General features: G+C 68.8%; 92 protein-coding genes, 1 tRNA gene and 1 pseudogene. 42 read left to right on the plus strand and 52 right to left on the minus strand.

The window, feature by feature from the left end; all coding sequences use genetic code 11:
* From CSC71_RS08295 to CSC71_RS15745, 6 genes and pseudogenes are all read right to left on the minus strand, one after another.
* Positions 1–126, minus strand: a pseudogene (locus tag CSC71_RS08295) (succinate dehydrogenase iron-sulfur subunit); the annotation flags it as partial.
* Between the two features lie 163 nt (positions 127–289).
* Positions 290–1,072 carry a succinate dehydrogenase iron-sulfur subunit gene (locus CSC71_RS08300; RefSeq protein WP_162373898.1) on the minus strand — a complete coding sequence of 261 codons (783 nt, stop codon included), beginning with the start codon at positions 1,070–1,072 and terminating at the stop codon, positions 290–292.
* Positions 1,073–1,093: 21 nt separating this feature from the next.
* Positions 1,094–2,887, minus strand: a complete 1,794-nt coding sequence (gene sdhA, locus CSC71_RS08305) for a succinate dehydrogenase flavoprotein subunit (RefSeq protein WP_162373899.1) — start codon at positions 2,885–2,887, stop codon at positions 1,094–1,096.
* 28 nt (positions 2,888–2,915) lie between these two features.
* Positions 2,916–3,302 carry a succinate dehydrogenase, hydrophobic membrane anchor protein gene (sdhD, locus tag CSC71_RS08310; protein WP_162373900.1) on the minus strand — a complete coding sequence of 129 codons (387 nt, stop codon included), beginning with the start codon at positions 3,300–3,302 and terminating at the stop codon, positions 2,916–2,918.
* Positions 3,299–3,694 (minus strand): succinate dehydrogenase, cytochrome b556 subunit, encoded by a 396-nt coding sequence (gene sdhC / locus CSC71_RS08315; protein WP_162373901.1) that lies wholly within the window; start codon positions 3,692–3,694, stop codon positions 3,299–3,301. Before sdhC ends, sdhD begins: the two co-directional genes overlap by 4 nt.
* Positions 3,695–3,774: 80 nt before the next feature.
* Positions 3,775–3,945, minus strand: a complete 171-nt coding sequence (locus tag CSC71_RS15745) for a DUF1674 domain-containing protein (RefSeq protein WP_162373902.1) — start codon at positions 3,943–3,945, stop codon at positions 3,775–3,777.
* A gap of 31 nt (positions 3,946–3,976) precedes the next feature.
* On the opposite strand from CSC71_RS15745, the gene ygfZ reads away from it, so the two are divergent.
* Positions 3,977–4,837: a CAF17-like 4Fe-4S cluster assembly/insertion protein YgfZ gene (gene ygfZ, locus CSC71_RS08325; RefSeq protein WP_246192091.1), complete on the plus strand. Its 861-nt coding sequence runs from the start codon at positions 3,977–3,979 to the stop codon at positions 4,835–4,837.
* A 157-nt stretch (positions 4,838–4,994) separates the two neighbouring features.
* Here the strand turns inward: ygfZ and CSC71_RS08330 are convergent, their stop codons facing one another.
* From CSC71_RS08330 to CSC71_RS08355, 6 genes are all read right to left on the minus strand, one after another.
* Positions 4,995–5,537 carry an NADPH-dependent FMN reductase gene (locus tag CSC71_RS08330; RefSeq protein WP_162373903.1) on the minus strand — a complete coding sequence of 181 codons (543 nt, stop codon included), beginning with the start codon at positions 5,535–5,537 and terminating at the stop codon, positions 4,995–4,997.
* A gap of 33 nt (positions 5,538–5,570) precedes the next feature.
* A complete protein-coding gene (locus tag CSC71_RS08335) occupies positions 5,571–7,829 on the minus strand; it encodes a thiamine pyrophosphate-dependent enzyme (RefSeq protein ID WP_162373904.1) in 2,259 nt (752 codons plus the stop codon).
* Positions 7,830–7,845: 16 nt separating this feature from the next.
* A complete protein-coding gene (locus CSC71_RS08340; protein WP_162373905.1) occupies positions 7,846–8,532 on the minus strand; it encodes a glutathione S-transferase family protein in 687 nt (228 codons plus the stop codon).
* Complete coding sequence (locus tag CSC71_RS08345; RefSeq protein WP_162373906.1) at positions 8,499–9,071, minus strand: GNAT family N-acetyltransferase; 573 nt, start codon at positions 9,069–9,071, stop codon at positions 8,499–8,501. Before CSC71_RS08345 ends, CSC71_RS08340 begins: the two co-directional genes overlap by 34 nt.
* Before the next feature lie 34 nt (positions 9,072–9,105).
* Positions 9,106–10,269 carry an acyl-CoA dehydrogenase family protein gene (locus CSC71_RS08350; RefSeq protein WP_162373907.1) on the minus strand — a complete coding sequence of 388 codons (1,164 nt, stop codon included), beginning with the start codon at positions 10,267–10,269 and terminating at the stop codon, positions 9,106–9,108.
* A 142-nt stretch (positions 10,270–10,411) separates the two neighbouring features.
* Positions 10,412–11,203, minus strand: a complete 792-nt coding sequence (locus CSC71_RS08355; protein ID WP_162373908.1) for a glycine zipper 2TM domain-containing protein — start codon at positions 11,201–11,203, stop codon at positions 10,412–10,414.
* Positions 11,204–11,361: 158 nt separating this feature from the next.
* Between CSC71_RS08355 and CSC71_RS08360 the strand changes: the two genes are divergently transcribed.
* Both CSC71_RS08360 and CSC71_RS08365 read left to right on the plus strand, forming a co-directional pair.
* Positions 11,362–11,601, plus strand: coding sequence for a DUF6116 family protein (locus tag CSC71_RS08360; protein WP_162373909.1), 240 nt, complete (start codon positions 11,362–11,364; stop codon positions 11,599–11,601).
* Between the two features lie 4 nt (positions 11,602–11,605).
* Positions 11,606–12,403, plus strand: coding sequence for a TatD family hydrolase (locus CSC71_RS08365; RefSeq protein WP_162373910.1), 798 nt, complete (start codon positions 11,606–11,608; stop codon positions 12,401–12,403).
* Here CSC71_RS08365 and CSC71_RS08370 read toward each other — a convergent pair.
* On the minus strand, positions 12,384–13,223 hold the full coding sequence (locus CSC71_RS08370) for a tRNA threonylcarbamoyladenosine dehydratase (protein ID WP_162373911.1): 840 nt from the start codon (positions 13,221–13,223) through the stop codon (positions 12,384–12,386). The genes CSC71_RS08365 and CSC71_RS08370 overlap by 20 nt on opposite strands.
* Before the next feature lie 65 nt (positions 13,224–13,288).
* On the opposite strand from CSC71_RS08370, the gene CSC71_RS08375 reads away from it, so the two are divergent.
* Complete coding sequence (locus CSC71_RS08375; RefSeq protein ID WP_162373912.1) at positions 13,289–13,726, plus strand: cytochrome c; 438 nt, start codon at positions 13,289–13,291, stop codon at positions 13,724–13,726.
* A 76-nt stretch (positions 13,727–13,802) separates the two neighbouring features.
* A complete protein-coding gene (locus CSC71_RS08380) occupies positions 13,803–14,204 on the plus strand; it encodes a hypothetical protein (RefSeq protein ID WP_162373913.1) in 402 nt (133 codons plus the stop codon).
* 54 nt (positions 14,205–14,258) lie between these two features.
* Here the strand turns inward: CSC71_RS08380 and CSC71_RS08385 are convergent, their stop codons facing one another.
* Positions 14,259–14,906 carry a hypothetical protein gene (locus tag CSC71_RS08385; protein WP_162373914.1) on the minus strand — a complete coding sequence of 216 codons (648 nt, stop codon included), beginning with the start codon at positions 14,904–14,906 and terminating at the stop codon, positions 14,259–14,261.
* Between the two features lie 172 nt (positions 14,907–15,078).
* Between CSC71_RS08385 and CSC71_RS08390 the strand changes: the two genes are divergently transcribed.
* Complete coding sequence (locus CSC71_RS08390; RefSeq protein ID WP_162373915.1) at positions 15,079–16,185, plus strand: M35 family metalloendopeptidase; 1,107 nt, start codon at positions 15,079–15,081, stop codon at positions 16,183–16,185.
* A 104-nt stretch (positions 16,186–16,289) separates the two neighbouring features.
* On the opposite strand, the gene CSC71_RS08395 is transcribed toward CSC71_RS08390, so the two are convergent.
* Entirely contained in the window at positions 16,290–16,499 is a 210-nt protein-coding gene (locus CSC71_RS08395; RefSeq protein ID WP_162373916.1) for a cold-shock protein, read from the minus strand.
* 272 nt (positions 16,500–16,771) lie between these two features.
* On the opposite strand from CSC71_RS08395, the gene CSC71_RS08400 reads away from it, so the two are divergent.
* The 3 genes from CSC71_RS08400 to CSC71_RS08410 all read left to right on the plus strand — a co-directional run bounded on the left by CSC71_RS08400 (position 16,772) and on the right by CSC71_RS08410 (position 19,585).
* Entirely contained in the window at positions 16,772–17,218 is a 447-nt protein-coding gene (locus CSC71_RS08400) for a DUF456 domain-containing protein (RefSeq protein WP_162373978.1), read from the plus strand.
* Between the two features lie 14 nt (positions 17,219–17,232).
* Positions 17,233–18,399 carry a phospholipase A gene (locus CSC71_RS08405; protein WP_162373917.1) on the plus strand — a complete coding sequence of 389 codons (1,167 nt, stop codon included), beginning with the start codon at positions 17,233–17,235 and terminating at the stop codon, positions 18,397–18,399.
* 79 nt (positions 18,400–18,478) lie between these two features.
* The gene (locus tag CSC71_RS08410) at positions 18,479–19,585 is read left to right on the plus strand and encodes a sterol desaturase family protein (RefSeq protein WP_211367935.1); all 1,107 of its coding nucleotides are present in this window, start codon (positions 18,479–18,481) and stop codon (positions 19,583–19,585) included.
* A 40-nt stretch (positions 19,586–19,625) separates the two neighbouring features.
* Here CSC71_RS08410 and CSC71_RS08415 read toward each other — a convergent pair whose 3' ends face one another.
* The 8 genes from CSC71_RS08415 to CSC71_RS08450 form a co-directional block, all read right to left on the minus strand.
* On the minus strand, positions 19,626–20,261 hold the full coding sequence (locus CSC71_RS08415; RefSeq protein WP_162373919.1) for a glutathione S-transferase family protein: 636 nt from the start codon (positions 20,259–20,261) through the stop codon (positions 19,626–19,628).
* A gap of 144 nt (positions 20,262–20,405) precedes the next feature.
* Positions 20,406–20,855: a type IV pilin protein gene (locus CSC71_RS08420; protein ID WP_162373920.1), complete on the minus strand. Its 450-nt coding sequence runs from the start codon at positions 20,853–20,855 to the stop codon at positions 20,406–20,408.
* A gap of 1 nt (position 20,856) precedes the next feature.
* Entirely contained in the window at positions 20,857–24,186 is a 3,330-nt protein-coding gene (locus CSC71_RS15550; protein WP_246192093.1) for a pilus assembly protein, read from the minus strand.
* 16 nt (positions 24,187–24,202) lie between these two features.
* Positions 24,203–24,757 carry a pilus assembly PilX family protein gene (locus CSC71_RS08430; protein ID WP_211367937.1) on the minus strand — a complete coding sequence of 185 codons (555 nt, stop codon included), beginning with the start codon at positions 24,755–24,757 and terminating at the stop codon, positions 24,203–24,205.
* On the minus strand, positions 24,754–25,851 hold the full coding sequence (locus CSC71_RS08435) for a PilW family protein (RefSeq protein ID WP_162373921.1): 1,098 nt from the start codon (positions 25,849–25,851) through the stop codon (positions 24,754–24,756). Before CSC71_RS08435 ends, CSC71_RS08430 begins: the two co-directional genes overlap by 4 nt.
* Complete coding sequence (pilV, locus tag CSC71_RS08440; protein ID WP_343037682.1) at positions 25,848–26,333, minus strand: type IV pilus modification protein PilV; 486 nt, start codon at positions 26,331–26,333, stop codon at positions 25,848–25,850. The genes CSC71_RS08435 and pilV overlap by 4 nt, the downstream gene beginning before the upstream one ends.
* Complete coding sequence (locus tag CSC71_RS08445) at positions 26,330–26,905, minus strand: GspH/FimT family pseudopilin (RefSeq protein ID WP_162373982.1); 576 nt, start codon at positions 26,903–26,905, stop codon at positions 26,330–26,332. The genes pilV and CSC71_RS08445 overlap by 4 nt, the downstream gene beginning before the upstream one ends.
* 210 nt (positions 26,906–27,115) lie before the next feature.
* Positions 27,116–28,645 carry a fumarate hydratase gene (locus tag CSC71_RS08450; protein WP_162373922.1) on the minus strand — a complete coding sequence of 510 codons (1,530 nt, stop codon included), beginning with the start codon at positions 28,643–28,645 and terminating at the stop codon, positions 27,116–27,118.
* A 208-nt stretch (positions 28,646–28,853) separates the two neighbouring features.
* Between CSC71_RS08450 and CSC71_RS08455 the strand changes: the two genes are divergently transcribed.
* The 4 genes from CSC71_RS08455 to CSC71_RS08470 all read left to right on the plus strand — a co-directional run bounded on the left by CSC71_RS08455 (position 28,854) and on the right by CSC71_RS08470 (position 32,522).
* Positions 28,854–29,345, plus strand: a complete 492-nt coding sequence (locus tag CSC71_RS08455) for a DUF3224 domain-containing protein (protein WP_343037683.1) — start codon at positions 28,854–28,856, stop codon at positions 29,343–29,345.
* A gap of 126 nt (positions 29,346–29,471) precedes the next feature.
* Positions 29,472–31,295 carry an ABC transporter ATP-binding protein gene (locus CSC71_RS08460; protein ID WP_246192105.1) on the plus strand — a complete coding sequence of 608 codons (1,824 nt, stop codon included), beginning with the start codon at positions 29,472–29,474 and terminating at the stop codon, positions 31,293–31,295.
* Positions 31,296–31,316: 21 nt separating this feature from the next.
* Entirely contained in the window at positions 31,317–32,045 is a 729-nt protein-coding gene (locus CSC71_RS08465; RefSeq protein WP_162373924.1) for an NYN domain-containing protein, read from the plus strand.
* A 24-nt stretch (positions 32,046–32,069) separates the two neighbouring features.
* Complete coding sequence (locus CSC71_RS08470) at positions 32,070–32,522, plus strand: PaaI family thioesterase (RefSeq protein WP_162373925.1); 453 nt, start codon at positions 32,070–32,072, stop codon at positions 32,520–32,522.
* Positions 32,523–32,531: 9 nt separating this feature from the next.
* Here CSC71_RS08470 and CSC71_RS08475 read toward each other — a convergent pair whose 3' ends face one another.
* Entirely contained in the window at positions 32,532–33,329 is a 798-nt protein-coding gene (locus tag CSC71_RS08475) for an amidohydrolase (RefSeq protein ID WP_162373926.1), read from the minus strand.
* Positions 33,330–33,382: 53 nt separating this feature from the next.
* Positions 33,383–34,528: a pyridoxal phosphate-dependent aminotransferase gene (locus CSC71_RS08480; protein WP_162373927.1), complete on the minus strand. Its 1,146-nt coding sequence runs from the start codon at positions 34,526–34,528 to the stop codon at positions 33,383–33,385.
* Positions 34,529–34,596: 68 nt separating this feature from the next.
* On the opposite strand from CSC71_RS08480, the gene CSC71_RS08485 reads away from it, so the two are divergent.
* Genes CSC71_RS08485 through CSC71_RS08530 form a run of 10 tightly spaced genes read left to right on the plus strand, consistent with a single transcriptional unit; the run spans position 34,597 to position 41,809 of the window.
* On the plus strand, positions 34,597–35,091 hold the full coding sequence (locus CSC71_RS08485; protein ID WP_162373928.1) for a DUF3293 domain-containing protein: 495 nt from the start codon (positions 34,597–34,599) through the stop codon (positions 35,089–35,091).
* A gap of 27 nt (positions 35,092–35,118) precedes the next feature.
* Positions 35,119–35,757: a heme ABC exporter ATP-binding protein CcmA gene (gene ccmA / locus CSC71_RS08490; protein WP_162373929.1), complete on the plus strand. Its 639-nt coding sequence runs from the start codon at positions 35,119–35,121 to the stop codon at positions 35,755–35,757.
* Positions 35,754–36,437: a heme exporter protein CcmB gene (gene ccmB, locus CSC71_RS08495; RefSeq protein ID WP_162373930.1), complete on the plus strand. Its 684-nt coding sequence runs from the start codon at positions 35,754–35,756 to the stop codon at positions 36,435–36,437. Before ccmA ends, ccmB begins: the two co-directional genes overlap by 4 nt.
* Before the next feature lie 38 nt (positions 36,438–36,475).
* The gene (locus tag CSC71_RS08500) at positions 36,476–37,225 is read left to right on the plus strand and encodes a heme ABC transporter permease (protein ID WP_162373931.1); all 750 of its coding nucleotides are present in this window, start codon (positions 36,476–36,478) and stop codon (positions 37,223–37,225) included.
* A complete protein-coding gene (gene ccmD / locus CSC71_RS08505; RefSeq protein WP_162373932.1) occupies positions 37,222–37,386 on the plus strand; it encodes a heme exporter protein CcmD in 165 nt (54 codons plus the stop codon). Before CSC71_RS08500 ends, ccmD begins: the two co-directional genes overlap by 4 nt.
* The gene (gene ccmE / locus CSC71_RS08510) at positions 37,383–37,856 is read left to right on the plus strand and encodes a cytochrome c maturation protein CcmE (RefSeq protein ID WP_162373933.1); all 474 of its coding nucleotides are present in this window, start codon (positions 37,383–37,385) and stop codon (positions 37,854–37,856) included. The genes ccmD and ccmE overlap by 4 nt, the downstream gene beginning before the upstream one ends.
* An 11-nt stretch (positions 37,857–37,867) precedes the next feature.
* Complete coding sequence (locus CSC71_RS08515; protein ID WP_162373934.1) at positions 37,868–39,805, plus strand: heme lyase CcmF/NrfE family subunit; 1,938 nt, start codon at positions 37,868–37,870, stop codon at positions 39,803–39,805.
* On the plus strand, positions 39,802–40,374 hold the full coding sequence (locus CSC71_RS08520; protein ID WP_162373935.1) for a DsbE family thiol:disulfide interchange protein: 573 nt from the start codon (positions 39,802–39,804) through the stop codon (positions 40,372–40,374). The genes CSC71_RS08515 and CSC71_RS08520 overlap by 4 nt, the downstream gene beginning before the upstream one ends.
* On the plus strand, positions 40,371–40,799 hold the full coding sequence (locus CSC71_RS08525; protein WP_162373936.1) for a cytochrome c-type biogenesis protein: 429 nt from the start codon (positions 40,371–40,373) through the stop codon (positions 40,797–40,799). Before CSC71_RS08520 ends, CSC71_RS08525 begins: the two co-directional genes overlap by 4 nt.
* Positions 40,799–41,809 (plus strand): tetratricopeptide repeat protein, encoded by a 1,011-nt coding sequence (locus tag CSC71_RS08530; protein WP_162373937.1) that lies wholly within the window; start codon positions 40,799–40,801, stop codon positions 41,807–41,809. Before CSC71_RS08525 ends, CSC71_RS08530 begins: the two co-directional genes overlap by 1 nt.
* Before the next feature lie 209 nt (positions 41,810–42,018).
* Here the strand turns inward: CSC71_RS08530 and CSC71_RS08535 are convergent, their stop codons facing one another.
* A complete protein-coding gene (locus tag CSC71_RS08535) occupies positions 42,019–42,834 on the minus strand; it encodes a hypothetical protein (RefSeq protein WP_162373938.1) in 816 nt (271 codons plus the stop codon).
* 201 nt (positions 42,835–43,035) lie between these two features.
* Between CSC71_RS08535 and metX the strand changes: the two genes are divergently transcribed.
* From metX to CSC71_RS08555, 4 genes are all read left to right on the plus strand, one after another.
* Entirely contained in the window at positions 43,036–44,148 is a 1,113-nt protein-coding gene (gene metX / locus CSC71_RS08540; protein ID WP_162373939.1) for a homoserine O-acetyltransferase MetX, read from the plus strand.
* A 139-nt stretch (positions 44,149–44,287) separates the two neighbouring features.
* A complete protein-coding gene (locus CSC71_RS08545) occupies positions 44,288–44,884 on the plus strand; it encodes a cysteine dioxygenase family protein (RefSeq protein WP_162373984.1) in 597 nt (198 codons plus the stop codon).
* Positions 44,885–44,919: 35 nt separating this feature from the next.
* Positions 44,920–45,005, plus strand: a tRNA-Leu gene (locus tag CSC71_RS08550).
* A gap of 54 nt (positions 45,006–45,059) precedes the next feature.
* A complete protein-coding gene (locus CSC71_RS08555) occupies positions 45,060–46,331 on the plus strand; it encodes a PQQ-dependent sugar dehydrogenase (RefSeq protein WP_162373940.1) in 1,272 nt (423 codons plus the stop codon).
* Between the two features lie 274 nt (positions 46,332–46,605).
* On the opposite strand, the gene CSC71_RS08560 is transcribed toward CSC71_RS08555, so the two are convergent.
* From CSC71_RS08560 to CSC71_RS08585, 6 genes are all read right to left on the minus strand, one after another.
* Positions 46,606–47,073: a hypothetical protein gene (locus CSC71_RS08560; protein WP_162373941.1), complete on the minus strand. Its 468-nt coding sequence runs from the start codon at positions 47,071–47,073 to the stop codon at positions 46,606–46,608.
* Positions 47,070–47,276 carry a PspC domain-containing protein gene (locus tag CSC71_RS08565; protein WP_162373942.1) on the minus strand — a complete coding sequence of 69 codons (207 nt, stop codon included), beginning with the start codon at positions 47,274–47,276 and terminating at the stop codon, positions 47,070–47,072. Before CSC71_RS08565 ends, CSC71_RS08560 begins: the two co-directional genes overlap by 4 nt.
* A gap of 85 nt (positions 47,277–47,361) precedes the next feature.
* Positions 47,362–47,748 (minus strand): YfeK family protein, encoded by a 387-nt coding sequence (locus tag CSC71_RS08570; RefSeq protein ID WP_162373943.1) that lies wholly within the window; start codon positions 47,746–47,748, stop codon positions 47,362–47,364.
* Positions 47,748–48,824 carry a class III poly(R)-hydroxyalkanoic acid synthase subunit PhaC gene (locus CSC71_RS08575; RefSeq protein WP_162373944.1) on the minus strand — a complete coding sequence of 359 codons (1,077 nt, stop codon included), beginning with the start codon at positions 48,822–48,824 and terminating at the stop codon, positions 47,748–47,750. Before CSC71_RS08575 ends, CSC71_RS08570 begins: the two co-directional genes overlap by 1 nt.
* On the minus strand, positions 48,821–50,257 hold the full coding sequence (gene phaE / locus CSC71_RS08580; protein ID WP_162373945.1) for a class III poly(R)-hydroxyalkanoic acid synthase subunit PhaE: 1,437 nt from the start codon (positions 50,255–50,257) through the stop codon (positions 48,821–48,823). Before phaE ends, CSC71_RS08575 begins: the two co-directional genes overlap by 4 nt.
* Before the next feature lie 77 nt (positions 50,258–50,334).
* Positions 50,335–52,176, minus strand: coding sequence for a 3-hydroxybutyrate oligomer hydrolase family protein (locus tag CSC71_RS08585; protein WP_162373946.1), 1,842 nt, complete (start codon positions 52,174–52,176; stop codon positions 50,335–50,337).
* Between the two features lie 220 nt (positions 52,177–52,396).
* Between CSC71_RS08585 and CSC71_RS08590 the strand changes: the two genes are divergently transcribed.
* Positions 52,397–53,062, plus strand: a complete 666-nt coding sequence (locus CSC71_RS08590; protein ID WP_162373947.1) for a response regulator — start codon at positions 52,397–52,399, stop codon at positions 53,060–53,062.
* A 4-nt stretch (positions 53,063–53,066) separates the two neighbouring features.
* A complete protein-coding gene (locus CSC71_RS08595; RefSeq protein ID WP_162373948.1) occupies positions 53,067–53,501 on the plus strand; it encodes a GNAT family N-acetyltransferase in 435 nt (144 codons plus the stop codon).
* Positions 53,502–53,547: 46 nt separating this feature from the next.
* Here CSC71_RS08595 and CSC71_RS08600 read toward each other — a convergent pair whose 3' ends face one another.
* The 4 genes from CSC71_RS08600 to CSC71_RS08615 form a co-directional block, all read right to left on the minus strand.
* Positions 53,548–54,036: an NUDIX hydrolase gene (locus CSC71_RS08600; RefSeq protein ID WP_162373949.1), complete on the minus strand. Its 489-nt coding sequence runs from the start codon at positions 54,034–54,036 to the stop codon at positions 53,548–53,550.
* Positions 54,037–54,065: 29 nt separating this feature from the next.
* On the minus strand, positions 54,066–55,172 hold the full coding sequence (locus CSC71_RS08605) for a DNA glycosylase AlkZ-like family protein (RefSeq protein WP_162373950.1): 1,107 nt from the start codon (positions 55,170–55,172) through the stop codon (positions 54,066–54,068).
* 49 nt (positions 55,173–55,221) lie between these two features.
* Entirely contained in the window at positions 55,222–58,560 is a 3,339-nt protein-coding gene (locus CSC71_RS08610; protein WP_162373951.1) for a hybrid sensor histidine kinase/response regulator, read from the minus strand.
* A gap of 119 nt (positions 58,561–58,679) precedes the next feature.
* A complete protein-coding gene (locus CSC71_RS08615) occupies positions 58,680–60,929 on the minus strand; it encodes a TonB-dependent receptor (protein ID WP_162373952.1) in 2,250 nt (749 codons plus the stop codon).
* A gap of 188 nt (positions 60,930–61,117) precedes the next feature.
* Here CSC71_RS08615 and CSC71_RS08620 point away from each other — a divergent pair, with 188 nt between their 5' ends.
* Positions 61,118–62,521 (plus strand): GntP family permease, encoded by a 1,404-nt coding sequence (locus tag CSC71_RS08620; RefSeq protein WP_162373953.1) that lies wholly within the window; start codon positions 61,118–61,120, stop codon positions 62,519–62,521.
* 63 nt (positions 62,522–62,584) lie between these two features.
* Here the strand turns inward: CSC71_RS08620 and CSC71_RS08625 are convergent, their stop codons facing one another.
* The 10 genes from CSC71_RS08625 to CSC71_RS08665 all read right to left on the minus strand — a co-directional run bounded on the left by CSC71_RS08625 (position 62,585) and on the right by CSC71_RS08665 (position 70,232).
* On the minus strand, positions 62,585–64,219 hold the full coding sequence (locus CSC71_RS08625) for an acyl-CoA dehydrogenase family protein (RefSeq protein WP_162373954.1): 1,635 nt from the start codon (positions 64,217–64,219) through the stop codon (positions 62,585–62,587).
* Between the two features lie 132 nt (positions 64,220–64,351).
* Positions 64,352–64,558: a cold-shock protein gene (locus tag CSC71_RS08630; protein ID WP_162373955.1), complete on the minus strand. Its 207-nt coding sequence runs from the start codon at positions 64,556–64,558 to the stop codon at positions 64,352–64,354.
* An 89-nt stretch (positions 64,559–64,647) separates the two neighbouring features.
* Positions 64,648–65,397: an S-methyl-5'-thioinosine phosphorylase gene (locus tag CSC71_RS08635; RefSeq protein ID WP_162373956.1), complete on the minus strand. Its 750-nt coding sequence runs from the start codon at positions 65,395–65,397 to the stop codon at positions 64,648–64,650.
* A gap of 2 nt (positions 65,398–65,399) precedes the next feature.
* Positions 65,400–65,957, minus strand: coding sequence for a hypoxanthine-guanine phosphoribosyltransferase (locus CSC71_RS08640; RefSeq protein WP_162373957.1), 558 nt, complete (start codon positions 65,955–65,957; stop codon positions 65,400–65,402).
* Positions 65,957–66,979: a beta-N-acetylhexosaminidase gene (nagZ, locus tag CSC71_RS08645; RefSeq protein ID WP_162373958.1), complete on the minus strand. Its 1,023-nt coding sequence runs from the start codon at positions 66,977–66,979 to the stop codon at positions 65,957–65,959. Before nagZ ends, CSC71_RS08640 begins: the two co-directional genes overlap by 1 nt.
* 10 nt (positions 66,980–66,989) lie before the next feature.
* A complete protein-coding gene (locus CSC71_RS08650; protein ID WP_162373959.1) occupies positions 66,990–67,508 on the minus strand; it encodes a CYTH domain-containing protein in 519 nt (172 codons plus the stop codon).
* Between the two features lie 3 nt (positions 67,509–67,511).
* Positions 67,512–68,864, minus strand: coding sequence for a 23S rRNA (uracil(1939)-C(5))-methyltransferase RlmD (gene rlmD, locus CSC71_RS08655; RefSeq protein WP_162373960.1), 1,353 nt, complete (start codon positions 68,862–68,864; stop codon positions 67,512–67,514).
* A 169-nt stretch (positions 68,865–69,033) separates the two neighbouring features.
* The gene (locus tag CSC71_RS15405; protein ID WP_170295393.1) at positions 69,034–69,207 is read right to left on the minus strand and encodes a hypothetical protein; all 174 of its coding nucleotides are present in this window, start codon (positions 69,205–69,207) and stop codon (positions 69,034–69,036) included.
* A gap of 188 nt (positions 69,208–69,395) precedes the next feature.
* Positions 69,396–69,881: a hypothetical protein gene (locus CSC71_RS08660; RefSeq protein WP_162373961.1), complete on the minus strand. Its 486-nt coding sequence runs from the start codon at positions 69,879–69,881 to the stop codon at positions 69,396–69,398.
* 12 nt (positions 69,882–69,893) lie between these two features.
* The gene (locus tag CSC71_RS08665) at positions 69,894–70,232 is read right to left on the minus strand and encodes a HesB/IscA family protein (RefSeq protein WP_162373962.1); all 339 of its coding nucleotides are present in this window, start codon (positions 70,230–70,232) and stop codon (positions 69,894–69,896) included.
* Between the two features lie 110 nt (positions 70,233–70,342).
* Here CSC71_RS08665 and asnS point away from each other — a divergent pair, with 110 nt between their 5' ends.
* The 10 genes from asnS (at position 70,343) to CSC71_RS08715 (ending at position 79,325) form a co-directional block, all read left to right on the plus strand.
* Positions 70,343–71,743, plus strand: coding sequence for an asparagine--tRNA ligase (gene asnS / locus CSC71_RS08670; protein WP_162373963.1), 1,401 nt, complete (start codon positions 70,343–70,345; stop codon positions 71,741–71,743).
* Between the two features lie 89 nt (positions 71,744–71,832).
* A complete protein-coding gene (locus tag CSC71_RS08675; protein WP_162373964.1) occupies positions 71,833–72,132 on the plus strand; it encodes a hypothetical protein in 300 nt (99 codons plus the stop codon).
* Positions 72,133–72,229: 97 nt separating this feature from the next.
* A complete protein-coding gene (locus CSC71_RS08680) occupies positions 72,230–72,547 on the plus strand; it encodes a hypothetical protein (RefSeq protein WP_162373965.1) in 318 nt (105 codons plus the stop codon).
* 63 nt (positions 72,548–72,610) lie between these two features.
* Complete coding sequence (can, locus tag CSC71_RS08685) at positions 72,611–73,273, plus strand: carbonate dehydratase (RefSeq protein ID WP_162373966.1); 663 nt, start codon at positions 72,611–72,613, stop codon at positions 73,271–73,273.
* 16 nt (positions 73,274–73,289) lie between these two features.
* Positions 73,290–73,820, plus strand: coding sequence for a 3-hydroxyanthranilate 3,4-dioxygenase (locus CSC71_RS08690; protein ID WP_162373967.1), 531 nt, complete (start codon positions 73,290–73,292; stop codon positions 73,818–73,820).
* A gap of 97 nt (positions 73,821–73,917) precedes the next feature.
* Positions 73,918–75,192 carry a kynureninase gene (kynU, locus tag CSC71_RS08695; RefSeq protein ID WP_162373968.1) on the plus strand — a complete coding sequence of 425 codons (1,275 nt, stop codon included), beginning with the start codon at positions 73,918–73,920 and terminating at the stop codon, positions 75,190–75,192.
* A 22-nt stretch (positions 75,193–75,214) separates the two neighbouring features.
* Complete coding sequence (locus CSC71_RS08700; protein WP_162373985.1) at positions 75,215–76,555, plus strand: FAD-dependent oxidoreductase; 1,341 nt, start codon at positions 75,215–75,217, stop codon at positions 76,553–76,555.
* Positions 76,556–76,601: 46 nt separating this feature from the next.
* Positions 76,602–78,044, plus strand: coding sequence for an exodeoxyribonuclease I (gene sbcB, locus CSC71_RS08705; RefSeq protein WP_162373969.1), 1,443 nt, complete (start codon positions 76,602–76,604; stop codon positions 78,042–78,044).
* A 43-nt stretch (positions 78,045–78,087) separates the two neighbouring features.
* Complete coding sequence (locus tag CSC71_RS08710) at positions 78,088–78,774, plus strand: DUF2461 domain-containing protein (RefSeq protein ID WP_162373970.1); 687 nt, start codon at positions 78,088–78,090, stop codon at positions 78,772–78,774.
* Positions 78,775–78,776: 2 nt separating this feature from the next.
* Positions 78,777–79,325 carry a DUF2939 domain-containing protein gene (locus tag CSC71_RS08715; protein WP_162373971.1) on the plus strand — a complete coding sequence of 183 codons (549 nt, stop codon included), beginning with the start codon at positions 78,777–78,779 and terminating at the stop codon, positions 79,323–79,325.
* Here the strand turns inward: CSC71_RS08715 and CSC71_RS08720 are convergent.
* The 5 genes from CSC71_RS08720 to CSC71_RS15555 all read right to left on the minus strand — a co-directional run bounded on the left by CSC71_RS08720 (position 79,312) and on the right by CSC71_RS15555 (position 82,729).
* Positions 79,312–80,049 (minus strand): spermine/spermidine synthase domain-containing protein, encoded by a 738-nt coding sequence (locus CSC71_RS08720; protein WP_246192097.1) that lies wholly within the window; start codon positions 80,047–80,049, stop codon positions 79,312–79,314. The genes CSC71_RS08715 and CSC71_RS08720 overlap by 14 nt on opposite strands.
* Positions 80,046–80,990: a 5'-nucleotidase gene (locus CSC71_RS08725; RefSeq protein ID WP_162373972.1), complete on the minus strand. Its 945-nt coding sequence runs from the start codon at positions 80,988–80,990 to the stop codon at positions 80,046–80,048. The genes CSC71_RS08720 and CSC71_RS08725 overlap by 4 nt, the downstream gene beginning before the upstream one ends.
* A 58-nt stretch (positions 80,991–81,048) precedes the next feature.
* Positions 81,049–81,552: a hypothetical protein gene (locus CSC71_RS08730; protein ID WP_162373973.1), complete on the minus strand. Its 504-nt coding sequence runs from the start codon at positions 81,550–81,552 to the stop codon at positions 81,049–81,051.
* Between the two features lie 123 nt (positions 81,553–81,675).
* Complete coding sequence (locus CSC71_RS08735; protein ID WP_162373974.1) at positions 81,676–82,443, minus strand: NAD kinase; 768 nt, start codon at positions 82,441–82,443, stop codon at positions 81,676–81,678.
* A gap of 31 nt (positions 82,444–82,474) precedes the next feature.
* Positions 82,475–82,729 carry a hypothetical protein gene (locus tag CSC71_RS15555; protein ID WP_246192099.1) on the minus strand — a complete coding sequence of 85 codons (255 nt, stop codon included), beginning with the start codon at positions 82,727–82,729 and terminating at the stop codon, positions 82,475–82,477.
* Between the two features lie 296 nt (positions 82,730–83,025).
* Between CSC71_RS15555 and CSC71_RS08745 the strand changes: the two genes are divergently transcribed.
* Complete coding sequence (locus tag CSC71_RS08745; RefSeq protein WP_162373975.1) at positions 83,026–83,421, plus strand: outer membrane protein assembly factor BamE; 396 nt, start codon at positions 83,026–83,028, stop codon at positions 83,419–83,421.
* A gap of 277 nt (positions 83,422–83,698) precedes the next feature.
* On the opposite strand, the gene CSC71_RS08750 is transcribed toward CSC71_RS08745, so the two are convergent.
* Positions 83,699–88,750, minus strand: a complete 5,052-nt coding sequence (locus CSC71_RS08750) for an NAD-glutamate dehydrogenase (RefSeq protein WP_425501939.1) — start codon at positions 88,748–88,750, stop codon at positions 83,699–83,701.
* A gap of 66 nt (positions 88,751–88,816) precedes the next feature.
* On the opposite strand from CSC71_RS08750, the gene CSC71_RS08755 reads away from it, so the two are divergent.
* Positions 88,817–89,455 carry a TetR/AcrR family transcriptional regulator gene (locus CSC71_RS08755; protein WP_162373976.1) on the plus strand — a complete coding sequence of 213 codons (639 nt, stop codon included), beginning with the start codon at positions 88,817–88,819 and terminating at the stop codon, positions 89,453–89,455.
* The last annotated feature ends 63 nt before the right edge of the window (positions 89,456–89,518 follow it).

The raw sequence follows: 89,518 nt of genomic DNA on the forward strand, positions 1-89,518 counted from the left end.
CTGCAGCCGCTCGCGGTCCGGCGGCGGCGGGGTCTGGGTGCGGATCCACGGCTTGATCGACGCGTACTGCGCGTAGAAGTGGGTCAGGTCCGGCACCAGGTCCTTGACCACGTCCATGTGCGGCAGCCCGGGTAGGGCGGGTCCCGACCCGCCACCTCGCGAAATCTAAAGCGGGCGGGTCATGACCCGCCCCATCCTGCCAAACGAAGAAACCCGCCGTGAAGCGGGTTTCTTTTGAAGCAAAAACAAAGTCACTGGATTCCCGCCTCCGCGGGAATGACGAGCGAATTTATGCGGCGCGCGCCAGCATCAGCTTCTTGATCTCCGCGATCGCCTTGGCCGGGTTCAGGCCCTTCGGGCAGGTGCGCGCGCAGTTCATGATGGTGTGGCAGCGGTACAGCTTGAACGGGTCTTCCAGATCGTCCAGGCGCTCGCCGGTGTCCTCGTCGCGCGAGTCGATGATCCAACGGTAGGCCTGCAGCAGGATCGCCGGGCCCAGGTAACGCTCGCCGTTCCACCAGTAGCTCGGGCACGAAGTCGAGCAGCACGCGCACAGGATGCATTCGTACAGGCCGTCCAGTTGCTTGCGGTCGGCCGGCGACTGCAGCCGCTCGCGGTCCGGCGGCGGCGGGGTCTGGGTGCGGATCCACGGCTTGATCGACGCGTACTGCGCGTAGAAGTGGGTCAGGTCCGGCACCAGGTCCTTGACCACGTCCATGTGCGGCAGCGGGTAGATCGGCACCTCGGCCTTGCCGCAATCCGAAATCGCCTTGGTGCAGGCCAGGGTGTTGGTGCCGTCGATGTTCATCGCGCACGAACCGCAGATGCCCTCGCGGCAGGAACGACGGAAGGTCAGCGTCGGGTCGATCTCGTTCTTGATCTTGATCAGCGCGTCCAGGACCATCGGCCCGCACTTGTCGAGGTCGATCTCGTAGGTGTCGGTGCGCGGGTTCTGCCCGTCGTCCGGGTTCCAGCGGTAGATCTTGAAGGTGCGAACGTTCTTCGCGCCCTGCGCCGGGAAGTGCTTGCCCTTGCCGATGCGGGAATTCTTCGGGAGTGCGAATTCGGCCATCTGTCTGTCTCTCGCCCTGGCTTAGTAAACGCGCGGCTTGGGGGGTACCACGTCCACGTCCTTGCTGAGCGTGTACATGTGCACCGGACGGTAATCGAAGCTGCACTTGCCCTTCTCGTCGACGGTGACGAGGGTGTGCTTGTGCCAGTTGGCGTCGTCGCGTTCCGGGTAGTCCTCGCGCGCGTGCGCGCCGCGGCTCTCGTGGCGCTGTTCGGCCGAGTTGATCGTCGCCACCGCGTTGAGCAGCAGGTTGTTCAGCTCGTAGGTCTCGATCAGGTCCGAGTTCCACACCAGCGAGCGGTCGGACACCTTCACGTCGTCGAAGCCGGCGAAGATCTCCGCCATCTTCGCGCAGCCTTCCTGCAGCGACTTCTCGGTGCGGAACACCGCCGCGTCGGACTGCATGGTGCGCTGCATGCGGTCGCGGATCACCGCGGTCGGCGTGGAGCCGTTGGCGTTGCGCAGCTTGTCGAGCAGGCCCAGCGCCTTGTCGGTGGCCGAGGCCGGCAGCACCTTGTGCGGCCGGTTCGGCTTGATCGTCTCGGCACAACGGTTGGCGACGGCGCGGCCGAACACCACCAGGTCGAGCAGCGAGTTCGAACCCAGGCGGTTGGCGCCGTGCACCGACACGCAGGCGGCCTCGCCGACCGCGTACAGGCCCGGCACCACGGCGTCCGGATCGTCGCCGACCTTGCGCACCACTTCGCCGTGATAGTTGGTCGGGATGCCGCCCATGTTGTAGTGCACGGTCGGCAGCACCGGGATCGGCTGCTTGGTGACGTCGACGCCGGCGAAGATGCGTGCGCTCTCGGCGATGCCCGGCAGCTTCTCGTGGATCACTTCCGGGCCGAGGTGGGTCAGGTCGAGCAGGATGTGGTCCTTGTGTTCGCCGACGCCGCGGCCTTCGCGGATCTCGATGGTCATCGAACGCGACACCACGTCGCGCGACGCCAGGTCCTTGTAGTGCGGCGCATAGCGCTCCATGAAGCGCTCGCCGTTGCTGTTGCGCAGGATGCCGCCTTCGCCGCGCACGCCTTCGGTGATCAGGCAGCCGGCGCCGTAGATGCCGGTCGGGTGGAACTGCACGAATTCCATGTCCTGCAGCGGCAGGCCGGCGCGCGCGACCAGGCCGCCGCCGTCGCCGGTGCAGGTGTGCGCCGAGGTCGCGGAGAAATACGCGCGGCCGTAGCCGCCGGTCGCGAGGACGACGCCGTGCGCGCGGAACAGGTGCAGCGAGCCCTCGGCCATGTCCAGCGCCAGCACGCCGCGGCACACGCCCTCTTCGTCGAAGATCAGGTCGAGCGCGAAGTATTCGATCATGAAGCGCGCGTCGTGCTTCAGCGACTGCTGGTACAGCGTGTGCAGCATCGCGTGGCCGGTGCGGTCGGCGGCGGCGCAGGTGCGCTGCGCCGGCGGGCCTTCGCCGTAACGCGTGGTCATGCCGCCGAACGGGCGCTGGTAGATCTTGCCTTCCTCGGTGCGCGAGAACGGCACGCCCTGGTGCTCCAGTTCGATCACCGCGGGGATCGCCTCGCGGCACATGTACTCGATCGCGTCCTGGTCGCCCAGCCAGTCCGACCCCTTGATGGTGTCGTAGAAGTGGTAGCGCCAGTCGTCCTCGCCCATGTTGGCCAGCGCGGCGGAGATGCCGCCCTGCGCCGCGACGGTGTGCGAGCGGGTCGGGAACACCTTGGTCAGGCACACGGTCTGCAGGCCCTTGGCGGCGAGGCCGAAGGTCGCGCGCAGCCCGGCGCCGCCAGCGCCGACCACGACCATGTCGTACTTGTGTTCGGTGATCTTGTATGCGGAAGTCATTCGGTGTTTTCCCGGCGAGACGGACGCGTCAGACGCGGCCCAGGGCGATCAGCACCACGGCGAAGATGCCGGCCAGCGCGGCGAGTACGCAGGCGAAGCGCACCGCGAGCTGCAGGACCGCCGCGGACAGCGGCGAGTGCACGTAGTCTTCCAGCACCACCTGCAGGCCGAGCTGGGCGTGCCAGAAGCCGCTGATCAGGAAGGCGATCAGCAGCACCGCATTCCACGGCCTGGCGATCGCCTCGGTGGCGGCGACGCGGTCGGAACCGACCAGGCCGACGACGAAATACACGAACCAGCACCCCAGGAAGACCAGCGCGACCGCGGTGATGCGCTGGATGATCCAGTGGTGCAGGCCTTCCTTCGCCGAACCCAGGCCGCGGGCGTTCTTCAGCGGTGTGCGGAACCGGCTCATGCCACGCCTCCCTTCGCGTAGACCGCGACCCAGACCAGCAGCGCGAGCAGCAGGCTGCCGACGGAAACCAGCCAGCCGTTGCGGACGAAGGCGGACTTGTCGTAGCCCATGCCCGCGTCCTGCCACAGGTGGCGGATGCCGTTGAGCAGATGGAAGGTGAAGGCCCAGGTCCACAGGAACAGGAAGGCCTTGCCGTACCAGGCGCCGGCGTGCCCGGAAACGCAGGCCCAGGATTCCGGACCGGAAACCAGCGCGGCCAGTGCGGCGACGATCAGCAACGCGCCCAGTGCGAGGACGATGCCGGTGGCGCGGTGGATGATGGAGGTCGCCATCTGCACCTGCCAGCGATAGACCTGCAGGTGTGGCGAAAGCGGACGTGGACGGGTCGCCATGCGCTTGACTCGTTGTCTCGGCTGGGCGGCGGCATCGAATGACTCCCCCGATGCAACCGCGTTGGCTGGGCTGGCGCCGCTCAGAAATCGATGCAGCGCCCGTTCTTTTCCCAATCCCCGTAGCGCGTGGGCTCGGGGCCTTCGCGCCCGCCGACTTCCTTGGGCGGCACGGCTTCCCGAACCGCATCGGCCGTTTCGGGCTTCAGCGTTCCGGGCGCGGCTTCGGCGCTGGGAGGGGTTTGTCCTATCATGCGACGCACAAAATTTTAGTCCCGCGCACCCGTGGCTGACAACCTGCCCGACATTCCGCACTTCTTCGCCCTCCCCGACCACGCCGTCGTTGCGCTGGAAGGACCGGACGCCGCCGCCTTCGCCCACGCCCAGTTCGCGAACGACGTGACCGCGTTGCCGGCCGGACAATGGCAATGGAATGCGTGGCTAACGCCGAAGGGGCGCGTCATTGCGCTGTTCGCGCTGCTGCGCCCGGCCGCAGACCGCGTTCTCCTGCTGGTGCCGGACTACCCCGCCGCGACGCTCGCGGAACAGCTGCGGCGTTTCGTGTTTCGACGAAAGTTGAAGATCGAAGTCCGCAACGACCTCTCCGTGCAGGGTCGCTTCGCGCAACCGGCGCGGGCCGCCGGGGCGGTACTGGCGCAGGCCGACGACGCCATCGAACTCGATTTCGCCGCGGACGGCGGCGCACGCAGCCTGCGCATCGCCTCGTCCGCGGCGACGGATGATGTCCCAGCCATCACCCGCTGGTTCGCCTTCGACCTCGCCCACGGCCTGCCGCGACTGGCGGAATCGCAACGCGAGCAATGGACGCCGCAGCAACTGTCGCTGGAGCGCCTGCCCGCCTTCAGCGTCAGGAAAGGCTGCTATCCGGGCCAGGAGATCGTCGCACGCACGCATTTCCTCGGCCAGGCCAAGCGCGGGCTGGCGTTGCTGGAGGCGGACGCGCCGGTCGCCGCGGATGCGGAGGTCGAATCCGATGGCAACAAGATCGGCAGGATCGTCAGCGCCACTTCGGCCGCACCGTGGCAGGCGCTGGCGGTATTGCCGCTGGAACGCACCCAAGTCGCATTGAGTGCAGGCGGCATCGCCTTGCACGAGCGGCCGTTGAGCGAAGGCTTGCAGCGCTGATTCCTTCCCCCAACGGGAGAAGGGCCTGCCCCCGGATGCCTGGACCAGAGTGGCACAAGGCGTCGGATGGGGGGCGAACGGAGCGGTGCGGCCCGAACGAGGGCAATCTCGATCTCCCCTCGCCCCAACCCTCTCCCGGTGGCAGCGGGGATCGATCTCAGGCCAGCCAGTCCACGAACTTCTGCAGGAACGTCTGCAGGAACTTGCGCGTGCGCTCGTCGACCAGTTCGCCGCCGTCGTCGAACAATCCCTCCTTGTGCTGTATCGCGACTTCCGGTTGCGGCAGCACCGCCAGCCCGACCGCGGACAACACGTTGCGCAGGTGCTGTTGCGCCGACACCGTGCCGTGCGCGCCGGGCGAGGTGCCGATCACCGCCGCGCGCTTGCCCGCGAACGAATTCTTCCCGGCCGGCCGCGTGCCGATGTCGATGGCGTTCTTCAGCACGCCGGGGACCGAGCGACTGTATTCGGGCGTGACGAACAGCAGCGCGTCGACGGATTCGACGACCTGCTTGAAACGGACCGATGCCGCGGGGAAATCCGCGTCGTCGTCCTGGTTGTACAGCGGCAGGTCGCCGATGTCGGCATGGACGAATTCCAGCGCGTCGCCGGCAAGCTTCTCCACCGTCCGCGCCAGCTGGCGGTTGAACGAGCCCTTGCGCAGGCTGCCGACGATCACCGCGACTTTCGGTTTGGCCATGCCGTTCTCCCTGTCGATGAGGGCCGGAGAATATCAGGCCAGCCGCTGCGCCGCGGCAACGATGTCCTGTTCGCCCGGCAACACCAGGAACGCCGCGCCGGCCAGCGGCGTGTAGGTGTCGGCGCCGACCACGCGCTGGAACGGACGGGCGCGATAACCCGCTTCGGCGATCGCGGTAACGATGCCCTCGCCCACGCCGGCCGAATGCCGACCCTCGTCGACGACCAGGATGCGCTTCGCGTTCCTGGCCTGTTCGGCGATGAACCGCTCGTTGAGCGGCACCAGCCAGCGCAGGTCGACCACGCGCACCTTCCAGTGCAGCTCGGCCTCGATCCGCTTCGCCGCGCGCAGGCTCATCGGCACGCCGTTGCCGTAGGTGAACACGACCAGGTCGTCGGCCTTTGCGTTGTAGACGCGGCCCTCGCCCAGCGGCATCGCCTCGCCGGGTGCCGGGTACGGGAACAGCCACTGGCCGTCGCCGGCTTCGTGCAGGTCCTTGGTCATATACAGCGCGATCGGCTCGAGGAACACCGACACGCGCCCGTCGACCTTGGCCAGCGCCGCCAGCGTGCGCAGCATCGTCGCCGCATCGTCGCCGCGCGACGGGCAGCCGACGACCAGGCCGGGGATGTCGCGCAGCGCGGCGATCGAGTTGTCGTTGTGGAAATGCCCGCCGAAGCCGCGCTGGTAACCCAGCCCGGCGATGCGCACGACCATCGGGTTGCGGTACTGGTCGTTGCTGAAGAACTGCAGCGACGCCGCTTCGCCGCGGATCTGGTCGCAGGCGTTGTGGAAATACGCCAGGTACTGGATTTCCGGCAGCGGCAGCATGCCCAGGTTGGCGTAGCCCTGCGCCAGGCCGAGGATCGTCGTCTCGTCGAGCAGCGTGTTGAACACACGGTTGCCCTTGAACGCCTTGTGCAGGCCCTTGGTCACCGTGTACACGCCGCCCTTCTGCGCCACGTCCTCGCCGAACAGCAGCGCTTCGGGATACTTGCACAGCAGGTCGTGCAGGGCGTTGTTGATCTGGATCGCCAGGTGCCGCGGCGGCAGCTTCTCCGGCAACTTGTCCGCGCCGCCGAACACGGCGGCGCGCCTGTCCTCCGGCGCCGCACGCGCGGCTTCCCGCGCAACGGCCTGCGGCGTGTACGGCGCGAGCGGCGCGACGACCCGTTCAAGCGTGGTCAGCTTGGGGCGCCGGTCGGCCTCTTCCGCGGCGGCGAAGCAGCGCTTGCGGATGGCTTCGTACAGTTCCAGCAGTTCGTCCTTCGAATACAGCCCCGACTCCAGCGCAATGGCTGCGCTGCGCAGCAGGGGATCGCTCGCCTCGACCGCGCACAGTTCCTCGATGCTGCGCCACTCGACTTCGAAGTCGGTGCCGGCGTGGCCCATGATCCGGGTCGTGCGCAGGTGCAGGAAGGTCGGGCGGCGCGTGCTGCGGCAGTGCTCGACCGCGCGCCGCACGTCGGCGTAGCCGGCGGCGAGGTCGAGGCCGTCGGCGTGGAAATAGTCCAGGTCGGGGCGGCTGCGGAAATTGCGCCCGACCCAGCCGTCCGGGGTCTTCACCGAGATGCCGATGCCGTTGTCCTCGCAGACGAACAGCACCGGCGCCGGCAGTTTCTGGTAGGCGGTCCACGCCGCGGCGTTGAACGCGGTCTGTGCGGTGGCGTGGTTGCTCGATGCGTCGCCGAACGAACAGATCGCGATGCTGTCGTCGGGTATCGGCAAGGCATGGCCGATGCGCTTGGCCTGTTCGATCGCGATCGCCGTGCCCAGCGCCTTCGGCAGGTGGGAGGCGATCGTCGAGGTCTGCGGCAGCACCCACAACGGCTTGCTGCCCCAGACCTTGTGCCGTCCGCCGGAAGCCGGGTCTTCCGCGCTAGCCGCGAACGACAGCGCCGAATCCATCACCGGATCCATGCCCGGCAGCTTGCGGAATCGCTCGGCCATGAAGCCGCCGCTGCGGTAATGCAGGAAGGCCGGGTCGGTATGCCGGGTCAGCCGCGCGACCATCGCATTGCCTTCGTGCCCGCTGCTGCCGATGGTGTAGAAGACCTTGTTCTGCACGCGCAGCACCCGCGCCATCAGGTCGAGGTGGCGCGAGATCAGTTGCGATTCGAACAGCTCGACGAAACCGCGCGCGTCCAGCGCGCTGCCCGGCAGCACCGCCTCGCCCGCGGCCGGTTTCGCCGCGGCGCGGCCGTTCCAGCCGCGCACGAATTCGCTGAAGTTCTGGTCGCAGATCTCGGCGCGGTTGACGCCCCGCATGCGCGCGGGAATGGCGGAACTCATCAAGGACTCCTCGGGTTCATGCGGAAGCGGCGAGCAACGCCGCGTTTTCCGGCGCCGGCGCCGGCATTTCGACGAAGCCCGGCGTTGCGCGCACGCGCGCCAGCCAGGCGGAAACGTTCGGGTATCGGGCCAGCTCGAAGCCGCCGTGGTGGGCGACGCCGGTGTAGGCGAACAGCGCGATGTCGGCGATGCCGTAGCGCGGGCCGGTGAACCAGTCGCTCGACTGCAGGTGTTTGTCCATCACCGCCAGCGCCTGGTTGCCGCGCTCGAGGCAGCGCGGCAACTCGTTGGCGCGGCGCGGCGAATCCAGCGGCGTCCAGCCGCGGATGAAGCGGGCCACGGCGATGTAGGGTTCGTGGCTGTACTGCTCGAAGAACATCCAGCTCAACGCCTGCGCGCGCTGCCAGGGGTCGTCGGGCAGGAAGGCGGTGCCTTCGGCCAGGTAATGCAGGATCGCGTTCGATTCGACCAGCACGCGGCCGTCGTCGAGTTCCAGCATCGGCACCTTGCCGTTGGGGTTCTTGGCGAGGTATTCCGGGGTGCGGGTCGCGCCATGCGCGCTGTCGGTTTCGATCCAGCGGTAATCCCGGCCGGGATGGCGCCCCATCTGTTCCAGCAGCAGGCGCAGCTTGTGGCAATTGCCGGAAACCGAATAGCCATGGATCGCGATCACCCGTTCCTCCCGGCGCGGCGCGCCATCCATTCCCCGCGGTCCTGCCCCCAGACCTCGACTTCGAAACCGTGCGGCGCGGGCAACCGGTCCATGCGCAGGTAACGCGAGCCGAGCTTGCGCGCGACCGCCTTCGACGGCTCGTTGCCGGGCTGGATCGTGTGGATCACCTCGCGCCAGCCCAGCGCATCGAAGGCCCAGTCGATCGCCGCGGTGCTGCCCTCGGTCGCATAACCGCGGCCTTCCGCGTCGCGGACAATGCCCCAACCCACCTCGGTGCCCGGCCATTCCTCCGGTTGCCACGGCCCCAGCCGGCCGATCCAGCGGCCGCTGGCCTTCTCGATCACCGAAAACATCGAGAAACCGCGCAGGTGCCATGCGCCGATCATCGCCGCCAATGCCCGCCACGCCACTGCGCGCGGCTGGACGCCGCCGAGGTAGCGGGCGCTGCGTTCGTCGGCCATGAACCCGGCCCATGGCTCGAAGTCGTCGGCGCATGGCGGGCGCAGGACCAGCCGCGCGGTTTCCAGCGTGGGACCAGGTACCGGTGCGGCCGGAAGAACGATGCCCATGCCCTGCCCTCGCCAGCGAGCCCGAGCAGCGGCGTCAGAACGCGTTGAGGCCGGTCAGCTCGCGGCCGATCACCAGCTGGTGCACGGTTTCGGTGCCCTCGTAGGTGATCACCGATTCCAGGTTCAACGCGTGGCGGATCGCGGCGTGCTCGGTGGTGATGCCGGCGCCGCCGAGCAGGTCGCGGCATTCGCGCGCGATGTCGATGGCCATGCGGCAGTTGTTCCACTTCGCCAGCGACACCTGCTGCGGCTGCATCGTGCCGGCGTCCTTCAGCCGGCCCAGTTGCAGCGACAGCAGTTGCGCGGTGGTGATGCGCCGCGCCATGTCGGCCAGCTTGAGCTGCGCGCTCTGCGTGGCCGCGACCGGGCGGCCGAACAGGATGCGTTCCTTCGAATAATTCAGCGCTTCGTCGAGGCAGGCGATGGCGGCACCGATCGGGCCCCAAGTGATGCCGTAGCGGGCCTGGGTGAGGCAGCCCAGCGGACCCTTCAGGCCCTTCACGTTCGGCAGGCGATTGGCCTCCGGCACGCGCACGTTGTCGAAGAACAGCGCGCTGGTCACCGAGGCGCGCAGGCTCATCTTCTTCTTGATTTCCTGCGCGGTGAAGCCGGCGAAGCCTTTCTCGACGACGAAACCCTGGATGCCGTCGTCGGTCTGCGCCCAGACGATGGCGATGTCGGCCAGGTTGCCGTTGGTGATCCACATCTTGCTGCCGTTGAGCAGCCAGTCGCCGCCATCCCTCTTCGCGTGGGTCTTCATGCTGGCCGGGTCGGAGCCGCCATGCGCCTCGGTCAGGCCGAAGCAGCCGATGACCTCGCCCGCGGCCATCTTCGGCAGCCAGCGCTGGCGCTGCTCTTCGCTGCCGTAGGCATGGATCGGGTACATGCACAGCGACGACTGCACGCTGGCGAAGCTGCGCAGGCCGCTGTCGCCGCGTTCCAGTTCCTGGCAGATCAGGCCGTAGCTGACGTAGTTCAGGCCGGCGCAGCCGTACTGCTCCGGCAGGGTCGAACCGAGCAGGCCGAGCCCGGCGATCTCCGGGACCAGCTCCTTCGGGAAGCGCCCCTGCTCGAAGCACTCGCCGATGATCGGCAGCACGCGCTCGTCGACGAAACGCGCCACCGAATCCTGCACCGCGCGCTCTTCCTCGGACAACAACGAACGGACGTCGTACAGGTCGTAGGGATTGAGCGCCATGGAAGGACCGTCGGTTGGGAATCACGCCATTGTATTCGGCGGTGCCGGGGCGCCGTAACCCCCACCGCATCCCGCGAAAACGACGAGGCCGGCATTGCGCCGGCCTCGTGCACTGCATCAATCGGCGAAGGACGCCGGCGGATCAGCCCTGGCTTTCGCCGGTCGGAACCGCCGCCACCACCTGCCCGTCGACCACCGGCAGGCGGTCGGAAGCCGGCTTTTCGTCCATGCGGATGGTCTTCTCCTCGCCGTTGTAGCGGTAGGTCACGTCGTAGCCCTGCACCTGGTCGACGTTGCCCAGCGCGATGCGGCTGCCCGGCTTGCTGTCGGTGCGCATGGTGCCGGTGGTGCCGTCCGGGTTGCGGTAGGTCACGTTGTAGCCGGTGACCTTCGATGTCTGCGAGGTCGAAGTCTCGGTGTGGCACTGGCGTTCGGTGCGGGTGGTCACCTGGCCGCCGACGTGGCGCTTGTCGATCTTGTTGCCGACGATGCCGCCGACCACGGCGCCCGCCGCGGTCGCGGCCTTGCGGCCGTTGCCGCTGCCGATCTGGTTGCCGAGCACGCCGCCGATGACCGCGCCGGCCACGGTGCCGCCGACGTTGCCGTCGCGCTCCGGCGCGCGGTCCTGCACCCCCACGTCCTCGCAGACTTCGTGCGGGGTGTTCGTGGTGCTGGTTTCGCGCACCGCCTCGCTGCCGATCACGGTGGCGTAGACCTGTTCCTTGGCGGTGACCGGGGTCACCTTCAGCACTTCGGCGTACTGCAGCGCGCCGGCCTCGATCTGGCCATTGGCGGCCGCGTCGTCCATCGCCAGCGCCGGATCGGCGGCGGCTTCGACTTGCGCCGAGCTGCGGTTGTTCATGAAGGCCGCTGTCGCGACGCCGCCAACCAGCAGGGCGCCAGCAGCAATCAGCAGGGTGGTGGTGTTCTTCATTGTCGTTCTCCGGGGGCGGGTGGACCCTTGTTGTGGCGGCGCCATTGCAGCATGGAAATCCTGAACGAAAACCTGACTTCCGTCGGACAAACCAAAGCCGACATGAATAGGCGCGGCATGCTAGTTTGTGGCCAGCCGAAACCGAGGCGCGGATCACGATGGCCAACCCCCTGCTGCAACCGCTGTTGACCTGGGCCGGGAAGCTGCGCTTCCCCACCCTGTTCTGGCTGGCCGCCACGCTGTTCGTCTTCGACCTGTTCGTGCCGGATTTCGTTCCGGGCGTGGACGAGATCCTGCTTGGCCTGGGCACCCTGCTTTTCGCCAGCTGGAAGAACCGCAAGCAACAGGCGCAACCGCCGGCGATCCCGGGCCAGCGGGAAGATCGCGACACCCCCTGACGCCGTGCCCGTCCCGGAACCGCTCGTCGACAGCCATTGCCACCTCGACGCGGAGGAATTCGACACCGACCGCGCCGCGGTGATCGGCCGCGCGCGGGCCGCCGGCGTGATGCGCCAGGTCGTGCCCGCGGTCGCCGCCGCCGGCTGGCCCAAGCTTCGCGACATCTGCGCCGCGCAGCCCGGCCAGGCGTCATCCGGCCTGTTTCCCGCCTACGGCCTGCACCCGATGTACCTGGCCGAACACCGGCCGCGGCACCTGCGCGAACTGCGCGACTGGATCGAACGCGAGAAGCCGCTCGCGGTCGGCGAATGCGGGCTCGACTTCTTCGTCGAGGGCCTCGACCCGCAGGCGCAGCAGGAGTATTTCGAAGGGCAGCTGGAGGTGGCGCGCGAATACGACCTGCCGCTGATCGTGCATGCGCGGCGCGCGGTCGACGCGGTGATCGCCGCGGTGCGGCGCGTCGGCAAGCTGCGCGGCGTGGTGCACAGCTATTCCGGCAGCGAGGAGCAGGCCAGGCAACTGTGGAACCACGGTTTCCTGCTCGGCCTCGGCGGGCCCGCGACCCACGAGCGCGCGCAACGCCTGCGCCGGCTCGTCGCGACGATGCCGCTGGAATTCCTGCTGCTGGAAACCGACGCGCCCGACCAGCCGGACGCGGGAATCCGCGGCCAGCGCAACGAGCCGGCGCGGCTGGACTTCATCTGCCGGACCTTCGCCGCGTTGCGCGGCATCGCGCCGGAGGAACTGGCGCGCGCGACCAGCGCGAACGCCGAGCGGCTGTTCAGGCTGCCGGCGCGCTGACCGGCTTTCCCTTCAGCAGCAGTTCCAGCGCCTTGCCGACCATCGCGAAGGCGAAGGTGCCGGTGATGTGCGTGGCCGCGCCGAGGCCGATGCCGCAGTCCAGCTTCAGCGCCGCGTCGGCGCCGAGTTGCGGGCGCAGGCCGCAGACGCTGCCGTCGGTCTGCGGATACTTGACGTTTTCCAGCGAATACACCGCCGGCACGCCGAAGTAGCGCTGCGGGTTCTTCGGGAAATTGAATTCGCCGCGCAGCTTCTTGCGCACCAGCGCCAGCAGCGCGTCGTGCTCGGTGCGCGACAGGTCGCGCACGCGCACCTGGGTCGGGTCGGTGCGGCCGCCGGCGGAGCCCGATACCACGATCGGCAGCTTGCGCCGCCGGCACCAGGCGGCCATCTCCACCTTGGTGCGGAAGCTGTCGCAGGCGTCCAGCACCAGGTCGTAGCCCTTGTCGAGCAGTCGCTCCAGGTTCGACGCGACGACGAACGCCGGCACCGCGTCGATTTCGATCGATGGATTGATCGCCCGGCAGCGCTCGGCCATCGCATCGACCTTGTTGCGCCCGTACTGCCCGGCCAGCGCCGGCAACTGGCGGTTGGTGTTCGATACGCAGATGTCGTCGGCATCGATCAGCGTCAGGTGGCCGACGCCGGAACGCGCCAGCGCTTCGGCCACCCACGAGCCGACCCCGCCCAGGCCGACCACGGCGACGCGGCTGCGCGCGAATTTCTCCACCGCACCCCGCCCGTACAGGCGGTCGATGCCGGCGAAGCGGTCGCGCCATTCCGGGCTTTTCCCCGGCCGGCTTTTGTCGATTGCGTCCATCCGGTTATTGTACGGGGCCGCTGGCACAGCCTCGCCGGCACCCATCTGGACAAGGAGCCCGCCGCATGTCTGCCGAATTGCCCGCCAAGAAGTCCAACGCGTCCCGCTACCTGTTCCTGTTCCTGCTCGGCCTGGTGGTCGGCGCGGTCGCAACGGTGATGGCGATGCGCGCGATCGACCAGCGCAGCGACCACTTCCCGCACAGCGTGATGCAGGTGATGGGCAAGCACGTCGGCCTGCTGCAGCGGACCGTGCAACAGAACCGGTGCGCCGCCACCGATTCGGTACCGCACGTGCGCACGCTGCGCGCGATGAGCAACGACCTGGAACTGGCCTTCCCGGACCTGGCCGAGGACCAGCGCTTCACCGAGCATGCCAGCCAGTTCCGCGCCAAGCTCGACGCCGCGCTGGCCGCCCCGCCCACCGATTGCGCCGGCGCGGCCAAGCTGGTCGAATCCGCCAAGGAAAGCTGCCAGGCCTGCCACCAGGATTTCCGCCATTGAGCCTTGCCACCCGGTTCACCGGCGAACCGGCAGGATGCCGAGCCATGTCCCCAGACCGATCCGGCCGCGCATTCGCATGAATCCGAAATCCGCCCTCCTCGCCGCCGCTTCCGCCCTCGTGCTGGCCGCTTGTGCCGGCAGTCAGGGCGTGGGCCCGAAACCGGCCGGGCCATCCCCCACCAGCACGGCACCCGCGCCGCAACCGGCGCCACCGCCCGCACGCCCGTCGGTCTGCGGCGATTGCGGCACCGTCGTGCACATCGAAACCGTCGCCGCCGGCAAAGCCCAGGGTGCGGTCCTGGGCGGCATCGTCGGCTCGGTGGCCAGCAAGCCGGTCAGCGGCGACCTCGACTACAACGTCCACGTGCGCATGGACGACGGCCGCCGCGTGGTGGTGCGCCAGGAGGAACGGGGCAGCCTACGCCTGAACAGCCGCGTGCGCGTGGTCGACGGCAAGCTGGTGCCCGCCGACCTGTAGGAACGCCCCGCGGGGGCGCGGCCCTGGATTGCCGGCCATCCGGCTGTCGTGCCCCTACGGCAATGGCTGCATGCCGCGCCAGGCGCAGCCGTTCCCCGTCTCGCCATCCAGCGTGAGCTTCGCCCGCCATGCGGTGGCCGCATCGGCCATGCCATCGGCGCAAAAGCCGGGGCTCAGTTCGACCAGGGCCGCGGGCGCGGTGGATGCCCAGGCATAGCCGTCGCCGACCTTCGCCGCCTTCGCGTCGGCATGCAGCGGCTCGGCGCCGGGACGTTGCAGCGCCCAGCCGGCCGCGGTCAGCGACAACGCCCAGAACGGCTCGTTGCCGCGGGCGGCGAAAGCCGCGTCTTCCGGTTCGCGGTCGCAGCGCGGACCTTCGGTGTGGACGCGCTCCACCGCTTCGACGACCAACTGGCCACCCTGTTCGCTGGCCCAGCCGTCGAGGAAGAATTCGAGCCGTCCGCCGGGCTCGAGGAATCGATCGACGAATGCCTGCGCATCCGGCGCGAAGCGCACGATCCGCTGCCGCTGGCTGCCGCACGGCGTGACCCCGTAGCCGTCCTTGCCGACCACCGCTTCGCCGCGCAGCCGCTGCGGGGCCGGCATCTTGGCCGCAGGCGCCTCGCCCGCGGGCGGTCCGGGTTCGCCGGGCGGCGCGGTCGTGCCGCCGCAGGCGGCCAGCAACGAAAACAGCCCGGTCATGCCTGCCATCCGCACCCTGCTCCTGCCCACGGCAACCACTCCCGACCCGAGATGCCGGCGAGGCTAGCACGTCGCTGGCCGCCAGACGTCGAACCGGCCGTTTTGGGAGTAGAGTCAGCCGTCCGCCGCGCGGACCATTCCAATCCAACCCCTGATACGAGAGGAATTGAACATGAAGTTCAAACCGTTCCGTCTTGCCGTTGGTACCAGCCTGATCTCGCTTGCCATCGCCGCGGTGATCGCCGCGCCGCGCAATGCCGACAGCAACCCCCTGCAGGTCCGCATTTCCCCCGTCGCCGGCAAGGTCGGCGACCTGCAGGGCGCCATCGAAGTCGTCGTCACCAATACCGGGTTCAAGGCGGTACGCGTGCCGAAATGGGAATTGCCGTCCGATTCGCCGGAGAAGCCGCTGTTCAGGGTCAGCCTGAACGGCAAGCCGGTGGCCTACGAGGGCATGCTGGTCAAGCGCGGCCTGCCGGAAGCCGCGGACTTCGTCGTGTTGCCGCCGGGCGGCAGCTATCGCGCCGTGGTCGACCTGTCCGGCTCCTACGCCATGGAAAAGAGCGGTGCCTACGAAATCGAGATGATTTCGCCGCTGCAGCACGCCTCGCTGTCCGACGGCCGCATGCTGCGCGATTTCCGCAACAGCCCGATGGTGCTGCGCAGCGGGAAGGCGCGGGTCTGGGTCGACGGCCTCGACGTGCTGGGCGCGGCCAAGTCCGGCAGCAACGGCAAGGGCAAACCCGGCTCCGGCGACACCGTGGTCAACGGCGTCAGCTACGCGAACTGCTCGACCACGCAGATCGCCACCGCCGGCGATGCGGTGATCGCCGCCCGCAACTATGCCGAGAACGCGAAGAACTACAACTTCAGTTCGCCCGGCCCGCGCTACACCACCTGGTTCGGCACCCCGACCACGCAGCGCACCAACCTCGCCAGGAACCACTTCGCCAGCATCGACGCGGCGCTGGACCAGAGCAACGGCGAGATCAAGATCAACTGCAAGTGCAACCAGAACTACTACGCCTACGTCTACCCGACCCGTCCGTACGAGATCTTCGTCTGCAAGGTGTTCTGGAAGGCGCCGCTGACCGGCACCGATTCCAAGGCGGGCACGCTGATCCACGAGACCAGCCACTTCGACGTCGTGGCCGGCACCGACGACATTGTCTACGGCCAGTCCGGCGCGAAGAACCTGGCGCTGAGCAACCCGGACTCTGCGCTGAACAATGCCGACAGCCACGAATATTTCGCCGAAAACAACCCGTTCCAGAACTGAACGGCATCCCTTGTGGCAACAAAAAACCCGGCGCAAGCCGGGTTTTTTGCAATCCCGCATCGCGCGCAGGCGCGACGCCGGCTTCGCTCCTCAGGCCACCGGGTTCAGAGCGGCTGCACCGCGTCGGCTTGCAGGCCCTTCTGGCCCTGCACCACGGTGAAGCTGACCTTCTGGCCTTCCTTCAGGCTCTTGAAGCCCTGGGTCTGGATGGCGCGGAAGTGCACGAACACGTCTTCGCCGTTTTCGCGGCTGATGAAACCGAAGCCTTTGGCATCGTTGAACCACTTCACGGTTCCGTTTTCACGTTCGGACATCGTTGACTTACTCCCTGGACTGACGGTGGGAACGCCGGGTCGCGGCGGCTGGTTGCAAGGAGGAAGCGTGTAACGATGTAGCAGATCGTTCGATCCAACCGCATCAGGCCACAATTACCGGTGACCCTTGACAAGCGCAGCGAAACCACATTAACGCGGCATTTATGAAAAAGTCAATCACCTGCCGCGCTTGATTCCATCCTCCAACCCATTGAATTGAAAGGAAACTTCATTTGTCCATCGAACAACTCTGGTACTTCCTGGCCGCCGCGATGGTGCTGATCGGCCTGATCGGGGTGGTCCTGCCGGCCCTGCCGGGCCTGCCGCTGGTGTTCGCCGGCATGCTGCTGGCGGCCTGGGCCGACCATTTCCGGCACATCCACTGGCTGACCCTGGTCGTGCTGGGGCTGATGACCCTGATGTCGGTCGCGGCCGACCTGTTCGCCACCGCCGTGGGCGCCCAGCGGGTCGGCGCCAGCCGCAAGGCCCTGCTCGGCTCGGTGCTGGGCACTTTCGCCGGGTTGTTCTTCATTCCCTGGGGCATCTTCGTCGGCCCTTTCGCCGGCGCGCTGCTCGGCGAGCTGTGGCACGGCAAGGAATGGCGGCAGGCGACCAAGGTGGGTTTCGGTACCTGGCTGGGCATCGCCCTCGGCGCGATGCTGAAGCTGGGCCTGGCCTTCGCCATGGTCGGGCTGTTCGTCATCGCCTGGCTGGTGTGAGAATCTCGCCGTCGATGAACCTTTATCCGATCCGCTTCCCGGCGCTCGTCCTGGCCGCCTGCGCCATCGATGCCCGGGCACAGGAATACAGCCCCGCGCCGGCCACGCCGGAGGCCTGCGTCAGCATCGATTCCGACGCATTGCGCCTGGCCTGCTACGACGCGGTGCTGAAGCGCAAGCCGGGGCAGACCGAGGCGGCCGACGCGACGGCCGCCTATGCCGGCCTGGTGGCGCGCGACGAACGCGAACAGGCCGAACGGGAAGCCGCCGGGGACCAGGGCGAAACCGCGCAGCAGCGCACGAAGCGCAGGCTCGGCGCGCTGTTCCGCAACGACCCGACCTACCGCGACGCCATCGCCAATGCCGGCAGGGGCTCGCTGCTCGACAGCCGCTGGGAGCTGGCCAAGGACTCCAAGCTGGGCACCTTCCAGTTGCGCGGCTACAAGCCGGTGTACCTGTTCCCGGCGTTCTGGACCGACGACACCAACGAGACGCCGTCGTCGCCGAACCCGGACAACACCGTCGCCGAGCCGATGCGGCTGCAGGCGACCGAGGCCAAGTTCCAGCTCAGCTTCAAGACCAAGATCGCCGAGAACCTGTTCGGCGACAACGGCGACCTGTGGACCGCGTACACGCAGAGCTCGCGCTGGCAGGTGTTCAACGGCGAAGAGTCGCGCCCGTTCCGTGAGACCAACTACGAGCCGGAAGTGATGCTGGTGTTCCGCAACGGCTATTCGCTGGGCGGCTGGCACGGGCGCATGACGGGCATCGGCATCAACCACCAGTCCAACGGCCGCGGCGCTCCGCTGTCGCGCAGCTGGAACCGGATCATCGCCAGCATCGGCCTGGACCGCGAACACTGGGCCTTCGTCGTGCGCCCGTGGTGGCGCGTGCCGGAAGGCAGCGACGACGACAACCCCGACATCGAGGACTACGTCGGCCGCGCCGACGCGATGCTGGTGTACAGCAACAACGGGCACGAATTCAGCGTGCTCGGCCGGCATTCGCTGCGCACCGGCGACGACTCGCACGGCGCGCTGCAACTGGACTGGGGCTTCCCGATCGACCGTACCCTGCGCGGGCACCTGCAGGTCTTCCACGGTTACGGCGAAAGCCTGATCGACTACAACCACAAGGCGACCTACGTCGGCCTGGGCATCTCGCTGCTGGAGTGGTTCTGAGCGGACGCGCCTGCGCGGCCTTGCCCAAGGCGGGCGATGTTCCGCTATGCTCCGGCCGGGGAAAACCGACCGACCGACCATGCTGCTCACGCATCGACTGTTCCTGCCCTATGCCTCCGCCCTGCTCGGCCTGCTCAGCCTGCTGGCCGTGCTGTGCTTCCATTTCCCGGAGCTGTTGACCAGCAAGGAATTCCGCGCCGTCTACGGCGAGCAGTTCGCCCGCAACCTGCTGCTGGTCGGATTGGTCGCCGCGTTCGTGCTCGGCACCCTGGCGGTATTGCGCGGCCACGGCAAGCGCGTCGCCCTGGTCGGCGTCGGCAGCGCGACGCTGGCGGTGCTGCTGGGCGGCACCAACGTGCAGTTCGACGCGATCGGCAAGACGCCCTATTCCCTGGGCCTGGACTGGTTCCTGATCTCGCTGTTCTTCTCGGCGCTGGTGTTCGTGCCGCTGGAACACTACCTCGCGCGCCGCCGACTCTCGCCACTGCGCCCCGGCTGGCGCACCGACGTGGCCTATTTCTTCATCAGCCACGTGCTGGTGCAGTTCATCCTGATCCTGGTCACCGCGTCGACCTCGACCATCGCCGGCCTCGCCGCGTTCCCGGCGCTGAAGGCCGCGATCCAGTCGCTGCCGGTATGGCTGCAATTCCTGCTGGCCGTGTTCGCGGCCGACATGGCGCAGGCGTTGCTGCATCGCGCCTACCACAACGTCCCGTGGCTATGGCGCTTCCATGCGGTGCACCATTCCAGCCGCGAGATGGACTGGCTGGCCGGCTCGCGCATCCATTTCGTCGAGATCGTGCTGACCCGCAGCGCGGTGCTGCTGCCGCTGCTGGTGCTGGGCTTCTCCACGGCCGCGGTCAACGCCTACGTGATCATGGTGGGCCTGCAGGCGGTGGTGGCGCACGCCAACCTCGGCATCCGCTTCGGCTGGCTGGAATACCTGGTCGTGCTGCCGCGCTACCACCACTGGCACCACGCGCGGCACAAGGACTACCTGGACGTGAATTACGCCATCCACTTGCCGCTGGTGGATGCGCTGATGGGCACGTTCAAGCTGCCGAAGGACGGCAGCTGGCCGGAGGAATACGGCGTGATGAAGCTGGAAACGGTGCCCAACGGCATCCTCGCCCAGCACCTGATGCCGTTCCAGGGCGGCAGGAAGTACGACGACTACGTCGCGTGATGCCCGGCCGCGAAGCGCAGGGGCGTGCCGCGCCGCGCCCCTACGTCCAGTCGGTCAATCCTTCGCGCCGGTAAACCTCGCGGAACGACGGCAACGCCTTCATCCGCTGCGCATGCGCGTGCAACGCCGGCCATGTATCGGTCGGTTTCGGCATGTTGCGCGACCAGCGCATCAGCATGGTCAGCACGAAGTCGGCGGCGGACCTCTTTTCGCCGAGCAGGTATGGGCCGTTCGCGGCGAGGTGTTCGTGGACCTGCTGCCATGCCGACTCGATCAGGATGCGCGCATTGGCCTTGACCGCGTCGACGTTCGCATCCCCCGCCGGTTCGTCCGGATAGAACCAGCTGCGGTACGCCGGCATCAGCGTGTAGGCGCAGAAGAACAGCCAGCGGTAGTAGTCGCCGCGCTCCTTCGTGCCCAGCCCGGGCGCCAGGCCGGCCCGGGGATGCAGGTCGGCCAGCTGCATCGCGATGGCCGCGGATTCGGTCAGCACCTGCCCGTCGATCACCAGCGCCGGCACCCTGCCCTGCGGGTTGATTTTCAGGTAATCGGGCGATTTCTGCTCGCGCCTGTCGAAATCGAGCAGGCGTAGTTCATGCTCGATGCCCAATTCGATCAGCAGCCAGTGGACGACCAGCGAGGCGGTGCTTCGGGAACCGTAGAGGACGACGGACAATCGGGCTCTCCTGGGTGTCTGGGGTCGCCATTCTCGCCGAAGCGGGAATGGCGTGCGAGAAGGATCGCGCAGGAGCGGCGGGATATCGCCATCCCCTCCTGCCGCCGGCGCATGCCGCTCCGTTGCGCCGCCTGCGCTTGCGGATCATCTCCAGCAATCGTCGGTGGCCGCGGTCTTCCTGCCGGTCTGGTCGATCGTCATCGTGCCGCATCGGGTTTCCGCTTCGGCCTGGCGGCCTTGCGGGGCGATCCGCAGGGTGTATCCGGCCGCATCGGGGACGCCGACGAAATCGATGTCGTAGAACGGCGAGACCTCGTTCGAGCAGGCCGGGGCCGGCGCATCGGCATAGGTCATCCGGGTGGTGTAGTAACGTTCCATGTATTGCGCCTGCTCGGTCAGGCAGCCTTGCGCCGCGCTGCGCCGCGCCTTCACCAATGCCCACTCGTAGCTGGGTATCGCAATGGCCGCGAGGATGGCGATCACCGCCACTACGATCATCAGCTCCATCAGGGTGAATCCGTGGCGCGCGCGCGCGGGCAGGCCGCGCGCGCGCTTCCCGGTCGAGCCGATACCGCCATTGCCGAAGCCGTTCATGTCAGTTCCGCAGGAGTTCGCGCCAGGAAACCCGGCGTGGCGCGGTGCCGGACGGATTGACGGGAAGATCGGCCTTGCCGCCCGACGAACCGCCCACCACGGCGATCGAACGCCCGGGACCGCGGATGATGATCGGCTTGGTCAGCATGCCGACCCCGGGATCCATCGACCCGACCGCGACGTTGTCGCCGTTGCCTGTCGCCAGCTTGTCCTGGTCGTTGAACGTCCCGTCGCCGTTGGCATCGAAGAAGGGCGTGGCGAGGCTGGTGCCGCTGAAGGCGTCGAGCGCGTTGAGATAACCCTTTCCGCCCGCATCGCAGGCATTGCTGGTGGGCGGGATCACGGTGGCGAAGAAGAGGACCGGCCCGTCCACCAGCGGCCTGTTGATGACGCGCTCGCCCGCCGCCGGTGCCGACAGATCCAGGTACCAGCCGCGTCTTCCGGCCGGCAGCGTACCGTTGGGCTCGAAGCCGCGGTTGCCGGTCGTCGCATCCACCACGGCGATCGTGCGCTGCTGCAGCTGCGACTTGGCGATGGGATTCGGCTCGTCGTCGATCAGGCCGTACATCGACTGGATCGAAGTATCGGTCAGGTCCGCGGTCGTCAGCATGCTGCCGGTGCCGACGAAGACCCAGCGTTTCCCGGTCGCCGGGTCGCGTGCGAGCGCCAGGTCGGCCGTGATCGGCTGCGCGGCGCCGGTGGAAAACAGGGGCCGGCCGGAGAACGCCACGCTTCCGGTGGCGCCGCCGGAGAAGTCGAATTTCCACACGTTCCCGTTCAGGTCGCCCGCGAAGACGTAATCGAGCGTGCCATTGCCGTCCTCGTCCCAGCCGCGCGGCGAGAAAAGGCCGTTGTCGCCGCCGGCGCCGGTATCGATCTCCTGCATCACGGCGCCGGTCGACAGGTTCACGACGTACAGGACCGCATGGCCGTTGACGCTGTTGATGCCGTTGCCGAAGACGACTGCCCGGGTCCCGTCGTTGAGCGTGGCGATCAACGGCTCGCCCAGGACGTAGCCCATGTTGTTGCCGCCACCGAGTTCCCACATCACGTTGCTGGCGCGGAAGTTCGACGGATTGGTGACGTCGAGCGCGTAGACGCCCTTGCCGCCGCGCCCCAGCGTGCCGACCAGGTAGTTCCTGCCCGGCGTCGTCGTGCGCGACGAAACGACCAGCGGCCCGTCGACGAAATATTCGTGCGTGTACCTGGGGTTGCTCAGCGTGGCCAGCTTCTGGAAATCGATGCTGCCCGGCACGTAGGCGAAGCGCTCCACGCCGGTCAGTGCGTTGAAGGCATGCAGCATGCCGTCGTTGGCGCCCACGAAGATCGTTTCCGTCTCCTTCACGTACACCGGCGACGAATCGACGATGTCGCCCAGAACCGTGGTCCTGTCGCGCAGCTGGCCGCCGTTCTGCTGTTCCCCGCTGCGGTCGCCCTTGATGTAGGCCGCGTTGTCTGCTCCGTTTACCGGCGCGACCACGCGCGTGGACTGGTCGAGCGATGCGGTCTGCGCCGCGGTCGGGAACGCCACGCCGCCGGTGCCGTTCCAGGTAAGCACGGTGCGGCCCGTGGTCGGAATCAGCGTCGACGCTTCCCAGCTGGCGGCATCGGCCACGCCGCTCTCCGAGGCGTCGTAGGCCGCCAGTTCGCCGCTCCAGGCACCGGAGACATAACTGGCCTGGTAGACGCGCGTATTCGAGATGAACGACGTGCTGTTGGCGGTGACGTTGGAAGCGGAGCCCAGGCGTTCGGCGATGGTGGCGAACGCCTCCAGCAATCCATCGGTGAATTCCCTGGTGTTGGATGCGACCAGGAAACCGCCGCGGCCGTTGACGCCCGCATGCCACAAGTCGTCGATGCGGTCGGCGTTCTCGCCGCCGTTGATGGGGTCGGGCCAGTGCCTGGTGCCATTGGCGATGGACGGAAGGTCGGTCTTCGGGTCCAGCCTGCCCTTCAGCCCGATCGACACCCCGAACGTCACCATGTGCTGCCAGAACGCCGGGTCGGTGTCGGGCCGGTCGTCCTGCGAGTGCGGGACGTTGTTCTCGAGATCGGTGCGCAGATCGCGTTTCCAGTAGTACATCGCCACGTCCGCGAGGGTGTCGGCGCGGGATCTGGTCGAGGTTTCGACGAAATTGTCCTGGTACGGATTCCTCGGCGCATAGGCATACGAGTTCCTGCCGGACGCATCGGTAATGGTCGGGCCCGCCGTGCCGTCGGCATCTCCCACGTTGCTGTATCCGCTGGTGCTGTTCCAGAAACCGTCCGTGGTCAGGATGGCGAAGTTCTGGCGGCAGCTGAGCTGGTCGGCGGCCGCCTGCGGCCCCCATGGCCCGCTGGCGCCGCTTTGCGAGAAGTAATTGCCCGCCCGCTGCAGCGCGCGGTGCAACGGGGTGCTGTCGTTGCCCACGGCCGATTGCAGGCGGTCGTACCAACCGGACTTGTTGCTTCCCCTGAACAGGCCATCGTCGGTGCCCACCGGGATGTCGTACGGCATCCCGGTGGTGTTGCGGTTGATGGTGTCCAGGCCCACGCGCAACTTCTCGCCAACCCGGCTCAGCGCCTCGCTCGCCCCGGCCTTGGCCACCTTCATGCGGCTGCGGTGATAGGAATACCAGGTCGCGTAATTGGTCATCTCGCCGGCATCGCTCCGCCCGGTCGGCGTGGCGAAGGTGCAATTGCGCCAGTCGTAGCCGTTGCCGTTGAAGGCGTAATCCGCGCAACCGGCGTTGGCGACGCCGCGATTGTTGGTCCGGCGTCGGTCCCATTCGCTCCTGACCACCCGCACGGTGCCGCCGACATTCCGGATCTGGTAGCGGTAGAAGTCGGCGTTGTCGGTACTGGTCGAGGCCGCGGCAGACATCGGAACATAGAAAGTCTGCGGACTGGACGACAGGTCCACCGCGTCGGTCAGGAGCGCGGTATGCCGGTACGCGGAAGTGAACGACGTCCCGCCCGTGTATCGCGTGCCGTCGGCCTTGATCCAGGGAAGGTAATTGGTGGCCGGGTTGTAGTAGATGGTGTTGTGCCCGTACGACGCGTGGGTTACCAGGCTGTCGTCGAGGTCGTCGGTCGCGCCGGTTCCATTCGAATAACGGCGATCCGACAGCGCCGCCGGCATCGCGATCAGGTTCATCGAGCCCGAGTCGTCGAGGATGAAGCGGACGTTGGCCGCCGGGTACTCCGCCTGCGACTGCAACGGAACGTTGGGAATGTCCACCGCATACCCCGGCGCAGCGGCCAACGTCGCGACGAAGGCCACGGCGCCGGCGAAGACGCGGCCGCGCAACGGCCGGCAACCGGATTCTGGGCTGGGTCTGCGAATGCTCATCGAACTCGTGCTCCGATCAGGGAACCGCGTAAATGGATTGCAGCATCACTTCCGCCCGGCCTTCCTCGCGGCTGAGCGCGGTGATCCGGTAACGGCGTTCCGTGCCGCTGCAGGCGTTTTCGCCGATGACGTTCCTGGTGGTGCAACTGGCCGCGGGCGGGACGTCGTCGGCCAGCAGCTCGACGATGAACTTCGGCCGGGCCGTCTGCCCGCCCAGCGTCACCACCGCCTCCGGCGCACCGGCCCAGACCGACGGGTCGTCCCACACCGGCGCATCCGCCGGATCGGGCGCCGCGCAGAGTCCCGCGACGCAGCCGGAAACCGGCAATGCAGGCTTGCTCGCCGCGACGAGTTCGCCCTCGCGCAGCGCCGCTTCCGCCGCCTGGAAGGCCAGGCCGCGATCCCGGGTGCTGGCGCTCATGCGTTCTTCCATCACCGTCCCCCGCACGCTGGCCAGTGCGATCAGGGTCACCACCAGCAACAGGATCAGCACCATCGCGAGCGTGGCGGCGCCCTCCTGCAAGGCGGGGGCGCGGACAACGGGAAGCGGCATCGGGCGCGGTGCGTTCATGGGGCGTGGTTCCGGATGGTGACGACGAGCTGCAGGTTCCGCTGCAGGCCCCCGCCGTCGGTGCCGACGGGTTCGGTTCCTTCCAGGGTCAGGTCCATGGCCACCGCCATCACCTTGTCCGACGCCCAGTCGGCCGCGGGAACCGCCGCCGCATCGACGTAGCCGGTGGCGCCGGCCAGCAGGTAGCTGAGGCGCATGTCGCGCACCCCGTCGGCGATCTCGTCGTTTTCCACCGCCAGCACCCCCGCGTTGTTGCGCAGGCTGGACCGGTACAGCGAGCGACCGCCGCTGGCGTTGGCGCCGATGTACCAGCGCTCCGCATGCACCTTGGCCAGGAACGCGGGCCAGAGGTCTTCGGGTTCGTCCTTGATCCCGTCTTCGTCGCCGTCGCATCCGGCGCCCGAATACTTCCCCTGGTAGCAGCCGAAGGCGTACTGGTTGCCATTGGTCGTGCAGTTCACCGGGCTGCCGAAACCCAGCCCCTTGCTGCAGTTGCCGGGGCTCCCGATCCCATCGTTGTGGACGATGTTGTTGTTGATGCCGGTCTGGGCATTGGTGACCTGGAACACGGCGGCCTCGCCGAAATCGCAGGCCAGCGCGATGTCGCCGGGAAACAGCCCGTGATCGACGGTGCTGACCTCGAACCGGGCCGACGCGGGGACGTGCCTGACGATGTTGACGCCGGACACCGCCGATTTCAGTTCGATGGCGTCCGTGCCCGCGATGCGCTGGCCTTCGCCGGTGCCGAAGGCGGCGTCCGGGAACGCTTGCGCGCCGCCGTAGCCGCGGATGCCGGTGCCGAAATCGGTGTACCACTGGTTCGCCGGGTCGTTGAGCACGTTGTACGTCGGCAGGCTCCTTTCGCAGGGATTGCCCGCCGCCTCGCGCGCGTCGCGGGAGACCAGCTCGAACGCCACGCGCAGGTTCTCCTGGACCCGGCCCAGGCTTTCGGTGGCCGCATACGTACGGCTGTTGGCCGCGAAAACCGCGATCGCGGCCCCGACCACCAGCAGGCCGACCACCAGCGAAATCATCAGTTCGACCAGGCTGAAGCCGCGCGCGGCGCGGTTGCTGGCGCAGGATTCCCGTCTCATAGGCGCGTCACCGTCGTGATCCTCTGCGCCGGGTCGCCGTTGGCGCGCGTGTCGTCCCATTGCACGGTGACTTCGCATTCGACGCTGCCGCACACCACCGTGGCGCACGCCGAACTGCCCACCGTGCCCTTCAGCGAAGCGATCCAGTCGGCGAGATCGTTCATGGCGAGCGTGCCCCGGTCGGGCGGGGAACAGGTCATCGTCGTGAGGTTGTACCTGCCGATGATCGCCTCCTCGCGATTGGCGCGCATCGCGTCGAGGATGGCGTACGCGGCTATCGTCGCCTGGCTGCGTTCCAGGGAGCTCTGGCTGTTGCGCAACGCGGTCATCTGCAGGGCGGCGATGCCGAGTACGCCGAAGGCCAGCACGATGATCGCGATCAGGGCCTCGATCAGGCCGGCGCCGCGGGCATGCCGCAACCCGGCGAACTCCCGTCGTCCACGCATGCGGCGAAGCCGCGACTTGTCGTTGCTGTTTTTCACGGCCTGTCCCCCGGTGTGGGGCATTCGCCGGCGGCGTTTACCCTGTTGGAGCGGATCCTGCTTCCCGAGCCGATGCTCACGAGGCGGGCGTTTTCCTGGGGACGCGTCGTGGGCAGGCACAGGCTGACGGTGGCATTGAGCAGGTTGCCCCCCGCGTCCCGCGCGAAGCCATCGGCATTGAAGGCGACCCCGTTGGCGAATGCGGCACTGGGCAGCATCCGCACCTGCCCCGGCAGGCTGGCCCGCCGCAGCAACCGTTCGTTTGCCCCCAGGGCCCCGTCGCGATCCGCGTCCAGGAAGACGATCCAGCCGCTCGAGCCTGCGGGGTTGCAGGCGGGCAAGGCGGCATCCGGATCGGCGCTCATGCAGGCCACGGCGCGGCGGTTGCCGCGGATCGCTTCGAGTCGCGCCGACTGCAGCGTGGCGACGGTTTCGTTGGTCGCAGCCCGTAACCGGTTGTTGTTGATGATCGCCCCCATGCTGGGAGTGGCGGCCGCGGCAAGGATGGCCAGCACGGCCACGGCGATCATCAGCTCGACAAGCGTGAACCCGCGTTCGAGGCGGATCGACATGCATATCCCCCGGCGTCACTCCCCAAATTACATTGGGGATAGTCGCTGAACGGGCAAAACGATGTCAACCGATCAGCATGACAGGTCACCGGCTTTTGTTGTGACCGGCACCCTGATTCTGGCGACGACCGGTACTATCCGGACGACAAGCGTTCGGATTGCCCGGCCCGGGCCGGGCAATCCGGGGGGGAAAGCCCCCATCCCGCCCCCTTACGCCACCCCCACCGGGATCTTGCCGATCCGGGCCTGCCATTCGCGCGGGCCGGTCTGGTGCACCGACTCGCCGCTGGAATCGACCGCGACGGTCACCGGCATGTCCTTGACCTCGAATTCGTAGATCGCCTCCATGCCCAGGTCGGCGAAGCCGACGACCCTGGCCGCCTTGATCGCCTTCGACACCAGGTAGGCCGAGCCGCCGACCGCCATCAGGTACACCGACTTGTGCCTGCGGATCGCCTCGATCGCCGCCGGGCCGCGTTCGGCCTTGCCGATCATGCCCAGCAGGCCGGTCTGCGCCAGCACCTGCTCGGTGAACTTGTCCATGCGCGTGGCGGTGGTCGGGCCGGCCGGGCCGACGACTTCGTCGCGCACCGGATCGACCGGGCCGACGTAGTAGATGAAGCGGCCATTGAAGTCGACCGGCAGCGGCTCGCCCTTGTTCAGCATGTCGACCATGCGCTTGTGCGCGGCGTCGCGGCCGGTCAGCAGCTTGCCATTGAGCAGCAGCACTTCGCCCGGCTTGAAGCCGGCGACCTCCTCGCGGGTGAGCGTATCGAGGTTCACCCGGCGCGCGTTCTGCGGGTTGTAGGTCAGCTTCGGCCAGTCCTCCAGCGACGGCGGGTCCAACGCGACCGGGCCGCTGCCATCCAGGGTGAAATGCGCGTGGCGGGGGGCGGCGCAGTTCGGGATCATCGCCACCGGCAGGTTGGCCGCGTGGGTCGGGTAATCCCTGATCTTGATGTCCAGCACCGTGGTCAGGCCGCCCAGACCCTGCGCGCCGATGCCCAGCGCGTTGACCTTTTCGTACAGTTCGAGGCGCAGTTCTTCGAGGCGGTTCGACGGGCCGCGCGCGATGAGGTCCTGGATGTCGATCGGCTCCATCAGCGCTTCCTTCGCCAGCAGCATCGCCTTCTCGGCGGTGCCGCCGATGCCGATGCCAAGCATGCCCGGCGGGCACCAGCCGGCGCCCATGGTCGGCACGGTCTTCAGCACCCAGTCGACGATCGAGTCGGACGGATTGAGCATGGCGAACTTCGACTTCGCTTCCGAACCGCCGCCCTTGGCCGCGACGATCACGTCGACGGTATTGCCCGGCACGATCTTGACGTTGACCACCGCCGGGGTGTTGTCCCGGGTATTGAGGCGCTTGCCGGCCGGATCGGCCAGCACCGAGGCGCGCAGCTTGTTGTCCGGATGGTTGTAGGCGCGGCGCACGCCTTCGTTGGCCATGTCCTCGACGCCCATCGTGGCGTCGTCCCAGCGCACGTTCATGCCGACTTCGAGGAACACGGTGACGATGCCGGTGTCCTGGCAGATCGGGCGATGCCCCTCGGCGCACATGCGCGAGTTGATCAGGATCTGCGCCATCGCGTCCTTGGCCGCGGGCGACTGCTCGCGCTCGTAGGCCGCGGCGAGGTTCCGGATGTAGTCGACCGGATGGTAGTAGCTGATGTACTGCAGGGCGTCGGCGACCGACTGGATCAGATCTTCCTGCTTGATGGAAACCGGGGCATGGGACACGGACTGGGTGGAAGAACTCACGGCTGGCTCGGCGGCTGACGGGGAAATCCCCGTCATTTTAAGCCACTGCCGTGTTCCGGACACATGCCGCCGCCGGCATTTCCCGGCAACGTAGCCGCCACGCGACCGAAACATGAGCGAATGCACGGCCCCCGCTGTCGGCCCGAAACGCGCGTATCGTGTCCGGGCGCCCTGCCGGAGCACCCCGATGAAAATCCTCGCCGCTTGCCTGCTGCTGCTCGCCGCTCCAGTATCCGCGGCGGGAGTAAAGGAGACCACGCCCATGCACGCCACCGGCACCTTCGACGTCAAGGTCAAGCCGCAGCAGCCCGACAACGACGATGCGAAGGCCGCCGGCCTGGCGCGGCTGGCGCTGGACAAGAAATTCCATGGCGCGCTGGAAGGCGAAAGCCACGGCGAGATGCTCGCCCTCGGCGACGGCACGACCGCAGGCGCCTACGTCGCCATCGAGACGGTCAGCGGCAGGCTCGACGGCCGCGAAGGCAGTTTCGGGCTGGTCCACCGTGCGCTGATGCGCGACGGCAAACCGGAGCAATGGTCGATCCTGGTCGTGCCGGGCTCGGGCACCGGCGGACTGGCCGGGATCGACGGCGAATTGACGATCACCATCGCCAACGGCGTGCATTCCTACGACCTGAGCTACACGTTGCCCGCCGCGGCGCCGCAGGCCGCGAGGTAGCTCGCGCCCCCACCGCCATCCGTGCACAATGCCGGCATGGCGGACACGGCGATCCCGGCTTCGGGCAAGGACAGCGGAGGCAACGGCCCCAAGCCGCAGCCCAGCCAGCGCAGCAACAAGCCCAGCATGCGCGAGCGCTTCGACGCGATGCGCAACCTGCCGCCGTTCCTCAGGCAGATCTGGGCAACCAGCCCCGGCCTGACCCTGCTCGGCATCGGCCTGCGCCTGGTCCGCGCGCTGCTGCCCATCGTCACCCTGTACATCGGGAAATTGATCATCGACGAAGCGGTGCGCCTGGTCGACCTGGGCCTGCGCTTCGATTCGATCCCCGACGCCTGGCGCAGCGGCCAGCTCGACCACCTGCTGTGGCTGCTGGTCGCCGAGTTCGCGCTGGCGATCCTGTCCGACCTGCTCGGGCGCATGGTCAGCTACGCCGACGGCCTGCTGTCGGAGCTGTTCAACAACGCCACCAGCATCCGCCTGATGGAACACGCGGCAACGCTGGACCTGGAGGACTTCGAGGACCCCGACCTGCAGGACAAGCTGGAACGCGCGCGCCGGCAGACCATGGGACGCAGCAACCTGATGAGCCAGTTGTTCGGGCAGGCGCAGGACGCGATCACCGTGATCAGCTTCGGCGCCGGCCTGCTGGTCTATGCGCCATGGCTGATCGTGCTGCTCGCCATCGCGCTGGTCCCGGCCTTCGTCGGCGAATCGCATTTCAACGCGGCGGGCTATTCGCTCAACTTCCACTGGACGCCGGAGCGGCGCCAGCTCGAATACATCCGCCAGGCCGGCGCCAGCGTGGAGACGGCGAAAGAGGTCAAGATCTTCAACCTCAACCGCTTCCTGATCGAGCGCTACCGCACGCTGGCGACCAAGTTCTACCTGGCCAACCGCGCCCTCGCCCGGCGCCGCGCGGTCTGGGGCACGCTGCTCGCCGCGCTGGGCACGCTGGGCTACTACGTCGCCTACGCCTACATCTGCTGGCGCACCGTGCGCGGCGACTTCAGCATCGGCGACCTGACCTTCCTCGCCGGCAGCTTCCGCCGCCTGCGCCAGTTGCTGGAAGGGCTGCTGATCGGTTTCTCGCAGGTCGCCGGGCAGGCGCTGTACCTCGACGACCTGTTCTCGTTCTTCGAGATCGAGCCCGAAATCAGATCGCCGGCGAATCCCGCGCCGTTCCCGAAGCCGATCCGGCAGGGTTTCGTGTTCGACGACGTCGGCTTCCGCTATCCCGACGCCGAGCGCTGGGCGGTGCGCAACCTGTCGTTCGAGCTGAAGGCGGGCGAAGTGCTGGCGCTGGTCGGCGAGAACGGCGCCGGCAAGACCACGCTGGTCAAGCTGCTGGCGCGGCTGTACGACCCGGACGAGGGCCGCATCCTGCTCGACGGCCGCGACCTGCGCGACTACGACATCGACGAACTGCGCGCCAACATCGGCGTGATCTTCCAGGATTTCGTCCGCTACAACCTGACCGCCGGCGAGAACATCGGCGTCGGCCAGATCGACGCGATGGACGACCGCGAGCGCATCCGCCACGCCGCCGAACGCGGCATGGCCGACGAGGTGGTCGCCTCGCTGGCGAAGGGCTACGAGCAGCCGATCGGCCGCCGCTTCAAGGACGGCGTCGATCTGTCCGGCGGCCAGTGGCAGAAGATCGCGATCGCCCGTGCCTACATGCGCGATGCGCAGGTGATGATCCTCGACGAGCCGACCGCGGCGCTGGACGCGCGCGCCGAATACGAGGTGTTCCAGCGCTTCAAGGAACTGTCCGACGAGCGCACCGCGGTGCTGATCTCGCACCGCTTCTCCAGCGTGCGCATGGCCGACCGCATCCTGGTCCTCAACGAGGGGCGCGTGGAAGCCAGCGGCACCCACGAGCAGCTGATGGCGCAGGGCGGGCGCTATGCCGAGCTGTTCGAACTGCAGGCGGCGGGCTACCGCTGACCCCTATCGGAGAAACGCGCGATGGCAGATCCCAGACAGGCCGCAAGACTGGCATTGTTGATCGACGCGGACAACGCCGACCCCAAGCGGATATCCGAACTGCTCGCCGAGATCGCCAAATACGGCAATGCCGGCGTGCGCCGTGCCTACGGCAACTGGACCACGGGCCATCTCTCCGGCTGGAAATCGGGACTGCTGGATCATTCGATCCAGCCCATCCAGCAGTTCAGCTACACCACCGGCAAGAACGCAACAGACAGCGCGCTGATCATCGATGCGATGGACCTGCTGTACACCGGCCGCCTGGACGGCTTCTGCATCGTGTCCAGCGACAGCGACTTCACCCGGCTGGCGGCCAGGATCCGTGAGCAGGGCCTGACCGTATACGGGTTCGGGGAACGCAAGACCCCCACGGCATTCGTCGCCGCCTGCGACAAATTCATCTACACCGAGAACCTCGGCGACAAGCCGGCCGCCAAGGGCGACGCGCCCAAGGGAAGTTCGCTGAAAGGCGACAGCAAGCTGGATGCGCTGCTCAGGGGCGCGATGGAAGCCGCCTCGGACGACGCAGGCTGGGCCCACTTGGGCGCGGTCGGCAGCAACCTGATCCGGCTCGCTCCGGATTTCGACCCGCGTACCTATGGTTACAGGAAGCTCAAGGACCTGGTGGCCGCGCACCCTGCCTACGTGGTAGACGAGCGCCTGGATACGGAAGGAAAGCCCGGCGCGATCTACATCCGGGGAAAATGATCGAATGCCGACGGACTGCATGCCATGAACGACCATGCCCCCGACATCAATGCCCTGCTGCAGTCGAAGTTCCCGACCGGACTGGGGCTGATGATCCCGCCGCCCTGCCTGCTCGACATGCAGGGCGAATTCGTCGAATACGTCGAAGGCCAGTCGCTGACCGTGCGCTTTCCGGTCCTGCCGCGCTACCGCAATCCGATCGGCCACATGCAGGGCGGTTTCATCGTCGCCGCGCTGGACAACACGCTGGGGCCGTTCTCCTACCTGGTCGCGCCGCCCAACGCGACTGCATCGCTCAACACCCAATACCTGCGCCCGGTGACCGGCGAGCATGCCCACATCACCTGCACCGCGCGGCTGGTCGAGCGCACCCGCAACCAACTGTTCCTGTCCGGCGAGGCACGCGGTGCGGACGGCAAGGTGCTGGTCCTGTGCCAGGCGGTTTGCCAGATCCTGCCGCAGCAGCCTCCGGACTGAACCGGGATTTCAACGCAGCTCGAAGTCGTCCGCGTCCAGCATGGCCGGGAAGCGTTCGCGCCAGGCCTTGAGGTCGGCCGCGGAAATCGTCGTCGTCGCCACCGCCTCGCCTTCCGGGATTTCCAGCAGCGGCTGGCCGAGGAAGTCGATGACCGCGCTGTCGCCGGAATAGTCGAGGTCGTTGCCGTCGCGACCGGCGCGGTTGACCGCGGCCACGTAGCACAGGTTCTCGATGGCGCGCGCGCGCAGCAGGGTCTTCCAGGCATGGGCGCGCGACGCCGGCCAGTTGGCGACGAAGATCTGCAGGTCGAAATCGAGTTGCCCCGGCCGTTCGACGTCGTAGCGGTTGCGGCAGAACACCGGGAAGCGCAGGTCATAGCAGACCTGCGGGTTGATCCGCCAACCCTTCCACTCCACGCCCAGCCGTCCGCTGCCGGCGGCGTAGCGCTTGTGCTCGCCGGCATAGCGGAACAGGTGGCGCTTGTCGTAGTGCGCCAGCCCGCCGTCCGGCGTGGCCCACAGCAGGCGGTTGAATACGCCCTGCTCCGTGCGCAGTTGCACGCTGCCGGTGACCGCGGCGTCGAGCCGCTTCGCCTGCTCGACGATCCACGCCACGGTCGGCCCATCCATGCCCTCAGCCCTGTCGATGGCGTCGTTGGAGAAGCCGCTGGTGAAGGTCTCCGGCAGCACGACCAGGTCGGTCTTGCCCGCCAGCGGCACGATCAGGCCGCCGTAATAGTCGCGATTGCCGGCCGGGTCGTGCCAGCGGGTTTCGCCCTGGACGAGGGAAATGCGCAGGTCCTGCATGGTGTTCGCTCCGACGCCATTTCCGCGGAAGCGGAAACGGGCAGCCAAAAAAATTACAGCTTCTTCAAGCGCTCGATCGCCGCGTCCAGCGTCGCCGGGTTCTTGGCGAAGCACAGCCGCGCCAGGCGCTGGCCGGCGGGCGGGTTCTCGTAGAACGGCGACAGCGGGATCGCGGTGACGCCGTGCTCGACGGTCAGCCACTTGACGAATTCGAGGTCCGGCAGGTCGCTGACCGCCGAATAGTCGACCAGCTGGAAATACCCGCCCGGCACCGGCAGCGGCTTCAGCTTCGTCGCGAGCAACTGCTCGCGGAAATGATCGCGCTTGGCCTGGTAGAACGCGCCCAGCTGCTCGTAGTGCTCCGGTTCGTCGCGGATCATCGCGGCGAACGCATGCTGGGCCGGGGCGAAGCTGCAGAACACGTTGTACTGGTGGACCTTGCGGAATTCCGCGCTCAGCGCCGGCGGTGCGATCGCGTAGCCGATCTTCCAGCCGGTGCAGTGGTAGGTCTTGCCGAAGCTGGACACGACGAAGGCGCGTTCGCGCAGTTCCGGGTAACGCAACGCGGATTCGTGGCGGCGGCCGTCGAACACGATGTGTTCGTACACTTCGTCCGACAACAGGAAGATGTCGGTGCCGCGCAGGATATCGGCGAGCGCGCGCAGGTCGGCTTCGCCGAACATCGCGCCGGACGGGTTGTGCGGGCTGTTGACCATCAACATGCGGGTCTTCGGCGTGATCGCCGCCTGTACCCGGCTCCAGTCGACGGCGAAGGTCCGCGGGTCCATCGGCACGTGCACCGCTTTCGCGCCGGCCAGGTCGATCGCCGGCTCGTAGCAGTCGTAGGCCGGATCGAGCACGACCACTTCCTCGCCCGGACGCACCACCGCATGGATCGCGTTGAAGATCGCCTCGGTCGCGCCGCTGGTCACGGTGATCTCGGCATCGGTGTCGACCTGCGCGCCGTAGCAGGCCAGCGCCTTGGCGGCGATGGCCTGGCGCAACGCCGGCACGCCGGTCATCGGCGCGTACTGGTTGTGGCCGTCGCGCATGGCGCGGTCCAGCTCGTCGACCAATCGCTGCGGCACGGCGAAATCGGGGAAGCCCTGGCCCAGGTTCACCGCCTTGTGCTCCGCCGCCATCTGCGACATCACGGTGAAGATGGTGGTGCCCACCTTGGGCAGCTTGGTCTGCAGCATCGCTCGATCCGTCGAAAGTCGCGGGGCTTCGCAGTTTACGCAATGTCGGCGACGCGCGATGATGGGCCATGGGCGAAGACAGCGTTCCCGGCCTGGAACGGGTTGATCCCGGGCGAATCGCCGCACTGGCAGGCGAATACCTGCTTGCGCACTATTTCGTCGCCCTCGGCAAGCGCGAATGGCTGTTCCAGGTCGGCCAGACCGCCGACGACGTCGAACGCCAGCTGGTCGCGGACCGCTATCTGTTCATCACCGCGTGGAATCCCGCCTCGCGCAGCGTCGATGCCGCGCGGAACCTCGCCGCCGGCGAACGGCTGCTGGCGCGCCTGTCCGGCGCCGGCTACGCCGCCTACCCTGCCCTGGGCTGCGACGCGGACGGCGGCGGCGTCGAGCGCGGCCATCTGGCGCTGGACGTACCGGTGGACCGGGCCGATGCGCTGGCGCGCGAGTTCGGCCAGCTCGGCACGCTGTGCTGGCGCCATGGCGAACCGGTGCGATTGCGCATGCTGGCGCCGCGCCCGCCGGGATTCCCGGAGCACCCATACACCGACTGGGTCGGCTGAGCCGCCCAAGCCGATACAATGCGGGCGATGAGCCTGCCCCCCCATCCGCCGCTGCTGCGCGCCCGCGACCTGGGCTACTCGCGCAACGACGCGCCGGTGTTCGGCCCGCTGGATTTTTCGCTCGATGCCGGCGAAGCGCTGCTGGTGCAGGGCGGCAACGGCGCCGGCAAGACCACGCTGCTGCGGGTGCTGGCCGGTCTGCTGCACGCCGAAACCGGCACGATCGAAATCGAAGGCCGCGAACCCGAGCCCGCGCAACGCGCCCGCGCGGTCGCCTACCTGGGCCACCTGCCGGCATTGAAGGCCGACCTGAGCGCGCGGCAGAACCTCGATTTCCTGTGCGGCCTGCACGGACGCCGGCCGAGCGTCCCGATCGACGCCGCAATGGCCGTCGTCGGCCTGGCCGGCTACGAGGACGCGCTGGCGCGGCAGCTTTCCGCCGGGCAGAAGAAACGCCTGTCGCTGGCGCGGCTCTGGCTATCGCCGGCGCCGCTGTGGCTGCTCGACGAGCCCTACGCCAACCTCGATCTCGAAGGCATCGAACTGGTCAACCGGATGATTTCGGTGCACCTGCGCGACGGCGGCGCGACGCTGGTGACCACGCACGGCGCCTACGCCGCGCCGCCGGTGCGGACCCGGCTGCTGGAATTGCGGGCCGCCGCATGACCTCCCCCTCCCTGTCCGCCGCCGCCCGCGCGCTGCTGCTGCGCGACCTGCGCCTGCTGTGGCGACGCCGTGGCGACGCGCTGCAGCCGCTGCTGTTCGCGGTGCTGGTGGTGGTGCTGTTCGCGCTGGCGCTGGGCGGCGATCGCCGGTTGCTGGGTGCGATCGCGCCGTACGCGATCTGGGTCGCGGCGCTGCTGGCGGGGTTGCTGGCGCTGGACAGCCTGTTCCGCGGCGACGCCGAGGACGGCTCGCTGGAACAATGGCTGCTGGCCCCGGTGCCGCTCGCCTGGCTGGTCGCGGTGCGCGTGTTCAGCCACTGGCTGACCACGTCGCTGCCGCTGCTGCTCGCCGTGCCGCTGCTCGGCGAACTGCTGTACCTGCCGCGCGACCAGCTCGGCGTGCTGCTGCTGGGCCTGGGGCTGGGCACGCCGCTGCTGGGCCTGCTCGGCGCGGTGGTCGCCGCGCTGACCGTGGGGATGAAGCGCTCTGGTATCCTGATGGCGTTGCTGGCACTGCCGCTGTACGTGCCGGTGCTGGTGTTCGGTGCCGGCGGCGTGGCCGCCGCCGGGCAAGGACTGGACGCCGGCAGCGCGTGGCTGCTGCTTGGCGCCGGGCTGGCCGTGGCGCTGGTGCTGGCGCCGCTGGCCGCGGCGGCGGCGCTGCGCATCGCCCTGGACTGAACCGAGTTTCGAAACGCGACCGAATGACCCACTCCCGAATGAATCCGGTCCTGCGCTGGTTCCACCAACTCGGTTCGCCGCCCTACTTCGACAGTTTCGCCGCGCGCTGGTCGCCGTGGCTGTTCGCCGCCGCGATCGCGCTGCTCGGCATCGGCGCGTGGCAGGGCCTGTTCGTGGTCCCGGCCGACTACCAGCAGGGCGACAGCTTCCGCATCTTCTTCGTGCACGTGCCGGCGGCGATGCTGAGCCTGATGGTGTTCGCGGCGATGGCGGCGTACGCGGCCATCGCGCTCGTCTGGCGGATCAAGCTGTGCGAAATCCTGGCGATGGCCTGCGCGCCGGTCGGCGCCGGCTTCACCGTGATCACCCTGGTCACCGGTTCGATCTGGGGCAAGCCGATGTGGGGCACGTGGTGGGACTGGGACCCGCGCCTGACCACCGAGCTGATCCTGCTGTTCCTGTACCTGGGCGTGATCGCGCTGTACGGCGCCATCGACGACCGCCGCAATGCCGCGCGCGCCGCCGGCTTCCTCGCCATCGTCGGGGTGGTGCTGCTGCCGATCATCAAGTACTCGGTGGTGTGGTGGAACTCGCTGCACCAGGGCCAGACCATCAGCCTGCTCGGCGAGTCGAAGATCGACCCGAGCATGGTCGCGCCGTTCTGGATCATGTACGCGGGCATGCTGTGCTGGTTCCTCGCCTCGCTGCTGCAGCGCGCACGCGCCGACAACCTGCGCCGCGAATCCGGCAAGGACTGGGTGGCGAAACTTTCCGGGGGCGAAGCATGAGCTACCTGTCCTACGTCGTGGCCGCCTACGCGGTGTTCGTCGCGGTGCTGGCCTGGGACTACCTGGCCCCGCGCCTGCAGGTCCGCGCCCTGCTGCGCGCGGCCAGGGCGCGCCGCGCGCGTTCCGCGCCGCGCGCGGCCTCCGGCGAGTTGCAGCGATGAACCCGACCCGCCGCCGCCGCCTGCTGGCCGTGCTGCTGGTCGTCGCCGCGGCCGCCGTCGCCGCGGTGCTGCTGAGCATGGCGATCAAGCGCAACATCACCTACCTGTACACGCCCGGCGAGGTGCTGCGCGGCGAGGTTGCGGCGAAACCGGACGGCGGGCACGCGCGCTTCCGCCTCGGCGGCATGGTCGAAAGGGGCTCGTTCCGGCGCGCGCCCGGCTCGCTGGAAGCGCATTTCCGCGTCACCGACGGCGACGCGCAACTGCCGGTGGTCTACACCGGGATCCTGCCCGACCTGTTCCGCGAGGACCAGGCCGTGATCGCCACCGGCAACCTGCGGGACGGCGTGTTCGTCGCCACCGAAGTGCTGGCCAAGCACGACGAGAACTACATGCCGAAGGAAGTCGCGGACAAGATGGGCATCGCGCACCGCAAGCACGACGTGCAAACCGGCAACGACGCGAAGTAGGCCGACGCCACATGCTGCCCGAACTCGGACAAGTCGCGCTCATCCTCGCCCTGCTGGTGGCGCTGCTGCAGGCCGTGCTGCCGCTGGCCGGCGCGCAGCGCGGCAGGCCGGCGTGGATGGCGGTGGCGCGGCCGGCGGCCTACGCGCAACTGTCCTGCGTGCTGGCGGCCTTCGCCGTGCTGACGGCCGCCTTCGTGCGGCAGGACTTCTCGGTGAAGTACGTCGCCGAGAACTCCAACTCGCTGCTGCCGCTGGTCTACCGCTACACCGCGGTCTGGGGCTCGCACGAAGGCTCGCTGCTGCTGTGGGCGATGGTGCTGGCGCTGTGGACCGCCGCGGTCGCGACGTTCTCGCGGGCATTGCCCGGGCGCGTGGTCGCGCGCGTGCTCGGCACGATGGGGATAGTGGCGGTCGGCTTCCTGTCGTTCCTGATCTTCACCTCGAACCCGTTCGAGCGCCTGCTGCCGGCGCCGATCGAGGGCCGCGACCTCAACCCGCTGCTGCAGGACCCGGGCATGGTCATCCACCCGCCGATGCTGTATCTCGGCTACGTGGGCTTCTCGGTGCCGTTCGCGTTCGCCATCGCCGCGCTGCTCGACGGCGAAGTCGACGCGCGCTGGCTGCGTTGGACGCGGCCGTGGACCAACGTCGCCTGGGGCTTCCTGACCCTCGGCATCGCCATCGGCAGCTGGTGGGCGTACTACGAACTCGGTTGGGGCGGCTGGTGGTTCTGGGACCCGGTCGAGAACGCCAGCTTCATGCCGTGGCTGGTCGGCGCGGCGCTGCTGCATTCGCAGGCGGTGACCGAGAAGCGCGGCAGTTTCCGCGGCTGGACCCTGCTGCTGGCGATCGCCGCGTTCTCGCTGTCGCTGCTCGGCACCTTCCTGGTCCGTTCCGGCGTGCTGACCAGCGTGCACGCATTCGCCGCCGACCCGGCGCGCGGCCTGTTCGTGCTGGTGTTCCTCGCCCTCGTCATCGGCGGCTCGCTGCTGCTGTACGCGCTGCGCGCGCCGCGGATGCAGGACGGCGAGCGCGCTTCCGCCAAGCCCTTCGCCGCCGCTTCGCGCGAAACCCTGCTGCTGGTGAACAACCTGCTGCTGGCCGCGGCCTGCGCGATGGTGCTGCTGGGCACGCTGTACCCGCTGCTGGCCGACGCGCTGGACCTCGGCAAGATTTCGGTCGGCCCGCCCTACTTCGGCCTGTTGTTCCTGGTGCTGATGGCGCCGCTGGTCGCGCTGCTGCCGTTCGGCCCGCTGACCAAGTGGCAGCGCGAACAGGCGTCGAGGCCGCTGGCGATGCTGGCGCCGTGGCTCGTCCTAGCCCTGGTCGCAGCGGCGGCCGCGTACTTCCTCGCCCCGCAGGGGAAATGGAAAACCGCCGCCGGCGTCGCCGCATCGCTGTGGGTGGCGCTGGGCACGCTGCGCTTCGTGTGGACGCGGCTGAAGGCGAACGGCAAGTTCACCGCGGAGATGCTCGGCATGGTCCTGGCGCATTCCGGCATCGCCGTGTTCGTGGTCGGCGCGTTGCTGACCGATGCGCTGAGCCAGCAGCGCGAGCAGGCGGTGAAGCCGGGCGAGCAGGTATCCGTCGGCCGGCTCTGTTTCGAGTTCCAGGGCGTGCAACGCCGCACCGGCCCCAACTTCATCGCCGACCATGGGACCATCGACATCCTGCAGCGCTGCTCGGACCGGATCGCGACCCTGCACCCCGAGAAGCGCGGCTACGCCGCCGGCGGCCAGGTGATGACCGAAGCCGGCATCGACGCCGGCCTGCTGCGCGACCTGTACGTTTCGCTCGGCGAACCGCTCGGCGACGGCGCCTGGGCGCTGCGCGTGCACGTCAAGCCGTTCGTGCGCTGGATCTGGCTCGGTGCGCTGCTGATGGCGCTCGGCGGTTTCGTCGCCGCGACCGACCGGCGGTTCAGGCGCAAGCCCGAGGAATCCCCATGAATGCCCCCGCCCCGCGCAGCCATGCGCGCACCGGCGCCATCGCGGCCGGCGCGCTGCTGTTCGTCGCGCTGGTCGCGCTGCTGTATTACGGCGTGCGCCACTCCGCCGACGGCGACCGCGAAGCACTGCCGTCGCCGCTGATCGGCAAGCCGGCGCCCGCCTTCGACCTGCCGCTGCTGCACGAACCCGGCAAGCGCCTGAAACTGGCCGACCTGCACGGCAAGCCCTTCGTGCTGAACGTCTGGGGCAGCTGGTGCGCGGAATGCCGGGTCGAGCACCCGGTGATCGCGCGCTTCGCCTACACCCGGCGCGTGCGCTTCGTCGGCTACAACCTGAAGGACGAACGCGAGGACGCGATCCGCTGGCTGGAGCGCTACGACAACCCGTACAGCGACGTGGTCGCCGACGTCGACGGCCGCACCGCGATCGAATGGGGCATCTACGGCGCGCCGGAAACCTTCCTGGTCGACGCCGACGGCATCGTCCGCTGGAAGCACGTCGGCGCGGTCACCGATGCGGTCATCGACGACGAACTGATCCCGCGGCTCGAGAAGCTGGAGTCGCGATGATCCGCCGCCTGCTGCTCCTGCTCTGCTTCTGCGCGGCGCCGGCCTTCGCCCAGGTCAGCGACCCGACCCCGCTGCAGTTCCGCGACGCCGCCGAGGAAGCGCGCTTCCACGAACTGACTTCCGAGTTGCGCTGCGTGCAGTGCCAGAACCAGTCGCTGGCCGATTCCAATGCGCAGATCGCCCACGACCTGCGCCGCGAGGTGCTGGCGCAGATGCAGGCCGGCAAGAGCGATGCGCAGATCCGGCGGTTCCTGGTCGAACGCTACGGCGAATTCGTGCTGTACAAGCCACGGGTCAGCAGCCGCACCTGGCTGCTGTGGTTCGGGCCGCTGGCGCTGCTCGCGCTCGGCGCCATCGTGATCGCCCGCATCGTGCGCCGGCGCGGCGGCGGCGACATCCCGGCCGACGACGGGCAGGAGTGGTGATGCCCGCCTTCGCCGCCGCCGCGACCGTACTGACCCTCGCCGTGTTCGGCATCGTGCTGTGGCCGTTGTGGCGCGAATCGCGTCGCCCGGCCGCCGCCCTCGTGCTGGCGCTGTGCGTGGCCTCGATCGCCCTGTACCGGCTGGTCGGTACGCCCGCGGGCATCGGCGCCTCCGTCGCGGCGCAGCCGCCGGAAACGCTGGACCAAGCCATCGCGCAATTGCGCGCGGCGCTGGCAAGGAACCCGAACGAACCCGAAGGCTGGCGCCTGCTCGGCCAGTCGCTGGCGTCGCAGCAGAAATTCGCCGAGGCCCGCGACGCCTACGCGCGCGCGACCGCGCTGGCGCCCGACGATGCCGACCTGCTGGCCGCGGCCGCGCAATCGCGCATGTTCGCCGACCCGCAGCGCAAGCTCGACGGCGAGGCGGTGGCGATGCTGCGCCACGCGCTGGACGTGCAGCCGCAACACCAGCGCGCACGCTGGTTCCTCGGCGTCTCGCAGCGGCAGGCCGGCCGGCCGGCCGAAGCGGCGGAGACCTGGGAGCCGCTGCTGGCGGTCGTCGATGCCGCCACCGCCCCCAGCCTGCGCGCACAGATCGACGCCGCGCGCGCCGAGGCCGGGATGCCGGCCCTGCCGCCGGCCACGGCACCGGCCCCTGGCGCGAACGCGCTGGCGGTGAAGGTATCGCTCGACCCGGATTTCGCCGCACGCGTGCGCCTGCGCGGAGACGCCAGCGTGTTCGTGATCGCGCGCGCACCCGGCGGCCCGCCGATGCCGGTCGCGGTGGAAAAGCACGCGCTGTCCGATTTGCCGCTGACGGTGACGCTGGACGATGCCGACAGCCCGATGCCGACGCAGAAGCTGTCCGCGCTGAAGGAAGTCGAGGTCGTCGCCCGCATCTCCGCCAGCGGCAATGCGATGCGCAGCGAAGGCGACATCGATTCCGCACCGGTGCGGGTGACCTTGCCGGCGGAATCGCCGGTGGAGCTCATCCTGGGTCCGAACCCCTGAGGCGTTGCCGCTCTCCCCGCCAACCGGGAGAAGGAAATCCCGCACTATTGTTCCGCCAGCCGGTGATGCGCGGGACGGCGTCGCACGCATGCGCTCCCCGACGAACCAACAGGGTCCGGGCGCCGAAGCAAACGGCGCCTCCCGCAAGGGGGGCGCCGGCATGAAGTCCGACTGACCGAAGGCGGACAGCGGCCGCCTTCGGGGGGCCGTCACGGGAACTTGTAGTTGCCGTGATTATCGATCGGGCAGGCATCCTCCGCGCCGACCAGGGCCGGATCGAAATGGAAGCCCGGGATCTGGTCGGTCAGATACGCACCGGTGGCATTGAACGCATTGAGCCCGTAGGGGGCGTCCGCCGCACCAAATGTGTTGGCGCCTGGCGTGGTCAGCACCTGGATCAGCGTCGGCTCGGCAACCGAGGCGGTCGCGTAGAAGCTCGGCACGACCGTGTCGTTGAACGCGTCGTATTTGTCCGCACCGGCCAGCGCCCAGGCAGCGTCCTGCGCATTGCGCCAGTAACCCGGCGAGCACCAGGCGCCATCGGTATCGAACGGCTGGCAACCATGGCTGACCACCAATTGCACGTTGCCCTTCACCTTGCCTTCGTATTCGGCGGTGACCATCGGCGGGCCGACCAGGTCGGAGTAGCTGTAGTAATGGCTCGCGTACTTGAACGTTCCGCCGACCTTGTACATGTCCACCGTATCGCCGCCCGGCAGAGTGAGTTTCGCCGAAGTCGCACCGTTCGCACTCAGTACCCAGACCAGGTAGGCGTCGCCGGTCTGGTAGGGCTGGCCGGGGCCGTTCCAGTTGGCGAACTGGCCGGTACCGCCATCGTTGGCATCGTTTTGCCCGGTCAGGCCGCAGCGCTCGTCGTTGAGGTTGTAGGTGCTGCCGTCGAAGTTGAAGCCCTGTCCGGCATATATGACCGTCGTCCCCGCCCAGGCGGACGAGACGGCGCCAAGCAGCAGCAACGCCGCACCCGCGATTCCAGACGACCACCCGCGTTTAAGATCGATTTTCATCTTGATACCCCCTCTGATTTGTCCCTGTATGGAATCCCGCCCTGTGGCGATCGTCGGAAGGAACGTCGCTCGCCGCCAGGAGCGGTCAGGTCGGAACACCTGCCGCCTCTGTGTCGGATCGATGGTCGATCCATGGCGACAAAAGGCCGCCTTCGCCGAACAAGCCGTCGTCTCCGGCATTCCCGTTACACTTCGCGACCCATGAGCGAATTCATCCCCCCCGGCACCCGCTTCCACGCCCTGCCCTCGCCGTTCCCGATGAAGCGCGGCGGCGCGCTGCATGGCGCGCGCATCGCCTACGAGACCTGGGGCGACCTCAACGCCGCGCGCGACAACGCGGTCCTGATCGTCACCGGCCTGTCGCCGGATGCGCACGCGGCCAGCAACGCCGGCAACCCGGAGCCGGGCTGGTGGGAAGCGATGCTCGGCCCCGGCAAGGCCATCGACACCGACCGCTGGTTCGTCGTCTGCGTCAACTCGTTCGGCAGCTGCAAGGGTTCTACCGGCCCGGCATCGGTCAATCCGGCGACCGGCGACCTCTACCGCCTCGATTTCCCCGAACTGTCCGTCGAGGACGGCGCCGACGCCGCATTCGACGTGGTGCGCGGGCTCGGCATCGAGCGGCTCGCCTGCCTGGTCGGCAACTCGATGGGCGGAATGACCGCGCTGGCGCTGCTGCTGCGCCATCCCGGCGCGGCGCGCACCCACATCAACATCTCCGGCAGCGCGCAGGCGCTGCCGTTCTCGATCGCGATCCGCTCGCTGCAGCGCGAAGCGATCCGGCTCGACCCGAACTGGAACCACGGCGGCTACGACGACGCGACCTACCCGGAATCCGGCATGCGCATGGCGCGCAAGCTGGGCGTCATCACCTACCGTTCGGCGCTGGAATGGGACGGCCGCTTCGGCCGCGTGCGGCTCGAGTCCGACCGCCCCGACGAGGACCCTTTCGGCCTCGAATTCCAGGTGGAAAGCTACCTCGAGGGTCACGCGCGCCGCTTCGTGCGCCGCTTCGATCCGAACTGCTACCTGTACCTGAGCCGCTCGATGGACTGGTTCGACCTGGCCGAATACGGCGATGGCGACGTGCTGCGCGGCCTGGCCAGGATCCGCGTCGACAAGGCCGTGGCGATCGGCGCGCACACCGACATCCTGTTTCCGCTGCAGCAGCAGGAGCAGATCGCCGAAGGGCTGCGACTGGGCGGCGCCCAGGCGGACTTCGTGCCGCTGGATTCGCCGCAGGGCCACGACGCGTTCCTGGTCGACATTCCGCGCTTCAGCGCGGCCATCGGCGGCTTCCTGTCCGGTATCTAGCCGGCTGGCCGTTCGGCCGTTGAAAAGCCTTGGCCGGCCACCCGGCCGTTAAGAGGACATGACCGGCCGTTCGGTTGCCGAAAAGATTTCTTTTGCAACCTTTGGTTATGATGGGCTTTTCGCCATGCGAGGGACGGACATGCCGGGGCTCGATTTTCCGGGACGCGACAGGCTGATCGCCGCGCTGGACGAGGCGGTCGCCCTCGGCGACGACCATGCCGTCACCGATGCGCTACGTCATTCGCTGTCGCAACTGATCGCCGGCGCGGAGTTTGCGCTGCCGGATGCGCTGCTGCGGCCCATCGCCGACCATTACGCGCGCCGCGAGCTGTACACCAGCGCGGAACACGGCTACAGCGTGATCGCGATGACCTGGGGGCCGGGCCAGGGCACCCTGATCCACGACCACTCGGGCATGTGGTGCGTCGAGGGGGTTTGCCACGGGCGGCTGGAAATCACCCAGTACGAACTGGCCGAACAGGCGGGCGATCGCTACCGCTTCGTTCCCGCCGGCGCGATCGAGGCCGGCACGGGTTCCGCCGGCAGCCTGATCCCGCCGCACGAATACCACACCATCCGCAACCCCTGTGCGCAGGACGCGGCGATATCGCTGCACGTGTACCAGCGGGCGATGGTCCGTTGCGGGGTATACACCACCGCGGAAGCCGTAGCCGGCGACGGCTGGCTGGCCCGCGAGGAACGCCTGCTGCGCACCGACCCCCTGCCCGCGGCCTGACGCGGCTGGCGGCACCAGCTATACTTCGCGTCCGCGCCGAAGTGGCGGAATGGTAGACGCAGCGGACTCAAAATCCGCCGCCCTTAAAAGCGTGTGGGTTCGAGTCCCACCTTCGGCACCAGCAAGACGAACCAGCGTGTTTTTCGTGGGTCGGAGTCGCCCCGGGAGCACCGCCATGCGCGTCCTTCTGCTCGGTTCCGCTTTCCTCGCCCTGCTGCTCGCCGGCTGCCAGCGGCCTGCCGCTTCCGACGAAACCGCTGCGACGAGGGCCATCGCAACGCAGCCGTCGCCTGTCGCCAGGCGCCCCGTGCCCTCTCCTTCGCCTCCTTCCGTTGCGAAGGCCGCCCCGATCGGCCCGACGGCAGCCGGATCGCCGGTCAAGGCCCGGCCGCTGCCGCCACGGCGCGTGCCGGAACCGCCATTCGTCGCGCACGAAGTCGCGCGGCTCAACTGGCCGTGGGCGATGGCCTTCCTGCCCGACGGCCGCCTGCTGGTGACCGAAAAGCCCGGCACGATGCGGCTGGTGAACGTGACGACCGGCCAGGTCGGCACCATCGCCGGCGTGCCCGCCGTGACCTACGGCGGCCAGGGCGGTCTGGGTGACGTGATCCTGCACCCGCTGCATGCCAGCAACCGGCGCATCTATTTCAGCTATGTCGAAAGCAGCGGGTCGGTGCATGGCGCGGTGGTGGCCAGTGCGCTGCTGACGCTGGATGCGGCTGGCGGCGGCAGCCTGTCGGACATCCGCCGCATCTGGGAACAGGTGCCCAAGGTCGACGGTCAGGGACATTTCAGCCACCGGCTCGCCTTCGATGCCGCGCGCAAGCTGTGGATCACTTCGGGCGACCGGCAGAAGTTCGACCCGGCACAGGACCTGGGCGTCAACCTGGGCAAGGTGGTGCGGCTGAACGAAGACGGTTCGGTCCCTGCCGACAATCCCTACCACGCCATGGGCGGCGTCAGCGCGCAGATATGGACGCTCGGGCACCGCAACATGCTGGGCCTGGCGTTCGATGCGACCGGCCGGCTGTGGGTGCACGAAATGGGACCGGCCGGCGGCGACGAACTGAACCTGATCGTGCGCGGCGCCAATTACGGCTGGCCGGTCGTTTCCAACGGCGACCATTACGACGGCACGCCGATCCCCGACCACGACACCCGCCCCGAATTCGAGGCGCCGAAGGCATGGTGGGACCCGGTGATCGCGCCGGCCGGCTTCATCATCTATTCCGGCGCACTGTTCCCGTGGTTCCGCGGCCATGGCTTCATCGGCGGGCTGGCTTCGCAGGCGCTGGTCGAGATCGAATTCTCCGGCACCCAGGCGCGCGAATTACGCCGCTATCCGATGGGCCAGCGCATCCGTGAAGTCGAACAGGGCCCGGATGGCGCGATCTGGTTGCTGGCGGACGCCGCGGATGCCCGGCTGCTGAAGCTGACGCCGCCGTGATTTTCCACGCCGTCCAATCGCTTGCGCAGGAATCCTGCACGTGGCTTGCGAGCGATGCCGGCCATCCGCCTGATCGCGATGCGCCGCGGCACGGGCGCATGAAACAGAAGGCCCAGTCTCCCGGATGGTTCCGGTCGGCTGAGCCTTCTTTCGTCGGAGCGATTGCTTCGGCTTGTGCCGCCGCTTTTTCCCCGACGCATGCAACGCTACAGCGGCCTGCGTTAGCCGCGGGTAAAACGCCGCGACCGCTCGTCGGTTGGCCGCCGGATTGCCTTCACCACGGCCACCAGCCCTTCCCCGTCAGCGCATAACGGTCGGCGGCGCGTTCGAACGGATTGCGCACGCTGACCCCGCCGCACAGCAGGTACAACGGTAGGAACAGCGGGCCCAGCGCCATGTACTGGAAGACGTGCGCGCGCTCGTGGTCGCCGAGCTTGATTGGCGGATGCTCGAACAGCCCCGCCCGATGCTCGTAGGTCGCGCACGGCGAATCCAGCGTGTCGCCGGTGTGCAGGATGGCGTTGCCGAAGGTGATCGCCCCGCCCGGCCCCCATGGCCACTTGTGGAAGACCAGCGCGCAGTCGCGGCGGCTGAAGTGCATGCGTGCGCCGAACGGCAGCCCGGCGAGGCCGGCAAGCAGGCCGATGGCGGTGTTCGGCGCGGCCCACAGCGCGCCCAGCAGCCGCGCGACGAACAGGTCGGCGCGGCTCCACGCGACGCGGGGTACCGCGCGTCGCCTCAATCCGCCTCGTTCGGCATCAGCAGCCACAGGATCAGGTAGACCAGGATGCCGGGGAACGCCGCCGAAGCGATCGACACGATCACGAAGACCACCCGCAGCAGCGTGGCGTTCCAGCCCAGGCGGTGCGCGATGCCGCCCATCACGCCCGCGATCATGCGGTCGTTGAGCGAGCGGGCGAAGGGTTTCGGGGGCTGTTGCGACATTGCTGGATGTCTCCGGCGGACCTGGCCGCAGTCTAGGGCGTTTTCGCCGCGGGTGTTTGAATCAGGGTCGCAAAGCGCGCCGCGGTCACGAAGACCGTCGCACCGGCGGCGGGGAGGCGCGGATTCCCTCCAGCTTCTCGCGGAACCACGGCCCGGCGTCCTGCGCCTCGCGCCCCGGGCAACGCACCCGGTAGGCGCGCCCGCTCATGCTGCTCCTGCTGGCGGCGAGCTCGATGAATCGCTCCGCGCTGTCCACCAGGTCGCGCTTGAGCAGGTAGTCGTACTTGCGCTGCAGGTGCCTGCGCGCCTCGGCGGCGCGATACCAGCTGCCATTGCGCTGGAATTCGCAACCCGACGCCGACAGCGCATCCATCAGCCCCGCGATCTCGCGCTGCGCCAGCGGCGACGGGGCGGCGGCGATCAGCGGCGCCGCGACCAGCGCCACGAGCCAAGCGGCCCTCGCCCCCGCCATCAGCGCGCCCGTGCCGCAAGCCAGTCGTGGATCGCGCCCGGCACCTCGCGCTGGGCGCGGCCGGACACGTAGATGCCGATGTGCCCGCCCCTGAAGCTCAGTTCGCTGTAGTCGTCCGTGCCGACCAGCTTCTTCAGCGCGCGCGACGCGTCCGGCGGCACCAGGTGGTCCTGTTCGGCGTAGATGTTCAGCACCGGCATGTCGACGAAACCCAGGTCCACCGCTTCGCCGTCGATCTCGATGCCGCCGTTGACGAAGCCGTTGCCCTGGTAGAACTGCTTGATGAACTGGCGGAACGCCTCGCCGGCCAGGTCCGGGGAATCGAAGATCCACTGTTCCATGCGCAGGAAGTCCTCGACCGCATGTTCGTCGTCGAGGATGTCGATCAGGCCCACGTACTTCTGCAGGTTCAGCCGGAACGGCTTCAGCATCAGGTAGCTGGCGTTCATCAGGTCGGCCGGCACGTTGCCGAGCGTGTCGACGAACAGGTCGACGTCGAGGTCGCGGGTCCAGCACGACAGCATGTTGTCGCCGGTGTGGAAATCGACCGGCGTGACCATCGTGACCAGGTTCTTCACCTTCTCCGGGTGCAACGACGAGTAGCACAGCGAGAACGCGCCGCCCTGGCAGATGCCGAGCAGGTTGATCGCGTCGAGGCCGGAGCTTTCGCGCAGGTGGTCGACCGCACCGTCGATGAAGCGGTTGATGTAGTCGCCCAGTTCGAGGAAGCGGTCGGAACGGTCCGGGTAGCCCCAGTCGATCAGGTACACGTCCTCGCCGCGCGCCAGCAGGTTGCGCACCAGCGAGCGGTCGGACTGCAGGTCGACCATGTACGGGCGGTTGACCAGCGCATAGACGATCAGCAGCGGGATCTTCGCGGTCGGCTTCGACTCGCCGACGAAGCGGTACAGCACGACCTTGCCGTCGCGCCAGACTTCCTGCTTCGCGGTCGCGCCGTAGTGCACGTCGTGCCCGGCCACTTCCGGCAGGGTCTTCAGCCCGGCGGCGAACTTGCGCTGCAGGGCCAGCGCCTCCTGCGCCAGTTCGTCGGGGGTGATGTGCAGCGGGCCGTTCACTTGCGGCCTCCCTTGCCGCCCGACTTCGGCTTGCCGGACAGCGGCGGCTCGATCGAGGCCATGCCGCGCGCAACCCAGTCCTTCATCGAAACGACCCTGGCGCTGGTTTTCGCCGCGGGGGCCGGCTTCGAGGCGGCGGGCTTCGTCGCGGCGGCTTTCTTCACGCTGGCCGGCCTGGCCTTCTTCGGCGCGGCAAGGTGCTTTTTCGCGGCCGGAGCCGGTTCCTTTGCCGCGACCTTCGTTGCGGTTGCAGCCTTCTTCGGCACGGGCGCGGCGACGGGTCCGGTCGCCTCGACCTTGCTCGCCACACTGGCGCGGTTTGCCACCGCCTTCGGTTTCGGGGCTTTCTTGTCCGGCTTGCGCTTGGCCTTGCGCACGGGTTTCGCGGCAGTCTTCGGCTTCGCCTTCGCCGCCGCTTTCGCCACGGGCTTCGCGGCAACGGGTTCGGCCACGACCGGCGCCGGCTGCGCCTTCGCGGCGACCGGCTGGCGCGGTTCGGCCTGCGCGCGCGCGGCCTTGCGCAGCGCGCGCTCCAGTTCGGCGATCTTGCGGTGCGCCGAATCGACCTCGGTGCGGGTCGGCAGGCCGAACAGGTTGCAGAACTGCTCGGCTTCCTTCTGCACCGCCGCGCGCAGGCGCATCTGCGAATTGGCCAGCGCGCCGATGGCGTGGCGGAATTCCGTCGACAGCGCCGCCTCGGCGTAGGCTTCCTCGGCCGCGTCGATCCACAGGTCGAACAGCGCGCGCGCGCTGCCGATCTGCTTGCCGGGCGCATCGTGTTCGTCGAGCTTGCCCTCGAATGCCTCGAACGCTTTCTCGCCGATTTGCAGCAGCAGCGCGTTGTATTCGGCATTGCGCTGCCGGTAGTCCTGCACTGCGTCGGCGAACGCCTGCCAGCGCTCCTGGTGCTCGCGCGCGGGGCCGAACGCCGGCAGGTGGGGCGTGTGTTCGTGCCCGTACAGCCGTTCCGCGGCGTCCAGCCAGGGCTTGATCTGTTCGGCCCAGCCGTCCAGGCCATTGCCGCCCCAGCCCTTCATCGCGGCGAGGATGTCGGCGAAGGGGTTGGCCGCGTCGGCAGTCGCGCCGATCGCCTCGCGCCAGGCCTTGCCGATGTCGGCGGCGCTGTTGTCGGTGCCGGCGAATCGCGCGGCAACCTGCTGCATCTGCCCGTACCAGTCGCTGGCCTGTTGCTGGAAACGCTGCAACACGTCGTCGAGCGGACCGCGCCGGCCGTTGCCGCCCACCAGTTGCGACCACCACAGGATCGCCCGGCTCCAGTCGCTGTTGGCCCAGTCCGGCGAAGGCGGGCTTCCCGCACCGCCGCGCATCGCCTGGCCCCAGGCGTTCCAGTACTGCCGCGCCAGCGATTCGACATCGGCGCCGCTGCCGAAACCGCCAAGACCGCCGAAACCACCTGCTCCCGTGCCGAACATGCCGCGCCTCCCGGATTACGGGGCGATGATAACGCGCCGGGCGATCCCGGTCCGGCGAGCCGCGGAGCGCCGGCGTTTCAAGGCATCGGCAGTTGCGCGGCGTCGACCGCTCCGGCGCCGCGCCCCCTGGCCTCGATCAGCGCGTCGGCCGGCAGGTCGCCCTGCCCGTCGAGATGCGCCGAAACGCGGTCCAGCGCGGCATAGACGTAGGGCAGCATCGGCGTGTAATGCGCGCCGTAGGCCGGCAACGCCAGGAAGGCGTCGAAATGCTCGCCGTTGCGCACGCGCCAGTAGCGCACGTCGCGGCCGGCGGCCTGCGCGGCGGCGACGTACGGCGCGCTGGTGAACGCGGGCGGCACCAGGCCGTCGTCGGTACCGTGCACGACCAGCACCGGCAGGCCGGCACGCGGCAGGCCCGCCCGGGTCGCGGCGACGCCTTCGCGCACGCGCTTCGCATCGTCGCCCTGCCCGTCCCACAACCCGCGCAGGCATTGCAGGCCCGGCAGGGTGAAGTCCGGCGGCGCGATCCCGGCATCGACGATGCCGACGCCGTTGCCCGGCGGGATGCCGGCGCTGTCGCTCCACCACGCGGCGCGCTCGGCGTCGGTCGCCGCACGTGCGCTGAAGTCCGGGTTCTGCGCCGAGAACGCATAGCCGCAAGGATGCTCGCCGACGCCGTAGCGGCCGTAGGCCGAGGCATAGGTCACCGCGACCGAGCGCCACAGGTCGAAACCGACGCTCAGCGTTCCGGCGGTCAGCGACTCGTCGGTCCAGCCGCTGGCGCGCAGCCTGTCGTAGGCCGACTTCGCCTGTGCGGCGACGTCGGCGCCCTCGACCAGGCCCGCCGCCTTCAGCGTGGCGCAACGCGCCTGCCACAGCGGCTCGACCTGCGCCCGCAGCGGCGGCTGCGGCAATGACCCGGCCGGCAGGTGCAGCAGCGCGCACGGCATCAGCAGCGCGGCCTCGGTGGAAAAGTCGTACAGCGGGCGGCCGCCGTGGCCGTCGACGTAGACGTTCGGTTCGCCGGCGACGACCGCGTCGAGCCACTCGCCATCGCCTTCGGCCGCACGCAGCACTGCGCCGCCGCCGTTGGAAATGCCGACGGCGATGACCCGGGTATTGTCGAAAGTGAACGGCGCGTCGTTCGGGAAGGCCGCGGCCAGCGCGGACAGCGCGAACTCGGCCGCCTGTTTCACGTGCACGCCCCAGTCGGCCTCCGGGTTGTCCTTCGAGTGCGCGTGCTTGAACGCGATACCCCTGGCATCGGCCGCCGCATCGGGGACGAAGGCCAGCCCGCCGTCGTCGGCTCTGCCCAGGGTGCCGTCGAGCCGCTGCCCCTGCCGCGTGTCGAGGTCGAAATAGTCGGTGCCCGCGCCCTTGTCGGTGTAGGCGACCGCGCAACCCTTCGGCAGGCCCCAGGCGCCGGCCACCGCGATCGCGCCGTAGACGCCGCGCGAGCCCGACGCCGGTGCGACCAGCACGCAGCGCTTGTCCGTGTCGAACGCGTCCGGCACCTGCACCAGCACGCGATGCGGCTGCTTGGCGCCCGGCACCCTGGCGAAGGCGGCGTATTCGCGCCCGGGCACGCTGGCGGTGCTGCCATAGAGCTGGCCGTAGCCGCCGGCCGGCGACAGGTCGGCGATCCCGCGCCAGTTACTCCAGATCGCGCGACGGCGCAGCTCGGCCGCGGTCGGATGCGCCGCGTCGGCGAAGGCCGGCGGCGCCATCGCGCGCAGGCCGTCGATGCCGAGGCCCGCGGTCAGCAGGTCGTCGCTGCCGCGATGTTCGGTGACGCGCTGGGGCTGGAGCATCGAAGCCTTCTCCGCGGCATTTTCGTTTTTCGGGGAAGCCGTGCCGCAGGCCGACAGCAGGCAGGCCAGCACGACGCCAAGTGCGTATGGGGACGGATTATGGTTCATGCAGGCAAACTACCTTCGCTGGCAACCGGCGGCATCGTACTTTGGTACCACGCCGGCAATGGCGATTCCTGTTAGAAGATAATTGCGGACCGTTCGTCCTGAGCGTAAGGGCATGGCCCCGGAGTCGAAGGATGCGCGAGGTCCTTCGACTTCGGCCCTGTGGGCCTACGCCCAGGACGAACGGCTCAATTTTTTTACCCGGTTCCGGCCCAAACCCCGCATGCCCAAGCTCCTGATCGCCGACGACCACCCGCTGTTCCGCGCCGCGCTGCGCAGTGCGGCGGCCGATGCGGTCGCGCAACTCGACGTGCTGGAAACCGCCTCGCTGGACGGCGTGCTCGCAGCGCTGGACGCCCATCCCGACATCGACCTGGTGCTGCTGGACCTGCACATGCCCGGCAACCACGGCCTGGCCGGGCTGGCGGCGATCCGCGCGCAGTTCCCCGCCGTCGCGGTGGTCGTGGTCTCGGCCAACGACGATCCGCGCGTGGTCCGCCGCGCGCTGGACCACGGCGCCGCCGGCTACCTGCCGAAGAGTTCCGGGCTGGAGGAACTGCGCGACGCGATCCGCAGCGTGCTCGCCTGCGAGCAGTGGCTGCCGGCCTCGCTGCGCGCCTCGGTGGCGCGCGCGCAGTCGTCGGCGCACGACACCGAACTGGCCGCGCGCCTGGCCAGCCTGTCGCCGCAGCAGTTCCGCGTGCTGAACTACGTCGCCCAGGGCCTGCTGAACAAGCAGATCGCCGACCGGCTGGACGTGCAGGAACGCACGGTCAAGGCGCATCTGTCGGCGATCTTCGACCGCCTCGGCGTGCGCAACCGCACCCAGGCCGGCGTGGTGCTGCGCGAGCTCGAGCTGAGCGATCCGGCGAAGCAGATCGAAGGCTGAAACGATGCCGGCATTCGACATCCGTCCCGCCCTGCCCGCCGACGCGGCCGAACTCGCCCGCCTGTCCGGACAGCTCGGCTATCCGGTGGACGCGGGCGAGATGTCGCGCCGGCTCGCCCTCGTACTGGCCGATCCCGCCCGCGCGGTGCTCGTCGCCGACGCGGGCGGGAACCTGCTCGGCTGGCTGGGCGTGGAGCAGCGGACCACGCTGGAAGGCGGTACGCAGGCCGAGATCGTCGGTTTCGTCGTCGATGCGCGGGTGCGCCGTTCCGGCGTCGGCCAACGCCTGCTGCAGGCCGCCGAGGCGTGGACCCGAGAACGCGGCTTCGCCGAACTGCGGGTCCGCTCCAACATCGCCCGCGCCGAATCGCATCCGTTCTACGAGAAACACGGCTTCGTGCGCAAGAAAACCCAGCACGTCTATGCGAAGCGGTTCTAAATCCTTGCGGCTCTAAATCCTTCTCCCCGCGGAAGGAGGGCTTCCGTCAGATCCGCGAATAACGCCACGACACCATCTTGCCGTCGCGGTACGGCATGACGCCATGGAACGCGCGCGGATCGTCGTCGAACACCAGCGGCACGAAGTGGCGGTCGCCGTCCCACAGCGGCAGGTCGAGGATGCCGGCGACATCGACCCACTCCAGCGTGCCTTCGGGGTTGCTCGCGTACGGCTCGCCGCTGAACTTCGTCACCACGAACACGAAACCCAGCCAGTCCTCGCCGTGCTTGCCGAAGCCGGGCCAGCTGATCGTGCCGCGCAGCGACAGTTCGTCGCATTCGATCCCGGCTTCCTCGCGGATTTCGCGGCGCATGCACGCGACCACGTCCTCGTCCGCCTCGATCTTGCCGCCGAGGCCGTTGTACTTGCCCAGGTGCAGGTCGCCGGGCCGCGCGTTGCGGTGGATCATCAGCACTTGCGAGCGGTCGGGCGACAGCACGTAGCCCAGGGTGGCGACGATGGGGGTGTAAGGCATGGGGAGGTCGATCGTGGCGATGGGCGATTCTAACCTTCGGCCAGGCCGAGGAAGCCGCGCATCCGCTGCAGCTCGTCCTCCAGCGCGGCCTTGAACGCACTGCCGCGCGGCGCCGGCCCGGCGAAGCCGAGTGCGTGCTTCAGGCGGCCGTTCTCGACGCGCAGGTTGGCCCAGCCGTGCATCCGCTCGCCCCACAGCAGCGGCAGCGCGTAATGGCCCATGGTGCGTTTCGGCGCGGGCACGTAGGCCTCGAACCTGTAGGTCCAGCCCCACAGCAGCGCGAAGCGCCGCCGGTCCCAGACCACCGGGTCGAACGGCGCGAGCAGGCGCAGGGCTTCGTCGGGCGCGTGGCGCGTCGAAAGCGGATTCTCGTCGGCCGGCCAGAACCAGGTGTGGCCTTCGACCACGGCGTGGGCGTAGCGCACCTTCGCCCGCCTGCAGGCCTGTCGCGCTTCGGCGCGCAATTGCGGCGCGCCATAGCCCAGCAGCGTGGTCAGGTAGCCCAGGCTGGCCGACGGCAACGGCGCGTACAACGCGACCACCCGGTCCAGCAGCGCCTCCGCGCGCGCCTGCCGCGCGGCCGGGCCGTCGTCGACCGGCGGGTGTTCGACGGCCTCGTAGACCCGCGTGCCGCCGTCGCGCCGCTTGACCCGCAGCAGGCCGCGGTAATGCAGGCCATCCAGCAACTGGGTGCTGACGTTCAGCTCGCCGCCCCAGTAACCGGGCTGGCGACCGTGGTGGCTGAAGGCTTCGAGCACGTCGCGCGGATGGGTCGGGCCATGCCGGCGGACGAATTCGAGCAGTTCGGCCGCGTGCCCGCGCGTCTTCGCGTCCCACTCGCGCCGGGCCTTGCGCGGGTGCAGCAGCGGTAGGGTTTCGCGTGGCAGGAAGCCGTAGTTGACGAAGCAGTCTTCCTCGATGGCCAGCCGCGCATAGCGGCGTTCCAGTTCGCCCGCGCGGTAATCGAGGACGCGGTGGCGCAGGATCAGGTCCTGCGCCCGCGCCGGCGCGCGCATCGGGTCGGCCTGGACGAAACCCAGCCGTTTGATCGCGGCGCCGAGGCTGGTCGGCTTGAACAGGCTGCGCGCGATGGCATAGCGCCGCAACTGGCCGAGGTCGGGGGTTTTCTTGCTCAAGACGAAGGAAGGGAGCGGATCGAAGGCGGATCTTATTGCAGCGGCGGCGCTACGCGACGGCCACGCGCGCCGACAGCAGGCGGTCCAGCACCGACTTCAGCGCCAGCGGCCGCAGCGGCTTGGCCAGCGGCGGCAGGTCGGCCTCGCGCACCGCGGCGCGCACCGCCTCGCCCCGGTCGGCGCTGAGGATCAGGCAAGGTTTCGCGTCGAAGCATTCCGAAAGCCATCGCCACAAATCCACGCCGGTAGCGTCGTCGTCGAGGTGGTAGTCGAACAGCCAGACGTCGGCCTCCGCCTCGGCGATCGCGCCCGCGGCGGCGGCCGCATCGGCCGCGACGGAAACCCGGCAGCCCCAGCCTTCGAGCAGTTGTCGCAAGGCGTCGAGCGCAAGCGGGTCGTTGTCCACCGCCAGCACATGGCGACCCGCGAGGCCCGGGCGCGCCGCGCCGGAAGCGGCCTTGGCCAGCGGCACCGCGACCAGCGGCAGTTCGACCGCGAACACCGAGCCGCGGCCGACCCGGCTGTTCACCGACAGCGGCGCATGCAGCAACCGGGCGATGCGGTCGGCGATCGACAGGCCGAGCCCGAGCCCCTGCCCGCTCGCGCCTTCGCCGCGGCGGAATTCCTCGAAGATCGCGTGCTGCTCGCCCGCGCCGATGCCCGGGCCGGTGTCGTGCACTTCGACGCGCAGTTTCCCGTTCGCGCGGCGCACGCCGAACACGATGCCGCCGCGCTGCGTGTAGCGCACCGCGTTGGCGAGGAAGTTCTGCAGGATCCGCCGCAGCAGCTGCGGGTCGCTGCGCGTCCACGCGCGCGTCGGCACGTGGGCGAAGCACAGGCCGCGCTCGCCGGCCAGCGCACGGAATTCCGACGCCAGCGGCTCCAGCACTTCGGCCAGCGGGAAATCGCGCGGCTCGGGCACCAGCCCGCCGGCCTCCAGCCGCGACATGTCGAGCAGGCCGTTGAGCAGGTCGGTGGTGGAACCGAGCGCGCCGCGCAGTTGCTCTACCGTTTCCCGCCGCTCCGGCAGCTGCTGCGCCAGCGAGTCGGTGAACAGGTGCGCGGCGTGCAGCGGCTGCAGCAGGTCGTGGCCGATCGCGGTCAGGAAGCGGCTCTTCGCGTCGTTGGCGTGCTCGGCCTCGCGCTTGGCGCTTTCCAGCAGCGCGGTGCGCTCGGCCACGCGCTGCTCCAGCGTCTCGTTGGCCCGCTTGAGCTCGCGCTCGGCCTGGCGCGATGCGGTGACGTCGGTGTAGGTGGCGACGAAACCGCCGCCGGGCATCGGGTTGCCGCGGATCTCGACGATGCTGCCGTCGGGGAACACGCGTTCGGTCAGGTGCGCGGTGCCGGCGCGCATGTACGCCAGCCGGCGCTGCAACGCATCCTCGCCGGAACCGCGGTGCGGCATGCGCTGCAGCGCCCAGCGGGTCAGGTCCTCGATCGGCCGGCCGACCTGCAGCAGCTCCGGCGGGAAGCCGAACATCTCCGCGTAGCGCGGGTTCCACGCGACCAGCCGCAGCTCGCGGTCGACCACGCTGAAGCCCTGGCTCATGTTGTTCAACGCCGCTTCCAGCACCTGCTGGTTGAAGCGCAGGTCCTGCGAAGCCTCGCCGACGATCGCGGCGACCGTGTCGAGTTCACGGGTCTCGTTGCGCGCGGCGTTGAGCAGCAGGCGCGCCGAGGCCGAACCGAGCACCGCCGACAGTTCGCGCTCCAGCCGCGCCTCGATCGGCGCCGGCACCGGCCCTTCCGCCGGCGCGCCGTCGAGCAACTGTTCGACGCGCTCGCGCGGCAGGAAACGCAAACCCGCGTCGCGCAGCGCGGAACGGTCGAGGCGGCGGCCGGAAAAGCGCGGCGTGTCGCGCCGCCAGATCGCCGCGAGCAGCGTGGCCAGCAGGCCGACGAACAGGCTGGCACCGACCGCACGGCCCAGCGGGCTCCAGCCGGTCAGCCCGAACAACCCCTGCGGCGACAGCCACGACAGTCCGAGCGGCCCCTCGCCCAGCCATGCCGGCGCGCGCCCGGATGCCGCGGCCAGCATCGGCGCCAGCATCACCCAGGCCCACACCGCGAAACCGGCGACGACGCCGGCGATCGCCGCGCGCGGCGGCGTCTGCGGCCGCCACACCGCGAACCCCAGCGCCGGCGCCAGCGTCGCCAGCGCCGAGAAGCTCACCGCGCCGACGTCGGCCAGCGCGTCGCTGCCGGCGATCAGGCGGCTGTACGCCCAGGCCAGCAGCATGATCGCGAGGATGCCGGTGCGGCGCAGCAGCAACAGGCCGCCGCGATGGTCGCCGGCCGAGGTGCCCGACCACGCGCCGCGCAGCAGGCCCGGCGCGAACCAGTGGTTGCCGATCATCAGGCTCAGGGTCAGCGTGCTGACCACGACCATGCCGGTCGCCGCGCTCAAGCCGCCGAGGAAGGCGAACAGCGCCACGCCTTCGTGCCCCTGCGAACCATTCCCGGCATACAGCGGCAGCGCCAGCGCGTACATGTCCGACGGCACCCGCGAACCGAGCAGCGCCAGTCCGGCGCGCGCCAGCGGCAGCGTCGGCAATGCGATCAGCACCAGGTACAGCGGGAACAGCCAGCGCGCCGAACGCACATCGCGCTCGTCGCGGCATTCGACCACGCCGACGTGGAACTGGTGCGGCAGGATGAACATCGCCAGCGCACCGAGCAGCACCAGCGGCGCGAAGCCGCCGGCGACCTGCGGTGGCGGCGCCGCCGGCGCCGGCAAATCCTTCAGCCCGAACCAGACGAAGGCGCCCAATGCCAGCATCGCCATCAGCTTGAACAGCGATTCGAAGGCCATCGCCAGCACCAGGCCGCGGTTGTGCTCTGCGGCGCTGGCGCGGCGGGTGCCGAACAGCATCGCGAACGCGGCCATCGCCAGCGCCACGTACAGCGCACTGTCGCGCCACGCCGGCCCCACGCCGCCGGCGGCGGAATCGGCGGTGAGCGTGGCGAAGCTCATCGCCACCGCCTTCAGCTGCAGCGCGATGTACGGGATCAGGCCAAGCGCGGCGACCGCGGTCACCGTGGCCGCCAGCCATGCGTCCTTGCCCAGGCGGGTGGCGATCAGGTCGGCCAGCGAGGTCGCGTTGGTTTCGCGCGCCAGGCGCACCAGCCGGACCATGAAGGCCACCGCCAGCGCGTAGAACAGGATCGCGCCGAGGAAGGTCGGCGGCAGCGGCCAGCCGTAGCGCGCGGCCTGGGTGACCGTGCCGTAGAAGGTCCACGAGGTGCAGTGCACCGCCAGCGACAGCGCATAGACGTGGCGCCAGCGCCGCGCCAGCACCGCCGGGTGGCGCTCGGCGTACAGCGCGGTGCCGAACATCAGCGCCAGCCACGCCAGCGCGGCCGCGGCCACGAGCCAAAGGCTCAGCATCGCCCCCTCCCCGCCGATTCAACGCTCATTGCGCAACCGCCCTTCCCATGCCGCCGAGCATAACGAAACGGCGGCGGACTTTCGCCCGCCGCCGCTTGCGCCGTCTCCGGACCGCCGACTCAGAAGTCGTAGCGCGCGGTCAGGCTGAACTGGCGCGGCGGGCCGTAGAAGCCGGTCAGGATGCCCAGCGACGCGATGTTGTAGCCGGTGGTGCGGTATTCCTCGTCGGTCAGGTTGGTGCCCTGCAGCGAGAACGACCAGGCTTCGTTCGCGCGCCAGATCACGCCGGCGTTGAGCAGGCCGTAGCCGTCCTGCTTGATGTCCTCGGACAGGTCGGTGGTCGGGTAGACCTCGCTCTGGTAGGCGTAGCCGAGGCGTGCCGACAGGTTGCCGCCGTTGGCCAGGTCGGTGCGCCATTCCACGTTCAGCGCACCGGAGAACTCGGGCGCGTTGGTGAACTTCTGGCTGTCGGCGATGTTGACGCCGCCGGTCATGAACTCGTCGTACTTGGCGTCCAGCCAGGCCAGGTTGCCGCTGATCAGCCAGTGCTCGCTGGGCAGCCACTGGTACTCGACTTCCGCGCCGTTGACCGTACCCTTGCCGGCGTTGGTGAAGTCGCCGAAGAACGCGTCGTCGACGCCGTCGCCGTCGCTGTCGTAGTTGCTGAACACCGACAGCTGGATGTCCTCGTACTTGTTGTGGAAGGCGGACAGGTTCAGGAACAGCCGCTGGTCGAGCAGGCTCATCTTGCTGCCGACCTCGAAGCTGTCGACCTTTTCGTCCTGGAACGGTTCGGCGGAAAGCGGGAACTGGACCTGCTGGGCGCGGATGTTGTAGCCGCCCGACTTGAAGCCGCGCGAGGCCAGGCCGTAGACCATGATGTCCGGCGTGATCTGGTAGTCCAGCGAAACCTTCGGCGACAGGTTGCTGAAGCTGGTGCTCTTGTCGAAGTCGGCCGCGATCGGGGTCGGGTTGGTCGCCGTGCACGCCGCCGCCAGCTGGGTGAAGGTGGCGTCGGTGTAGCAGCGGTTGAGCACGCGCGCGTGCTTGTCCTCGTCGGTCCAGCGCGCGCCGACGTCGAGCTTCAGCACGTCGGTCAGGTCGAAGGTCCAGTCGGTGTAGACGGCGATGCTCTTGGTGTTGACCACGCCCTGGGTGTCGCCGAACGACAGGTTGATGAAGTTGTTCAGCACCTGGCCGCCGGCGTCGCCGTCGAACTGGTACAGGCCCATCACGCCGCGTGCGCGGCCGCCGCCGTCGTAATTGACCTGCAGTTCGTTGCTGACCTGCTCGTCGCTGTAGAAGGCGTGCACGTCGACGATGCGGTTGGGCAGCATGTCGAAGTCGATGTAGGTATCGGTGTCGGATTCGCGCTTGGCGAGCACGTACTTGGCCGCCCAGTCGTCGTTGATGCGCCAGTTGGCCGTGGCCGAGGCGCCCTTCATCGTGGTGTCGTTGATGTTCTTCATGCCGCTGCGGATGTCGTAGCGGTCGTCCAGCGGCTGCTGGCCGAAGCCCAGGCCCGGGTCGACGACGTAGTCCAGCGGATTCGCCGCCAGCATCTTGCCGCCGCGCACGCCGGACTGGTCGTCCATCCAGTCGAAGGCGAACTGCACGTCGAAATTGTCGCTGACGTAGGCGCCCAACTGCGCGCGCGCCGCCAGGATCTCCTTGTCGCTGACTTCCTGCCCGGTGTACAGGTTCTCGCCGAAGCCGTCGCGGTTCATGCTGGCCACCGCGATGCGGCCGCGCAGCGCCTCGCTGCCGCCGATCGAGCCGCCGATCGCGGCCTTCGCGTCCAGCTGGTTGTAGTTGCCGACGGTGACCGAGGCGAAGCCGTCGGTTTCCTTGGGCAGGCCGCGCGAGATGTACTTGATCGCGCCGCCGATGGTGTTCTTGCCGTACAGCGTGCCCTGCGGCCCGCGCAGCACCTCGATGCGCTCGACGTCGAACACGTCGAGCAGTGCGCCCTGCGGGCGGGCGATGTAGACGTCGTCCAGGTAGATGCCCACGCCCGGGTCCACGCCCCACAGCGGGTCGGCCTGGCCGATGCCGCGGATGTACGCGGTGACGGTGCTGGTGGAGCCGCGCGCGGCGTAAATGGTCAGGTTGGGCACCTGCGCATCGAGATCTCCGATGTCGCGCACGTTCAGCTTCTCCAGCGTCTCCGGCGTGAACGCGGTGACCGCCACCGGCACTTCCTGCAGCGTCTCCTCGCGCTTGCGCGCGGTGACCGTGATGCTGTCCAGGGTCTTGGCCTCCTGCGTCGCCGGCGCGGTTTCCGCGCCCGCGCCGGATTCCTGCGCCCATGCGGCCGCCGGTGCGATCAACAAGCCGGCGATGGCCAGGCTCAAGTGGTTGCGCTTCATCTCCCCTCCTCCAAGGTGCGACAAGGCGGCGACGCTCGCCGCCAACCGACGGCAAGACTAGGCAGCGGCCGGCCCCGCAACACTTGTACCTTCGTACAGGGGACGCCCCCGCATGCGCCGCGGATACTCCGCAACCGCATCGAGCCGGGCGCGGCGATCGCCGCGCGCCGCATGGAGGGGAAGAAGGAATGTCGATCCTGATCGTACTGGCCGCGCTGTGTTTCCTGATGTTCGTGGCCTACCGCGGCTACAGCGTGATCCTGTTCGCGCCGGTCGCGGCGCTGGGCGCGGTGCTGCTGACCGACCCGTCGCTGGTCGCACCGATGTTCACCGGCCTGTTCATGGACAAGCTGGTCGGCTTCCTGAAGCTGAATTTCCCGGTGTTCCTGCTCGGCGCGATCTTCGGCAAGGTGATCGAGCTGTCGGGCTTCTCGAAATCCATCGTGGCCGCGACGATCAAGGCGGTCGGCGCCAGGCGCGCGATCCTGTCGATCGTGCTGGTCTGCGCGCTGCTGACCTACGGCGGCGTGTCGCTGTTCGTGGTGGTGTTCGCGGTGTACCCGTTCGCCGCCGAGCTGTTCCGGCAGAGCGACATCCCGAAGCGGCTGATCCCGGGTACGATCGCCCTCGGCGCGTTCACCTTCACCATGGACGCGCTGCCGGGCACGCCGCAGATCCAGAACATCATCCCGACCACCTTCTTCGGCACCGACACCTGGGCCGCGCCGCTGCTGGGCACGCTGGGCGGCGCGTTCGTACTGGCGGTGGGCCTGCTCTACCTGGAATGGCGCCGGCGCAGCGCGGCGAAGGCCGGCGAAGGCTATGGCGACCCGGCGACGCTGCTCAACGAACCGGCGCCGTTCGCCGGCGGCAAGCTGGCCAATCCGCTGGTCGCTATCCTGCCGCTGCTGCTGGTCGGGGTCAGCAACAAGCTGTTCACGCTGTGGATCCCGGCGTTCTACGGCGGCAGCCACAGCTTCGTGCCCGCGGTGATCGGCAAGGCCGCGCCGGTGGTGCAGGAGACGTCGAAGATCGCCGCGATCTGGGCGGTCGAGGGCGCGCTGCTGGTCGGCATCCTGTGCGTGCTGGCGTTCGCGTGGAAGCCAGTGGTGTCCAGCTTCGCCGAAGGCAGCAAGTCGGCGGTCGGCGGCGCGCTGCTGGCCGGCATGAACACCGCCTCCGAATACGGCTTCGGCGCGGTCATCGCCGCCCTGCCCGGCTTCCTGGTCGTGGCCAACGCGCTTTCCGCGATCCCCAATCCGCTGGTGAACGAAGCGATCACGGTGACCGCCCTGGCCGGCATCACCGGCTCGGCATCGGGCGGCATGAGCATCGCGCTGGCGGCGATGGCCGAAACCTTCATCGCCAACGCCAACGCCGCCGGCATCCCGATGGAAGTGCTGCACCGGGTCGCGGCGATGGCTTCCGGCGGCATGGACACCCTGCCGCACAACGGCGCGGTGATCACCCTGCTCGCGGTGACCGGCCTGAGCCACCGGCAGAGCTACAAGGACATCTTCGCGGTGACCGCGATCAAGACCCTGGCGGTGTTCGCGGTGATCGCCGCGTACTACCTGACCGGCTGGGTGTAAGGAGCGGCCGGGTCGCGGCGATCTTCGCGGAAAGCGTCCCGCGACCTGCGCCGCCCCAAGCCCCTACGAGGGCAAGGCGCGCACCAGCAGGGGTTCGCCATCGACGTCGCCCGGCAGCGTGCCGAACGCCAGCCCGTGGCCGCCGCCCAGGCGGCTGCGCACGAAGGCTTCGGCGAGCGGGCTGTCCGCGCCGAGCAGCACCGATGCCTGCAGCGCCAGGGCCAGCCGCTCCACCAGCAGGCGCGCGCCGGCTTCGGTTGCGTCGCCGGACGCCAATTGCCGCTTCAGCGCGGCGACCGCCGCGGCGTAGACGGCGTCGCCACGCACCGAATCGAGCTGCGCCAGCAGCGCCGCGCCGGTCTCCGGCTCGCGCGACAGCGCGCGCAGCACGTCGAGGCACTGGATGTTGCCGCTGCCTTCCCAGATCGAATTCAGCGGCGCCTGCCGGTACAGCCGCGGCAGCATCGATTCCTCGACGTAACCGGCGCCGCCCAGGCACTCCTGCGCTTCGTTGACGAAGGCGGGCGTGCGCTTGCAGATCCAGTACTTGCCGATCGCGGTGGCGATGCGGGCGAAGGCGGCCGCGCCCGCGTCGCCGGGCGCGACATCGACCGCGCGGGCGACGCGCATCGACAGCGCCAGCGCGGCTTCGGACTCGATGGCCAGGTCGGCCAGCACGTTGCGCATCAGCGCGTGGTCGGCAAGCTTCCTGCCGAACGCGGAACGGTGCCGCGCATGGTGGACCGCCTGCGCCAGCGCCATGCGCATTTCCGCGGCCGAGCCGAGCATGCAATCGAGCCGGGTCAGCATCACCATCCCGATGATCGTGGCCACGCCGCGGCCCTCGTCGCCGATGCGCCGCGCCCATGCGCCGGTGAATTCGACTTCGCTGGACGCATTCGACCAGTCGCCCAGCTTGTCCTTCAGCCGCATGATCCGGAACGCGTTCCTGGCCCCGTCCGGCAACCGCCGCGGCAGCAGGAAGCAGGACAGCCCGCCCGGCGCCTGCGCCAGCACCAGCCAGCCGTCGCTCATCGGCGCGGAGAAGAACCATTTGTGCCCGACCAGCGCGTATTCGCCGTCGGCGGCGAGCGGCGTGGCGACGGTCGCGTTGGAGCGGACGTCGGAACCGCCCTGCTTCTCGGTCATGCCCATGCCGACGGTGAGGCCGGCCTTGTCGCCGATCGCCGCGTCGCGCGGGTCGTAATGCGGCGCGGCGGCCTTGTCGGCCCATTCGCGCAGCGCCGGTTCGCGGCGCAATACCGGCACCGCGGCGTGGGTCATGGTCAGCGGACAGCTGGTGCCCGCCTCGACCTGGTGATGCAGGTAGCTGAGCGCGGCGCGGGCGACATGCGCGCCGGGTCGCGGTTCGTGCCAGGACAGGCCGGCGACGCCATGTTCCTTCGCCGCTTCCATCAGCCGGTGGTAGGCCGGGTGGAATTCGACCACGTCGATGCGGCGGCCGCAGCGGTCGTGGGTCTTCAGCCGCGGCTTGTCGCGGTTGGCGTCGAAGCCGATCCGGTACAGCTCGTCGCCAGCAAGCGCGGCGTATTGCGCCAGCCGCGGCGACCAGGCCGCCGCCCCCTCGCGTTCGACCGCCTCGCGCAGGGCGGCATCGTCGGCCCACAGGTCGCGCGGCTCGAACGGCGGCGGCTGGTTGTCGACCGCATGGGTCTCGAATGGCGGCAACGCGGACATGGCGATTCCCTCCCTGCGCCTACCTTACCCGCCATCCCATGCGGGAGCGCGCCCCGGTGGGTCCCCGCGCGGACGCCGGCCATAAAAAACCCCGCCGAAGCGGGGTTCAAGAATCCCTGTGTACGACTCGGTTCAGGCGACCGGCGTGATGTTGGACGCCTGGGCGCCCTTCGGGCCCTGCGTTACTTCATAGCTGACGCGCTGGCCTTCCTGCAGGGTGCGGAAGCCCTTGGCGTTGATTGCGGAGAAGTGCGCGAACACGTCGGCGCTGCCATCTTCCGGGGCGATGAAACCGAAGCCCTTCGCGTCGTTGAACCATTTCACGGTACCGTACGGCATAACTTTGCTGTTTCCTCAGTGGGTGGTGTTGCATGCTGCCGGCCGACAGCAGGCCAGCGGAGTATGCAAAGACTTCGTTAAGTTGACAATCACCCCCGCGCCAGTTCGCCGACCAGTCCCGGCAATCCGGCCGACGCCGCGGCGACGTTGGCCAGCACCTCGTCCAGGGTGATCTCCGCGGCGTCGCCGCAGCCGGCCGCCCAGTTGGCGACGATGGCCAGGCAGGCGTATTCGAGGCCGAATTCGCGCGCCAGCGCCGCCTCGGGCATGCCGGTCATGCCGACCAGGTCGCAGCCATCGCGGCGCATGCGCGCGATTTCCGCCTTCGTCTCCAGGCGCGGCCCCTGCGTCGCGCCGTAGCATCCGCCGTCGACAACTGCGACGCCGGTCACACGCGCGGCGTCGAGGATCCTGCGCCGCAGCAACGGCGTGTACGGATCGCCGAAATCGACGTGCAGCGCTTCGCCGCCGCCCTCGCCGTCCCAGATCGTCGATTCGCGGCCCCAGGTGTAGTCGATGACCTGGTCCGGGCAGGCCAGCACGCGCGGGCCGAAACCGTCGGTAATGCCGCCGACCGTGTTGAGCGCCAGTATCCGGGTGGCGCCGGCCTGTTGCAGCGCGGCCAGGTTGGCGCGGTAGTTGACCTTGTGCGGCGGCAGCGAATGCCCTTCGCCGTGGCGCGCGAGGAAGGCGATGCGCCTGCCGTGCAGGCGGCCGACGCGGATCGGTCCCGACGGCGCGCCGAAACGGGTTTCGACCTGCAGGCTTTCGACGTCGTCGAGCTGCGCCAGCTTGTAGATGCCGGTGCCGCCGATGACGGCAAGCGCGATGTCCGCCATCGTCAGTCCTTCAGCGCGTAGATGCCCGGCAGGTTGCGGCCCTGCTCGTGATAGTCCATGCCGTAGCCGAACACGTAGCGATCCGGCACTTCCAGGCCGACGTAGTCGGCGGCGAGACCGTCGACCACGCGACCGTGGTTCTTCACCGCCAGCACTGCGATGCGCACGTCGGTCGCGCCCTGTTCGATGCACCACCGCTTGACCTCGGCCAGGGTATAGCCCTCGTCGAGGATATCGTCCGCGAGCAGCACGCGGCGGCCGTACAGCGCGGTCGCCGGGCGGTGCTTCCACACCAGCTCGCCGCCGCTGGTTCCGCCGCGATAGCGCGTGGCGTGCAGGTAGTCGAAGCTGAGATCGAGGCCGAGCGCGCCGAGCTCCAGCGCCAGCTGCCCGGCGAACAGCAGGCCGCCGTGCATGATGGTCAGGTACACCGGCGGCGCGCCGATGGCGTAGTCGCGGGCGATCGGCCCGGCCATCCGGCGGATGGCGGCGTCGATGGTCATGCGGTCGATGACCAGGTCCGAGTGCTGCAGCGCTGTGGCCAGCGGATGTTCGTTCATCAGGCGGTTCCTTGCGTGTTTCCGGTCATGCGTACCCCGGCCAGGCGCGACTGCGCGCCACTGTATTTTTCGTCGGCCAGCAAGCCGCCCCAGCCCAGCGCGCCGCGGCCGATCAGGCCGACCAGCGCGGCGGTGTTGGGCTTGCGGCCCTCGGCGGCGCGCAGCGCTTCCCCGGCGATTTCCGGCTTGCAGGCCAGCACCACGTCGCAGCCGGCGTCCAGGTGCGCGTCCACCCGCGCCCTGATCCCGCCCGCCGAGAACGCCGCGGCCATGCTGATGTCGTCGGAGAAGACCACGCCGCGGAAGCTCATGCCGGCGCGCAGCACCTCGTTGATCCAGTACGGCGAATAGCCGGCCGGTTCCGGCGCGACCGCGGGATACTTCACGTGCGCCATCATCACGGCGTCGGCGCCGGCGTCGATGCCGGCGGCGAACGGGACCAGGTCCTCGGCGCGCAGCGCGTCGAGCGGACGCGGGTCGACCGCGTCGTCGAAATGGGTGTCTTCCGGCACCGTGCCGTGGCCGGGGAAGTGCTTCAGCGTCGCGGCCATGCCGACGCTGTGCATGCCGCGCACGTAGGCACGGGCGAATTCGGCGACCACCTGCGGGTCGGCGGCGAAGGCGCGGTCGCCGATGGCGCGGTTGCCGCGGCCCAGATCCACCACCGGGGCGAAGCTGAGGTCGATGCCGCTGGCGCGGATCTCGCTGGCCATCAGCCAGGCGTGTTCCTCGGCCAGCGCCAGCGCGCCCCGCGGATCCTTCGCGTACATCGCCTCGAACACCTGCAGCGACGGCAGCGCGCTGTAGCCTTCGCGGAAGCGCTGCACGCGCCCGCCTTCCTGGTCCACGCTGATCAGCACCGGGCGCGGCGCGGCTTCGCGGATCGCCGCCGACAGCTCGGCGACCTGCTCGCGCGAGGCGAAGTTGCGGGTGAACAGGATCACGCCGGCGCAGGCATCGTGCCGCAGCCAGGCGCGTTCCTGGTCGGTGAGTTCGGTACCGGCGAGGCCGATGAGGATCATTTACCGTCCTTCAGGGGATGTCCGTGGCGCTGCGCTCGTCGTCGCTCCATTGCGAGTACGGGCGCGAAGCCAGGGCCAGATTGTAATAGCGCAGGCTGTCGGTCACCTGCCGGCCAACCCACGCCGGCCTGTCGAGCGCCTGGTCGGCCGATTCCAGCTCGACCTCGGCGACGACCAGCCCGGCGTTGTCGCCGAGGAACTCGTCGACTTCCCACAGGCGCCCGGCGTATTCGACGTAATGCCGGCGCTTGTCGACCAGCCCGCCGACGCACAGCGCGAGCAGCGCGCGGGCGTCGGCGACCGGGATTTCGTAGTCGAATTCCTGCCGGGTCGTGCCCGGCTCGCGCGACTTGATGTTGAGGAAGGCCTGGTCGCCCTCGATGCGCACCCGCACCGAGGCCTTCTGCCGCCCGCCCTCGACCATCGCCAGGTCGTTGAGGTAGCCCTGCGCCATCGGCACGACCTTGTGCGCGGCTTCGCGCCAGCCGTCGCCGGCGACGAGGAACTTGCGTTCGATTTCGGTGCCCATGCGCTATTTCGCCTCGAACACCGCGATCGACTCCACGTGCGCCGTGTGCGGGAACATGTCCATCACGCCCGCCGCCTTCAGTCTCCAGCCGCACTCGTTGACCAGGTAACCGGCGTCGCGCGCCAGCGAACCAGGATGGCAACTGACGTAGACGATGCGTCCGAACTGTTTCAGCGGCAGTTGCTTCAGCACCTCGATCGCGCCCGAACGCGGCGGATCGAGCAGCAGCTTGTCGAAACCCTGCCGCATCCACGGCGTGCCGCGCTGGTCCTGGGTCAGGTCGGCGGCGAAGAACCGCGCATTGGCCAGGCCGTTGCGCTCCGCGTTTTCCCTGGCGCGGGCGACGAGGCCGGCTTCGCCCTCGACGCCGACGACTTCGCCGACCCGCCTCGCCAGCGGCAGGGTGAAATTGCCGAGGCCGCAGAACAGGTCGAGCCCGCGGTCGGTCGGCTGCGGATCGAGCAGGCCCAGGGCATGCGCGATCATCTTTTCGTTCAACTTCGCGTTGACCTGGATGAAATCGAGCGGACGGAACGCCAGTTCGACGTCCCATGCGGGAAGCCTGAACGCGAGCGACGGCCCGCTTCCATCGGCATGAACCGGCCACAGCGGCTGCACGCTGTCGACGCCGCCGGGCTGCAGGTAGATCGCGAAGCGATGCTGCCGGCCGAACGCGACCAGCGCGCCCCTGTCGTCGTCGCCCAGCGGCTGCAGGTGGCGGAACACCAGCGCGACGCCGTCGAATTCGCCCGCGGCATCGCCGGCGATGAATTCGATCTGCGGAATGTCGGCGCGCGCCTTCAGGCCGTCGACGAGCCCGGCCAGCGCCTCGATCCTGGAGCCGATCTGCGGGATGACGGTGTGGCACGCCGACAGGTCGGCGACGAAGCGCGGATCCTGTTCGCGGAAGCCGACCAGGGTCTTGTCCTTCTTCTCGACGCGCCGCACCGAGAAGCGGCCCTTGCGGCGGTAACCCCAGCTTCCGCCGGTCAGCGGCGGCAGGACGGATTCCGGCGCGACGTGGCCGATGCGCTCGAAGTTCTCCAGCAAGGTGTGCTGCTTGACTTCGATTTGCCTGTCTTCGGCGAGGTGCTGCAGCACGCAGCCGCCGCAGGTGCCGAAGTGCGGGCAGCGCGGATCGACGCGGTCGGGCGAGGCCTGCAGGACTTCGAGGGTCTTCGCCTCGTCGAAATGGCGGCTCCTTGCGGTCTGCTCGACCACGACCCGCTCGCCGGGCAAGGCGCCGGCGACGAACACGGCCTTGCCGTCGCGGCGGGCGACGCCGCGGCCGTCATGGCTCAGGTCGAGGATTTCGGCTTCGAAGGGAGTGCGATCGATGCGGGGGGAACGGGCCACGTGGCGCAGGCTGCGTGTAATCCAGGGCCGCGTATTGTCGCAGATTCCCGCATCGCACCTGCGCGTGCGGGCCGGACCGCGGCCGCCATCTGCGGCCTTGCGCGGGGCCACCGGCTCGCGCCGGTGGTTCCGGAGGCGCGCTCAAGCGCGCTCCCGCGAAAATCCGGGGTCAGCGGATCTTCTTGAAAACCGGGGTATTTCCGAGCTTTTCGATCTTGCCGCCGGATTTCTCGAACTCGGCGATGTCGTGCTCGATGCGTTCGTGGGTGATGGTGGCGGCGGACTTGCCGGCAGGGGCGGACTTGGGAAAGGTCTTGGCGGACTTGGCTTTGGTGGCGGCCACTAGGCTTCCTTGTTGGAGTTGCTCGGACACCCTACTCCATGGGGTGTAGAAAATCGTTTTTCAAGGCAAAAACGCAGTTCGGATAAGGAATTGGCCCGCATTCGGGGCCTTTCCAACCAATTCGCGACCAATTCCGGGGTGAGGCGAAAACCGCGAGCCGCTTCGCGCGCATCGCTGTGCTGCTTGCGTCATCTGCTTGCGGGGCACTTGCCTGCGCGCACCATTTCTTCCGATGCGTCGCCGATCGGGTTCGTTTCCCACCCGGCGACCTCGACCTCGTACCCTTTTGCATCCGCGTCAGAAGCCAACAATTCGTGCGGGACTTCGAAGCGATCTTCCGAGTAACGGACGATGACGTTCACGGGCACATCGACGCCGCTTTCGTCGCCGGTCGTGCTGTCGAATATCGCGAACCTCTGCGGGGCTTTACCGGTTTCCTTCTCGAGAACCGCCGCCTGTTGCGGCGTCAGATGGAAAAGGTACGGCGTCCTGGCGTTGTCCTTGTGGCAACGATGGACGTAATCGATGAACCGCTTCTGTTCCGGCGCCAGCTCGAAGGATGTCGTCTTCCCGGGAAAACGTCCGTCCGAGAAAACCCGGCCATCTGCCGATGCGCTGCCGTACCAGGCCGCAAGGACGGCTGCGATGGCCAGCGGGAAAACCGGACGCGCCAACGGAGCCGGCCCCTACGCCGCATCCGCCCTTGTCGTGAAGCTCTCCCCGCATCCGCACTCGGCGGTCGCGTTCGGGTTCTCGAACGTGAACAGTTCCGACAGCCCCTGCCTGGTGAAATCGATGGTGGTGCCGTCGACCATCGCCAGGCTGTCGGCGTCGACGAAGATCTTCACCCCGTCCTGCTCGAATACCGTGTCGCCCTCGCGCTGTTCGGTGGCCAGGTCGGTCACGTAGCCCCAGCCCGAGCAGCCGGTGCGGGTCACCCCGAAGCGCAGGCCGAGCACGCCCGGCGTGCCGGCGACGAAGCGCTGGACGCGGGAGAAGGCGGCGGGGGTCAGGGTAATGGCCATGCGGGAACTCCTCGGATGGGCGGAATTATAGGCCCGGCGGCAGGCGGGAAAGCCGGCTCTCCGGTAAACTCCGCGTTCCATAGATCGGGTTCACGGGACGAGGATTCAAGATGACGGTGGTAAGCGTCGAGCATGCGCTGGCGGGCAAGATTCCGGCCGGCGGCGAGGTCACGGTGCGCGGCTGGGTGCGTACGCGGCGCGACTCCAAGGCCGGCCTGTCCTTCGTCAACGTCCACGACGGCTCCTGCTTCGCCCCGATCCAGGTCGTGGCCCCCGCCAGCCTGCCCAACTACGAATCCGAGGTGAAGCACCTCACCGCCGGCTGCGCGGTCGTCGCCCGCGGCCGCCTGGTCGCCTCGCAGGGCCAGGGCCAGAGCTACGAAATCCAGGCCGAGGCGATCGAGGTCGCCGGCTGGGTCGAGGATCCGGAAACCTACCCGATCCAGCCCAAGGCGCACTCGCTGGAATTCCTGCGCGAAGTCGCCCATCTGCGCCCGCGCACCAACCTGTTCGGCGCGGTCACCCGCATCCGCGACTGCCTGGCCAAGGCCGTGCATCGCTTCTTCCACGAACGCGGCTTCTACTGGATCAGCACTCCGATCATCACCACCTCCGACGCCGAGGGCGCCGGCCAGATGTTCCGCGTCTCGACGCTGGACCTGGCCAACCTGCCGCGCGACGGCAAGGGCGAAGTCGACTTCTCCCGCGACTTCTTCGGCAAGGAAACCTTCCTGACCGTGTCCGGCCAGCTCAACGTCGAGGCGTACTGCCTCAGCCTGAGCAAGGTCTACACCTTCGGCCCGACCTTCCGCGCCGAGAACAGCAACACCACGCGCCACCTGGCCGAGTTCTGGATGATCGAGCCGGAAATCGCCTTCGCCGACCTGGCGGCGGACGCCGACCTCGCCGAGGATTTCCTCAAGTACCTGTTCCGCGCGGTGCTGAACGAGCGCGGCGACGACATGGCCTTCATCGCCGAGCGCGTGCAGAAGGACGCGATCACGCGGCTGGAGGCGTTCGTCAACGCGCCGTTCGAGCGCATCGACTACACTGACGCGATCAAGCTGCTGCAGGCCTCCGGCGACAAGTTCGAATTCCCGGTCGAATGGGGCCTGGACCTGCAGACCGAGCACGAGCGCTGGCTGACCGAGCAGCACGTCGGCCGCCCGGTGGTGGTGATGAACTACCCCGAGCACATCAAGGCCTTCTACATGCGCCTGAACGACGACGGCAAGACCGTCGCGGCGATGGACGTGCTGGCGCCCGGCATCGGCGAGATCATCGGCGGCAGCCAGCGCGAGGAGCGCCTCGACGTGCTCGACGCGCGCATGGCGCAGTTCGGCCTGGACCCGGCGCACTACGGCTGGTACCGCGACTTCCGCCGCTACGGCACCGTGCCGCACGCCGGCTTCGGCCTCGGCTTCGAGCGGCTGGTGGTGTACGTGTGCGGCTTGTCGAACATCCGCGACGCGATCCCGTACCCGCGCGCGCCGGGGAACGCCGAGTTCTGAGAACGAGGAACGCGCGGAGAGGAGTGGGAAGTGAGTAAAAGCACCCTCCAACCGCCCGCCCCTCACTCCTCTTCACTCACGCCTGCCCCATGATCCTCTTCCTCGCCCTCTGCTTCGTCGCCACCGCCATCGCCGGCTTCTGCGCCTTCGTGATCTTCTGGCCGCTGACCCTGGTGCACGTGCGCGACCGCCATTCCGACCTGCGCGCCGAATTCGGCGACGGCGCCTTCCTCAAGCCCGATGCGTTGCGCTGGCTGCTCAGCGGCCGCTACCGCGAAACCCGCGACCCGTCGTTGACCGGGCTGGCCACGCCGGCGCGGCTGTCGCTGCTGACCATCTTCTTCGGCCTCGTGATGGCCGCCCTGCTCTGGCTGTGGTCCTTGATCTAGGAGTGAGCGAAGGGGAGCGAGAAGCGAAGGGGAAACCCCTGCCCTTCCGCTCGCTGCCCACGCCTCTCCGCTCACCTCTTTCGCCCGGAAGCCCCCCATGACCGACCCGCACGACATCGCCCACGACGAATGGTGGCTGGCCACGCTCGGCCGCACCCTGGTCTGGGCGCGGCTGCGCGTGCTGGAAGCCGGCACCGCCGAGGTCTTCGACAGCGACGGCCGCACCCAGCCCTTCGAAAGCGAGGACAGCGCCCGCGCGGCGCTGCTCGACGCCGAATTCGTCGCCTTCGACGGCCTCGACGAGGAGGACGCGCTGGAACGCGGCTTCTCGCTGTCCGAAATCGTGCCGCCGCCTGCCGGCGACGACGCCGAACTGCGCGGGCTGATGGTGCAATCGCTCGGCCGCGACGCCTGACCCGTTCTCCCCCGCAGCCCGGCGGGAAGCGGCCTTCACCCCGAAGTCTGGAATAATGCGCGCATGACCGATCTCGACCAGTTGCTGCGCAACAACCGCGAATGGGCCGACCGGGTCGAACGCGAGGACCCCGGTTTCTTCCAGCGCCTGTCGCGGCAGCAATCGCCGAAATACCTGTGGATCGGCTGCTCCGACTCGCGCGTGCCGGCTAACCAGATCCTCGGCCTCGACCCCGGCGAGGTCTTCGTCCACCGCAACGTCGCCAACCTCGTGGTCCACACCGACCTGAACGCGCTGAGCGCGATCCAGTTCGCCGTGGACCTGTTGCAGGTCGAGCACATCCTGATCGTCGGCCACTACGGCTGCAGCGGCGTGCACGCCAGCCTGACCCGCCGCCGCATCGGCCTGGCCGACAACTGGCTGCGCCACGTCGGCGACGTGGCGCTGAAGCACGCCGCGCTGCTCGATGCCATCGCCGACGCCCCCCTGCGCCACGCGCGGCTGTGCGAACTCAACGTGATCGAACAGGTGGTCAACCTGTGCCAGACCACGGTGGTCGAGGACGCCTGGGCGCGCGGGCAGAAACTGGCCGTGCACGGCTGGGTCTACAGCCTGGCCGACGGGCGCGTGCGCCAGATGGGCATCGACGTGTCCGCGCCGGAGCAGCTCGCCGGCAGATACCAGGACGCGCTGGCGCAGATCCCGCGCAGCGGCAAGCGCGACTGAACGACGAGGAAAAACCATGCTTCCCCCACCGATCAACTTCCAGGCCTGGATCGACGAGCATCGCCACCTGCTGAAGCCACCGGTCGGCAACAAGTGCATCTACGCCGGCGACTTCATCGTGATGGTCGTCGGCGGGCCGAACGCGCGCACCGACTACCACTGGGACGAAGGCCCGGAATGGTTCTACCAGCTCGAGGGCGAGATGGTGCTGCGCATCCAGGAAGACGGCCAGCCAAGGGATATCCCGATCCGGGCCGGCGAGATCTTCCTGCTGCCGCCGCGCGTGCCGCATTCGCCGCAACGCATGCCGGACTCGGTCGGCCTGGTGATCGAGCGCAAGCGCCTGCCGCACGAGAACGACGGCCTGATCTGGTACTGCGAACGGTGCAACCACAAGCTGTACGAGGAATATTTCCCGCTGAAGAACATCGAGACCGACTTCCCGCCGGTGTTCGACCGCTTCTACGCCTCGCGCGAGCACCGTACCTGCGCCGACTGCGGGCACCTGAACCCGGCGCCATCGCGCTACGAGTTCCCCGACACCTGAGCGGAAACGCCAACCCCGTCGCGATTGCGCAAGCCGGTCCCCTTTCTCGCCGGGGAGGAATCGGGAACAATCGCCCATCCCCGAACGCAATTCCCCGATGACCGACCCGCTTTCCCGCACCCACGCCATCGCCCTCGATGCCGCCGACCCGTTGCGCGCGCTGCGCAACGAATTCCTGCTGCCGAAGCACGGCGCCGGCGAGCAGCTGTACTTCTGCGGCAATTCGCTGGGCCTGCAGCCGCGCGGCGCGCGCGCGCGCATCCAGGAAACGCTGGACAAATGGGCCAGCGACGCGGTCGAGGGCCATTTCCGCGAACCGTCGCCGTGGCTGACCTACCACGAGCAGGTGCGCGAACCGCTGGCGCGGATCGTCGGCGCGCTGCCGCACGAAGTGGTGGCGATGAACACGCTGACCGTCAACCTGCACCTGATGATGGTCAGCTTCTACCGGCCCACGCGCGAGCGCCCGGCGATCCTGATCGAGGCCGGCGCCTTCCCCACCGACCGCTACGCGGTGGAATCGCAGATCCGCTTCCACGGCTTCGACCCGGCCACCGACCTGATCGAAGTGCAGCCGGACGGCGCCGACGGCCTGGTTTCGATGCAGGCGATCGAACGCGCGATCCTCGAGCACGGCCCGCGCCTGGCGCTGGTGCTGTGGCCCGGCATCCAGTACCGCACCGGCCAGGTCTTCGACCTGCCCAGGATCGTGCGCATGGGCCAGTCGCAAGGCGCGATGGTCGGCTTCGACCTGGCGCATTCGGTCGGCAACGTGCCGCTGCGCCTGCACGACAGCAGCGCCGACTTCGCGGTGTGGTGCCACTACAAGTACCTCAACGCCGGCCCCGGCGCGGTCGCCGGCGCCTTCGTCCACGAGCGCCACGCGCGCACCGGGCGGCCGCGCTTCGCCGGCTGGTGGGGCAACCAGCGCGAAACCCGCTTCCTGATGGGTCCGCAGTTCGCGCCGACGCCCGGCGCCGACGGCTGGCAGCTGAGCAATCCGCCGATCCTCGCCCTCGCCCCGCTGCTGGCCTCGCTGGAGGTGTTCGAGAAGGCCGGCGGCATGGCCGCGTTGCGCGCCAAGTCGGAAAAGCTGACCGGCTTCCTCGAGGCGCTGATCCGTGCGCGCATCGGCGACACCCTGCAGATCGTCACCCCGGCCGACCCGGCGCAGCGCGGCTGCCAGCTGTCGTTGCGCGTGGCCGGCGGACGCGAGCGTGGGCGCGAACTGTTCGACTACCTGATGTCGATCGGCATCGTCGGCGACTGGCGCGAGCCCGACGTGATCCGCATTTCGCCGGCGCCGCTGTACAACCGCTTCATGGACGTCTACCGCTTCGTCGAGGAAGTGGAAACCTGGCAGGGCGTGTGACGTGCGCGAAAAACAACTGATCATCGTCGGCGCCGGCCTGGCCGGCAGCCTGCTCGCCACCCTGCTGTGCCGGCGCGGCTGGCAGGTGACGGTATACGAGCGCCGCGGCGACCCGCGGATCAAGGGCTACGAGTCCGGGCGCTCGATCAACCTGGCGCTGGCCGAGCGCGGTCGCCACGCGCTGCGCCGCGCCGGGGTCGAGGATGCGGTGATGGCGCAGGCGGTGATGATGCGCGGACGCATGGTCCACGTGCCCGGCGAGGAACCGCTGCTGCAGCGCTACGGCCGCGACGACAGCGAATCGATCTGGTCGGTGCACCGCGCCGACCTCAACCTGACCCTGCTGGAACTGGCGGAACAGGCCGGCGCGCAAGTGCATTTCTACCGGCGCCTGCACACCGTCGATTTCGGCGCCGGCTATGCGCGCTTCATCGACGATCGCGACGACCAGCCGTACGACATCCACTTCGACGTCCCGCTGATCGGCGCCGACGGCGCCGGCTCGGCGCTGCGCGCGGCGATGAACCGCTGGTCGCCGCTCGGCGAGCGCGTCGAGTTCCTCGACCACTCGTACAAGGAACTGGAAATCCCGCCGACCGCCGCCGGCGGCTTCGCGATCGAACCCAACGCGCTGCACATCTGGCCGCGCGGCCATTACATGTGCATCGCCCTGCCCAACCACGTGAAGACCTTCACGGTGACGCTGTTCCTGCCGAACGAAGGCGAGCCCAGCTTCGCCAGCGTGCACAGCGGCGCGGACGCGCAGGCGCTGTTCGAACGCGAGTTCCCCGACGCGCTGCCGCTGATCCCGAAGCTGCGCGAGGACTGGGAGAACCACCCGCCCGGCCTGCTCGGCACGCTGTACCTGGACCGCTGGCGCCTGGGCGGCCGCGCGCTGCTGCTCGGCGACGCCGCGCACGCGATGGTGCCGTTCCACGGCCAGGGCATGAACTGCGCGTTCGAGGACTGCGTGGCGCTGGCCGACCTGCTGGAGGCGAACGACGACGTCAACGCCGCCTTCGCCGCGTTCGAGAACGCGCGCAAGCCCAACGCCCTGGCGATCCAGAAGATGGCGCTGGAAAACTACGTCGAGATGCGCGACCGGGTCGACGATCCCGACTTCCTGCTGCAGCGCGAGCTCGAACGGCAGCTGCAGCACCGCCACCCGGGTCGCTTCGTCCCGCACTACACGATGGTCACCTTCATGCGCATTCCGTACGCGGTGGCGCTGCGGCGCAGCGAGGTCCAGCGCGGGATCCTGGTCGAAGCGACGCGCGGGCACGCCACGCTCGACGACATCGACTGGAACGCGGTCGATGCGCAGGTGCGGGCGCGGCTGGAGCCGCTGCAGGACACCGCCTGATCCGCCGCGACGGGCGGAGCCCGCCCCCACGGGTCATAATCGGCCGATGACAGCCAGCTTCCTGTTCTACGACCTGGAAACCTTCGGGCAGGACCCGAGGAAAACCCGCATCGCCCAGTTCGCCGCGCTGCGCACCGATGCCGAACTGAACCCGGTCGAGGAACCGGTCAGCTTCTTCGTCAAGCCGGCCGACGACCTGCTGCCCTCGCCCGTCGCCACGCTGATCACCGGCATCGCCCCGCAACAGGCGCTGCGCGAAGGCATGGCCGAAGCCGAAGCCTTCGCCCGCATCGCCGAGGAGATGTCGCGCCCGGAAACCTGCGCGCTGGGCTGGAACACGCTGCGCTTCGACGACGAATTCGTCCGCCACGGCCTGTTCCGCAACTTCTTCGACCCCTACGAGCGCGAGTGGCGCGGCGGCAACTCGCGCTGGGACCTGCTCGACGTGGCTCGGTTGTTCAATGCGCTGCGGCCGGAAGGCATCGTCTGGCCGCGGCGCGAGGACGGCAAGGGCACCTCGTTCAAGCTGGAACACCTCGCCGCTGCCAACGACGTCCGCGAAGGCGACGCGCACGAGGCGCTGTCCGACGTGCGCGCCACCGCCGGCATCGCGCGGTTGATGCGGGTCGCGCAGCCGCGGCTGTGGGACTACGCGCTGCAGCTTCGCGACAAGCGTTTCGCCGCGCGCCTGCTCGACGCCACCGCGTTGCAACCGGTGCTGCACGTCTCGCAACGCTATCCGGCCAGCCGCTTCTGCGCCGCGCCGGTGCTGCCGCTGGCGCGGCACCCGCGCATCGACACCCGCGTCGTCGTGTTCGCCCTGGAAGGCGCCGCCGCCGCGTTGCTCGGCCTCGATGCGCAGGAGATCGCCGACCGCCTGTACACGCCGGCGGCCGACCTGCCCGCAGGCGTGCAGCGCGTGCCGTTGAAGGAAGTGCACCTGAACCGCTGCCCGGCGCTGGTCGCGTGGAACCACCTGCGCGACGAGGATTTCTCCCGGCTCGGCATCGACCGCGCCGCGATCGAAGCCGCCGCCGCCGCACTGCGCCCGCATGCGGCGATGCTGGCCGAAAAGGTGCGGCAGGTCTACGCGGTCGGGGCCGAATATGCGAAGCCCGACGCCGATGCCTCGCTGTACGACGGCTTCATCGGCGACGGCGACAAGCGCAAGCTGGCCGAAGTGCGCTCGACGCCGCCGGAACACCTCGGCGACCGCGAGTTCGGCTTCCGCGACCCGCGCCTGCCGGAGCTGCTGTTCCGCTACCGCGCGCGCAACTGGCCGGAAACGCTGGACACCGGCGGCCGCGCACGCTGGGACGAATACCGCCGCCTGCGCCTGCTCACCGACAGCGGGCTGTCCGAGGTGACGCTGCCACGGTATTTCGAGCAGATCGCGGCGCTGCGCGGCGCGCATGCCGGCGATGGCGGCAAGCAAGTATTGCTGGACCAACTCGAAGCCTGGGGCCGCGAATTGCAGGCATCGCTGTAGGCGGGAAATGCCTGCCCCGCAGCGACGGGTTTATCATCCCGCCATGGCCACCTACTTCTCCGAAGCCAGCTTCAAGTTCCTGCGCGGGCTGGCGCGCAACAACAACAAGGCGTGGTTCACCGCGCACAAGCCGCAGTACGAGGAACACGTGCGGCAACCATTCCTGCGCCTGCTGGCCGACCTGCAGCCCGACCTCGCCGCGGTCAGCCCGCACTTCCGCTCCGACCCGAAGACCGTCGGCGGCTCGCTGTTCCGCATCTATCGCGATGCGCGCTTCTCCAACGACAAGTCGCCGTACAAGTCCTGGCAGGGCGCGCGCCTGTACCACGAGCGCAGCAGGCAGGTCGCCGCGCCTTCGTACTACATCCACCTGCAACCGGGCGAATGCTTCGTCGGCGCCGGCCTGTGGCATCCGGAGCCGGACACGCAGCGCAGGGTACGCCAGTTCATCCTCGACAACCCCGGCAGCTGGAGGGCCACGGCGCACGGGGCGAAGTTCCGCAAGCGCTACGACCGGGAGGACAGCGAGAAACTGAGCCGCCCGCCGCGCGGCTTCCCCGCCGACTTCGAATTCATCGACGACCTCAAGCACCGCAACTTCGTGTTCTGGCGTTCGATCGACGATGCGACGATGGCCGGACCGCGGCTGCGCCAGGTCCTCGCCGCCGATTTGGCCGCGCTGGGGCCGTTCGTCGACTACCTGTGCGCCGCGCTCGACCTGGAGTTCTGACCATGAAGAAGTGGATCGCGCTGGCCCTGGTCGCATTGCTGGCGCTGCTGGGCTATGTCGCCGCCGGGCCGTACCTCGCGATCCACGGTATCCGCAACGCGCTGGCCGAACAGGACATGGGCAAGCTGGAACGGCATGTCGATTTCGCCGCGGTACGGGTCAACCTGCGCGCGCAGGCCGAGGACTGGCTGGCGCGCAAGGCCGGGCCGGACGCGCAGTCGAACCCGTTCGGCGCCTTCGCCCTGGGCATCGCCAACGAGCTGGCCAGTACCGGCATCGACACGATGGCGACGCCCACCGGGATCGCCGCGATCCTGCAGGGCCGCTCGATGTGGAAGCAACTGATCCGCGACACCGTCGATGGCGACGCCTACTCGAAACCGAAGCCGGTGGATCCACTGAAAGACGCGAAGATGCGCTACGAATCGCCCTCGCGCTTCACCGCCAGCGCGGTCGACGCGCAGGGCCGGACCACCTTGTTCGTGTTCACCCGCGATGGCTTGCGCTGGAAGCTGACCGATATACGCCTGCCGCAGCTCAACGCACCTTGAGCAACGCGTCGCGCAGGCGTTTCAGGCCCGGCAGCAGTTGCCGGCGCGCCAGCCACGGCATGCCGGCGACGGCCGCGGCCGGATCCAGCGGGCGCGGCGGTTCGCCGACCCACGCGAACACCACCCTGTTGCTCATCTTCGGCTCGTCCAGCACCACGACCTTGTCTTCGAAGGCGCGGCAGATGTTCTGCCGGTGCCGACGCGTATCGGTGTCGTACAGGTTCACCGCCAGCACCCCGCCGTCGCGCACGCTGGCGCGGCAATCCGCGTAGAACTCCTTCGTCGACAGCGCCTCGGGCAGCCCGTAGGCGTCGTAGGCGTCCAGCAGCACCAGGTCCCAGGCGTCGCGGCGCTGCTTCAGCACGCGCGCGGCGTCGCCCAGCGTGGCGCGGAAGCGCCCGTCGTCCGGCGGGACGTGGAACTCGTCGCGCAAGGCCAGCACGTCGGCGCTGCTTTCGATCGCCTCGATCCGCGACTGCGGCAGATAGCGATGGCAGAACTTCGCCTGCGAACCGCCGCCAAGGCCGACGATGCCGATGTCGCGCGGGCGCGGGTTCAGCAGCAGCGCCGCGAGCATGGTCCGGGTGTAGCCGACGTCGAGCAGGTGCGGGAACAGGTTCGACATCCGGCTCTGCGTCACCGAACCCTTGAACTGCAGCGAGGTATGCCGCCAGCCGCGGTCGACCCAGGGCCGCCCGCCCCGCCACTTCGGGTTCCGGGTCATGCGCCGTCGCCGGTCGGCATGTTCGCCACGCCGTGCGGCACGTGCCCCGCGGCGACGTGCCGGCGCGCGCTGTCGATGTTGTGCTGCGAGTCGTCGAAGAAGATGTCGGCGCCGAAGGCTTCGAGGAACGGCCCCTTGTGGCGGCCACCGAGGAACAGCGCCTCGTCCAGGCGCACCCCCCATTCGCGCAGCGTGCGGATCACCCGTTCGTGCGCCGGCGCCGAACGCGCGGTGACCAGCGCGGTGCGGATCGGCGCGTCCGGCCCGGCCGGGAACACCTGCTGCAGCTCGTGCAGTGCCGACAGGAAGCCGCGGAACGGCCCGCCCGACAGCGGCTGGCGCGCGTTCTCGCGCTCGTGCCGGCCGAAGGCCTCGACGCCCTGTTCGCGGCTGATGCGCTCGCTCTCGTCGCCGAAGATCACCGCGTCGCCGTCGAAGGCGATGCGCAGCTGGTCGCGGCGGTGCGCCGGTTCGTCGGCCTTGGTTTCCGGCGCCCGCGCCGGCAGGATCGTCGCCGCGGCGACGCCGGCATTGAGCGCGCGCCGCACCGAATCCGGGTTCGCCGACAGGAACAGATCGGCACCGAACGGCCGGATGTACGGCCAGGTCGGTTCGCCGGAGGTGAACGTGGCGCGGACGATGCCCAGGCCGTAGTGCTGGATCGAGTTGAAGATGCGCAGGCCGGTGTCGGCGGAGTTGCGCGACAGCAGGATCACCTCGACCCGCGGCCGGTCCGGCGGTGCGCCCGCATTCAGCGCCAGCAGCTTGCGTACCACCGGGAAGGCCATGCCCGGCGGCAACGGGTCGTCCTCGTGGCGGCGCTGGTATTCGCTGTAGGCCTCGACGCCCTCGCTTTCGTAAAGGAAATGGCTTTCCTCGAGATCGAACAGGGTGCGCGAGGTCACCGCGACGGTCAGCAGGCGGGGATCGTTGTCGGCCATGTGCGGATTATCGCGCCCCGGCGTCGCGCCGGGCGAGATTTCCCCGCCTGGCCGCCGGTCAGTCGTCCAGTTGGCGCGAATCCACCACGAAGCGGGCCGGCGGGCCGCGCAGGTTGTCGTGGGTGACCCCGCGCACCTCGACCTCCATCACCAGCGGCTTCTGCAGCGCCGGCGGATCGTCGGGCCACATGAACAGCACCTCGTTGCGCTTCTTGTCGCTGGTGACCGCGACCGGTTCCGCAGGGAACACCGCGTACGGCGACTCCATCGCGACCACGTGGAACTCGAAGCCGACCTCGTCGACCTTGTAGTCGCCGCCGGGCCATTTCAGGTCCACCACCAGGATACCGGTGCCGTCGCAGCTGCCCGGCACGCCGCCGATCCCGCGGGTGATGCTTTCCACCTTCAGCTTCGGCGCTTCCATCGTATCCGGCAACGCATCGGACGACACTGCGCCTTCGTTGATGCGGAACGGCTCCAGTCCGGTATCGAGAGAGCACGCCGCGGAAGCGGTCGCCGCTTGCAGCAACAACGCCGGCAACAGAGTGAACTGCACTTTCATCACGTCCCCCATTTCGACAAACAGTGTGACGCCCGTCGCATGTTCCTCCCAAACATGACGGGTCGGCCACGACCATACCCCATCCGCGCAGCGAGTTGTAGGGGCGCGGCCGCGCGGCGTGATTCAGACCACGAACTGTTCGCTGAGGATGCGCTCCTCGAGGTTGTGCTCCGGATCGAACAGCAGCGTCACCATGCGGTCGCGCGATTCGCGGACGGTCACCTCGACCACGTCGCGGACTTCGTGCGAGTCGGCGGTGGCGCTGACCGGGCGCTTGTAGGGGTCGAGCACGCGGAAGCGGAACTCGGTATCGGCCTTGAGGATGGCCCCGCGCCAGCGCCGCGGCCGGTACGCGGCGATCGGGGTCAGCGCCAGCGTGTTCGAACCCAGCGGCAGGATCGGCCCGTGCGCGGAATAGTTGTAGGCGGTGCTGCCGGCCGGCGTGGCGACCAGCACGCCGTCGCAGATCAGTTCGTCGACGCGGGTCTGGCCGTTGAGGTCGATGCGCAGGTGCGCGGCCTGGCGGGTCTGGCGCAGCAGCGAGACCTCGTTGTAGGCGAGCGAATGGGTGGTCGTCCCCGATTCGGTCTGCGCGGTCATTTCCAGCGGGCGCAGCTTGGCCGGCTCGGCCGCGGCGATGCGCTCGAGCAGGCCGTCGGATCGGTAGTGGTTCATCAGGAAACCGACCGTGCCCAGCTTCATCCCGTACACCGGCTTGCCGAGCCCGCCATGGCGGTGCAGCGTCTGCAGCATGTAGCCGTCGCCACCGAGCGGGCACAGGATATCGGCCTCCTCGGGCGCGACATTGCCGTGCTGCTTCACAATGTCGGCCAGCGCGTGCTGCGCATCGTCGACAGGACTGGCGAGGAAGGCGATGCGGGGCTGGGTCATGGGCGAAGAATAACGGCTAAACGGGTCAGGTTCACTTATCGCGGGCCCTGGCCTGTGCGCCGGCCCGAAGCGTACCGGTGCGGCCTTGCCGCGCGTTGAACAGGCCAACGCAGCTGCGTCCCGGCATCTGCATCATCCCCGATGCGCAGCCGCGTCCTGGCGGCGTTTCCGGCAGGGGCACGCGGTTGTCCATCAGCACGTAGGCATGCAGGCGGCGACCAGTCGCAACCAGCGCCTGCCGCAGCAGCAGCAGATGGCATTGGCGGCCTTCGTTGTCAGGAAACACGGCAAACGGTCATTGCCCCGCCGGAGGACGTGCTGGGGAATGCCGGACAGGCCGAATCGAGGAAGTCTGGCCATGCACACAGTCTCGGCCACGCGGCCTGGCGACATATCGGGACAGCAACCGGCGCGGCGTACGGACTTCCCCGCTATGGAAGTGAACCCGACCCCGTTCGGCAACCCGCTCGGCCCTTTGCTGCTGTGCGGAACACGGCCGACTTTTGCTGTGCTATAGATCGGCCACCCGGCGTCCATCACCGGAAAGTTTGCAGGTTTTCCCATCCATCAGGAGGAAACACCATGCGTATTCTCGCTTCAGGCGTGCTCGCGCTGATCGCGTTGCCCGCCGTAGCCGGCACGCCAACCGATGCCCGGATGGCCGAGCGCCTGGCGGCACTCGAAAGCCGGGTGGCGCAGTTGGAATCGTCATCCGCCCGGGTCGATCCGCAGTTCAGCAGCAAGGCCCAGGTCAGTGGCAACTGGCACCGGTGCAAGCAGGGCATGAGTAGGGCCGAGGTCCAGTCCCTGCTCGGCCGGCCGATGGTGGTGCCGCAAAGCCTGCGCGATGCGGCCAAGCTGTATCACGGCTCGGAAGTGTGGCTCTACCGCACTCAAGCCAAGTTGGGTCCCGGTTACGTGATCTTCCGCGACGACAAGCTGGTGGAGTGCGCCATCCCGCAGTTCCATTCGGCGTAAATCGAAAAGCGCGGTCAGGTTCTTCCCGAAGCCGGGCGGAGGCGCCTCCGTCCGGCTTTCCTGCATGCCGGGACGGGAAAGCGGGAGGGCTGGCCCTGGTGAGCGGCAATCACCGGAACGCGGGTGATTGGAACCGGCGCGTCAGTACCTGGAATTCGAACCACCATCCCACCGGGCTCGGCCCGCGGAACCTCCGCAAGCCGGCAAACAGGGGGCAGGTTCACTTGCCAAGCGATCACGCGCCGTCAAGCAAACCCGACCCCGTTCGTGGAAAGCGTCATCCCGCCAACTGCGACAACCGCTGCACCGCCACCGACGCGGTCGGGTAGTCCAGCGTCTTCTGCCCGGCCAGTTCGTTGAGCATGTTCAGGGTGAAGCGCAGGCTGGCGTCGTCGCGCGACAGCCAGCTGTGCACCTTCGCTTCCGGCGTCGAACCCGGCATGCCCAGCACCTGGCTGGTCAGCTGGCGGTGGCGCGTGCACAGCTCGTCGCGCAGCACGCCGCGCGCGACCGCGTGCCAGCGGCCGTCGACCTGCAGCGCGTCGACCTGCTGCAGCAGCCACGGCAGGTGCAGCGCCTCGCCGATGCGGTAATGCACCTTCGACACTTCCACCGGCTTGAGCTTGTGCGCCAGCGCGTCCTCGATGATGTCGCTGGACGGCTCCAGGTACGGCAACGCCGCGATCTGCCCGGCCAGCGCCGGCGGCAGGCCCTTGGCCTTCCACTCGCGCAGGCTGGCCTCGTACGGCGGGCGCAGCGGCGCCGGCAGCACGCCGTCGGCGGCGCGGGTGTCGTTGTAGCCGTCGTGGGAGCGCGCCACCGCACTGGCGATGTCGGGGATCGGGCCCGGGCGGTTCAGCAACCAGCGGGTGAACGAGCGCTGCAGGTTCCAGATCACCTGCAGGGCGTCGATCTGCACCGACTCCGGCACCTTGCCGTCGAGCGCGTCGATCTGCTTCCACAGCGCGCGCGCGTCCAGCGTCTCGCGGGTGATGGTGAAGGCCTTGGCGACCTCGGCGGTGCTGCGGCCGGTGTCCTCCCGCATGCGCAGCAGGAAGGTCGCGCCCATCCGGTTGATCGTCGAGTTGGTCACCGCGGTGGCGATGATTTCGCGCTTCAGCCGGTGCTTCTCCATCTCCGCGCCGTACTTCTTCTGCAGCGGCAGCGGGAAATAGCGTTGCAGCTCCTTCGACAGGTACGGATCCTCGGGGATCTCGGAATCGAGCAGCTGCTGGTACGCGACCAGCTTCGAATACGACAGCAGCACCGACAGCTCCGGCCGGGTCAGCCCCTGCCCGCGCGCCTTGCGTTCGGCCAGTTCGGCGTCGGACGGCAGGAACTCGATCTGCCGGTCCAGCAGGCCCTGCGATTCGAGGGTCTGGATGAAGTGCTGCTTGGAGCCGATCCGCGACACGCTCATCCGCTCCATCAGGCTGAGCGCCTGGTTCTGCCGGTAGTTGTCGGTCAGCACCAGCTCCGCGACTTCGTTGGTCATCGCCGCCAGCAGCTTGTTGCGCGCCGGCATCGCCAGCTTCTTCGCCTGCACCGCGGCGCCGAGCAGGATCTTGATGTTGACCTCGTGGTCGGAGGTGTCGACGCCGGCCGAGTTGTCGATGAAGTCGGTGTTCAGCAGCACGCCGTGCCTGGCCGCCTCGACGCGGCCGAGCTGGGTCATGCCGAGGTTGCCGCCCTCGCCGACGATCCGGCAACGCAGTTCGGAACCGTTGACGCGCAGCGCGTTGTTGGCGCGGTCGCCGACGTCGGCGTTGCTTTCGCCGCCGGCCTTGACGTAGGTGCCGATGCCGCCGTTCCACAGCAGGTCGACCGGCGCCTTGAGGATCGCGCTCATCAGCTCGACCGGCGACAGCGACTTCACGCCCTCGGCGATGCCGAGCGCGGCGCGCGCTTCCGGCGTGATGTCGATCGACTTCAGCGAACGCGCATAGATGCCGCCGCCCTTGGAAACCAGCCTGGCGTCGTAGTCGGCCCAGCTGGAGCGCGGCAACGCGAACATGCGCTGGCGCTCGGCGAACGAGGTCGCCGCATCCGGGTTCGGGTCGATGAAGATATGGCGGTGGTCGAACGCGGCCAGCAGCCGGGTGTGCTTCGACAGCAGCATGCCGTTGCCGAACACGTCGCCGGACATGTCGCCGATGCCGACGCAGGTGAAGTCCTCGGCCTGGCAGTCGCGGCCCAGCGCGCGGAAGTGGCGCTTGACCGATTCCCATGCGCCGCGCGCGGTGATGCCCATGCCCTTGTGGTCGTAGCCGACCGAGCCGCCGGAGGCGAAGGCGTCGCCCAGCCAGAAACCGTGGTCGATGGCCAAGCCATTGGCGATGTCGGAGAACGTGGCCGTGCCCTTGTCGGCGGCAACGACCAGGTACGGATCGTCGCCGTCGTGGCGGACCACGTCCGTCGGCGGGACGATCTTCCCGCCGACGATGTTGTCGGTCAGGTCGAGCAGGCCCTGGATGAACAGCTTGTAGCAGGCGATGCCCTCGGCGAGCTGCGCGTCGCGGTCGCCGCCGGCGGGCGGACGCTTCACGTAGAAACCGCCCTTGGCGCCGACCGGCACGATCACCGTGTTCTTCACCATCTGCGCCTTGACCAGGCCCAGCACCTCGGTGCGGAAGTCCTCGCGGCGGTCGGACCAGCGCAGGCCGCCGCGCGCGACCGGGCCGAAGCGCAGGTGCACGCCTTCGACGCGCGGGCTGTAGACGAAGATCTCGCGGTACGGGCGCGGTTTCGGCAGGTCCGGCACCTTCGCCGAATCGAACTTGAAGGCGATGGTCGGCCCCGGCTGGCCGTCCTTGCCGGCCTGGTAGTAGCTGGTGCGCAACGTCGCTTCGATCGCGCCGATGAAGCTGCGCAGGATGCGGTCGTCGTCGAGGCTTTCGACGCGATCGAGCAGCTTCGTCAGGGCATGGTGCGTCGCTTCGGCCTGGCGCTCGCGCGATTCGCCGCGCGCGTCGAGCACGGGGCGCAGGATTTCCTTCGCCGCCTCGTCGTCGCCGACCAGCGCGCGCAGTTGCGCGGCGAAACGCTCCTGGCCCCGGCGGATCTCGGCCTTGCTCTCGCGCCCGGTCGCCGGGTCGAAGCGCGCCTCGAACAGCTCGACCAGCAGCCGCGCCAGCAGCGGATAGCGGTTCAGCGTCGCCTCGACGTAGCTCTGCGAGAACGGCACGCCGGTCTGCAGCAGGTACTTGAAGTAGGCGCGCAGCACCGCGACCTGGCGCCAGTGCAGGCTGGCGCGCAGCACCAGCCGGTTGAAGCCGTCGTTCTCGGCGTCGCCGCGCCAGACGCGGACGAAGGCCTCGGCGAAGGCTTCGGCACGCGCCTCGACGTCGATCTCGCCGGCGGCTTCGACCTCGAATTCCTGGATGTAGGCGGTATCGCCGTCGATGCCGAGCCGGAACGGATGTTCGGAGATCACCCGCAGGCCCATGTTCTCCATCAACGGCAGCGCGTCGGACAGCGGGATGTCGTCGCGGCAGCGGTACAGGTTCAGGCGCAGCGGGCCCTCGCCGGCCGGATGCTTCGGCGAACGGTGCAGGCTCAGGCGCAATCCGTCGCCGTCGCCGAGCGCGGCCAGGTGCTCGACGTCGTTGGCGGCGATTTCCGCCGACACGGTCTCGATGTAGCCGGCCGGCAGCGCGCGGCCGTAGCGCGCGGCGAGCTCCAGGCCCTCGCCTTCGCCGTGGCGCGCGATCAGGATCTCGCGCAGGTCGTCCTGCCAGTTGCGCAGCAGGTGGGCGACGCGCTCTTCCAGCGTGGCGGTGTCGACCTCGACCTTCTGCCCCGGCTTGGGCCGCACGATCAGGTGCAGCTGCGCCAGCGGCGACTCGCCGAGCGAGACGCTGGAATCGACGTATTCGCCGTTCAGCGATTCCTTCAGCAGCGCCTCGATGCGCAGGCGCACGTCGGTATTGAAGCGCTCGCGCGGGATGTAGACCAGCGCGGAGATGAAGCGGCCGTACTTGTCGCGGCGCACGAACAGCTTGCTGCGCACGCGCTCCTGCAGGCCGAGGATGCCGATCGCGGTGCGGTACAGCTCTTCCTCGTTGGACTGGAACAGTTCCTCGCGCGGCAGCGTTTCCAGGATGTGGCGCAGCGCCTTGCCGCTGTGGCTGCTCGGCGCCAGCGCCGACTTCGCCATCACGTACTCGTGGCGCTGGCGCACCAGCGGGATCTCCCACGGCCGGCGGTTGTACGCGCTGGAGGTGAACAGGCCGAGGAAGCGCTGCTCGCCGACGATCTTCCCGGCGGCGTCGAACTCGAGCACGCCGATGTAGTCCATGTAGCCGCTGCGGTGCACGCGCGAACGCGCGTTGGTCTTGGTCAGGATCAGGGCTTCCTTCAGCGCGGAAGCCGTGTTCAGTTCGTTCGCCGCCAGCGTCGAGACCGGGCGCGCCGGCGACTTGTCCTTGCCGCGCATCAGGCCCAGGCCGCTCGCTTCGACCGGCGCCAGCACGTCAATCTTCTTTCCGTCCGCGCCTTCCTGCTTCTCCACGCGGTACTCGCGGTAGCCGAAGAAGGTGAAGTGGTCGGCCGCGGCCCAGCGCAGGAATTCCTGCGCCTCGCGCCGGCTGGCGTCGTCCACCGGCAGGCGCCGCGTGGTCAGGTCGTCGGCCAGCGCCAGCATCTTCTCGCGCATCGTGCCCCAGTCGGCGACGATGCCGCGCACCTCGGCCAGCACGCTGCGGATGCGCGCCTCGATCTTCGGCATCTGTTCGGCCGGCTGGCGGTCGATCTCCAGCAGCATCAGCGATTCGGCCTTGCCCTCGCCGACCGCGGCGATGCGCCCGGCCTTGTCGCGCTGGAAGCGGATCACCGGATGGCCGAGCACGTGCACGCCGACGCCGAGGTCGGCCAGGGCGATGCTGACCGAGTCGACCAGGAACGGCATGTCGTCGTTGACGATCTGCAGCACCGAATGCGACGACTCCCAGCCATTGCGCTCCAGCGTCGGGTTGAACACGCGCACGCTGGCGCTGCCGGGCTTGCGCGTGCGCGCGAAGCCGAGCATGTCCATCGCCAGTGCGGCCCACGCCTGCGCGCTGTGCAACGGGTATTCATCGGCCTCCATGCGCTTGTAGAAGCTCTCGGCGAACGCCACTGCCTCCGCCTGCTTCGCCACCGGCAGTTGCCGGCGCAGCGCGGCGAAGATCGGCGCGATGCTGAAGGAAGGCGTTTCGCTTGCGCGGTTCGCGGTCGCGTCGTTGCGTGCTGCCGGGTTCTTCTTCGGGGCGGGCTTGCCTGCCGGTTTCGCGGCGGTACTGCGTTTGATGCGGGCCATGTCGTCGTCGCTGGAATGCAATTGGTCGCGCATTGTAACGCCGGGTTCGCAACAACAAGGCACTGTCAAAATTCTGAACTGGACGGTATAGTCCAATCCATGCAGCCCGCCAGCGCACCCACCCCCGCCGCGACCGAGCGCCTGCGCCGCGTGCGCCAGGCCGTGCGCGAACTGGTCGCCGAACAGGGGCTGCGCTTCAGCATGGACGCGGTGGCGCTGCGCGCCGGCTGCTCCAAGCAGACCCTGTACGCACAGTTCGGCAGCCGCCAGGAACTGCTGCGCAGCGTGGTGCAGGAACACCTCGACCAGGCAACCATTCCGCTGCGCAACGACGGCTCCGACCTGCGCGAAGCCCTGGTCGCCTTCGCGATCGAGCACCTCGAGCGCCTGTCCGACCCGGAGGTGCTGGCCAGTTGCCAGCTGATCAACGCAGAAGCCCGGCTGTTCCCCGAAGAGACCCGCTCACTGTTCCTCGACGGCCATGCCCGGCTGGAACAACGCCTGGCGGCGCGGCTGCAGCAGGCGATGCGGCGCGGCCGGCTCAGGCATGACGATCCGCACTTCGCCGCCGAGCTGCTGCTGGGCATGATCGTGGGTTCCGATTTCGAAAGGCAGCGCTTCGGTGTGCCGCACCGCGACACCCCCGCGGCGCGCCGGCAGTGGGCGGAATCCGCCGTGGAAGCCTTCCTGCGCGCCTTCGCGCCGGTGGCGACGGTGATGTCGATCCACGGCGCCTAGAAACGTCGTCCTGCAAGCGTCGCAATTCCTGCACCCCCCGATCCGCATAATCCACCCCGTTCC

Source organism: Pseudoxanthomonas sangjuensis (assembly GCF_010211755.1).
Taxonomy (GTDB): domain Bacteria; phylum Pseudomonadota; class Gammaproteobacteria; order Xanthomonadales; family Xanthomonadaceae; genus Pseudoxanthomonas_A; species Pseudoxanthomonas_A sangjuensis.

Excerpts from the sequence above, each read along its gene's own strand:
- CSC71_RS08300 (WP_162373898.1), bottom strand. The coding sequence starts at position 1,072 with ATGGCCGAATTCGCACTCCCGAAGAATTCCCGCATCGGCAAGGGCAAG.
- sdhA (WP_162373899.1), bottom strand. The coding sequence starts at position 2,887 with ATGACTTCCGCATACAAGATCACCGAACACAAGTACGACATGGTCGTG.
- sdhD (WP_162373900.1), bottom strand. The coding sequence starts at position 3,302 with ATGAGCCGGTTCCGCACACCGCTGAAGAACGCCCGCGGCCTGGGTTCG.
- sdhC (WP_162373901.1), bottom strand. The coding sequence starts at position 3,694 with ATGGCGACCCGTCCACGTCCGCTTTCGCCACACCTGCAGGTCTATCGC.
- CSC71_RS15745 (WP_162373902.1), bottom strand. The coding sequence starts at position 3,945 with ATGATAGGACAAACCCCTCCCAGCGCCGAAGCCGCGCCCGGAACGCTG.
- CSC71_RS08330 (WP_162373903.1), bottom strand. The coding sequence starts at position 5,537 with ATGGCCAAACCGAAAGTCGCGGTGATCGTCGGCAGCCTGCGCAAGGGC.
- CSC71_RS08335 (WP_162373904.1), bottom strand. The coding sequence starts at position 7,829 with ATGAGTTCCGCCATTCCCGCGCGCATGCGGGGCGTCAACCGCGCCGAG.
- CSC71_RS08340 (WP_162373905.1), bottom strand. The coding sequence starts at position 8,532 with ATGGATGGCGCGCCGCGCCGGGAGGAACGGGTGATCGCGATCCATGGC.
- CSC71_RS08345 (WP_162373906.1), bottom strand. The coding sequence starts at position 9,071 with ATGGGCATCGTTCTTCCGGCCGCACCGGTACCTGGTCCCACGCTGGAA.
- CSC71_RS08350 (WP_162373907.1), bottom strand. The coding sequence starts at position 10,269 with ATGGCGCTCAATCCCTACGACCTGTACGACGTCCGTTCGTTGTTGTCC.
- CSC71_RS08355 (WP_162373908.1), bottom strand. The coding sequence starts at position 11,203 with ATGAAGAACACCACCACCCTGCTGATTGCTGCTGGCGCCCTGCTGGTT.
- CSC71_RS08360 (WP_162373909.1), top strand. The coding sequence starts at position 11,362 with ATGGCCAACCCCCTGCTGCAACCGCTGTTGACCTGGGCCGGGAAGCTG.
- CSC71_RS08370 (WP_162373911.1), bottom strand. The coding sequence starts at position 13,223 with ATGGACGCAATCGACAAAAGCCGGCCGGGGAAAAGCCCGGAATGGCGC.
- CSC71_RS08375 (WP_162373912.1), top strand. The coding sequence starts at position 13,289 with ATGTCTGCCGAATTGCCCGCCAAGAAGTCCAACGCGTCCCGCTACCTG.
- CSC71_RS08380 (WP_162373913.1), top strand. The coding sequence starts at position 13,803 with ATGAATCCGAAATCCGCCCTCCTCGCCGCCGCTTCCGCCCTCGTGCTG.
- CSC71_RS08385 (WP_162373914.1), bottom strand. The coding sequence starts at position 14,906 with ATGACCGGGCTGTTTTCGTTGCTGGCCGCCTGCGGCGGCACGACCGCG.
- CSC71_RS08390 (WP_162373915.1), top strand. The coding sequence starts at position 15,079 with ATGAAGTTCAAACCGTTCCGTCTTGCCGTTGGTACCAGCCTGATCTCG.
- CSC71_RS08395 (WP_162373916.1), bottom strand. The coding sequence starts at position 16,499 with ATGTCCGAACGTGAAAACGGAACCGTGAAGTGGTTCAACGATGCCAAA.
- CSC71_RS08400 (WP_162373978.1), top strand. The coding sequence starts at position 16,772 with ATGGTGCTGATCGGCCTGATCGGGGTGGTCCTGCCGGCCCTGCCGGGC.
- CSC71_RS08405 (WP_162373917.1), top strand. The coding sequence starts at position 17,233 with ATGAACCTTTATCCGATCCGCTTCCCGGCGCTCGTCCTGGCCGCCTGC.
- CSC71_RS08410 (WP_211367935.1), top strand. The coding sequence starts at position 18,479 with ATGCTGCTCACGCATCGACTGTTCCTGCCCTATGCCTCCGCCCTGCTC.
- CSC71_RS08420 (WP_162373920.1), bottom strand. The coding sequence starts at position 20,855 with ATGAACGGCTTCGGCAATGGCGGTATCGGCTCGACCGGGAAGCGCGCG.
- CSC71_RS15550 (WP_246192093.1), bottom strand. The coding sequence starts at position 24,186 with ATGAGCATTCGCAGACCCAGCCCAGAATCCGGTTGCCGGCCGTTGCGC.
- CSC71_RS08430 (WP_211367937.1), bottom strand. The coding sequence starts at position 24,757 with ATGAACGCACCGCGCCCGATGCCGCTTCCCGTTGTCCGCGCCCCCGCC.
- CSC71_RS08435 (WP_162373921.1), bottom strand. The coding sequence starts at position 25,851 with ATGAGACGGGAATCCTGCGCCAGCAACCGCGCCGCGCGCGGCTTCAGC.
- CSC71_RS08445 (WP_162373982.1), bottom strand. The coding sequence starts at position 26,905 with ATGTCGATCCGCCTCGAACGCGGGTTCACGCTTGTCGAGCTGATGATC.
- CSC71_RS08455 (WP_343037683.1), top strand. The coding sequence starts at position 28,854 with ATGAAAATCCTCGCCGCTTGCCTGCTGCTGCTCGCCGCTCCAGTATCC.
- CSC71_RS08460 (WP_246192105.1), top strand. The coding sequence starts at position 29,472 with ATGCGCGAGCGCTTCGACGCGATGCGCAACCTGCCGCCGTTCCTCAGG.
- CSC71_RS08465 (WP_162373924.1), top strand. The coding sequence starts at position 31,317 with ATGGCAGATCCCAGACAGGCCGCAAGACTGGCATTGTTGATCGACGCG.
- CSC71_RS08470 (WP_162373925.1), top strand. The coding sequence starts at position 32,070 with ATGAACGACCATGCCCCCGACATCAATGCCCTGCTGCAGTCGAAGTTC.
- CSC71_RS08475 (WP_162373926.1), bottom strand. The coding sequence starts at position 33,329 with ATGCAGGACCTGCGCATTTCCCTCGTCCAGGGCGAAACCCGCTGGCAC.
- CSC71_RS08480 (WP_162373927.1), bottom strand. The coding sequence starts at position 34,528 with ATGCTGCAGACCAAGCTGCCCAAGGTGGGCACCACCATCTTCACCGTG.
- CSC71_RS08485 (WP_162373928.1), top strand. The coding sequence starts at position 34,597 with ATGGGCGAAGACAGCGTTCCCGGCCTGGAACGGGTTGATCCCGGGCGA.
- ccmA (WP_162373929.1), top strand. The coding sequence starts at position 35,119 with ATGAGCCTGCCCCCCCATCCGCCGCTGCTGCGCGCCCGCGACCTGGGC.
- ccmB (WP_162373930.1), top strand. The coding sequence starts at position 35,754 with ATGACCTCCCCCTCCCTGTCCGCCGCCGCCCGCGCGCTGCTGCTGCGC.
- CSC71_RS08500 (WP_162373931.1), top strand. The coding sequence starts at position 36,476 with ATGAATCCGGTCCTGCGCTGGTTCCACCAACTCGGTTCGCCGCCCTAC.
- ccmD (WP_162373932.1), top strand. The coding sequence starts at position 37,222 with ATGAGCTACCTGTCCTACGTCGTGGCCGCCTACGCGGTGTTCGTCGCG.
- ccmE (WP_162373933.1), top strand. The coding sequence starts at position 37,383 with ATGAACCCGACCCGCCGCCGCCGCCTGCTGGCCGTGCTGCTGGTCGTC.
- CSC71_RS08515 (WP_162373934.1), top strand. The coding sequence starts at position 37,868 with ATGCTGCCCGAACTCGGACAAGTCGCGCTCATCCTCGCCCTGCTGGTG.
- CSC71_RS08520 (WP_162373935.1), top strand. The coding sequence starts at position 39,802 with ATGAATGCCCCCGCCCCGCGCAGCCATGCGCGCACCGGCGCCATCGCG.
- CSC71_RS08525 (WP_162373936.1), top strand. The coding sequence starts at position 40,371 with ATGATCCGCCGCCTGCTGCTCCTGCTCTGCTTCTGCGCGGCGCCGGCC.
- CSC71_RS08530 (WP_162373937.1), top strand. The coding sequence starts at position 40,799 with ATGCCCGCCTTCGCCGCCGCCGCGACCGTACTGACCCTCGCCGTGTTC.
- CSC71_RS08535 (WP_162373938.1), bottom strand. The coding sequence starts at position 42,834 with ATGAAAATCGATCTTAAACGCGGGTGGTCGTCTGGAATCGCGGGTGCG.
- metX (WP_162373939.1), top strand. The coding sequence starts at position 43,036 with ATGAGCGAATTCATCCCCCCCGGCACCCGCTTCCACGCCCTGCCCTCG.
- CSC71_RS08545 (WP_162373984.1), top strand. The coding sequence starts at position 44,288 with ATGCCGGGGCTCGATTTTCCGGGACGCGACAGGCTGATCGCCGCGCTG.
- CSC71_RS08555 (WP_162373940.1), top strand. The coding sequence starts at position 45,060 with ATGCGCGTCCTTCTGCTCGGTTCCGCTTTCCTCGCCCTGCTGCTCGCC.
- CSC71_RS08565 (WP_162373942.1), bottom strand. The coding sequence starts at position 47,276 with ATGTCGCAACAGCCCCCGAAACCCTTCGCCCGCTCGCTCAACGACCGC.
- CSC71_RS08570 (WP_162373943.1), bottom strand. The coding sequence starts at position 47,748 with ATGGCGGGGGCGAGGGCCGCTTGGCTCGTGGCGCTGGTCGCGGCGCCG.
- phaE (WP_162373945.1), bottom strand. The coding sequence starts at position 50,257 with ATGTTCGGCACGGGAGCAGGTGGTTTCGGCGGTCTTGGCGGTTTCGGC.
- CSC71_RS08585 (WP_162373946.1), bottom strand. The coding sequence starts at position 52,176 with ATGAACCATAATCCGTCCCCATACGCACTTGGCGTCGTGCTGGCCTGC.
- CSC71_RS08590 (WP_162373947.1), top strand. The coding sequence starts at position 52,397 with ATGCCCAAGCTCCTGATCGCCGACGACCACCCGCTGTTCCGCGCCGCG.
- CSC71_RS08595 (WP_162373948.1), top strand. The coding sequence starts at position 53,067 with ATGCCGGCATTCGACATCCGTCCCGCCCTGCCCGCCGACGCGGCCGAA.
- CSC71_RS08600 (WP_162373949.1), bottom strand. The coding sequence starts at position 54,036 with ATGCCTTACACCCCCATCGTCGCCACCCTGGGCTACGTGCTGTCGCCC.
- CSC71_RS08610 (WP_162373951.1), bottom strand. The coding sequence starts at position 58,560 with ATGCTGAGCCTTTGGCTCGTGGCCGCGGCCGCGCTGGCGTGGCTGGCG.
- CSC71_RS08615 (WP_162373952.1), bottom strand. The coding sequence starts at position 60,929 with ATGAAGCGCAACCACTTGAGCCTGGCCATCGCCGGCTTGTTGATCGCA.
- CSC71_RS08620 (WP_162373953.1), top strand. The coding sequence starts at position 61,118 with ATGTCGATCCTGATCGTACTGGCCGCGCTGTGTTTCCTGATGTTCGTG.
- CSC71_RS08625 (WP_162373954.1), bottom strand. The coding sequence starts at position 64,219 with ATGTCCGCGTTGCCGCCATTCGAGACCCATGCGGTCGACAACCAGCCG.
- CSC71_RS08630 (WP_162373955.1), bottom strand. The coding sequence starts at position 64,558 with ATGCCGTACGGTACCGTGAAATGGTTCAACGACGCGAAGGGCTTCGGT.
- CSC71_RS08635 (WP_162373956.1), bottom strand. The coding sequence starts at position 65,397 with ATGGCGGACATCGCGCTTGCCGTCATCGGCGGCACCGGCATCTACAAG.
- CSC71_RS08640 (WP_162373957.1), bottom strand. The coding sequence starts at position 65,957 with ATGAACGAACATCCGCTGGCCACAGCGCTGCAGCACTCGGACCTGGTC.
- nagZ (WP_162373958.1), bottom strand. The coding sequence starts at position 66,979 with ATGATCCTCATCGGCCTCGCCGGTACCGAACTCACCGACCAGGAACGC.
- CSC71_RS08650 (WP_162373959.1), bottom strand. The coding sequence starts at position 67,508 with ATGGGCACCGAAATCGAACGCAAGTTCCTCGTCGCCGGCGACGGCTGG.
- CSC71_RS08665 (WP_162373962.1), bottom strand. The coding sequence starts at position 70,232 with ATGGCCATTACCCTGACCCCCGCCGCCTTCTCCCGCGTCCAGCGCTTC.
- asnS (WP_162373963.1), top strand. The coding sequence starts at position 70,343 with ATGACGGTGGTAAGCGTCGAGCATGCGCTGGCGGGCAAGATTCCGGCC.
- CSC71_RS08675 (WP_162373964.1), top strand. The coding sequence starts at position 71,833 with ATGATCCTCTTCCTCGCCCTCTGCTTCGTCGCCACCGCCATCGCCGGC.
- CSC71_RS08680 (WP_162373965.1), top strand. The coding sequence starts at position 72,230 with ATGACCGACCCGCACGACATCGCCCACGACGAATGGTGGCTGGCCACG.
- can (WP_162373966.1), top strand. The coding sequence starts at position 72,611 with ATGACCGATCTCGACCAGTTGCTGCGCAACAACCGCGAATGGGCCGAC.
- CSC71_RS08690 (WP_162373967.1), top strand. The coding sequence starts at position 73,290 with ATGCTTCCCCCACCGATCAACTTCCAGGCCTGGATCGACGAGCATCGC.
- kynU (WP_162373968.1), top strand. The coding sequence starts at position 73,918 with ATGACCGACCCGCTTTCCCGCACCCACGCCATCGCCCTCGATGCCGCC.
- sbcB (WP_162373969.1), top strand. The coding sequence starts at position 76,602 with ATGACAGCCAGCTTCCTGTTCTACGACCTGGAAACCTTCGGGCAGGAC.
- CSC71_RS08710 (WP_162373970.1), top strand. The coding sequence starts at position 78,088 with ATGGCCACCTACTTCTCCGAAGCCAGCTTCAAGTTCCTGCGCGGGCTG.
- CSC71_RS08715 (WP_162373971.1), top strand. The coding sequence starts at position 78,777 with ATGAAGAAGTGGATCGCGCTGGCCCTGGTCGCATTGCTGGCGCTGCTG.
- CSC71_RS08720 (WP_246192097.1), bottom strand. The coding sequence starts at position 80,049 with ATGACCCGGAACCCGAAGTGGCGGGGCGGGCGGCCCTGGGTCGACCGC.
- CSC71_RS08725 (WP_162373972.1), bottom strand. The coding sequence starts at position 80,990 with ATGGCCGACAACGATCCCCGCCTGCTGACCGTCGCGGTGACCTCGCGC.
- CSC71_RS08730 (WP_162373973.1), bottom strand. The coding sequence starts at position 81,552 with ATGAAAGTGCAGTTCACTCTGTTGCCGGCGTTGTTGCTGCAAGCGGCG.
- CSC71_RS08735 (WP_162373974.1), bottom strand. The coding sequence starts at position 82,443 with ATGACCCAGCCCCGCATCGCCTTCCTCGCCAGTCCTGTCGACGATGCG.
- CSC71_RS08745 (WP_162373975.1), top strand. The coding sequence starts at position 83,026 with ATGCGTATTCTCGCTTCAGGCGTGCTCGCGCTGATCGCGTTGCCCGCC.
- CSC71_RS08750 (WP_425501939.1), bottom strand. The coding sequence starts at position 88,750 with ATGCGCGACCAATTGCATTCCAGCGACGACGACATGGCCCGCATCAAA.
- CSC71_RS08755 (WP_162373976.1), top strand. The coding sequence starts at position 88,817 with ATGCAGCCCGCCAGCGCACCCACCCCCGCCGCGACCGAGCGCCTGCGC.